Origin of the sequence: Brevundimonas nasdae (assembly GCF_019395145.1) — a bacterium.
Lineage (GTDB): Bacteria > Pseudomonadota > Alphaproteobacteria > Caulobacterales > Caulobacteraceae > Brevundimonas > Brevundimonas nasdae.
On record NZ_CP080034.1, the window covers coordinates 281216 to 395402 of the forward strand.

A 114187-nucleotide genomic window follows, 5' to 3' on the forward strand; every position below is an offset into this window, starting at 1 on the left:
TCTGGCTCCGTGTTCAGCGAGGGAGGATCAGTCTGGACAGGGCCAGATGATTGAGGCGGCGGACCGCACGAAGCAGGGCCGCCGTCTCTGCGGCGTTGAGGGCATTGGCCCGCGTCAGGATCAGGACGACCCTTAGCAGCAGGCGGGCGGCGACCGCAGAGGGCCAGCCGATGCGACGGGACAGGTCCAGCCGCTCAGTCACCCTTTGCAGCAGCGACGGGGTGAAGTTGACGGGCAGGGCGGTGGGGCGGTGACGGGCAAGATCACGCATGGGCGCATCTCCTGTCGGTGAAAGGGGCGGTCGGGGTGAAGCCGCGACCGCCCGCCTGTTCAGCTCAGGTCAGAACCACTGACCAAAGCGGCGCACATAGAGGGTCTTCATACCCTGCGTCAGGACGCAGTAGGCCAGCAGGGTTCCGACCAGCCATGGGAAATAGGCCAGCGGCAAGGGCGTCAGTCCGACCATCGCACCGACCGGCGAGAAGGGCAGGTAGATGCCCAGCGCACAGACCAGACCCGTCGCCAGCAGCACCGGCAGGGCCGCCGTGCTTTGAACGAAGGGGATCTTCTGGGTGCGCAGCATGTGCACCACCAACGTCTGCGACAGCAGGCCCTCGACGAACCAGCCCGACTGGAACAGCGACTGCATTTCCACCGAGTTGGCCGCGAACACGAACCACATGACCGCAAAGGTCGTGATGTCGAAGATCGACGACGTCGGCCCCATCCAAACCATGAAGCGGCCGATGTTCTTGGCGTCCCACTTGCGGGGCGTCTTCAGGAAGGCCTTGTCCATGCGGTCCCACGGCAGGGCCAACTGCGAGAAGTCGTACATCAGGTTCTGGATCAGCAGATGGATGGCCAGCATCGGCAGGAAGGGAATGAAGGCGCTGGCGACCAGAACCGAGAAGACGTTCCCGAAGTTCGAGCTGGCCGTCATGTTCAGGTATTTGATGATGTTGCCGAAGGTCTCGCGCCCCTTGATGACGCCTTCCTCCAGAACCATCAGGCTCTTTTCCAACAGGATGATGTCGGCGGATTCCTTGGCGATGTCCGTGCCGCTGTCGACCGAGATGCCGACATCGGCGTCGCGCAGGGCCGGGGCGTCGTTGATGCCGTCGCCCAGGAAGCCGACCGTGTGGCCATTGGCCTGAAGGCTTTTCAGCACGCGGGATTTCTGCAGCGGCGTCAGCTTGGCGAAGACGGTGCGTTCTTCGACCATGCGGGCCAGGGTTGCGTCGTCCATCACCTCAATGTCGCGCCCCAGAACCGGCTCGCCCGGCTCCAGGCCCACCTCGCGGCAGATCTTGGCGGTGACCACCTCGTTGTCGCCGGTCAGCACCTTCACCGCCACCCCATGTTCAGCCAGGGCGGCGATGGCGGGTCGGGCCGTCTCCTTGGGCGGGTCGAGGAAGGTCAGGAAGCCCTCGATCACCAGATCAGCCTCGTCCTCGACCACATAACGGATGCGGGCCTGATCGGCGGGCACGGCGCGGGTGGCCACGACCAACACGCGGAATCCGTCGGCGTTGTAGCCGCGCGCCGTCTGTTGCAAGCGTTGGCGCTCGGCGTCGTCCAGCGGGCGGGTCGCCTGACCGTCGCGCACGGCGGTGGAGATGGTCAGCATCTCTTCGACCGCGCCCTTGCAGATCAGCATCTGGCCGCCGCCGTCATTGTTCTCGACCACGATGGACAGGCGGCGACGCACGAAGTCGAACGGCAGTTCGTCGATCTTGCGATAGGCGATCGCGGCGGCCAGAGCGTCGGGCCGGCGGTCGGCGAAATCGACGACGGCCCGGTCCATCAGGTTCTTGACCCCGCTTTGATGACGGCTGTTCAGCCAGGCCAGTTGCAGCACGCGGTCATCGGCTCCGCCCGACAGGTCGAAGTGATGCGCCAGGATGATCCGGTCCTGGGTCAATGTGCCGGTCTTGTCCGTGCACAGAACATCCATGGCGCCGAAGTTCTGAATGGCGTTCAGGCGTTTCACCACCACCTTGCGGCGCGACATGGCCATGGCGCCCTTGGCCAGATTGGACGACACGATCATCGGCAGCATTTCCGGGGTCAGCCCGACCGCGACGGCCAGGGCGAACAGGAAGGCGTTCATCCAGTCGCCCTTGGTGAATCCGTTCACCAGCAGCACGATGGGAACCATCACCAGCATGAAGCGGATCAGCAGCCAACTGACGCTGTTGACCCCCCGGTCGAACGCCGTCTCGGCGCGCGACCCGACGATGGCCTTGGCCAGTGATCCGAAATAGGTGCGCGGACCGGTCGCGAAGACCAGGGCCGTCGCCGTGCCGCTGACGACATTGGTGCCCATGAAACAGGCGTTGGGGTGATCCAGAGGGTCGCTGTCGGCGGTCGCCACGGCCTCGGCGGACTTGGCCGAGACGGCGCCCAAGGTGTCGTATTTCTCGACCGGAATGGCCTCGCCGGTCAGGGCGGCCTGACTGATGAACAGGTCGCGGGAATCGAGCAGACGCACGTCCGCCGGGACCATGTCGCCCGCCGACAGATAGACCACGTCGCCGACGACGATCTCGGCCATAGGGATTTCGCGCAGTGCGCCGGGCGTCGCGGCGTCGGCGCGGCGCATGACAGTGGCGGAGTTGCCGACCATCGCCTTCAGCGCCTCGGCCGCCTTGGCCGAGCGGAACTCCTGCCAGAAGCGCAGCACGGCGCTGAGGCCGACCATCACCAGGATGATGACCACGCCGATATAGTCCGGCGCCTCGCCCGCCCGCATCGGCAGGATGATGTCGGTGACGCTGCTGATGGCGGCCAGCGCCAGCAGCACGCCGATGAAGGGGTTCTTGAAGGCCAGCACGAACTGAACCAGCGCCGACAGGCGGCGTTCGCGCGCAACGACGTTCGCCCCGTCCTGCGCCAGACGGCGCGCGGCGTCCTCGTCGGTCAGGCCCTCGGAGGAAATCGCCATGACGCTGATGTCTGTCGGGGTCCAGGCAGGGGGCAGTCTGCTCGCGTCGATCGGACGGGCTTTCGAGCCAGTGAGGTTCACATTGATGTTCATGATGCAGATCTCCTGCTGTCGAGGCGACAGGCAGCGGCGACCCGCCACACGCCACAGACGTGCAGACGGGCTGGACCGTGCAGGCACGGTCAGGGTCGGGGGAATGGGTTGGCTCAGGCCCGCGCAGGGCCGACGCAGGCCGTTAGGGCGCGCGATCTCGAGGCGGGTGCAGGACCGGATGCAGTGCGGGGATCAACCGGTTCACGGTCACCGCGCCCCGTCGACGCCGCGCGCCTGATAGGCGGCCAGCAAAAGCCCGGTCCGTACGAACCACGGGCGGGCCAGGGGAAGGGCGCGCGCCCGCGCACGTGCCTTGTCCGCAAGATCGGAATTTCGGGCGAATGCGGCAGTCCGCCGCGCATGGATTGCGAGGTTCATGTCTCTACTCCTTGACGGCCGCACAGCCATCAAGACGAGACCGATCCCTCAGCCTCGTCTCACAACCCTGTGCGTCGCCATCTGTCGACTACTGTCGTCTGGCATTTCGGGTTTCCTGTTTGCGTCCAGCCGATGGTCACCGACTGAACAGCTTCTATTTAGCAAATCCGGGCGTTTAAGCCATGCCGCACAGGTTTACGGCGGCGACTCTTTGGGATGTTATGCTTATACTTTGGTATAGGGCTGAGCCCGCCATGGCCCGCGCGCCCTATTCAGCCGGTGATGCAGCCCGCGCTGCGTCGAGTTCCGCTCTTGCGACCTCCAGATCACGTTTGAACGCCGGGTCGGCCTGCAGGCGGGCGACGATGGCAGCGCCGACCAGGCGGCCGGCTTCGACGTCGCTGGCGTAGTGGACGCCGCAGATGACGCGGCTTTCGCCATAGGCCAGGCCGCGCGTCAGTATCGCGTCGGCGCGGTCGGGGGCCAGTTCGGCCAGCACCAGCGCCCAGGCCCAGCCCAACGCCGAATGGCCGGACGGATAGGAGCCGCTGCGGCCCAGCCACGGCTCGGGCGCGATACAGGTCTTCATCGGTTCGGCGACGAAGGGGCGGGGGCGGAAATATCCCTGTTTGGCCGGGGTCTGGATTGTCTCCAGATCGCCCAGCATCCGTCCCAGCAACAGGGCCAGGGTCGGCATGCGGACGGGGTCGAAATCGAGGCCCAGGGCCGCGCTGAAGATGCGGGGCGCCGACGGGGTCTCGATCTCGTTGTCGGCGGCGGCCTGACGCCAACGGTCCGAACCCTCCAGCGCGCGGGTGGCGTGATAGATGGCGACATCATCCTGTTGCCGCAGCGACCCGGCCTCTGGCGGCGGGGGCAGGAAGGCCGAGGCGTCGGGCGCGTCATCCTTGGCCAGATAGCCGTGGGGGTGGTCGCGGAATCCTTCCCACAAGGTCGGCACGCTGGTGGTCCCGGCGGGCGCAGAGGCGCAACCGGCCGCCGTCAGCAGGACGGCGACCGCGCAAACGGTCTTGATATGCATGGTGTTGTTTCCGTTCGGGCGTCGGCTCAGGCGAGCTGGGCGCCGGGGCGGCCGTCTTCGACGACCCAGGTGTTCAGGGTGGACAGGGCGGCCCGTGGGTCGCGCACGTCGCTGATCGCCTGATAGCGGGTGGTGGTCCGGCCCGGCGTGATCTCCATCGACATATAGCCGCGCACCCGGCTGTCGAAGAATTTGATGTGCGGGTTGCTGGGCATGGCCGACATCAGCCCCTCATAGCTGGGGCCGGTCGAGGTGATGGAGGTGCCGACGAACTCGGTCGCCACGGTGGGGGAGGCCGGGTCGTTGCTGTCCAGTTTCACATCCGCCGTCCAGAACGAGTGATAATCGCCGCTGAGCACCACCGGGTTGCGCGGCTTCAGGGTGTTCAGCGTCTGGGTCAGGCGGTCGCGGGCGACGGGGAAGCCGTCCCAGGTGTCGGTCCAGTATCTGGTGTCGGGCCCGCCGTCGCCGAACCGCATCCCGGCCATCAGCAGGTCCTGGCCCAGAATGGTCCAGCGAGCGTCGGCGGTCTTCAGCCCGTCGTACAGCCAGCCTTCCTGATCAAAGCCCAGGAAGGTGCGCGACGGGTCCAGCCGGTCGGTGCAGACGGCGTCGGTGACGATCTGACCCTTGCCGCCATTCGGTCCGTCGCTGCAGGGTTGGCGCGAGCGGTACTGGCGTCCGTCCAGCATGAAGAACTCGGCCAGCTTGCCATAGCGGACGCGGCGATAGATCGGCATCTGCAGCCGCGCGTCCAGACGGGTGCGGCGGATCGGCATGGCTTCGTAAAAGGCCTGATATCCGGCGGCGCGGCGGCGCAGGAAGTCGTTCGGCGAAACGCCTGCCGTCTTGGACCAGACGCCGGAATAGTCGTCCTGGACCTCATGATCGTCCCAGATGGCCAGGCAGGGGGCGACGGCGTGCAGGCGTTGCAGGTCGGCGTCGGTGCGGTGCAGGGCGTAGCGGTTGCGATAGCCCGCCAGGGTCGTCGCTTCCTCGAACCCATAGGGGCGAACCACCTCGGCGGCGCGTTCGGGTCCGCGTGTGTATTCGTAGATGTAGTCGCCCAGGAACAGGGTCAGGTCCGGGGCCTCGTCGGCCATGTGGCCATAGGCGGCGAAATAGCCGGATTCCCAGTTCGAGCAGGAGGCCACGGCCAGTTTCAGCGCCGCCACATCGGCATTGGCGGCGGGCGTGGTGTGGGCGCGGCCGATGGGGCTTTGCTGGCCTGCGGCGGTGAAGCGATACCAGTAGGGGCGGCCGGGCCGCAGGCCCGCGACCTCGACATGGATGCTGTGGGCGGCAGATCGGTCGGCGGTTTCGACCCCGCTGGCGACGATGTGACGGAAGCCTTCATCGGCGGCGATGTCCCAGCGCACGGCGACCGGCCCGCCCATGCCGCCCAGACCGTCGGGCGCCACCGGATCGACGGCCAGACGCGTCCAGATGACGAAGCCGTCCGGCGCGGGATCGCCGCTGGCGACACCCAGCGGGAAGACATAGGCGCCGCCGGACCCCATGCCTGCATAGGCGCGTCCGAACTGGAGCACGGCAGGGGCGGCGACCAGACCGCCCAGCAGGGCGCGGCGATGAAGGCGGAAGGCGGCGTCGGTCATGATGCAGGCTTACTTGGAAACGGCGGCAGGCGCGCCGAACCGGGCGCGGAAATCGGTCAGGGGGATGGTGAATTCGTCGCGGCTGAGGAAGTCTTCGTCGCTCAGGTGCGGCTGTTCGTTGGGCTTGTACCAACGGGCGTAGTTCGGCTCATCCGAGGCGAAGCGGCGATAGTGGGTGGAATATGTCCGCACCCGCACCGTCGGGGTGGCGGCGTCCATGTCGAACTGCATCAACCGCATCCAGCCGTCGCCCAGGGCGGGCGCCTTATCGGCGGCGACGCCTGCGTCCAGCGCGGCCTGATTGCGGTCCTGATAGTCGGACAGGATCTGATAGACGGCGCCGCCCTGACGGTTCTGGTCGACGCGGAAAGACTGGCCGTTGTGATGGCCGCTCAGCACCATGAAGACCTGCGGATTGCGCGCGACCAGCTTGTCCCAGATGGCCTGCGGGCTGTTGTCGAAGGGATCAACCACGGTCTGGTTGACGACCGGGTGGGGCAGGCGCTCGCCGTCCTTGTTCAGGAAGTCGTGGGTGGTGATGATCGTCGGCAGACCCGGATGGGCGTGGATCACCGTCTCGGCCCATTTCAGGCTGGCGTCGGTGGGCGAGAACTGCAGCCCGATGTGCAGGAAACGATAGCCGCCCGCCTCGAAGATCTGGGCGCTGTCGGCGCCGTTCTGGTGCGCGGCGACGTACCAGGGGCGGTCCTTGAAGAAGGCGCTGTCGACGCCGAAGGCGCGGGTCCATTCCGTCAGGCCGCCGACGTGGATCATGCCCAGGCGGCGCAGGTCGCCCTGCGGCGCGGTCAGGTCGCGCGGCCAGGATTCCTCCCACCACTGGGCGTCATAGTCGTGATTGCCCGACACGATCGAAAAGGGCAGGGCCCCGTCCAGCAGACGGTAGGCGGCGATGGAGGCCGGAATCTCGACCTCGCGCACGCCGCGCGTCCTGCGGTCGGGGTTCATGCCAGATTGGGGGCCGTCCGGCAGGGGGCGGGCGGAAAAGCCGCGCGCCGCGTGTTCGGGATCAATGGCGATGGTCGGGTGCTGCCACACGTCGCCCAGGCCCGTGGCGAAGACGATCTCGCCCCCGCGTGAGACGGCGTTGTCGGCGATGTAGCGCATCTGCTCGACCATCATGTCGCGGGCGTCGAAGGCGAAACCCTCTGCGCGCTGATGGGTGAAATCGACGTAGTTCTGGGTGTCCGGGATCACGGCGATGGTGAAGCGCCCGTCCGCCGCCTGCACCGGCCCATGGGCCGCGCTCAGCAGCAGGCTGAAGCCCAGGGCCAGGGTTCTGGCGGTCTTTGCAATCATCGTCATGCCGTAAGTCCTTTGGCCCGAAATCCTTGAGGAGGAAGGCGGGGCTTTGATCCGCAGACCAAAGCCCCGTTCGTCAGGTCTCAGTAGCGATAGCTGACCCGCACGCCCCAGGTGCGGGGCGGGTTGGGCGAGCCGGTCGAGGCCGAGATGAAGCGGTTGCGCGATTCTTCGGAATAGGAGTCCGTCAGGTTGTTGACGTACAGGCCCACCGCATAGTTCGCATTCGCCGGACGCAGCGTCAGGTTGGCGTTGACCAGCCAGTAGGAGGCGATGATCGAGTTGGACGAAGTGCTGAACTTCTCGTCGCGATAGGCGTAGTTGCTCTCCGCCTCGACGCCCCAGCCGCCGATCTGCCAGTCATAGGCCACCGAACCCTTGTAGTCCCACTTGGGGAAGGGCAGGCGTTCGCCCGCGCGGTCGCTGTAGACGATGGTGTTGTACTCGCCGGTCACCGGGTCCTTGGCGGCTTCGGTCGCGGTGGCGTTGACGAAGAAGAACTCGTCATATTCGCCGTATTTGTAGCCGATCGACTGGGTGATGGTCAGGTTGTTCAGCGGACGCCAGCGCAGCTCCAGCTCCGCGCCCTGGATGTGCGACTTGGGCACATTGATCATCCGACCGACGCGGCCCGTCTGGGTGTAGAGCACGCCCTGAAGCTGCTGGTCGCGATAGTCATAATAGAAGGCGGCGGCGTTCAGCTGCAGCTTGCGGTCGAAGAAGCTGGACTTCACGCCTGCCTCATAGGCGATCAGTTCTTCGAACTTGAACGGGTCCAACTGCTCCGGCAGGCCGCTGTTGTAGGTGGTGAACCCGCCCGACTTCACGCCGCGCGAGACGTTGGCGTAGGTCAGGATGTCGTCACTGACGGTGTATTCCAGACCGACCTTGCCGCTCCATTCGCCCATGCTCTGGGACTTGGAGGTGGTGGCGTTGACGCGCGGGACGGGGGCCAGAACCTGGGTCTTGAAGTCGTTCAGGTCGCGGCTTTCGTCCTCATAGCGCAGGCCGCCGATCAGGGTCAGGCGGTCGGTCAGCTTGTAGTCGATATTGCCGAAGACGCCGGTGGTCTGAACCTTCTGGCCGTAGGTGGTGCTCATGAAGAAGCCCAGGCCCTTGGCTTCCGAGAAGTCCGAGTGGAAGCCGCCGTCGACGGTTTCATTGGCGTGATAGAAACCGGCCAGCCACTGGAACCGCCCGCCCGTCGGCGAGGACAGACGCACCTCCTGCGAAGTCGTCTCGATGTCGTTGAAGAAATAGGTGCCGGCTTCGTTCGAGGCGGTCGCGTCCCAGTCGTTGAACTCGCGGCGGTCGAAGGATTCGTAGCTGGCGATGGCCGTCAGCGTGGCCCAGCCCAGGTTCTGGTTCAGGCGCAGGCTCAGGCCCTTGCCTTCGTTGTCGCGGAAGGGTTTGGCGTTCGGTGACACGCCGATCAACTGGGCGAAGTAGGGGCTGATGCCCCAGCCCGTGATCCGGTGCGCGGTGTCGATCGGATAGACCCGGCCGCCGCCTGCGGTGAAGGGCGTGGTGATCAGGCGCAGGCCGCGACCGTCGGATTCGTCGCGGCTGTAGTGCAGGTTCAGGTCGATGTCGGTCTGGGCGGTCGGGCGCCAGTTGACGCGCAGGCGGGCGGCCTTGGTGTCCTTGTCGCCCAGGCTCTCGCCGGTGTCGCGGTGGTACTGCCAGGCGCCGCCCGATTCCGCCGCCAGCGACAGGCGGGCGGTCAGGTTTTCGGCCACCGGGCCGGACAGGAAGCCCTCGAACTTGGCGGCGTCATAGCTGCCGTAGCTGGCCGAGAAACCGGCCTGGACCGTGTCGGTCGGGGCGTTGGTGACCACGCTGACGGCGCCGCCCGTGGTGTTGCGGCCATACAGGGTGCCCTGCGGTCCGCGCAGCACCTCGATGCGGGCGATGTCGTACAACAGGCCTTGGGTCATCACGCCGTAAGGATAGGCGACCTCATCGACATAGATGCCGACGGTGGAGGTGTTGTTGGCGGCGTAGTCGGTCAGGCCGACGCCGCGCACGCGGAACTGCGGCTGGCCGCCGCCCAGCTGGCTGTCGACCTCAAGGCTGGGGACCGAGTTCTCCAGGTCGTTGACGTTGCCGATGTTGCGGTTGTCCAGGTCGTCGCCGGAGATGACGGTCAGGGCCAGACCAACCTTCTGCGAGGATTCCTGACGACGTTGGGCGGTGACGACGATGTCGTCCACGGCCTGGGCTGCGGACGGACTGCCGGACGGGGCGCCGGTGTTGGATTGGGCGGCGGCGGGCAAGGCGGCGGCCAGGGCGAGTACGGCGCTGGACGCGCCGAGAAGCAGACGTTTCATGTGTCGATCCATCGGGCGGCGCCGACGAGATTCCCCCTCTCGCGCGGGCCGAAATGTTGAAGGGCGTTCGCGGATCAGGACCGCGCCCCGCGTCAGAGCGGGGGCTGTCGAACAGGCGTCGGTCCGGGACGGCGGAAGGACGGCTAGGGAGGCGGGGAGAGCGACATTCGCCGCGCTTCCGCGTCACAAGAAAAACATCTGTTCGACAGCATTGCCGCTCTAGGCTTCTGCCGTGATGCTTTGATGACGCTTATTTGAAGTGTTCCTGTCCATTGGCGTGAGATGGAAAAGAACAATCGTTCTGTTCAACCTTGACGGTGTGCGACCAGGATTTCGGCGACGTCCTGAAGTTGTGCGGCGCTGGCCGGACGACCGATGGCGGCCCCGACGATGGCGCTTCCCTTGATCCACAGGGCGAAGCGGGTTGCGGCCAGCCGCGTCAGGTCGAACTGGGCGGGCCACAGTTCGGCGCGGTTGACGTGGGTGCCGCCGCCCTCTGGGCCGCGCAGGATCATGGCCAGGTCCTGGTAGGCAGGATCGCGCCGCGCCTGACGGCAGACCTGGGCGATCAGGCGGGCGTAGATGACATAGAAGCCGTCTCGCTCGCCGCCGCCGATCTGCAGGGTGCGCGCCATCAGATCGCCCCAGCCCGGCAGGTCGGGCGGCCCCTTTCGTGTCGGATGGCGGAAGTCGAGATAGCCGGGGATTTCCCGAAACACCGCGTGCCACACCGCATCGATGATGAACCGGCGCATGTCGGCCCAGTGATAGGCGATGGTCGAGGTCGAGGTGCCGACCGCCGTGCTGACCAACCGATTGGTCACGCTGGCCGCCCCGCCGATCAGGATCTGGTCCGCCGCCGCCTCCAGCAGGCGAAGTTTCGAGGATTCAGGCTCCAACCCGTCCGTCGGGGCCTTGGGGATCACCATGGCGGCGACATAGCTTTCGGTGACGCGGGCCTCGTCGTCCTCGCAGCCGAAGACGTGATCGACCAGACCGCCCAGCCCCTCGGCGGCGATCATCTCGTAGTCCGCCCGCCCGCCCAAGGCGCCGATGTAGAATTGTTCGATGACCAGATAGGTCGCCAGCACTTCGCCATAGGCCGCAAGATCAAGCGTTCGGTGCAGATAGGCGCTCCAGGCGTCGCGCCGCATCGCCTCCCACCGCGTCAGCAGGGGGGCGACGAAACCGCCCGGCTCGTGGGCGATCAACAGGTCTTCCCAGACGCGGACGAAGCTGGCCGATGGTCCCGCCCGTTCGCGCAGATAGCGCTGGATCAGGGCGATCAGGCCGTCGCGGCTGAGGGCCAGTCCCTGCACATCCGCAAAGAAAGTCTCGTGATAGGCGCAGTCCTGCTCGAACGCCGCCGCCGCGATGGCCTCGATCAGGCCCGCCCGAGCACCGAACAGATTGACGATGACGGTGGTGCTCTTGCCGACCGACTGCGCCAGATCACGCAGCGTCAGACCATCCAGCCCCGCATCGGCGACCAAGGCCATGGCCGCCGCGACAATACGGTCAGCCTCAAGCGATCGCGATGAAACGGGGCTGGTCATGCGGCCTCTGAATGGCCGGGTTGGAGCGGCGTGTCGAGGGCGTTCCGCCGAGGTCATCGCGTCGCAGGCGGTGAGGGGGCGAGCTGTAGCGTCGTTGTTACGGAGGAGTCGTAAGGGGCCTTTCCCCACGCGCGGCGCAGTCCCCAAACGGAGCCCCTCATGTCCAGTCTTGTCGCCGCGCTGGTGTTCAGCGCCCTGGCCTGTGATCCCAACGCAGCCGATCTGATTGCGGCGGGCGGCGACGCCTGTGCACGGCCCTGGATGGACCAGACCCTGCGCCTGAACGACCTGACGGCCGCGGGGACGCACAACTCCTACAAGCTGGCCATTCCAGAGGCGGAGCTTCAGGCGATGATCGCGGCCAATCCGGCGGCGGTCGGTCTGGACTACGGCCACCGTTCGCTGGCGGACCAACTGAATGCGGGCGCGCGGCAGCTGGAGATCGACGTCCTGAACGACCCGCAGGGCGGACGTTACGCCCATCCGCGCTCGGTCTTCGGCGGGGCGGCGCCGGTCAGCCCGGCCTACGTCCAGACCATGTCCCAGCCTGGCCTGAAGACGCTGCACATGCCGGACGTGGATTACCGCAGTCGTTGCCTGACCTTCGTCGCCTGCCTGCAGCAGATCCGCGACTGGTCGCAGGCCCATCCCGATCATGCGCCGATCCTGATCCTGCTGAACGCCAAGACGGGCGCCGCCTCCCTGCCGGGCGGCGTGGCGCTGCTGGATTTCGATGCGGCGGCCTGGGACGCGCTGGATGCGGAGATCCGTTCGGTCTTTGATGTCGGCCATCTGATCACGCCCGATCAGGTGCGGGGGCGCCACGCCACCCTGCGCGAAGGCGTGCTGGCGGGCGGCTGGCCGACGCTGGGCCAAGCGCGGGGCAAGGTCTTCTTTGCGCTGGACGAAGGGCCGGACAAGGTCGCCGCCTATGCCGCAGGCCGACCATCGCTGCAGGGCCGCGCCGTCTTCGTCAACACGGATGAGGCCAGTCCCGCCGCCGCCTATCTGACCCTGAACGACCCTGTGGCGGATCAGGCGCGCATCCGCGCCGCCGTGGCCCAGGGCTTCATCGTCCGCACACGCGCCGACGCCGATACGAAAGAGGCCAGAACCGGGGATGTGATCCGCCGCAGCGCCGCCTTCGCCAGCGGCGCGCAATATGTCTCGACCGACTATCTGTGGGCCGATCCGCGTTTCCCGGCCTATCAGGTGCGTCTGGTCGGGGGGGCGGCCAGCGTCTGCAACCCGGTGCGGACGGCCAACCGCTGTGATGATCTGGCGGTGGAGTTGACGGAGGAGGCGACGCCGCGCGGCTATCTGGCCGCCAGCGCCCGTCCGGACCTGACCAAGGTGCTGGCCCCGCCGCCTGAGCCAAGTTCGGCGCGCGACCGGGCCAATGCTGAAATCTTCCGCGAGACACGCGCCCTGCAGGGCACGCCGCGCTGGGCGCTGGCGACGCGCGACGTGACCGGCGACATGTACGACCATTTCGCCGAGGCTCTGGGCGTGCGTCTGACCGAGGCCGAGGCGCCGGTCCTGACCGCCATCCTGCGTCGTGCGGGCTATGACCGCTGGGTTGTCGGCGACGCCAAGACCTATTGGGCGACCAAGCGCCCCTACATCGGCACGGACCTGCCGATCTGCGAGGCCAAGACCGACCATCTGGCGGGCAACCCGGATTATCCGTCAGGCCATTCGGCGCACGGGGTTCATGTCGCCATGCTGCTGGCGGAACTGGCGCCCCAGCGGGCCGACACCCTGTATGAACGGGGGCGGGAATATGCCGAAAGCCGCTTCATCTGCGGTTCGCACTCCTACAGCGCGGTCGAGGCGGGCATCCTGTCGGGCATGGTCATCTATGGGGCGGAACAGCGCTCCGACGTCTTCCAGCGCGACATGCAGGCGGCCCGCGCCGAGGTGCAGGCGGCGCTGGCCAAGCGTGGAATTCCGGCCCGTTCAGCCGCGAACGCGACAGCGCCGTGAAGTTTGAATGAAGATCGCTGTCACACATTGAGGGGTCCCTTCCGGGCGTCGTTGAAGCGCCTAGAACCGGTTGGGGACTATCCAAAATGAAGAACAGAATTCTTGGCACGACGGCCTTCGCCCTGGTGGCGGCGTCGCCCTTTGCAGCCTTTGCTCAAACGGCGGCGCCCGCTGATGCAGGCGTGTCGAATGTCGATGAGATCATTGTCACGGGCAGCTATCGCCGCAGCCTGGAACAGGCGGTCGATCTGAAGCGCAAGAACGTGGGCTTCTCGGACTCCATCGTCGCCACGGACGTCGCCAACTTCCCCGAGCAGAACCTGGCCGAGGCGCTGCAGCGGATGCCTGGCGTGACCATCGAGCGCAACAAGGGCCTGGGCCAGCGCGTCATGGTGCGCGGTCTGCCCAGCGAGTTCACCTTCGTCAGCATCAACGGCCTGGCCACGGCCTCGGGCAGCGGCGGCCGCGATGTCGAGTTCGACATCTTCGCCTCGGAAATCATCCAGCAGGTCACCGTCCAGAAGTCGCCGACGGCGGCGCACGAGGAAGGCGGCATCGCCGGCAGCGTCAACATCTCGACCGCCCGCCCGTTCGACTATGAGGGCCGCCGCGTCGTCGCCGCCGTCGAGGGCGCCTACAACTCGATCTCGGAAAAGGTCGACCCGAAGGTCTCCTTCCTGGCCAGCGACACCTGGGGCGACTGGGGCGCGCTGGTGTCCTTCTCGACCGCGCGCCGCACCAATCGCACGGACTCGGAATCGGGCATCAACTTCCGCCCCCTGACCCGCTTTCTGAACCAGGGCAGCGGTCGGGGAGCCCAGGCCGTGGACGTGCTGGCGCGCGACGCGGGGGTCGTCGTCAAGGACCGGATGAACGCCAAGGAAACCGACCTGATCATCTTTCAGGACAAGGTCGGCGACCGCGCCTATCTGAACACCCAGGACCAGTGGGGGGGCACGATCTCGCTGCAGTACCGCCCGTCGTCGAACTTCAGCCTGGCCTTCGACGCCATGGTCGGCGCCTATGACACCACCGAGGACGAATACGACGCCGCCGCCTATTCGGCCTCCAGCCGTTCGACGCTGGAAACCATCCACGAGTACGACAAGACCACCCTGGGCGAGTACGGCATGGTGGTGCTGCGCGACGTCTCCTACACCGCGACCCAGCACGAGATGCTGAGCAAGGAGCGGATCAACAAGACCGACTATCGCCAGTTCGGAACCGAGCTGAACTGGAGCGGTGACAGCTGGCGCCTGCACGCCCTGGCCGGCTATTCCGGTGCGGACAAGACGCTGGACAGCTCGAACCTGAAACATGTCGCCTATGCGCCGTCGCGGACGCGCTGGACCAATCGCGGCGGCGAGACGATCCCCAGCACCACGACTGGCGGGTTCGACATGTACAACTCGCCCGACAAATATCTGTTCGAGGCCTATGAGACGACGCTCGAACACATCACCGACGACAAGTACGCAGCCCAGGTCGACTTCACCAAATACCTGAGCCTGGACTTCTTTCCGGCCCTGACCAGCGTCCAGTTCGGCGCCCGCTACACCGACAAGACCAAGCAGCGTGACTATGGCGCCCTGAACATCCAGGGCTCCGGCGCAGGCAAGGTCGATTACGTCGGCCGCCCGATGTCGCAGAGCCAGCTGACCCCGATCGGCGATCTGGTCCCCGGCGGCGCCTTCAATGTGCGCGACCTGAACTGGAGCCAGGTGTCGAACGATTATGCGCGCCGCACCTTCCGCTATGACGGCTTCTACACCCCGTTCAACGTGGGAGATTACTACGAGGTCTCGGAGCAGGTGACGGCCGCCTATGCCATGGCGGACTTCAACTTCGACATCGGTTCGGTGCCGGTGATGATCAACGGCGGCGCCCGTTACGTCGACACCTCCATCACCTCGTCGGGCTATCACCAGATCCAGAACCCGAACGGCTCGACCGGCTATACGCCTGAGCCGGTGTCTAACGACGGCGGCTATGACAAGCTGCTGCCCAGCCTCAACATCACCGCCGAGCTGACCGACAGCATTCTGTTCCGCGCTGCTGCATCGGAAACATTGATCCGTCCGGCCCTGACCGATCTGGCCTATAAGCGCACGGCCAGCTGGAACTCGTACCGCTTCACCGACGGCAACCCGAACCTGCGTCCGACCTACGCCAAGCAATGGGAAGTCGGTCTGGAGAAATACCTGCCGCAGGGCGGTCTGCTGTCCGTCTCCTATTTCTCGAAACAGATCGAGGGCGTGGTGCGTCAGGCCCTGACCGGCGTGGTCAAGGGCGTGACCAAATACAACGCCAACGGCACCGTCGACGGCGTCTATGACTTCGACGTCTATCAGCCGATCAACCAGCCGGGTTCGTATGACGTCACCGGCGTGGAGTTGGTGGCCATCGTGCCGCTGGGCCTGATCTACAGCCCGCTGGAAGGCTTCGGGATCAACGCCAACTATACGGCGCTGGACAGTTCCCTGGCCGGTCAGTCGAAGATCGGCGTGCCGACCCCGCCGATCGGTCTGGCCGACAGCACCTACAACTTCACCCTGTTCTACGAGAAGGACAGCTTCCAGGCGCGCGTGTCCTATAACTACAAGGACAAGTACGTCGAAGGCATCGGCTATGAGATGTACCCGATCTGGCGTGACGGCTACGGCCAGGTCGATTTCTCGGCCAGCTACAAGCTGAACGACCGCTTCCAGGTCAGCCTGGAAGGCATCAACATCACGGATGAAGCGACGACGGGCTACACGATGGATCCGTCATTCCCGACGACCTACGAACTGTCGGGACGGCGCATCAACCTTGGCCTGCGGATGGAGTTCTGACCCCGCCGTGGACGCCATGCGACGCGCGCCCTTAATCCCCGAGAGCACGCTCGACGCGGCCGCCCCCTCCATCGGAGGGGGCGGTTTTGTCCGTTCTGAAGTCCTGCGTCCGCCGCCTGGGGCAGAGGCGGATTTCGCCCGGCTGCGCCTGGACCTGATCGGCTATCTTCAGCGAAAGGGGCAGCCGCTGGAGGACGCAGAGGACGTGATCCAGGAGGCTTTCGTGCGCTTTCATCGGGCAGGGCATGATCTGGCGACGCCTGACGCGCGGCCCCTTCTGTTCGTCATCGCCCGCAATATCCAGAACGACCGCTGGAAGGCGGCAGGCCGCGAAACCCGCCGCCGTGCTTCGGAGGATATTCACGACATGGACGCCGGTCCGCGCGCCGTCGCGGGCGATGAACGCCCCGCCGACGAACGGATCATCACCCGCCAGAATCTGGCCGCCGCCGCCGGGGTGATCCGCGCCCTGCCGCCGCGCACGCGTGACGCCTTCCTGCTGCATCGGTTCGAAGACCTGACCTATCGCCAGATCGCCGCACGGTTGGGCGTATCGGTCAGCATGGTCGAAAAACACATCGCGGAAGCCCTCCGCCAACTGAAGAAATCACGCGATGACTGAGGTGTCGCACGCCTGGATCGTTGTGAAGAGTGAAGGTCCGGAGCGCGAGGGTTCGCGGCCCGCCTGCACGGAGAGATTGACCCGCCCATGATGGAGCGACGGACCGCCCTGTTCGACCGACAGCCCAGGACGGCTGAAGCCTGGCTCGCGCGCATGAGCAGGCCGCGCATCGGCGCGCGCGATCAGGCGGCCTTCCTGAAATGGCTGGAGCAGGATGCGGCTCATCTGGAGCAGTATCAGGCGGCCAAGGCCGATCTGGCGGCGCTGGAGAGCCTGCGCGGCGCCTTTGCGGTCGATCTGGCGCAGTTGCGTCGCGGGCCGTCGCGTCGTGCAGGCGGGCGCCGGGTGATGGCGGGGGGACTGGTTGCTGCAGGTCTGACGGCGGTGGTCTTTGCTGCGCCCTTTCTCACGACCGCGCCGGTCGAGGTTCGCCGCTATGAAAGCGCGCCGGGACAGATTCTGGATGTGGTTCTGGCCGATGGATCAAAGGCCACGCTGGACGCCGGATCGGCCATAGAGGTGGCGATGGCGGGGGATGCGCGGCGGGTGACTCTGACGCGCGGCGCGGCCTATTTCGACGTGGTGCATGACAGCGCCCATCCGTTCCAGGTGGCGGTGGGGGATCGCAACGTCATCGTCACCGGCACCCGTTTCACCACCGCCCTGCGTCGTGACCGGGCCGAGGTCTCGCTGCTGGAAGGCCATGTCGCCATCGGTCGCCGCGACGTGCGCCAGCCCCATGCGTTGGATGACGCCGTGCGGATGACGGCGGGCCAGAGCGCCGATTTCTCGCTCGGTCAGCCGCTGGTCACGCTGGCCAAGGCGGATGTGGAGGCGACGACGGCCTGGCGCGAACGGCGTCTGGTCTTCCATGACGCGCCGCTGTCCACGGTGGCGGGCGAGGTCGAACGTTATGTCGGCCAGCCGTTGGTCATCGCCGATCCACGTCTTGCGCGTCTGCGGGTTACGGCCGTCCTGCCGCTGGAGGGCGACGGCGCCCTGATCGACCGCATGGGCCAGCTTCTGCCCGTCAGGGCCGAGAAACAGGCTGATGGCCGCATCCTGATCCGCGCGGAATAGAGGGCGTATCGCAGAGCTGTCACGCCAGCGCGGTAAGGCGGCCTCACGAACCTTCCTCTCCAGCCACAGGGCCTGCCGCGCTTGAAACCGTTCGCACAGTCGCGGCCGACCGGTTTCTTGTGCGGCCTGCTTGTCGCCACCGCCATCGCTGGTGCGCCGACTGTGGTGTGGGCGCAGGACGGCCCGGTTCAGACCTTTGACATTCCGGCTCAGGACGCCCGCCGCGCCCTGGTCGACCTGTGTCTTTCCGCCGGATGCGAACTGGCCTTCGTCGCCCCGCCGGGCCGCACGCTGCCAAGCCATGCGGTGCGTGGGCGGATGGGTTGGCGCGCTGCGGTCGCCGAATTGTTGCGCGACACGCCGCTGCGCTATCGGTTCGTGGGCGCGCGCGGATTGCGGGTCTGGGTCGAACCGGCAAGGACAGCGCCTGTCGCCCCGGTGGTCGTCGAACCGTCCGAACTGGCGCCGGTCGAGGTGGTCGGGCGGTTTGCGGGTCAGGTTGAGGAATCCCTGCGGCGAAAACGTCAGACCGATGTGATCTCCGACAGCGCCTCAGCCGCGCGGATAGGCGAACTGCCCGCCGCCAATCTGGCCGAGGCCCTGCAACGCGTCCCCGGCGTCGCTATCGAACGCGAGGTGGGCGAGGGCCAGTTCGTCAGCGTGCGCGGTCTGGGGCCTCTGTTCCAGTCGGTGACCCTGAACGGGGCGCCGGTCGCCTTCAACGAGAACATCCGCAACTCGACCCAGAGCGGACGCCAGTTCCGTTTCCGCGCCCTGTCCGCCGAACTTCTGGCGGGCGCCCAGCTCACCAAGTCCGCCACGCCCGACCTGATCGAGGGCGGCATCGGCTCCAACATCAATATCGAGACCATCAGTGGCCTGGGCGGTGATCCCTTCCTCAGCCTGCGCGCGGGCGGGGCGGTCGAGGACCGGGCGCGCGCCGTCCGCCCCGATGTCTCGGTCGCCGGGCGGATGGTGTCGAAGAATGGCGATTGGGGCCTGGTCGGCGGGCTGGCGCAGGAAGAACATTCGGTCGTCTATGACCGTTTTCAGATTCAGCGATACGCCAATCTGGTTCTGGATGGTCAGGCGGTCGCCGCGCCCAGCGATGTCCGCACCACGGTGGAGCAGGAGGATCGCCGTCGACGCAGCCTGTTTCTGGGCGGCGACTGGGCCGCCTCGCCGACAACCCGGTTCAGCTTCAACAGCCTGATCTCCGCCTTCGATAACGCCATTCGCGAAGATCGGCTTGTCTATGGTCTGGGCGAGCGGCTGATGGAGCCGGGCGCCACGGCGACGGTGCGCGACGGCGTCGTGGTTGGGGGCGTCATCCCTGCGGCCCGCATCGACAACAACACCGAGTTTTCGCAGCAGTCGCACCTGAACCTGATCGTCTCGGCCAGCGTCGAGTTCGCCTTGGGCGACTGGCTGGTGACGCCGCGCGTATCGGCCTCCAGCGCCCGGTCGCGGCTGGATACGCCGCTGGAGCGCATTTACGCCCAGTCCGCCCAGAAGGTCGCCTACGCCGTCGATCTGGACGGCGCGGTGGACAATCGCCGGGCGCCCAGCATCACGACGAGCTTGAACCTGTTGGACCCCGCCGCCCTGCGTAGCCAGAAGATGGGCGTTCGCGCCATCGAGTCCGTCGATGACGACCTGACCCTGATGGCCGACGCGCGGCGGGGGCTGAACATCGACGCAGGGCCAATCCGCCTGTCGGAGTTGCGGCTGGGCGTGCAGTTCAGCGACCGTAGTCGTGATTATCAGCGTCGCGACCGCGAGGCGATCCTGCGACCGGGCGCGGTCTTCACCCCCGACTTCATGGGAATGCAGACGCCCAAGGGCGTGTTCGACGGCCTGATCGGTCAGCATCCGGGGGGCTGGGCGACGGCGGATTTCGCCCGGTTCCGCGACGCCTTCATCATTCCGAACGAGCATGATGGGATCATGGTTCTGCCGCGCGATCTGACGCCGGCGGGCGCCGATCTGCAGAACTCCTACGCCGTGTCTGAACGCGTCGGGGCGGCCTATGTAAGGCTGGATTTCGACGGATCGGCAGGCGCCGCGCCCTTTTTCGGCAACTTCGGTCTGCGCGCAGTGAGCACCCGCACCGGCGTGGACGGCGCGTTGCTGGAGGCTGGCCCCCAAGGGGCGCTGGCCATCCGGCCTGTTTCCCATGCGGGGGAGGCGACCCTGTTGCTGCCCAGCGCCAACATCGCCTTTGATCTGGACCCGCACAGGCGCCTGCGTCTGGCCGCGTCGCGCACCATGACCCGGCCTTCGCTGGCCGACCTGCGCCTGGCGACCGCGCCGGCCAGCATGCTGGTCTCCAGCATCTATGAGCGCGGGCAGGCCGAGATCGACGATCCGTCGCCGGGGACCATCTTCAGCGGCATCGGCGGCAATCCGGCGCTGAAACCCTATGTTTCGACCAATCTGGACCTGTCCTATGAATGGAGCTTCACGGGCGGCGCGCTCAGCGTGGCGGTGTTTCACAAGCGGATCGACGACTTCATCGCCCTGGCCGCCGCGCCCGAGGTTTTGATCTTTGAAACACGCGCCGGACCTCTGGTTCAGGCGCAGGTGTCGATGCTGCGCCCGCGCAATCTGGGCCGGGCCGAGAGCCGCGGGCTTGAACTGGGGCTGCACAAGAAACTGACGTCCGGCTTCGGCCTGTGGGCCAGCGCGACCTGGACCGACAGTCGAGGCCCGAATGGCGAGACGCGGCTGACGGGCGTGTCCGATCTTGCCTATTCAATCAATCCGTTCTTTGAGCGTGGGGCGGTGTCGGCGGGCCTGTCGTGGTCGTGGCGCTCGGCCTTCAAGTCCGAGGCTGATATGCAGGGTGGCGGCGTGTCGAACTTCATCATCGCCTCAGCCGGGTATCTGGACGCCCAGGCCAGCTATGACCTTACGCCCGGCGCCCAGATCGTGGTGGCAGCCTCGAACCTGACCGACACGACCGATCTGGCCTATGAGGGCGACAAGTCGCGCCTGCTGCAATTGGGCCGGGTCGGCCGCAGCCTGACCGTCAGCCTGCGCTGGTCGATGTAGCGCCTGGAGAGCGAGTGACCGCAGGCCAGGACGTTGGCGATTTTTCCTGCCAGTCCCGCCACGGATGATGATTTGCGGCAGGCGCCATAGTCGCCGACAGGCTGTGCTGAATCATCAACCAACCTGCGTGCGTCATGAGTGAAGCCTTGCCCGCCGATGCGCCGTCGCTGACGACGCTGGACCTGTCGGACTTCCATGCCGGGCCGCAACGGCGCGATGCGTTTCTGACTGACCTGCTGGAGGTGTTGTATCAGCAGGGCTTCCTGTATCTGACCCGGCACGGCGTTGATCAGGTCTTGATTGATCAGGTTCTGGCGGCGTCGAAACGGTTCTTCGCCCTGCCGCTGGACGACAAGCTGCAGATCGAGATGGTCAGGTCGCCGCATTTCCGTGGCTACAACCGTGCAGGGCTGGAGCTGACGCGGGGCCAGCAGGACTGGCGCGAGCAGCTGGACATCAACACCGAGGCCGCGCCCTATCCCGTTGGTCCAGACACGCCCGCATGGCGGCGTCTGCAAGGGCCGAACCTGTGGCCGGACGCCATGCCGGAGCTGAGGCCGGTCCTGCTGGCCTATCAGGCCGAGGTGACGCGGGTGGGGATCGAACTGCTGAAAGCCATCGCTGTCGCTCTGGGGCAGCCGGAAAACGCGTTCGCCGAAATCTATGAACCCGGTCCGTCGCAACTGATGAAGATCATCCGCTATCCGGGGCGGGATGTGGCTGAAACCGACCAGGGCGTCGGCGCCCATCGCGACGGCGGTTTCGTCACCGTCCTGTTGCAGGACACGACGCCGGGTCTGCGGGTTCAGGCGGATGATGGATCGTGGATCGCGGCGCCGCCTGTGCCGGGGACATTCGTCATCAATGCGGGCGAACTGCTGGAGTTGGCGACCAACGGTCTGGTTCGCGCCGCCATCCATGATGTGGTCGCGCCGCCTGCGGGGAATGAGCGATTCTCCGTCGCCTTCTTTCTGGGCTCGCGGCCTGACGCCGTGGTGCCGGTCATGCCCCTGTCCGATGACCTGAAGCAGGCCGAACGGGGCCTGTCGGTCGATCCGCTGAATCCCATCTTCCGCGAGGTCGGTCAGAACCAGCTGAAAAGCCGCCTGCGTTCACACCCTGACGTCGCCGCCGCCCACTATGCGGATGTCCTGGACCTGATCGAACGACCGGCGGGCGGTTAGGGGGCGGCTGCGGGCCGTCGTCGCACGCAATGATTTCGCATAGGCGGACGGCGTGGTTCCGGTGGTCTGGCGGAACAGCTTGTGGAAGTGCGAGCGGCTCAGCCCGACCGCGCTGGCCACCTTCTGCGATGAGGGCGCGCGGCCCTCAGCACCCAGCATCTCGCAGGCGGTCTGGATCAGGACGTCGTGCTTCTGCGCCAGGGACGCACCTTCGGGATCGCAGCGTCGGCAGGGTCGAAAGCCCGTGGCGCGGGCTTCGGCCAGCGTCTCATGCAGCCGGATGTTCTCGGGCAGGGCGTGGCGGGCCGGGCAGGTCGGACGGCAATAGACCCCGGTGGTGATGACCGAATACCAGAACTGGCCTTCGGCGCTCGGGTCGCGGCGCATCAACTGGGCCAGACGGCGGCCCCGCAGGCTCATGTCGGAGACGGCGTCGAAACGGCGGGTGACTTGGTCCATGGCGAAAATCCCTATGGGCGCGGTTACATGAACCAAGGACGCCGACGGGGGCGGACAGCCTTACGGCTGGACCATTTTTTCTTCAGAAGGCGGCCTCGAAACCCAGCCGAACGGTCAGCGGGCGCAGCGGCACGGCCTGGGGCTGGGACAGCTGATACGGCGAGCCGATGCCGTAACGAATGCCCGTCACATCCATGGGATTGGAGACGCGCAGGGTGAAGGCGCGGCGGTCGTCGCCCAGCCGCGCCGTCAGGGCCGACAGCAGATAACCGCCCTGCGGCACGTCCAACCCCACGCCGACGCCCAGCCGCGACCGGCCCACATAGCGGAAGTCGGCGCCCAGCCGCAGCGGCAGACCCGCAACCTGTCCGGGCTGATAGTCGAAACTCACTTGTCCGCCGATCGGCGCGACGTTGGGAATATCGCCCTTGCCCCCGCCGATGACGCCGATGCGCGTCGGCGTCAGCTGGCTGTCGTTCAGGAACAGGCCGCCGGAGATGTCCAGTCCGTCCGTGGGCCGCCAGGCGGCCTTCACCGACACGAATTTGATCACGCCGTCGCCGACGTTGTCGGTGACCATGTCGCCGCCCGGCGTGATGATGTCGGCCTGGACATCGCGCCAGTCCATCCACCCGGCGGAGACTTCGCCCGTCAGCCCATGCCAGGCCTCATAGGTCCGCGCCCCCAGCTCCAGCAGGGTGACCCGGTCGCCCTGATAGCGTTCGAAGGCGCCGTTCGCCTCATTGACCCCGGCGGGCCGCACCGCCTGCTCCAGCCGGGCGAAGACGGTGGTTTCCGGCGTCACGTCCCAGCGTGCGGACAGGCTGGGGCTGAGGCGATAGTTGATGCCGTGGTGGTCGCGCTCCTTGCCGCGGAAGTCTGCTGCGACCACCAGAATGTCGTTGTCGATGCGGGTGCCGGACAGGCGCGCGCCGACCGCAAACCGCCAGTTCGGGGCTGGCGCGACCGAGGCTTCTCCAAAGGCCGTGACTTCGGCGAAGGTGCGTTTCAGGTCCGCGCCATAGGCCGGGGTCAGCGTCGTCATGACGGTCTGACGGCGACGTTCGACCGTGGTTTCTCCAAAGGCGATGGCGGCCCCGCCAGACCAGGTCAGGCCCCGCGACGGCGCCATGTCGATCCGCAGTTCGGATGAGGCGCTGGAGGCGGTCTGGGTGCGATCAACGGCGGCGGGATAGATGTCGCCGGTCAGGGTGGCGTCGAACCTTTCATCCAGCCTGTGACGCGACACGCTGGTCGCCGAGGTCAGGCGCGCCGAGCCCAGCCACCGACGCGCGGTGACGCCCGCCAGGGCGATGGTGCTGGAATAGGGTTCGCGCACCCGGCCTGTCTTGAGCAGGCGCGCGCTGTCGACGGCGATCGTCTGGGCGTCTCCGGCCTGAACCTTCTGAGCCACGCCGACCACATCGACGGTCCAGTCGCCATTGGTCCAGCGCAGGGTCCCGCGCGCGCCCGTCGTATCCACGTAATCGGCGTTGCGCAGGCCCAGGGTCGGATTGTCCAGAAAGCCGCCGTCGCGACGGGCATAGGCCACCAGACGTCCCGCCGCCTGTTCCCCAATGGGCTGATTGAGAACGACCGCGACGTCACTGCTGTCGGCGCCGCCCGATGTCGCGCCGCCGCCCAGGATCAGACGGCCTGACGCCTCTTCCAGTTCCGGCGCCGCCGGTTCGATGCGCAGCACGCCGCCGATGGCGCCGACGCCGAAACGGGTGCCTTGCGGGCCTTCAAACACCTCGATGCGGCGGATGTCGACCAGGGCCAGATCCGGGTCGGGCGAGCCGAAGCTGAGGCGCAGATCACCCAGATACTGTCCCACCGTCGCCTGCAGCGGACCGTTCATGGCCGAGTCCGCCAGGCCGCGCACGAACAGCTTGTTGCGGCCTGTGCCCTGGCGCGTGGAATCGACGGTGGCGGTCAGGTCGGCGACCGCATCGCTGGTCGCGGCGCCCTCGAACCTTTCCAGCGCGCCATTGTCGACCGGGGTGCGTCCCGACGCCTGGGACAGGCCGACCGGAGGCGCGGCGGTGACGACGATTTCGCTGAGCTGGGTCGTGACCGGCGTCGGCGTCGGCGTCGGGGTTGAGGGCGGCGGCGTCCGACGGGGCGCGGCCTCGATGCGGTAGGCGTCCTCGCCGATCAGCACAGCGCGCGCGCCCAACGGCTGCAGCAGGCGTTCGAACGCCGCATCGAGCGTCATGCGGCCCCGCAGCTCCGGCGTCCTGCGTCCGCTAAGGTCGATGGCGATGGCCACGTCGACGCCCGCCTGCGCCGCCAGCCGGTTGATGGACTGCGTGGCGGGGCCTGCGCCGACCGAAAAGGTCTGCGGCGCGCCGGCCTGTGCGGCCAGCATTCCTGCAACCACGACAGCCGCGACGCTCACGAGCCCGGTCTCGGCTCCAGCCTCCAGCCCGCGCCTTCATCGACGACAGAGACGTCGAGCAGACGCGACAGACGCCCCCTCTGATCTTCAGGCGCGGCGCGGGTGGTCAGGCTGCCGCTGAACCGGCGGCCCGACAGGGCGGGGGAGACGGTGATGGGCCGGTTCAGCGCTCGCGCCAGATCTTGGGCCACGACGCCCAGGGCCTCGTCGGCATAGGTCAGCCGCCCCTCGCGCCAAGCGGCGACGTCATCGGGCGACAGTGTGCGCCGATCCAGACCGCGCGGGGTCGCGATCACGCTGTCGCCGGGGTTCAGGGTCGCGGTGTCGGCGGGGGCGTCGACGCGCACGCTGCCTTCGGACACCGACACGCGCACCCCGTCCTGCAACTGGGTCACGTCGAAGACGGTGCCCAGGTCGGTCAGGGTGGTCTGGCCCACGACCACCACGAACGGATGGGCGTCGTCATGCACGACGGTGAACAGGGCGCGTCCGCCCTCAAGCCGCACGGCGCGCGGCTTGCGCCGGTCCATCGCCAATCTCGTGCCGCCGTCCAGCGAAACGACCGAGCCGTCGGCCAGGGTCAGGGTATGCTGTTCGCCGGGCGCCGTCTCGACCGTCCACGGCTGGGCGCGCTGGCTGTTTGCGAACCAGACGCCGCCGATGGCCACAGCGGCCAGTGCCGCCGCGACCGCCGCCAGCGATCGACGCGGCAGGCGGCCGATCCCGCCCGGGCGCGGGGCGACGATACGCACGGTCGCGCTCTTCAACGCCTCGACGGCGTCGGCCTCGGCCCCCGCCAGCCGCCAATAGGCCTCGGCGTTTCGACCATCGGCCGCCATCCAGGCGTCCCACGCGTCCCATTGATCGAAGCCGGGATCATTGACCTGAACCAGCCAGTCCAGAGCCTCCCGGTCGACATTTCTTTCTGAAATGGTCATCCCCATGCCCCTAGGACGCCGCGCCTTGCGATTTGCCTCACGGTCTGTCCCCCTCAAGGTCCAGAATTGCCGCATAGGCTCGGCGAAGATGCTTTTCGACGGTGCTCAGACCCATGCCGAACTCCTCGGCGATGCGGCGCTGGGTCAGGCCGTCGATGCGGTGACGACGAAAGATGGCCGCCGCCGGATCCCCCAGATCGGACAGCCGCGCCTCGACCTTGGCCAGCAGTTGCACAGCCATCAGACGGCGTTCGGCCTCGGCGGATGCGACGCTGTCCTGCGGCAGGTTGGCGGGCGTCGACCATTCGGCGTCGCGCGCCGCGGCCCGCCTGGCGCCGCGCTTGCGGTCCAGCACCGCCGTATAGACCATGCGCAGCAGATAGGCGTGGGGACTGGCGACCGGACCGGTGGTTGTTTGCAGTTTCAGCCAGACGTCCTGAACCACATCCTCGGCGTCGCCCCCCACACCCATCCCCTGGGCGCGACGGATCAGGGCCGGGCGCATCTCGTTGAAGACAGCCTCTAACCCAGCAGCCGGAATGTCAGGCGACCCGCTCATCACCTCCGCCATAGCCCTGGCCCGTATCGGGTGGCAACCGTAGCGATCCGTCCGTCCGCCGCCCAGGCTGGCGGCGGACGGTGTTTCACCGCCTCATTGCGCGTAGGGCGGCACGCGCAGGTTCAGACTGATGTCGGCGTTGCGTTCGGCGTACAGGGCGGCCTTCGCCGCATAGGACGGATCGTCCCACGCCCAGGCGGCGCGTTGCAGCACTTCATACATGCCGTCAGTTTCGGCCTTGTTCAGCTCGGGCCAGAGCCACTCCTGTTCGCGACCGGCGTAAGCCGCGACAAAGTCGGCGGCGCCGTGCAGCGACCGCCCGTCCTCGGAGCGATAGTTCCACAGGTCCACGCCGACGCAGCGCGCCTCGTCCGCCAGATCGAAGGCGGCCGTCAGGGTCCAGGTCGTATAGTGCAGCGACCGGGTCCGGGTCAGTTCCTTGGGCAGGCTGCCGTCCGGGTCGATCTGGGCCGCCAGACGCCGGGTCTTGGCGCGTTCGGCCACGGCCTGGGCCGCATCATCCATGCCCGCGAACAGGGCGAAGTGGGTGATCAGGGTGTCGTAGTAGAGGCCGTGGTTGTTCTCTGCGGCCCGCTCCTGACGGCCGATGGTGCTGGTCGCCATCCACTGCACCAGTTCGCCGAACCAGTCCTGAAGCGCCTCGTTCTCTTCCCGCGTCAGGGCGTCGGTGGGCAGCAAAAGGCCCGCCGCCTCGACCACGCGGACCAGGCGGTGGGCGTCGATGACGCCCTCGGCGCGGCCAGACACGCGGCCCGGCACGGCCTGGCCGTGGTTGAAGTTGGGGTTCATCTTGGTGGCGGGATCAAGGAACCACACGCGGATCATCTCGCCCGCCTTGGCGGCGTAGCGGGGATCGCCGGTGAAATAGTGGGCCAGGGCCAGGGCCTGAACATCCTGGCTCATGCCCTCCAGGCTGGAGACGTCGAAGGCCTTGGTGTCCTTCTCGGGGTTGAACTGGCCGTCGCGGCGCACATAGGGCAGGCCGTGCGGCTTGGAGCGATCTGGCCACCAGTAGGGGCCCATGCTCATATAGTCGTGCTTGTCGCCGCTGGCGGGCGTCATGGTCTTGGTGACGACCGTATAGGGTTCGCGCGTCAGGGCAGCGTCGGCGCGGGCTTTCAATGCTGTCCACGCGGGCTGAAGCGAGGCGTCGTCGGAAAGGCGCGACTTGATGGTGGTCAGCCAGTCCGGACGCCACAGAAAGGTGCGGCGGCCGTCGAACGCGGCCGAATATCCGGCCGATCCGTCGCAGACGGGCGCAACAGGGCTCTGGGCGACGGCGGGCAGGGAGGTGCAGGCGACGCCGATGGCCGCAAGCGAGGAGATCAGACGGTTCATGCTGGCAATCCTGGCCGGCCGTCGCGCTGACTGCACGACGGCCGGGCGTTAGGGTCAGTAACGGAAGCGTACGCCGAAGTAATACTGGGTGTTGCCCTCGCTCACCTCGGTGACGGCGTCGTAGCCGGGCTTGTACATGATGTCGCGGGCGTTGGTGACGTTCAGCGCCTGCAGCTTCAGCTGCACATTGCGGTTGATGTTGTAGTTGGCCGACAGGTTCAGGATGCCCGAGCCGCGAACGCTGCGGTTGGTGTTGCTGTTCGGCTTGGAATACTCCGACCGATAGCGGTAGGCGGCGCGCAGTTGCAGGCCCGCGCCCTCCCAGAACACCGAGGCGTTGGCGTTGTGACGTGACAGGCCGCGCAGGCCGGCTGTATCCACATAGGGGCCGACGGCGGACGGGTCGGGGAACTCGAAGTCGGCGTCGGCATAGTTGTAGCCGCCGCTGACGCCCAGGCCTGACCACAGACCGGGCAGCTGGCTGAAGACGGTGCTGCCGGTGATCTCGAACCCGGTCAGCTGGCGCTGCGTCGGATCGTTTGCGGGGGCGACGGCGTTGAAGGTCGTCTCCACGCCATTGGCGATGATCGAGGTGGTGAAGGGCTGGACCGCGTCGAACGAGGCGTTCTTGATCCACTTGTGATAGACTGCGAACGAGAAGGCCGTGTCGCGGTTCAGATAGTATTCGAACGACGCGTCCAGGTTCCAGCTGTCCAGCGGCTTCAGGTTGGGGTTGCCGGTCTGGGAGTTGGCCAGAACGCCCTGCACCGTGGTCGCGGTCGTGTCAGGCTGCGGGTTGATGCCGACATTGAAGTCTTCGATCCCTGCGCGGGCGATGGAGCGCGATGCGCCGAACCGCAGCCGGGTCCTGTCGTTGAGGTCGAAGTTCACGTTGGCGCTGGGCAGCCAGTAGTCATAGTCGCCCGTGCCGCGGATTTCGCTCAGCGTGCCCGGAACGGTGACGATGGTCGCCGCAGAGCCGCCGACGGACGGGGTGACCAGCACCTCTGACCGGTAGCCGCGCGAGTCCACTTCGGTCTTCACATAGCGGACGCCGAAGTTGCCGGTGAAGGGCGTGTTGCGCAGCTCGCCGCCGAAGGTGGTCATCAGATAGACGGCGCTGATCGTCTCCTTGACGTTGATGTCCTCAGGACCGCGCGAGTCCTCCATCAGCGGGTTGGTGTCGCGCCCCGTATAGGCGCGGAACAGGCAGTCGTTGTCGAACGTCGCCCATTTGCGGATGTTCGTCGAGGACTGGGTCATGAACTCCGAAGCCGGGAAGGCCAGGCGGCAGTTCTGGTTGGCCTGGGCCACGATCTGGGCGGCGGTCATGCCGTCACGGGCGATCGGGATGTTGACGTCGCCGTTGTTGGCCAGGTCGGTCTTGCGGGTGTGTTCCGAATAACGGACGCCCGCGTTCAGGCTGCGGAAGAAGCCGGTCTGCGACAGGTCATAGACGCCGTCGAAACGGACCGCCGCCAGTTGATCCTTACGGTCGGTCGCGCGGCGGTAACGGGCGTAGTTGGTGTTGGCTGCTACAGTCGTCGTCAGGAAGGACGATGGATCGGTGATGTCGAAGTTGCCGAAATCAACGGTCGGGACCACGTCGTCAGACGCGTCCAGCGTATAGACCACACGCGTCGGTGACCGCATGTTGGTCGACTTCTGCGTCTCGACACGGTGCGATTCCGAATAGGAGACATCGCCCGACAGGCGCAGCCGGTCACCGTTCCAGCGGGCCGAAAGACCTGCCGCCTTGTACTCTTCTTCGCGCAGGCGGTCCTCGTTCTGGACCTCCACGTTTGAGTTGCCGCGATACGAAATCAGGGCGCCTTCGCTGTATCGACCGCCGTCGCCGATGATGATCGGATCAATGCCGCGCGCCGCCTCGGTGATGGCCAGTTGGTTGCGGTTTTCGAGGCTGGAGCGCTTGGAGTATTGACTGTCGAACAGGAAGTCGAGGCGCTCGGACGGACGCCATTGCAGCGAACCCATGAAGCCGTCGCGCGTCTCCTTGGTCGCGATCTGGCGGAAGGTGCGCGAGGTGGTGGCGAAATACAGCGGCGATTCCGTCGTGCCCGCACGTTGGGCCGCCGTCAGTCTGTCGCGCAGGCCGCAGTTGAAGCTGGTCCCAGCCGCGGTCTGGACAGCCGAGGTGCCGGTGATCACCGTTGGGTTCACCGCATCCGTGTTGCACGGGATGAAGGCCGAGTTTGTGGTGTAGTAGTCTTCCGGCGACGCTTGGTCCTGGTGCTGATAGCCGACGCTCAGGCCGAAGTCGCCCGCGCGGGTGTTCAGCCAGCGGTTGGTCCAGGACAGGTTGGCGCGGTAGCCCATGCCGTCGCGGCCGTGGATGGCGTCATCCTTTTCCTGATAGACGCCGCGATATTCGAACTGCAGGCGGGGTTTGGCTTCCAGCGGTCGGATGGAGCGCAGCTCGATCACGCCGGCGATGCCGCCGTCGACGAAGTCGGCCTGCTGGGTCTTGTACACCAGCACGCCGTTGACCAGTTCGGACGGGAACTGCTGGAACGCCACCGAACGGTCGGGACCAGCGGTGGAGACCTCACGTCCGTTGAAGGTGGAGAAGCTGAGGGTCGGGCCAAGGCCGCGCACCGACAGTTCGTTGGCGTTGCCCTTGAAACGGTCGGCGGTGACCCCTGTCACGCGCTCAAGCGTGTCGCCGACCGAGTTGTCGGGCAGGGAGCCGATCTCGTCATTGATGATGGCGTCGACGATGACCGCCGAGCTGCGTTTGAACTCGATAGAGCTGCGTTGCGTGGCGCGCAGGCCGGTGACGACGACGTCCCCAACGTCGGTCTGATCCTCCTGCGGCGCGGGTTGAGCGGTGGCTGCGGTTTCCTGCGCCAGTGCAGGCGCTGCGACGACTGCGAGCGCCGCGGAGGCCAGCAACACAGTGCGCAGGCGTCTCGTGTGGTTGAACATGGGATCCCCAATCTTGAGCGTTTCCGGTCCGCGCTCGTGGATCGAGCGTCGTATCGTCGCGTAGGCTAGACCGGAAATGACACCGGTGGCAAGATTGGTCGAGCCAGAATCTTTCAGGGCTTTCGGTGCGACGAAAAAGTGAGGCGAAACGAATGGTTAGGAGAATTATTCAGTGTCCGCCACGATCAGCTGCGGCGTCGCCAAGCATCTTGGGAGGTGAGGCGTTCGGGTCTGCCTGGCCGAGTGTGAACGCTATCAGATGGACGCCGGGGAATGCGATTCAGACCTTCGAAAACCGCTTTTCTCTTTCGAGTTTCTTCACGGCGCGCCGCAGTCGTTTCGCATCCCCCGCCACCGGCCTGAACGCTCAGATCCGTCGCTCCGCTGCTTTCAACCGATCAGTCTCTTTTCCTCTGTTCCAAGGACTTCCTATGTCTCGTTCGCCTTTGATGGGTTGCGTGTTCGGTCTGGCGATGGGGGCTGTTCTCGCGGGGGCCGCCAGCGCCCAGGTCGAGCGCGGCGTCCTGTATCAGACAGCTCCGGCCATGAACGCCACCATCGTCAACCGCGTCTCGCCGCAGATGGACGCCCTGCTGGATCAACTGATGACCGAGGGCCGCAGCATGACGCTGGACGGGGTTCGGGTGTTTGAGGCGAACGACAAGTTCCTGCCGGGCAAGATCGCCATCGGTCTGGCCCATGCGGTGATCGAGGCGCCGGAAGGCGACCCGCGCCGCGCCCGCTTTCTGGATGGATTCCGGCGCCTGTCGGAACTGACGCTGGAGGATGCGAACGACAGCTGGGGCATCTATTACTACATGTCCGCCCTGCATCAGCTGAACGAAGCCGGGCTGCTGGGTCAGGCCGTGTCGCCCCAGACGCTGGCGCAATTGCGTCAGAACTTGGATTGGCGGCGGTTCGTGCGTCAGGACGATCTGACCCTGATCAACCTGCCCAACAACTATTACGGCGTAGCCTACAGCATCGCGCGCCTGCGCTATCTGATGGGTTGGGAGGACACGTCCGCCAGCGAAGCCCTGCTGGCCAAGACGCTGGAGCATTTCCGTCAGTACTCTGGTGAGTTCGGCTTCGCCGACGAAACCACGGGAGAGGGGCGTTTCGACCGCTACAGCGTGCTTCTGATCGGAGAAATCGCCCAGCGTTTCATCGAAACCGGTGTCGCCCCGCCGCAGGAGGTCAAGGATTGGCTGCGGCGTTCGGTCGACCTGCTGCTGCCCCGCTTCAACCTGCGTGGCGAGGGATTTGAATATGGCCGCAGCATCGGCGCCTATGGCGAGACCGCCTTCCTTGAGGTGCTGACCGCCGCCGCCTCACTGGACCTGCTGACCGACGAAGAAGAGCGGATGGCCTATGCCTTCTCGTCCCGCATCGCCGCCCGCTATGTCGATTTCTGGCAGGACAGCGGAACGGGCTCGGTGAACCTGTGGGATCATGGGCGGAAGACCGACGACTATCGCGGCAAGCACCGGATTCTGGGTGAGAACATCAGCCTGTCGCACCAGTTGTTCTACACCAACACCCTGTGGAACCAGCGTGGCTATCGCGACCGGGCGCCGGATGCGGGCTATGCGGACTGGCTGAAGACCCTGCCGCGTTCGACGACGACCTGGTTCTCCAAGGGGGCTGAGGACCGGTTGCTGATCACCTATCGCGATGGCGACCGGGTCATCGGCCTGCCGTTGATCAACGGCGGCCCCGGTCAGCATATGAACAACCCATACTTCCCCGTTCCTTATTCGCCGGGCGTTCTGGCTGGGACGGCGAACGAGACCTATCCGCAGTTGCTGCCGCGCGTGACCCTGTCGGACGGAAGCGTGCTTCAGCCCCTGTCGTGGTTCACGAATGTGAAGGTCGAGGTCGTCGGCCAGACCACACGCCTGACCTACACTCTGCCGGCCATGGACAGGATGGGGCGGGATGCGCCGGTCCGCGACGATCGGGTCAGCGCCCGAACTGTCTATGAACTGTCGCCCGGCCGGATCACGCGCCGCGACGAGATCACGGCGCGTCGGGGCGTGACGATACAAAAGGTCGATCTGGAGCTGGGGACCTTCTCGTCCAGCGCCCAGTCGGCGGATCAGGGCGTCGTTTTTGCGCTGGGTGATGTCGCCGCGTTCCAGGGGCAGGGGGTGAGCTGTGAGCCCGCTGCGGCGGACGGCGGCGTCTATCGCACGCCGGTCGGGCCGTTGCGGACAGTCGTGCGGTGTCAGGCGGACAATCCGGGCCGCACATGGACAGGCGGCTGGAGCGTTCAATTTCGCGATAGATGAGGCGGCGGGCAGGGCGGCCTTCTCAGCAGAGAGGCCGCCCAAGCCTTGGATTCATCATGCCTTTCATAACTGCCACATCGATTGAACATTTCCACCCCGCGCCAAGGCGTCGCTTTGACCTGATGGACATGAGACCGTAAGTCTGGGTGAGTCGGACGTGCGGCTTCGCCCGCGTTCGCCGTTCCCATGTTTCCTTTTCGGAGAAGACGACCCGCCACATGTCCGTCAGTCTTCTGCTGTTTGTCATCCTCGCCCTGCCGTTCATCGGCGCCCTGATCGCGTCCGGTCTGCCCCGACATGCGCGGACGTCTGCGGCGATCCTGTCGTGGGTCATCGCCCTGGTCAGCCTGATCTGTCTGGCGGCGCTGTGGCCCCGCTTCCAGGACGGAGAGACGCTGCGGCACGAGATTGAATGGCTGCCGTCTCTGGGCATCAATCTGGTGGTGCGGCTGGACGGGCTGTCGTGGCTGTTCAGCTGTCTGATCCTGGGGATCGGGGCGCTGGTGGTGCTTTATGCGCGCTATTACATGTCGCCGAAGGATCCGGTGCCGCGCTTCTTCTCCTTCCTGCTGGCCTTCATGGGCGCGATGCAGGGGGTCGTGCTGGCGGGCAACATCATCCAGCTGGTGGTGTTCTGGGAGCTGACCAGCCTCTTCTCCTTCCTGCTGATCGGATACTGGCACCAGAACCCGTCGGCGCGCGAAGGTTCGCGCATGGCTCTGACGGTGACGGCGACGGGCGGTCTGGCCCTGCTGGTGTCGATGATCCTGATCGGAAATATCGTCGGCAGCTATGATCTGGACGTGGTTCTGGCCTCACGCGACCTGATCCAGGCCAGCCCCATGTACACGCCCGCCCTTGTGCTGTTGCTGCTGGGGGCCTTCACGAAGAGCGCGCAGTTCCCGTTCCACTTCTGGCTGCCGCGCGCCATGGCCGCGCCCACGCCGGTCAGCGCCTATCTGCACTCGGCGACGATGGTGAAGGCGGGGGTCTTCTTGTTGATCCGCTTCTGGCCGGTCTTTGCGGGCACCGATATCTGGTATCTGCTGGTCGGGGGCGCCGGTCTGGCGACCCTGCTGATCGGGGCCTGGTGCGCCATTTTCCAGCATGATCTGAAGGGGCTGCTGGCCTATTCGACCATCAGCCATCTGGGTCTGATCGTGCTGCTGGTCGGGTTCGGCACGCCGCTGGCCCTGATCGCGGCCATCTTCCATACGGTCAACCACGCCACCTTCAAGGCGTCGCTGTTCATGGCGGCCGGCATCATCGACCATGAGGCCGGGACGCGCGACATGCGCAAGCTGAGCGGCCTGTTCAAATTCATGCCCTTCACCGCGACCCTGGCCATGGTGGCGGCGGCGGCGATGGCGGGCGTCCCGCTGCTGAACGGCTTCCTGTCCAAGGAGATGTTCCTGGCCGAGGCCGTGGCCAACTCGAACGCCAACGCCCTGAGCACGGCCTTGCCCTTCCTGGCGACCCTGGCCAGCGCGTTCAGCGTTCTCTATTCGCTGCGCTTCATTCACAACACCTTCTTCGGTCCGCCGCCGACCGAGCTGGACCGCGTCCCGCATGAGCCGCCCGCATGGATGCGGCGCCCGGTCGAGATTCTGGTCGGCCTGTGTCTGCTGGTCGGGGTTCTGCCCGCCATCACCGTCGGCCCTTTCCTGAGAAGCGCCGCCGTGTCGGTGTTGGGCTTCGAGCTGCCCTATTACAGCCTGGCCCTGTGGCACGGCTTCAACCTGCCGCTGTTTCTCAGCTTGACGGCGCTGGCGGGCGGGGTGCTGCTGTATGTGATCTTCGGCAAGCGCATCAACAACAACCCCCGCGGCGCGCCGTGGGGCTGGCAGAAGCTGAACGGCGGCTGGATGTTCGAGCGCGCCATGACGGGCCTGGCCAAGGGCGCGGCCATGCTGGTGCGGGTGTTCGGCACCGAGCGTCTGCAGCCGCAGTTGCGCGGCATCGTCCTGGTCGCCCTGCTTGCGGGCGCGGTCGCGGGCGTCAGCGCGGGGATCGGCGTCCTGCCAATGGTCGCCGCGCCGGATCTGGCCGATCTGGCCTTTGCAGGCATCTGGCTGGTGGGCGCAGGCTGTGCGGTGGCGGCGGCCTGGCAGGCCAAATATCACCGGCTGGCGGCGGTCGTCCTGATGGGCGGCGCGGGTCTGGCCAGCTGTATTTCATTCGTCTGGCTGTCGGCGCCCGACCTGGCCCTGACCCAGTTGCTGGTCGAGGTGGTGACGACGGTTCTGCTGTTGCTGGGCCTGCGCTGGCTGCCAAAGCGGCTGGAGACCATCCCGGTGCCCGCCGGTCTGGAGCGCCGTTCGCGCCTGCGCCGACGGGTGGACCTGATCATCGCCGGCGCAGTCGGTCTGTCGCTGGCGGTCGTCGCCTATGCGATCATGACCCGCCCGGCGGTCGAGGGGATTTCTCGCTTCTTTGTCGAGCACGCCTACAAGGATGCGGGCGGGCGCAACATCGTCAATGTGATCCTGGTCGACTTCCGCGCCTTCGACACCTTCGGCGAGATCACGGTGCTGGGCATCGTGGGCCTGACCATCTTCGCCCTGCTGCGCCGGTTCCGTCCGGCCAGCGACAGCCTGCCCGAACCCAGCCAGAAGCGGGTGCAGAACAAGTCGGACCGCGACCGCGACAATCGCACCGAGGGCGACACCCTGAAGGAGACCATGCTGATCCCGCGCGTGGTCATGCGCTGGATGTTCCCCTTCATCCTGCTGCTGGCGGCGCATCTGTTCCTGCGCGGGCATGACCTGCCGGGCGGCGGGTTCGCGGCGGGGATCGCCGTCGCCATCGCCTTCGTGCTGCAATACATGGCCTCCGGCGCCCGCTGGGTTGAAGAGCGCCTGACCATCCGACCCATTGTCTGGATCGGTCTGGGCCTGTTGATCTCGGTGGCCAGCGGCGTGGGCGCCTGGGTGTTCGGCCAGCCGTTCCTGACCACATGGTTCCAGTACGCCGACCTGCCGATCCTGGGGCGGGTGCCTCTGGCCAGCGCGGTGGTGTTCGACCTGGGCGTGGTCGTCCTGGTCGTGGGCGCGACGGTGCTGATGCTGGTCGCCCTGGCGCACCAGTCGCTGCGCAAGTCACGACCGCAGGATGAGGAGGGCGCACAATGATGGAGCTTGTGCTCGCGCTGGCGATTGGCGTGCTGGCGGCGTCCGGCGTGTGGCTGCTGCTGCGCCCGCGCACCTTCCAAGTCATCATGGGACTGGCGCTGCTGTCCTATGCGGTCAATCTGTTCATCGTGGCGATGGGACGGCTGCGCACGGGCGCGCCGCCGGTGCTCAAGGGCGATAATATCGACCCAAGCCACTATACCGACCCGACGCCGCAGGCCCTGGTCCTGACCGCCATCGTCATCGGGTTCGCCCTGACGGCCCTGTTCCTGGTGGTGATCCTGGCGGCGCGCGGCATCACCGGCAGCGACCATGTCGACGGCAAGGAGCCTGAGGCATGAGCATCTGGCAGACCCATCTGATCATCGGACCCATCGTCCTGCCCATGGCGGTGGCGGCGGCCATGCTGCTGTTTGACGAGCGCCGCCGCGTGCTCAAGGGCGCGCTCAGCCTGGGGGCCATGGCCGCCATTCTGGTGATGGCGCTGGTGTTGCTGCAGGAAAGCGCGACGGGCGCCACCGGCGGCGGGGACACCGCGCGCGTCTATCGTCTGGCCGACTGGATGGCGCCCTTCGGCATCGTGCTGGTCGCGGACCGGCTGTCGACGCTGATGGTGGCCCTGACCAGCGTGCTGGGAGCCTGTTCGCTGATCTTCGCCCTAGCGCGCTGGGACCGGGCGGGGCCGCGTTTCCACGCCCTGTTCCTGCTGCTGATCATGGGGGTTAACGGCGCCTTCCTGACCGGCGACCTGTTCAACCTGTTCGTCTTCTTCGAGATCATGCTGGCGGCCTCTTACGGCCTGGTGCTGCATGGGTCGGGTGAGCGGCGCATCCGGGCGGGGCTGACCTATATCGCCGTCAACATCACCGCATCCTCACTGTTCCTGATCGGGGTCAGCCTGATCTATGGTGTGACCGGCACGCTGAACATGGCCGATCTGGCTGTGCGCATCCCGCAGATCGCCGCCGACAGCCGGGGCCTGTTCCACATCGGCGCGGCGGTGCTGGGCGTCGCCTTCCTGATCAAGTGCGCCATGTGGCCGTTGGGCTTCTGGCTGACGCCCGCCTATTCGGCGGCCAGCGCGCCCACGGCCGCCGTCTTCGCCATCCTGTCCAAGGTCGGGGTCTATGTGATCATCCGCCTCAGCCTGCTGTTGTTCGGCGAGGGGGCGGGCGTGTCCCACGGCTTCGGCCAGACCTGGATCATGGTCGGGGGACTGGCCACGGTCGCCTTCGGCACGGCGGGTCTGATCGGCTCGCACGACCTGTCCAAGGGGGCGGGGTTCGGCGTCATGGTGTCGTCCGGCACGGTTCTGACCATCGTGGGCCTGGGCGGAACCGAGGCGCTGGGCGGGGCCATCTTCTATCTGGTCGGCTCGACCCTGGCCTGCGGGGCGCTGTTCCTACTGGGCGAGGTGCTGCAGCGGGGCAGGGAGGAGGACGGCCTGCAACTGCGGGCGGTGTTCGATGACGAATACCGCGACCCCTTCCATGACGAGGAGCGCAACGAGCCCGGTCTGGTCATCCCCGGCGCCGTGGCGGCGCTGGGCGGTCTGTTCCTGATCTGCACCCTGATGGTGGCGGGCCTGCCGCCTCTGGCCGGCTTCATCGGCAAGCTGGCCATGATCGACGCCCTGATCAGGGCGGGCGGGACCGCCTCGTGGGTGGTGATCGCCTTCCTGTCCCTGTCCAGTCTGGGCGCGCTGATTGGTCTGACGCGGCTTGGCGTGGGCGCCATCTGGGTGCGTGAAGAAGATGCGCCGCCGCCGGTCGTGGGCGCGGCCGAGTTCACCGCCATCACCGGGCTTCTGGGCGCCTGCGTCCTGCTGGCCGTGTTCGGCGGTTCGGGCCTGCTCTACACCCAGCATACGGCGGAATGGCTGGCCCAGCCGCAGGCCTATGTGCAGGCCGTGTTGGGAGACGGACAATGAGGGCCGTCTTCCCCCATCCCATCCTGTCGCTGGGTCTGTTTGCGGCCTCGCTGCTGATGAGCGCTTCGGTGGCGCCGCCATCCCTGGCCCTGGCGGCCCTGGCGGCGGTCCTGGCCCCGCAGGTGATGCGGGTGCTGAGCGTGGACCGGGTGCGGATCCGCTCGCCCAAGGCTGTTCTGCAGCTTGCCACAGTGGTGGCCGTCGATGTGATCCGCTCGAACTGGGAGGTGGCTTGGGTGATCCTGGGCCGTCGCCGCCATGAGCGTAAGGCCGGCTTCATCCATATTCCGCTGCAGATGCGTGACCGGCATGGTCTGGCGGTTCTGGCCATCATCATCACCAGCACGCCCGGCACCCTGTGGGTCGAATATGAGGCGGCGACCGGCCAACTGCTGCTGCATGTGCTTGATCTGGTTGACGAAGACGAATGGATCGAACTGATCAAGACCCGGTATGAGCGCCGCCTGATGGAGATTTTCGAATGAGCGCGCTGGTGCTCGCCTGGGGTCTGGGGCTGGCCCAGTTGATGCTGGTCGCGGCCATGGCGCTGACGGCATGGCGGATCGCGCGCGGCCCGCGCGCGCAGGACCGCATCCTGGGCATGGACGCGCTTTATCTGAACGCCATGCTGCTGATCGTCGTGTTCGGCATCCGCACCGGCAGCCCGCTCTATTTCGAGGCGGCCCTGATCATCGGCATGCTGGGCTTTGCGGCGACCGTGGCCCTGGCGAAGTTCCTGATGCGCGGCGAGGTGATCGAATGACGGGCGCAGACCTGCCGCTGTGGGCGGCCATTCTGATCGTGACGCTGGCGATCCTGGGGGCGGGGCTGTCGCTGCTGGGCGCTGTGGGCCTGACGACCTTCAGGACCTTTTATGAGCGGGTGCACGCCCCGACGCTGGGCGCGACCCTGGGCATGGTTCTGGTGCTGATCGCCTCCACCGTCTTCTTCACGATCATCGACGGGCGCTTCATGCCGCGCGAGATCCTGATCGGCCTGTTCCTGACCGTGACGACGCCGGTGACCCTGACCCTTCTGGCCCGCGCCGCCATCTTCCGCGACCGCACCGAGGGCAAGAAGAAGGTCCCGGCGACCAAGGAGAAGTCGGCGCAATCCTGAAAGCGTTGCGATGAAAGATGATCGACAGCCGCCGTCGGTCAGCCTAGGTCGGAAACGACCTCTTTTTCATCAGGACGCCCGATGCCCTCCGGATTGATCGCCTTGCTCGATGACGTGGCGGGCATCGCCAAACTGGCGGCGGCGTCGATTGACGATGTCGGGGCGGCGGCTGGCAAGGCCTCGACCAAGGCGGCGGGCGTGGTGGTCGATGATGCGGCGGTGACGCCCCGCTATGTCACCGGCCTGGCCCCCAGTCGCGAACTGCCGATCATCGCCAAGATCGCGATGGGGTCGTTCCGCAACAAGCTGATCATCATCCTGCCGATCGCCCTGCTGCTGACAGCCTTTGCGCCCTGGGCCATCACGCCGATCCTGATGTGCGGCGGGACCTATCTGTGTTTCGAGGGTGCGGAGAAACTGCTGGAGGCGTTTGGCCATGGCGGCCATGCCGAGGCGGCGGTGGTCCAGGGCGACGCCGCCCTGATCGAAAAGACGACCGTGGCGGGGGCGGTGCGGACCGACCTGATCCTGTCCGCCGAGATCATGGCCATTTCCCTGGCCGATGTGGCGCACCAGCCGATCCTGACCCAGGCGGCGGTGCTGGTGGTTGTCGGGGTGCTGATGACCGTCGCCGTCTATGGCGTGGTCGGTCTGATCGTGAAGATGGACGATATCGGCCTGCACCTGGCCAAGCGTGCAGGCGGCGGCGGAATGCGGGCGTTTGGACGCGGTCTGGTCAAGGGCATGCCGGTGGTGCTCAGCGCCCTGTCCGGCATCGGCACGGCGGCCATGCTGTGGGTCGGCGGCGGCATTCTGGTGCACGGCACGCATACGCTGGGTCTGCACTGGCCAGCAGAGCCGCTGGAACACATCGCACATGTCGTCGGCCAGGTATTCGGGCCCCTGCATGGCGTCGTCAGCTGGCTGGTCACCGCCCTGGGTTCGGCGATCATCGGCCTGATCGTGGGCGGGGTCATCGTGCTTCTTGTCCATCAGCTTGGGCGTTTGCGCTCCAAGGAATCGCACTAGGACGGATCGTCACGGGGGGAGGGGGCTGTCACGCGACTGCAATCCCGACCCGCTAAAGCCCGCTGGTCCTTGTCGGAGTTGCTGATGTCCTTGCCGCGTATCGCCGCCCTTGCGGTTCTGGCCGCTGTAGTCTTCGGGGGCGCGGCCAATGCCCAGACAGCGCCCGCGCCGCAGGCTGCGCCTCAGGTTTCGGCGGCGGCCCTGGCCCCGCCCAAGCTGATCGTGACCATCGTCGTCGATCAGTTCAGCGCCAATCTGTTCAACCAGTACCGCAGCCAATACACGGGCGGCCTGCGCCGCATGGCCGATCAGGGGCTGGTGTCCACCAACGGCTATCAGACCCACGGCCTGACCGAGACCTGCCCGGGCCACTCCACCGTATTGACGGGCATGCATCCGACCGAGACGGGCATTCCGGCCAACGACTGGATCGACACCAGGACGGGCAAGGAAATCTACTGTCTGGCCGCGCCGCAAAACCATCTGGCGCATGGTCGTGACGACACCGACAACGGCCCCGTTGGCCCGGACCAACTGCGCGCCACCACCGTCGGCGACTGGCTGAAGGCTGTCAGCCCCAACAGCAAGGTCATGGCCGTGTCAGGCAAGGATCGCGGCGCGATCAATCTGGCCGGTCATCAGGGGCAGGCCTTCTGGTTCACCGACGGCTTCGGCCTGACCACCTTTGTCGAGCCGGGCCAGACGGCGCAGGCCAAACTGGTGCCCGTCGCCGCCTTCAACACCGGCTTCAAGGCCTGGATGGAAGCAAACCCGGTGACCTGGGACTATCAGCGCGATGAGTGCCGCGCTCGGGCCGGCGACTGGACCATTCGCGGCCAGACCTTCCATTCGGTGCTGCCGCCCGCGGGTCTGAAGTTCGACACCTCGCCCCTGCTGGACGAACAGACGCTGAAGGCCGCCGAATACCTGCTGGAGACCCAGCGACTGGGGCAGGGCGCGGCCACGGACATGCTGGGTGTCAGCCTGTCCGGCACCGACCGCATCGGCCATATGTACGGCACCCAGGGGCCGGAGATGTGCGAGCAGATGTATCGTCTGGACACCGCTCTGGGCGCCTTCCTCGACAAGCTGTCTCAGGTTCCGGGCGGGGCTCTGGTGGTGCTGACGGCGGACCATGGCGGTTCGGACTTTGTCGAGCGTCTGCACCAGAACGGCTATCCCGAGGCGCACCGCGTCGACCTGGCGCCGATCGCCGCGATCAACGCCACCCTGCGCCAACGCTTCAATCTGGACGCCAATCCCCTGCAGATGGGCGGCAGCGGCCTGATGGTGGCGGACAAGGAGCGCCGCTCTCTGGCCGATCCGCTACGGACGCAAGTGGCCGAGGCCGCCGTGGAGCTGCTGCGGGCGGTGCCGGACGTGGCCTTCGTCGAGACGCGCGACCGCCTGCTGACCGACCCCCTGCCCGACAGCCGCCAGCCCGAGATGATGACGGTGCGCGAGCGGATGCGTCTGTCGACCCTGCCGGAGCGTTCGCCCGACATCCTGATCGCCTTCGCCCAGGCCGCCAATCTGGGCGGACGGGTCGGCGGCACCCTGGCCGGTCACGGCACCCCGTGGGAGTACGACCGCCGCGTGCCGATCATCTTCTGGTGGCCTGGCGCGCATGGCGAGGAGCGGTTCCTGCCGATCCGCACCATCGACATCGCCCCGACCCTGGCCCATGTCATGGGCGTGCCCGCGCCCAAGGTCGAAGGCCGCTGCATGGACCTGAACGGCTTCGCCGTTTCGGACTGTCCGGCGACGGAATTGACGCCCGCCAGATAAACTCCTGTTTCGGGGTCATAAACTCGTGTTTCCCGGCGGGGTGGCGGCCTTACGCTAAGGAAGTTTCAAAGGCACAAGGGGGCAAATCGCCCATGTCGTCCGCAAGGGTGACACTTGAGAGCTGACAGGAAACGTCCATGAACAGAGCCCGCCGCGCCCGCATCGTCGCGACACTGGGGCCCGCAAGCCGTGCGCCCGGCACCGTCAAAGCCCTGGCCCAGGCCGGGGTGGACGTGTTTCGCCTGAACTTCAGCCACGGCTCGCACGAAGATCACGCCGCCGCCTTCAAGGCGGTGCGCGGGGCCGAAATGGCGTTGCAGCGTCCGCTGGGCATCCTGGCTGACCTGCAGGGGCCGAAACTGCGCCTGGGCCGGTTCAAGGACGTCGAGATCTCGGTCAAGCCGGGCCATCAGATGCGGTTCGACCTGAACCCCGAGCCGGGCGACGAGACGCGGGTGCAGATGCCGCACCCCGAAATCTTCAAGGCCCTGCGCAAGGGCATGCTGCTGCTGCTGGATGACGGCCGGGTGCGTCTGCGCGTCGGCGAACGCACCGACGAATGGGCAGATGTGACGGTCGAAAGCGGCTCCAAACTGTCAGACCGCAAGGGCGTGGCCGTGCCGGAAGCCGTCATTCCGGTGTCGGCTCTGACCCCCAAGGACCGCGAAGACCTGGCCTTTGCATTGCGCCTCGGCGTCGACTGGGTGGCCCTCAGCTTCGTGCAGAAGCCCGAGGACATGGCCGAACTGAAGCGGATCGTGAACGGTCAGGCCGCCTGTCTGGCCAAGATCGAGAAGCCGGCGGCCCTGGCGGATCTGGAAGCCATCCTCGACTATTGCGACGGCGTCATGGTCGCGCGCGGCGATCTGGGCGTCGAACTGGACCCTGAAGACGTGCCGGTGGCGCAGAAACAGATCGTCCGCGCCGCCCGCAATCGCGGCGTGCCGGTGATCGTGGCCACTCAGATGCTGGAATCCATGACCAGCGCCCCGGCCCCGACCCGCGCCGAAGCCACCGACGTGGCCAACGCCGTTTACGAGGGCGCGGACGCCCTGATGCTGTCGGCGGAAACCGCGTCCGGCGACTATCCGCTGGAATCCGTCGGCATCATGAGCCGCATCATCGAACGCGTCGAACGCGACCCGAACTGGCCCAGCCTGATGGGCGCCGAACACGCCGGCATGGATGAGCAGGACGTGGACGCCCTGGTCGGGGCGGCCGCCATGGCCGCCAGCGCCCCGTCGACCGGATGTCTGGTGGTATTCACCACCCTGGGCGGCACGGCGCGACGCATGGCGCGCGAACGTCCGCTGAAGCCGATTCTGGTGCTGACGCCCAATGCGAACACGGCGCGCCGTCTGGCCCTGGTCTGGGGTCTGGAGACGCGGCTGGGCGACCAGCCGGACTCGCTGGAGAACGTCACCGACGACGCGGTGAACAGCGCCATCAAATACGGTCTGGCCGAGCCGGGCCAACGCATTCTGATCCTGGCCGGGACGCCGTTCGGCGCGCCGGGCGCGGCCAACCTGCTGCGTCTGGCCCATGCCCCCGCCGCCAAGTCGAGCGCCCGCAAGAAGTAAGACCGTCACGCCGCTTCAGCCCTCTCCCTCTCGCGACGGGAGAGGGCTAAGATGCGGAATGACTCGGGTTCGCGCATGATCAAATACATCGGCTCCAAGCGCGCCCTGCTGGGGCACGTGACCGGCGCCGTATCCAGCGTCCTGCCGCAGGGCGGACTGGTCTGCGATCTGTTCTCCGGCACCGCGCGGGTCGGTCATGCGTTGAAGAAGCAGGGCTTTCGCGTCTGGTCCAACGACTACAACGCCTATGCCCACATGCTGGCCACCGCCTATGTGCAGGCGGACCGCGAGGTCTGGATCGAGCGGGTCGAGGCGGTGCTGGCGGAACTGCGCACGGTGCAGCCGCAGGCGGGCTGGTTCACCCAGGCCTTCTGCCACGACGCCCGTTTCTTTCACCCCGACAACGGCGCCCGGATCGACGCCATCCGCCAGCGGATCGAGGCGCTGGACCTGGAGCCGGAACTGAAGGCCATCGTCCTGGTCAGTCTGATGGAGGCCGCCGACCGGGTGGATTCCACGGCAGGCGTCCAGATGGCCTATATGAAACAGTGGGCGCCGCGCGCGCTGAAGACGCTGGAGCTGCGCACGCCCGACATCGTTCCCGCCGTCGATGGGCCCTGCCGCGCCACCCAGGGCGACGCGCTGGAAATGGCCGAGCAGGTCGATGCGGACCTCGTCTATCTGGACCCGCCTTATAACCAGCACTCCTACCTGGCCAACTATCACTGCTGGGAAAGTCTGGTCCTGTGGGACAAGCCCGAAACCTATGGCGTGGCCAACAAGCGCATCGACGTGAAGACGCGAAAGAGCGCCTTCAACAGCCGGCCCGGCATCGGCCCGGCGCTGCAGTCGGTGATTGAGCGGATCAGGACGCCGAATCTGATCGTCAGTTTCAACGACGAAGGCTATCTGAGCCGCGCGGACCTGGAGGCCATGCTGGCCTCACGCGGTCATGTCCAGGTCGTCGAGATCGCTCACCCGCGCTACGTCGGCGCGCGCATCGGCATCCATAACCCCAAGGGCGAGAAGGTGGGCCGGATTGGGCGCCTGCGAAATGTCGAGTACCTGTTCGTGGTGACTGACCGGCCGGTAGCTCTGCCGGTCGCGGCCTGAATTAAAAGCGGTTTTTCACCTTGCCGTAGCGGAACCCGAATCAGGGCTTGCCGTTCTCCGCCTATGGAACCGCCCCTCTCATCGCCCCGATTACGCCATCGCGAAAAGTACGATGGTCGATCCTTGACGACGGAATCCAAATCCTGGGCTCCGGTGGAAAAGGGGAAGACGGCGCGCTGCTACACCCATAACACCCGGCACTTCATCCCACGCGACGCCGAGCCGGCGGTTGCGGTGGAGGAGGAGGCCGAGCCTGCGCTGCGTCCGCCGCCGACCTGGATGCTGCTTTTGGCCGGGGCGGCGATCGCGGCCCTGTTGAGCATTCTGGTCGGCGGTCTCTATCTGGAATTCTAGGCGCCTCAGGCGTCCGCCAGCAGGGCCCTGATCGGCGCCCAGCTGCGGCGGTGGGCGGGGCAGGGGCCCAGCGTGCGCAGACCCTCCGTGTGCGAGGGCGCATTATACCCCTTGTGGCTGGCGAAGCCGTAGCCGGGGTGTTCGGCGTCCAGTTCGATCATCAGCCGATCCCGCGCCGTCTTGGCCAGGATCGAGGCCGCGGCGATGGACAACGAAAGACTGTCGCCCTTGACCACCGTCTGGATTTCGCACGGCAGTTTGAAGCGGTAGTTGCCGTCCACCAGGGCCGCCACCGGCTGCACCGACAGGGCCTCGATGGCGCGGCACATGGCCAGGCCTGTGGCGTGCAGGATGTTCAGGTCGTCGATCTCCTCTACCGACGCAAACCCGACGCCCCAGGCGATGGCGCGGGCCTTGATCTCGGTCTCCAGCACCGCGCGGCGTTTCTCGGTCAGGGCCTTGGAGTCGTCGATGCCCGGCGGCAGATCGTCCGGGTTCAGGATCACCGCTGCCGCCGACACCGGCCCCGCCCACGGCCCGCGCCCCGCTTCATCCACACCGCAGACATGCCCTTTGACCCGCCGGATCAGCACGGTTTCCAGATGCAGCGTCGGGAAGGTTTTGGGGTTAGTAGGTGTCTTGGCCATGCCCCGCCATCGCACGAAGCGCGGCGTGGCGGAAGCGGGTGTCGTGGGCTAAGCTCGCAGTTGGCTTGAAGAGCCGGATGTTCGACATTGTCACGCTTCAGGCAGTCCGCGTTGTTTCTGTTCAATCACTCGGAGGGTGAGTTGCATGGTGCGTATTCGACTTTACAGCCTCGTCCTCTCCGCACCGATTATTCTGTTTCTGTGTGGAATGGCTGTTTTCGTTGTCAATCCACTGTGGGCTATCTGGGAGATGCCTGCTGGCTGGTTGGCTTGCATCTCAGCCTGTGTGTTGCAGGCTCTCTTCTTAGCTATGATCGCCTGCCCTGAATGCGCGAAATCCCCCTACCTGTTGGGGCGAACAGGATCTTTTGGCGGTTTCTTTGGCAAGCCGTTCCCGGACGTGATTTGTTCCTCCTGCGGCTTTGATCTGCGAAAAGGACGTGGTGAAGAGCATCACGGCGCAACTCAAGATCATGAGCAAATTCTGAATGCTCTGGACGCCGACTAAAGCCCGCTGAAGCTAGGTTCAATCGCCATTCAGTTGGTTCACCCCTCAACTCGTCATTCCGGGGCTGAGCGGAGCGAAGAACCCGGAACCCAGGAGACGTGCATCCGGCGTCGAATGCATCCAACGGTGCGATTGTGGCCGTGGGTTCCGGGTTCGTCCTTCGGACGCCCCGGAATGACGATTCTAGGGTGAATGTCGATTGAAGCTAGTCTTCCGCAACGGGTCGATGCAGCAGGACGACCACAGGTCGAAGGTCAGGCCCCTTCTTTCCTTGATGGCCCCGCCATCCCCCGCACCTGAGCATGGCGGAAGCAGGTGTTCTGGTGGTCATTGACCATGCCGACGGCCTGCATGAAGGCATAGACGATCACCGGGCCGCAGAAGTTGAAGCCGCGCTTCTTCATGGCCTTGGCCATGGCTTCGGACTGTGCGGTCTTGACCGGCGCCTGTCGGAAATCGCTCCAGTTGGTCTGGATCGGCTCGCCCCCGACGAAGGACCACAGCCATTCGGAGAAGTCCTCTCCATTCTCGCGCATCTCCAGCCAGATCTGCGCGCCGCGGATGGCGGCGTTGATCTTGGCGCGTGAGCGGATGATGCGGGCGTCGCCCAGCAGGCGCTGGATGTCGTCTTCGCCATAGCGGGCGACGATTTCGGGATCTAAATTGTCGAAGGCGTCGCGAATGCCCTCGCGCTTCCTCAGGATGGTGATCCAGGCCAGACCCGCCTGAAACCCGTCCAGAATCAGCTTCTCCCACAGGGCGCGCGCATCACGCTCCGGCACGCCCCATTCGGTGTCGTGATAGGCGATGTAGAGCGGGTCCGTGGTTCCGCACCACCCGCAACGGCCCTCGGCGTTTGAATCGGTCATGGGATGATGTTGCCAGTTTGTTCTGAGGGGCGAAAGATGTTTTGTCTTTTCGCTTCCAACCCCGCGAACGCAGCTGGAATTGAATAGGGGCCGGTCATCGAGTGAGCGGCCCCCTTTCAGTGTCATTACGCCAGATGCCTTCCCCGCGAAGGGAGAAGGAACCCGTCAGGCGTGCGTCTGGTCCCAGAACTTCACGGCGTCAGCGTCGCGGGCCGAGAGGTCGGGGTAGGCGGGGTCGGAGCCGACGTCGGGGACGCGGCGCCAGGAGCGGGCGCATTTGGGATAGTCGGCGGTGGCGATGGTGGCGGTGATGGTGTCACCCTCGACCAGCTCTGCGCCTGAGGTGCGGAAGATTTCGGCTGCGTCCAGACCCTCGAACGGCGCGAAGGCCGAGGCGGGGCCGGTGACGGTCGGCCAGGCGTCGAGAGCGCCGCCGATCAGCTTTTGACGGCGGGCGGCTTCCAGCGCTTCATTCACGACCTCGAGGACCGTGTTGATCGCGGCCCAACGCTCGGCCTCGGCTGGATTGCTCCATTCCGCCGGGGTGTCGGGGATGACGCGGGCGCAGTTGGTGCCTGCATCGGGGAAGCGGGTGGTCCAGGCTTCTTCCATGGTGAAGGGGGTCAGCGGGGCCAGCCAGGCGGTCAGGCGGCTGAACACCTCGTCCATCACGGTGCGGGCGGCGCGACGGCGGATGCTGTCGGGACGGTCGCAGTAAAGGGCGTCCTTGCGGATGTCGAAATACAGGGCCGACAGATCGCCCGAGCAGAACTCCAGCACCGGGCGAACCACGTCCTGGAACCGATATTCGGCGTAAGCCTGACGCACCTGAGCGTCCAGTTCGTGCAGGCGGTGAAGGATGAACTTCTCCAGCGGCGGGAACTGGTCGTAGTCGGTCAGGCGCTCGGCCTCGTCGAAACCGGCCAGGGCGCCCAGCAGATAGCGGACGGTGTTGCGCAGTTTGCGATAGGCGTCGACCGTGGTCTGCAGGATCTGTTTGCCGATGCGCTGGTCGTCGGAATAGTCGACCAGGGCCACCCACAGACGCAGGATGTCGGCGCCGGATTCCTTGATGACCACCAGGGGGTCGGTGGTGTTGCCACGCGACTTGGACTGTTTCTCGCCGTTCTCGTCCAGGGTGAAGCCGTGGGTCAGGACGGCCTTGAACGGGGCGCGGCCGCGCGTGCCGCAGCCCTCAAGCAGGGACGACTGGAACCAGCCGCGGTGCTGGTCCGACCCTTCCAGATAGAGGTCGGCGGGCCAGTGCGAGGGGCGGTCGCCGGTGTAGCCATGCTCGGGCAGGCGCGGGTCCAGGGTGAAGGCGTGGGTCGAGCCAGAGTCGAACCAGACATCCAGGATGTCCTCGATCTTCTCGTAACGGTCGGCGTCGTGTCCGCCCAGGAAGTCGCTGTCCGGCGCGGTGAACCAGATGTCGGCGCCGTGTTCGGCGATTGCGGCGACGATGCGGGCGTCGACCTCGTCGTCATGCAGGGGCTGGCCTGTCTGCTTGTCCATATACATGGCAAGCGGCGTGCCCCAGGCGCGCTGGCGGCTGACCAGCCAGTCAGGGCGGCCCTCGACCATTGAACGGATGCGGTTGCGGCCCGAGGCGGGGTGGAAGGCGGTGTCGTCGATGGCCTTCAGCGCCGTGTCGCGCAGGGTTTCGCCCGTCTTCAGCGGCTCGTCCATGCGGATGAACCATTGGGGCGTATTGCGGAAGATGATCGGGGCCTTGGAGCGCCACGAGTGGGGATAGGAGTGCTCCATCCGGCCGCGCGCCAGAAGGTTGCCCGCTTCGATCAGCTTTTCCATCACCGCGCCGTTGGCGGGGCCGAACTTGCCGGTCTTCTTGCCCTCGGTCTCCAGCACCTTGAGGCCGGCGAACAGGGGAACATGCTCGTAATAGGCGCCGTCGGGATCGACGGTGTCGGGCACCTCGTGATGACCGTGCGCCTTCCAGACCTCGAAGTCGTCAGCGCCGTGGCCCGGCGCGGTGTGGACAAAGCCGGTGCCGGCGTCGTCGGTGACGTGGTCGCCCGCCAGCAGGGGCACGGAGAAGCCGTAGCCGCTGTCCAGCGCCGCCAGCGGGTGGGCGGCGACGAGGCCGGACGGATTGATGTCATAGACCCGCGTCCAGGCGGCGATCTTGGCGGCCTTGAAGACGTCTTCGGCCAGCTTGTCGGCCAGGATCAGGCGGTCGCCCGGCTTGGCCCAGGGCGCGAACTCAAGACCTTCCTCCATGGCCGTGACCTCGTACAGGCCATAGGCGATCTCGGGGCCGTAGGAGATGGCGCGGTTGGCTGGGATGGTCCAGGGCGTGGTCGTCCAGATGACGATGGCCGGATTGGAATTGCGGAAGGCCAGCAGGTCGTCGGGATGGTCGTCCGAGGCGCCGGTGACCGGGAACTTGACCCAGATCGTGGGGCTGACGTGGTCGTGGTATTCGATCTCGGCGTCAGCCAGGGCCGTGCGCTCGACCGGCGACCACATGACGGGCTTGGAGCCGCGATACAGCTGGCCCGAGTTCTTGAACTTGTGGAACTCGGCGACGATGGCCGCCTCGGACTTGAAGTCCATGGTGGCGTAGCGGTTTTCGAAGTCGCCGGTGATGCCCAGGCGTTTGAACTGGTCGCGCTGGGTGTCGATGTATTTGCCGGCGTATTCACGGCAGGCTTTGCGGAATTCTTCCTTGGAGACCTCGTCCTTACGGCGGCCCTTGGCGCGGAACTGCTCCTCGATCTTCCACTCGATCGGCAGGCCGTGGCAGTCCCAGCCGGGGACGTAGTCGACGTCGTAGCCCAGCAGAAAACGGCTGCGGACCACGAAATCCTTCAGCGTCTTGTTCAAGGAGTGGCCGATGTGGATGTCGCCGTTCGCATAGGGCGGGCCGTCGTGCAGCACGTACAGGGGGGCGTTCTGCTTCTGACGCTCGGCGCGCAGGGTGCCATAGAGGTCGCCCCACTGCTCAAGGATCAAAGGCTCCTTTTGAGGCAGGCCGCCGCGCATGGGGAAGGGCGTCTCCGGCAGGAAGACGGTGTCGCGATAGTCGCGGCCGGAAGCGGTGTCGGTGTCGGTCTGGGGGGCGTCAGCCATCAAAAGTCTCGGCGTCGTGGGTTGTCGGTCGCTGTCTTCGTTCGCCCTGGGGCGGTCAATCCCGGCGTGCACGGGGCCAGAGGGCCCAGAAGCGCTACGCCGGGCGGCTAATCGAAATCAGGCGAATGGAGACGCGGACGATCATTATGCGGTCGGTCTAGCAGACAGATGCGGCATCGCGCCATCCCGAACCCCGCGATGCATCAACGGAAACGAAAGGCTTTTGATGTTTTGGTGAACGCTGGATCGGTCGGCGCTCGCCGCATCGACGAGAATTTCGTTCAGGAGTCCCGCCAATGCGGCTGCGGATGAGAAGTTGGATGCTGGGTCTGGCGGCAGGCGTGTTCCTGTCGGCGACGGCAGGCGCGGCGTTTGCGCAATGCACGACCGGCTGCACGCCCCCGCCGCCTCCCGGCTGCGGCAGCGGCGGCGGCGCAGGTTGCGGCGGTGGCGGTGGAAACGGCGGCGGCAATGGATGCGGCGGCGGTGGCGGCGGTGGAGGCTGTAATCCCGGCACGCCTGGCGGCCCCGGCGGTCCGGGCGGACCCGGTGGTCCCGGCTGCGGCAATGGCGGCGGCGGTTGCGGTCCCGGAGGCCCCGGCAAGCCGGGCTGGCCCGGTCACGGCGGCAATTGGAACAACAATAACAACTGGAATAACAACAACAATTGGAACCAGAACAATAACTGGAACCAGAACCAGAACATCAACGTCAATGTGAACGTCAACAACAACGGCAACTCGAATTCCAACACCAGCTCCAACTATCTGCGCGCCGGTTCGCGCAGCGCCGTAAATGCGCACAGCTGGATGGGTTCGAACGGTCTGGGCGGCGGTGGCGGGTCGGCCTATGTGTCGGTGGATCAGCCCTATCCGACGACGATCCAGGGGCTGGCCGTCGAGGGCGTGATCGCCCAGACGGTGCGCACGCCCTTCACCGCCTTCCGCCGCGAAATGCGGCGCGTGGTGATCCAGGCCGTCTGCATCGACGACCGTCAAAGTCCGCACCCGGCGTCGCAGGTGCGCCCGGATCGCGAGATCGGTGAAGACTATAATGGCGAACTGTATCGCTGCCTGGCGGGGACGTGGCTGCAGGCCACGATCGCCGACTATGATGGCAACATCAGCTTCGACAACGGCACGACCCTGACCTGCCGCAAGCATGAATCCCTGTGGTTCGGCGAGGGCGGCCAGCTGGTCTGCCGTCCCGAAAAGCCGGAGCGCGACTGCAACGAGCGTTCCCTGCTGCGCCGCTATGGCGCGGGCGTGAAGATCCTGACGATGTATCGTGAGGAGGAATACACCGAATACCGCGAGGAACAGGTTCAGAGCGCTGGCGTCATCACCGGCACGATCACCCTGGACGGCGGCGTCGGCGGCCGGGTGTTCTGAACGAAAGCCTGACAGGCTCGTTCAGGCGCCGATCAGGCGCGGGATGAGAAGATAAGACCATCGGCTCTCCGTCGATGATCCTGAAGACTGGCCCCGGTTCACGATTGAACCGGGGCCTTTTTCTTTTGGGGCGATGTTTACTGAGCGGTGGCCTTGTCGGAGACGATCTCGGCGCGCCAGGCGGTCGTGGGCTTCAGGTATTCATTGGCCAGGCGTTGCAGATCGGCGGCGGTGACCGCCTCGACCGTGGCGATCTGGCTGCGGGTCTGGTCCAGTGACGCGGGATTGGACTGGGCCTCGGACAGCTGGATCAGCCAGTAGGTGTTGTCGGCCATGCTGCGGCGCAGACGTTCGACCGCCGGGCGGCGGGCGCGATTCAGTTCGTCTTCGCTGACCGGCTTGTCACGCAGATCGGCGGCGATGGCGTCGACGGCCGTGAACAGCTTGCTCAGGTTTTCCGGGGCGACCTCGGCCGACACAGACACATAGCCATAGCCGGGGAAGACGTCCGAGGTGGTCGAGCTGGAGCCCGGCGAATAGGCCAGACCCTGTTTCTCGCGGATGTCCTCGTTCAGACGCAGCTGCAGCACGTCGGACAGGATGCTCAGTTGACGCGCGGTGGTGCGGTCGTTGATCTGGTCCGTCGTGGGCCAGGCGATGAAGGCCAGGGCCTGCTCCGCAGGACCGCTGTGGGTCAGACGCACGGGGGTTGCGGTCGGCGCGGGGAAGCGGCGTTCAGCCGAACCGGGCAGGGGCGCAGGCGCCGGTCCGCGATCCGGCAGGGCCGCGAAGGTCGAGCCGACGGCGGCGATCACCTGGTCCACATCGACGTCGCCGACGACGGTGATCTCGACCGGGCCGTGGGCCAGGGCGGCGTGGACGCCCGTGCGGATGTCCTCGATCTTCATGGCCGCGATCTCGGCTGCGGTCGGGGTGACCTCGCGCTTGTCGCCTGAGGCCAGCAGGCCCGAACCATCACGCTGGAAGACGCCGCGGGGGGTGGCGTCCAGCTGGGCCAGGATCTGCGGGAACATGGCCTTGGTCTGTTCGAACGGGGCGGCGCGCAGGCCGGGATCGGTCAGATAGGCGGCGAGAAGCTGCATCTGCAGTTGCAGGTCTTCGGGGCGGGTGGCGCCGGTGAAGGTGTAGGAATCGCCGCCTTGAGCGACATTGGCGCTGAAGACCTTGCCGCTGAGCACGCGGGTCAGTTCATCGACGCTGAGCTTGCCCGTGCCGCCCGGACCCATGACGGTTGAGGCCATCGAAAGGGGCGAGAGGCGATCGGCGGGCAGACCCAGTTCGCCAATGCCGGTCGAGGCGCTGATGACGATCTGGTTCTCGCGGAACTTGGTCGGCTTGATGTTCAGCAGCGTGCCGTTCGGGAAGCGGACCAGGGTTGCACCCAGACCGGCGACCTCGGTGCGCGACGCCGGGACGGCGGCGGCGCCGAAGTTGGTGTAGGGCCATTCCAGCGCGGCCTGTTCGGCGCGGGCGGTGACCGGAACCTGACGCGACGCCTGAAGCGCGGCGGTGACGGCGGCCTCACCGCCCTCGACCTCGACGGGGCTGGAGAAGAGCAGCAGCGGACCCTGGCCTTCGAAGACGGGGCGCACGGCGGCGTTGACCTGATCGGCGGTCAGGCCGCGCACGGCCTGTTCGAACAGATCAAGCGAGGTCTGGGGCGAGTTGAACACGCGGTCGTCGTTGACGGCGCCCAGCAGGCTATTGGCCAGGGCGGGGGTCGAACGGGTGGCGGCGGTGGCGACGGCGTTCTGCAGGCCGGTGCGAGCGTCGGTGATCTCGCGCTGAAGCTCCGCCTCGGTGACGCCGAACTGGGCCAGACGGCGGCTTTCCTGCTCGGCGGCGTCCAGGGCGCGCTTCCATTCGCCGGGGTTGAAGGCGACGGCCAGGGTTCCTGCGTCCAGACTGCGGAACAGGGACTGGTAGCTGGCGCCCGCGCCGACGAAGGGCGGGTTGTCCTCGCGCGCCATCTCGCCCAGACGGCGGTTCAGCACGGCCAGACCCAGGTTGCGGCGCAGGGCCTCGGAACGTTTGGCGGCGGTGTCGGGCGACAGGTCGGGCGTCTTGATCCAGTTCAGCTGGATCGAGGACTGGATGCCCGGCTCGACGATGATGCTGGTTTCCGGCTGGCGCGGGGCGACCACGCCCAGGTCGGGCTGGGGACCATCCGGCGCCTTGGGCGTCCAGGAGGCGAACGCGTTGCGAATCTTGCCTTCCATCGCGTCCAGATCAAAGTCGCCGACGGCGATGAAGGTGGCGCGCGAGGGGCGGTAATAGGCGTCGTAGAAGTCGACGAACAACTGGCGCGGCGCGGTGCGGATGATATTCAGGTCGCCGATCGGCAGGCGCTGCGAAAGGCGCTGGCCGGGCGCCAGCAGGCCCAGCTGGGTCTTCAGCACGCGCAGCTGCGGCGAGTTGCGGGTGCGCTCTTCTCCGACGATGACGCCACGCTCGGAATCGATGTCGGCCTCGTTCATCAGGGCGTCGGACATCATTTCGCGCATCACATGCAGCGAGGTGTCGACCGTTTCATCCTGGGTGTTGGGCAGCTCCAGCACATAGGCGGTCTGGTCGAAGCTGGTGAAGGCGTTGGTGTCGGCGCCGAAGGCCAGGCCCAGCCGCTCCAGGATGCGCAGCATCTCGGTTTCGGGGATGTCCTTGGTGCCGTTGAAGGCCATGTGCTCCATGAAGTGGGCCAGACCCTGTTGGTCGTCGCGCTCCATCAGCGAACCGGCCGCGATGCGCAGCCGGAACGAGGCCTGATTGGGCGGGGTGGCGTTCTTCAGAAGGGCGTAGCGCATGCCGTTGGGCAGTTGGCCGAAGCGGACGGCGGCGTCGGCGGGAATGTCGCTGGCGGCCTGGGCCCAGGGCGAGGACGGCTGGACTGCGGCTGCGGAAGAGGCGGCGGGGGCGCGCGTCGACTGGGCGAAGGCGTGACCGGCTCCGGCCCCAGCCGCCAGTCCCGTGGCGAGAGCGACGCTGGACGCCGCAACAAGTAGAAGATGACGCGCAGAAAGCATGAGCCGCTCCAGAATCTGCAACCTCAGATGAGGCGATGAATCCGCACTAGGGCAGGGGCGGGGGCGGAGCAAGGCGGATCGCGCGTTCGTCCCTTTTGACGCAAGGGGCTTTGGCGGGCGTCAGGCCATAAGGCCAAGCGTGGCCGCAACCCCTGTGATAGGGTCGCCGGACGGTCGGCGAGACGGCCGGTGTTGCTGGCTTGCAGGAGACCGACGTGCAGATCGCGGTTCTGACCTTTGACGGATTCAATGAGCTGGATTCCTTCATTGCGGCAGGGATTCTGAACCGGATGAAGGCCAAGGGCTGGCAGGCGCAGATCACGTCTCCGACGCCGGAAGTGACCTCCATGAACGGCGTCACGATCAAGCGTCAGCAGCCGCTGGAGTTCGCAGCCACCGCCGATGCGGTGCTGATCGGCAGCGGGATCAAGACGCGTGAACTGGCGGCGGATGCGGACCTGATGGCCCAGATCCGGCTGGACCCGACGCGTCAGATCATAGGGGCGCAATGTTCCGGCACGCTGACGCTGGCCAGGCTGGGTCTGGTCGGGAACCTACCCGCCTGCACGGACCTGACGACGAAGCCGTGGGTTATCGAGGCCGGGGTGGATGTGCTGGACGCGCCGTTCGTGGCGCACGGCAATGTGGCGACGGCGGGCGGCTGCATGGCGTCGCAATATCTGGCCGCCTGGATCATCGCGCGGCTGGCCTCAGTCAAGGACGCCGAGGAGGCCATCCATTATGTCGCGCCGGTGGGCGAGAAGGCCGCCTATGTCGAAGCGGCGCTGGGGGCGGTGACGCCGTTTCTGCCGGTCAGGTCGCCCGTCGCGGCCTGACCGGGTCTGGCCCTAGTTGCCTGAGCCGGAGATGAAGAAGGTCGCCGAGTTGCCGATGGCGTTGGCGCCGACGGCGACGTTGCGGTTCGGCTGGGCGATGTTGACGTTGGTGGTCGCCGTCACCGCGCCGTTGTTGACCTGATTGTTGTTGAAGTTGATCTCGCCGCCGCAGTTGGAGCAGGCGTAGCCGGTGACGCTGTTGCCGATGGCGTCTGAGCTGACATAGCTGTCGTAGCCCTTGACGCCAATGTAGGTCGCCGTGGCCTCGACGCCGCCTGAGTTGATCTGGGTGTTGTCCAGCTTCAGGTAGATGTCGTTGTTGCCGGCGATGACTTCGTTGGCGACGGCGCGGGCATGGACGGCGGTCTGGCCCTGCAGATTGGTCTGGGCGCGGGCGTCGGCGATGACGCGGCCTTCGTTGGTCTGGTTGGTGCGGGCCAGCATGGAGCCGCCGGCGTTATAAAGCGCGGCGCGGTTGGCGTTGGCCTGGGCGCGGGCCGCCAGGTTCCAGCCGTTGTCGACATAGATGTCGGTGCGGGCTTCGACGGTCGAGGGATTGTTGACCTGATTGACCGCGATGTCCTGGTGCGAGGCACCCGTGGTGTTGGTCTGGACCGCGTTGGCCGCCGCCTGAGAGCCAAAGGCCATCGGCGCGGGGATGTATTGAAGATCGACGACCGTCTCGGCGAAGACGGTGGTCTGGCTCTGCTGGTTGACCGTGCCGGTCAGGACGGCGGAGGGGCCGCCGATCAGGGCGCTGTTGGCGTTGGCGGCGGTGGTGACTTCACCGCCTTTCAGGATGTGGGTCGTGGGGCCGTGCAGATTGGTGCGGGCGCTGACGTTGTCGCCGGTCGCCGTCTGGGTCGAGTTGACGTCAAAGGTCGCCTTCTCGGTATAGACCTGGGTGTAGTTACCGGTCGCCTGGGTGGCGGAATTGACGAAGCCGTCAGTCACGCCGTTGAGGTTGGCGTTGGTCTGGGCCGTCACAGGCGCGGTCAGGGTCTGGCGCGAGATCAGGGCGCCCGCGGTGTCGCGGATTCCGCCCATCAGCACATTGCCGCCCGCGCCGTTGGACACGTTCAATTGGCCGACCGCCACGTCGAGGTTCACCTCGGCGATGATGCGGCCGTTCTGGGTCTGATCGTTCGTGCAGGCCGAGCCCGATTCGGGCGGGCAGGTGGGGACGGCCTGCGCGCTCGCTGTATTAGCGAGAGCGGCGAACGTCGCCGTCGCGGCGATCATGCCAGCGAGACGGATCGGCGCGTGTCTGGCCATTGTTGGTGTCCGTGGTTGGGTAGGCTGGATAGAAGCCGCCGGTCGGTCCGACCGTGGAATCACGCAGCGGGTCATTGGCGGGGTTCAGGCAGATTTCGGGGCCAGGGGCACCGTACAGATTGGCCATGAACTCGACCGTGGCGCGTTCGACCAGGGCGCGGACGGCCAGTTGTGTCGGCTCCATGCCGCCGGTGCCTGCGGAAATGTCGAAGACGTTGCCGCTTAGGAAGTCGAACACGCCCGCCGAGATTTCACGGCCGATGATCTGCTTCTGATAGGAGACGACGTCGACCACCTCCAGCGTGGAGGTCTGGACCAGACGCAGGTCCATGGCGATGTTCATCACATAGATGCGGCCGTTCAGCAGGGTCGAACCGGGGCGTTTGCTGTCGATCTCGCCCTGGGCGGCGTCGAAACCGGCCGAGCGGATGTTGTAGTTCACCTCGGTGATGCCGCCGACGACATAGAAGTCGGAGCCCGGAACCTGACCGGCCAGGATGCGGCGGTACTGGGTGTCTTCCGGTCCCTGGGCGTTGGGGGCGTTGTCCCCGATCAGCTTGTTGTTGGCGTAGCGCAGCTCAAGCTCGGACACCGAAGTGTCGTAGCGTTCGACGATGCGGGCGCCGGCCTTGGCCAGGGCCGAGTTGGCCATCAGGGATGCGCCGCCGGTGATCTGGCGGCCGCCGTCAGCCGAGACGGTGCCGGTGTAGTCGCTGATCCGTCCTACGGCCATGCGCGGCGAGGGCAGGTTATAGCGACGCGCATAGTCGGCCAGGCAGTACAGGGCCGCCGAATAGGGCGTCGGGTTTGCCGTGACGGGCGCGTTGCCGATAGGCGTGGCGTAGAGACCCGACGGCCCAGCGGTCGGGCTGACACAGCCTGCCAGCAGCAGGGCGGATGCGGCGGCGCCGGAGACGCTGCGAATAAGGGTGCGGCGGATCATGGCAGGTTGATGTTTCCATTCAGGCTGGTGCCTGCGTTGACGGCGCCGTTGTTGGTCTGGGTGGAGTTCACGATGACCACGTTGTTTCGGCCCTGGACCACGACGTTCAACTGGTTGCCGATGGCGGTTGAGCCGCCGATGGTCGTGCCGTTGCGCGATCCGCCGCCTGCACCGGCGTAGGCCGAGGCGGCTCCGCCCGATTCCCGCGAATAGGACGAGGCCCCGGACTGGATGATGCCGTCGACGATCAGGCGGTTGCCGTTGGCGTCGCGCGTCGAGCCCGTTGTCTGGGTCGAGGTCGCATTGCGCGCGCCGCCGTACCCCTGCTGGAAGCTGGAGGCGCCGGCTGAGCCGTAGTTCTGGGCCAATGCGACTGTCGGGGACAGAACGGCGATCAGCATTGCTGCGGTCGGAATCAGCCTCTTGGCGGGCATTCTGACGTCTCCTAACCCACGGGGTCGAACTCGGGCCGAGAACAGGACCCAGCCCACAACCTGCGTTAAGGTTATTAAGAAGCGCTTGATGTGAGAGGGGGCGCCGCGCATTTGATGAATATGGCCCGACAAAACAGCCGATTCGACACACCCCAGCCGCATGAGCCGATGTTCAACGTGCCGTTGCCGGTGCTGTTGATCGCGCTTTCCATGCCTGTTCTGTTCTTTTTCCAGCAGCAATTGCCCGACATGGGGGCCAGCATGGCCTTTGCGCCCGCCGATCTGGAGCAGGGCCGCTGGGGCGGGTTGTTCACCTCCATGCTGCTGCACGCCAGTTGGCCGCACGCCCTGATGAATGCCGTCGCGGCGGTGGCGTTCGGGGCGCCGGTGGCGCGGCTGTTCGGCGACCGGATCGGACCCAGCGTCTTCCTTCTGTTCTATGTGTCGTGCGGCGCGCTGGCGGCCCTGGGCTATGGGCTGATCCACTGGGGATCGCCCAATCCGATGGTGGGGGCGTCCGGCGCGGTGTTCGGCCTGATCGGCGCGGCGACCCGCCTGCTGGGCGCGCACGGCCGGGTGCGCCCGCTGTTAGACAAACGGGTCATCGCCATGTCCCTGGCCTGGATGGCGGTCAATCTGTTCACCGGCGTGGTCGGCTATATGCCCGGCGCCGAAGGCGCGCAGATCGCCTGGGAGGCCCATGCGGTCGGGTTCGTGGTCGGCATTCTGGCCATCGGCCCGCTGGGGCGGCTGTTCAAGCGCGGCGTGCTGATCGAGGAGGAAACGGCATGATTGCGGCGTTCTCCATCCTGGCGGGCGGGTCGGTTTGATTTCGTCCGCCGCCTGAGCGATCATCCCGGTTGAGCGGCCCTGTCGCCATTCCGGCCCTGCGGTCGTCTCTTTCACACAGAGAGAGAAAGGAGCCGCGATGTTTGTCGCCGAGATCCTCAAGACCAAGGGAAACGCTGTTTTTTCCATCACGCCCGATGTGACGGTCGCTGAGGCCTGCCATGAGCTGGAGCAGAAGCACGTAGGGGCGCTAGTCGTCTGCGACGGGGACCGTGTCGCAGGCGTGTTTTCAGAGCGTGACGTCGTCAGGGCGGTGGCGGCGGACGGGGCGGCGGCCCTGACCCGCACGGTCAGCAACTATATGACCGCAAAGGTGATCTACGCCGAAGCCTCCGAACAGATGTCGGCGCTGATGAACCGCATGACCGACCGCCGCATCCGGCATCTGCCGGTGCTGACTGATGGTCGACTGACGGGGGTGGTCTCCATCGGCGACGTGGTGAAATGCCAGATCGCTGAACACGCCCAGGAGGCGGAAAGTCTGAGAACCTATATCGCGGCGGGTTGAACCCCCTTGCCAGCGCGGGCCTGTTGCCGTTGAAGGCGCGATCAGCCGGGCGCGGGTTCCGGCAAGGGATATCATAGATGTTCAGTCTTCTGAACCTCCAGAGCCTGTTCGGCCTGGTTGCCATTGTCGCAGTCTGCTGGGCGATCTCGGAAAACAGACGGGTCTTCCCGTGGAAGCTGGCGATCGGCGCCGTGCTGGTTCAGGCCGGTCTGGTGCTGGTGCTGTTCGGCATTCCGGGGTCGCGCGTCGTGCTGGACGCGGTGACCAACGCCATCGACGGCCTGGCCAAGGCGACGGCGGAAGGGACGCAGTTCGTCTTCGGCTATCTGGGCGGCGGCGCCCAGCCCTATGCCGTGGCGGACCAGAACGTGCTGTTCGTCTTCGCCTTCAATGTGCTGCCGCTGATTTTGGTGATCTCGGCCCTGTCGGCGCTGTTCTGGCACTGGAAGATTCTGAAGTGGCTGATCCGGGGCTTCGGTTTCCTGTTCCAGCGGACCATGGGGTTGGGCGGGGCGTCGGCCCTGGCGGTTGCGGCCAACATCTTCCTGGGCACCATTGAAAGCCCGATCGTCATCAAGGCCTATCTGGACAAGCTGAGCCGGTCGGAAATCTTCCTGATGATGACGGTGGGTCTGGCGACCGTCGCCGGTTCGACCATGGTGGCCTATGCAACCATTCTGGCCCACGTCCTGCCCAATGCGGCGGGCCACGTGCTGGTGGCCTCGATTGTTTCGGCCCCCGCCGGGGTGCTGCTGGCGCGGGTGATCGTGCCCGAGACCGACAAGCAGGCGGTCCAGAAGATCAGCTATGACTCTGCTCTCAAATACGACAGCGCCATCGACGCCATCTCCAAGGGCACGTCCGACGGCCTGATGGTGGTGCTGAACATCTCGGCCGTGTTGATCGTGTTCGTGGCCCTGGTGGCCCTGGTCAATGTGATGCTGAGCGGGTTCGTGGTGTTTGGCGAGCCGTTGACGGTCGAGCGTATTCTGGGCGTGGTGTTCACGCCCTTGGCCTGGCTGGCGGGCGTGGACGCCAAGGAGGCGGGGCAGGCGGGCAAGCTGCTGGGCATCAAACTGACCCTGACCGAGTTCAAGGCCTTCATCGAACTGGGCAAGATTCCGTTGGGCGACATGAGCGAGCGCACGCGGATGCTGATGACCTATGCCCTGTGCGGATTCGCCAATATCGGGTCGGTCGGCATCACGGTGACCGGCCTGTCGGTGCTGATGCCGGACCGCCGCGAAGAGGTGCTGAGCCTGATCTGGAAGGCGCTGTTTGGGGGCTTCCTGGCCACATTGATGAGCGCCGCCGTCGTCGGAAGCTTGCCAGCGGCGGTGTTTGGGCAGTAGCGTTTCTAAAAACAACGGAGACGTTCTGATGAAGCTCTACACCTCGCACCGCGCGCCCAACCCGCGTCGCGTCCTCTGGGTCATGGCCGAGAAGGGGATCGAGGATGTCGAGATCGTCGAACTGGATCTGCTGTCAGGCGCCCACTACCAGCCGGAATACCGCAACAAGGTGGGCGCGCCCCATGTGCCAGCGCTGGAGTTGGACGACGAGACGACTATCTCCGAATCCATCGCCATCGCCCGCTATCTGGAGGCGCTGCATCCCGAGCCGAACCTGTTCGGGAATGACCCGCGTGAGCAGGCGGTGATTGAGATGTGGATGCGGCGCTGCGAGATCTATCTGGCCAATCCCATGATGATGGGGGTGCGGTTCAGCCATCCGGCGCTGGCGGCGCTGGAGGCGCCTCAGCCCGAGGTGGCGCAGTACAATCTGGGCAGCGCCGAGAAGTTCATGAAGACGCTGGACCGGCGTCTGGCCGAGCGCGAGTTCATCGCTGATCGGTTCAGCATCGCCGACATCGTGGCCCTGGTCGGGCTGGAGTTCGGGCGCCTGATCAAATACCGCCCGCCCGCAGAGTTCGAGAATCTGGCGCGCTGGATGGAGGCGTGCAAGACGCGGCCTGCTTCGAAGGCGGGCGCTTGATCAAGGTTAATCAATGGTTGATATTCGTCCTTCGACACCCGCCGACGCTGCCCGTGTCGTTGAAATCTGGAACCGCTCTGTCGACGCCACCCATGACTTCCTGACCCCGCAGGACCGGGCCGCCATCGGCGCCGAGGTCGAGGGATTCCTGCCTGCCGCGCCTCTGGTGCTGGCGGTGGATGCCGACGACCGGCCGCTGGGCTTCATGCTGGTGGACGGGTCGCATATGGAGGCCCTGTTCATCGATCCCCACAGCCGGGGGCAGGGCGTAGGGCGCGCCCTGGTCGCTTACGCCCTGGCCAGCCAGCCGGAGCTGACGACCGATGTGAACGAACAGAATGCCCAGGCGGTCGGCTTCTACGAACGGATGGGGTTCGCCGCCACAGGCCGCTCTGATCTGGACGGGCAGGGCCGACCCTATCCGCTGATCCACCTGCGCCGTCGGGCGGTCTGAGCGACGAAGCGACTTTCATTACAGAAAGATAAGGTCGACCGCAGCATCCGTAAGCACGGCTCGGCGCCTCTACCCCGCATAGCGTGAACATCACGCCTGTCAGGGGTTCCATAGTGTCCAAATCTGTTCTTTGCGGCGGTCTGCGTCTGGTCGCCGCCGGTTTCTGTTTGCTCGCCATCACCGCCACGCCCGTCCTGGCGCAGGATGCGGGGCGGATGGATCAGGTTGTTCGTGCGGCGGCGGACAAGGATGAGTTTTCCGGCTCGGTCCTGGTGGCGCGCGACGGTCAGATCCTGCTGGACCGGGGCTATGGGCTGGCTAATCGCGAATGGTCGATCCCCAACGACAGCGCCACCAGGTTCCGGCTGGGGTCTGTGACCAAACAGTTCACCGCCGTGGCCATCATGCTGCTGCACGAGCGCGGGCAGGTCGATCTGGATGCGCCGGTGAAGACCTATCTGCCCGATGCGCCCGCCGCATGGGACCGGGTGACGGTGCGCCATCTGCTGACGCACACAGCAGGTCTGGCCGACTATACGCGGCTGGAGGATTTCGATGCGAAGAAGACCCTGCCGACAACGGCTGAAGCCCTGATGGCGAGGTTCAGGGACCGGCCCCTGGCGTTCCAGCCGGGCGAGGGGTGGGCCTATTCCAACTCCGGCTATGTGGTGCTGACGGCCATCATCGAGAGGGTCAGCGGCCAGACCTATGCCGACTTCGTGGCGCAGAACCTGTTCCAGCCGCTGAACATGGGCGACAGCGGATATGACAGCCATGATGTCATCCTGCCGCGCCGTGCTTCGGGCTATACGCCCAGCGGCGAGGGGGTGATCAATGCGGCCTATGTGGACATGAGCGTGCCGCAGGGCGCGGGCGGCCTCTATTCCACAACCCATGACCTGTTGAAGTGGGAGCAGGGGCTGTTCGGCGGGCGGCTGCTGAAGCCGCAGTCGCTGGCGATCCTGACCACGCCCTATCGCAACAACTACGCCCTGGGTCTGGAGGTCGCCAAGGACGGAGATGACACAATCATCAGCCATTCCGGCGCCATCGACGGGTTCAACACCTATCTGGCCTATGACACCACGAACCGGATGACGGTGGTGGTGCTGGGCAATCTGAACGGCGCGGCCCCGCTGAAGCTGGGCGGGGAGCTGATGATCCTGGCGCGGGGCGGGACGGTGACCCTGGCCGATGAGCGGCAGGCGGCGGCGATGTCGGCGGATGCGCTGGCGGCCTATTCGGGCGTCTATCAGGTCGCGCCTGGCTTCGCCCTGACCCTGAAGGTGACGGACGGGGTGCTGACGGCGCAGGCAACGGGGCAGAAGCCGGTCGCCCTGACGCCGGAGACGACGGACGCCTTCTTCGTCGAAGCCATCGACGCCCAGATCACCTTCACCCGCAATTCTGCAGACGGGATCGAGGGGCTGGTGCTGCACCAGGGCGGGCGCGAGATGCCCGCGCCGAGGCAATAGGCCCATCGCCGCCCGCCTCTGCACAGGCGGCGGGCGCTACGCGTTTTCGCCAAACTGCGCCACGCCAAGGTGCTTAATCCGGGGAACCATTCGCGCCCGCCAAGCTTGACTAGGCAGCAGCTTATTGGAGGACGGATGCTTAGACCTATCGCTCTTGTGGCCGCGTGCGGCCTGTTGACGGCCTGTAACGCGGGAACGTCGCTGTCCAGCGGAACCCAGACCTTCAACGCCGGGGTCGGCGACGCCGTGCAGGCGCCGCTGGAAGATCTGAACCTGAAGCGCGAGGAAATCCCTGAGGTTCTGTTGCAGGCGCGGACCGCGCCCTATGCGGTGACGGGACTGGGGCGCTGCGCCGCCCTCGGCGCCGAAATCGCGCGCCTGGACGAGGCCCTGGGGCAGGACATCGACGTGCCGACCAGCGGCGACGGCGAGGCGCTGGATCAACAGGCAGCGGGCGCCGCACTGGACGCCGTGCGCGATACGGCGACCGATTTCATTCCCTTCCGCAGTTGGGTCCGCCGCCTGAGCGGCGCCGCCCAGCACAGCCGCGAAGTCCAGTCCGCCATCCGCGCTGGTCTGGTGCGTCGCGCCTTCCTGAAAGGCATCGGCCAGCAGAAGAACTGCGCCCCGCCTGCCGCACCCTACGGATTCACCGCGCGCCGCTGACGGTGGTCAGCGCGGCGTGAATTTGCGGATGACGCCGGAGAAGGTCATGAGCAGGCGTTCGCCGGTGTTGATCTGGCCGCGCACGAAGATCAGGCTCTTGCCCGCCTTGGTGACCTGGCCGGTGGCCTCGATCAGTTCGCCGACATAGCCGCCGTCGATGAAGGTGCTGTCCAGTTGGACGGTGACGCCGGATGCGCCCTCCATCTCCTGATAGGCGATCTGGAACATGGCGATGTCGGCGAAGGTCATCAGGCAGCCGCCGTGCATCCGGCCGCCAGCGTTCATGTGCTTCTGCTCGGCGCGGAAGGCGCAGCGCATGTGACCGTCGGGGTCCAGCTTGCCGTAGAAGGGGCCGACCACCACGTCGAAGGTGTCGTGCAGGTCATAGGTCTGCCAGCCGGCGAATTCGCCCTCGGTGACGGTGATTTTCTTCGGCATGGAAGACTTGGCCTTACTTCTGGTCGTGCAGTGCAGCATATAGGCCCAATGAGCGATCCGATCGAAACCGCAATTTTGAACAAACTGGCTGCAATCGGCCCCGGCAAGAGCATCGAGCCAGCCGAAGTGGCCAAAGAGCTACAGCCGGAGCAATGGCAGCGCATGCTGCCCAAGGTGCGCGCCGTCGCGCTGCACCTGATGCGTCAGGGCCAGTTGACCATCACCAAGAAGGGCAAGCCGGTCGATCCGGACAACTTCCGCGGCGTGACGCGCTTGCGCCAGCCGACCGAAGAGGAAACGGCGCTGGCCCTGAGCCGCCGCCCGCCCGTCGCCGACGAGGGTGATGACGACTGACCTCGAAGAGGTTCTGAACGACATACGCGCCTGCCGCGCCTGCGCAGGCGTGCTGCCGCATACGCCGCGCCCGGTCGTCCGGGTGTTTCCACAGACACGTCTGCTGATCTGCGGGCAGGCGCCGGGGCGGCGGGTGCATGAGAGCGGCCTGCCGTTCACTGATCCGTCCGGCGACCGGCTGCGGGACTGGATGGGCGTGGATTACGAGACCTTCTACGCCGATCATCGCATCGGCGTGGCGGCGCAGGCCTTCTGTTATCCGGGGACGGCGCCCAAGGGTGGCGACTATCCGCCGCCGCCGCGCTGCGCCGAGCTGTGGCGACCGCAGTTGATGGATGCGCTGCCGCGCATGGAACTGACGCTGCTGGTTGGGAGCTATGCCCAGACCTGGGCGCTCCAGGGCCGGACGAAGCGGAACATGACCGAGACTGTGCGTGCGTGGCGGGAATATGCGCCGGAGGTGCTGGTGCTGCCGCATCCGTCGTGGCGCAATACGGCCTGGCTGAGAAAGAACCCGTGGTTCGAGGCGGAGGTTGTTCCGTATCTGAAAGAGCGGGTGCGGGGGATTCTGGCTTGAACATGCGCGCCTTGGCGGCTGCGGCGGGGATCGCCGCCGCCCTGACCCTGTCCGCCTGCGCCACGCCGCATATCCAGGCGCCGCTGACGCCGCCCGCCGGGTTCGCCGGGCCTCACCTCGAGGATCGGGCGCTGGTGATGTCGGACGGGGCGCGCCTGCCACTGATGCGGTGGTCGCCCAAGGATCAAGAGCCGTGGGCGGTGATCGTGGCCCTGCACGGGATGAACGACCATGCGGCTTCGTTCCGGCTGGCTGGGCCGTGGTGGGCCGAGCAGGGGATCGAGACCTGGGTCTATGACCAGCGCGGTTTCGGCCAGGCGCCCGGACGTGGCGAATGGGCGGGCGAGGCGCGGATGACCGACGACGTGCGCGAGGCCGTCGCAATGACGCGCGCCCGCTATCCTCAGGCCGTGATCGCCGTGGTGGGCGAAAGCATGGGCGGATCGGTGGCGGCGGCGGCGTTCGGATCGGACCGGCCGCCGAACGCGGACCGGGTGGTCTTCCTGTCACCCGGCGTCTGGGGATGGTCGGCGCAAGGCTGGCTGAACAGTTCGGTGCTGAATGTCGCCGCGCGGGTCGCCGGACCGGTGGCGGTCGAGCCGCCGTCCTTCATCGCCAGCCGCATCGTCGCCTCGTCCAACTGGCTGGAGCTTTACCGCAACGGCCGCGACCCCGAGAGCCTGCTGTCGACGCGGTTCGACACCATCTATGGGCTGGTCGACCTGATGGAGAGCGCTTCGCGGAAGGTCGGTCTGTCGCGCACGCCGTCCATCCTGATGTACGGCGCCCATGACGAGGTGGTGGAGAAGGGGCCGATGCGGCGCGCGTTGGAGCAGGTTCCGGCGGGATCGACGATGCGGACGGCCTTCTATCCCGACGCCTGGCACCTGCTGAACCGCGATCTTCAGGCCGAGGTGGTGTACCGCGACGTGGCCGCCTTCCTGCGCGACCCGCAAGGCGCCTTGCCGTCGGGCGCCCAGCCTGTACTGCCTGAGCTTGAGAAGCGGGCGCGCTGACTGGTCGGCGCGGGCGTCGAACGGCGCTCTTTAGATAAAACTGTGCATTGTTGCGCTGCAACAGGGGTGAGATCGCGCGCCGTGGGGCTGTGCCGTGAAATTGTCGTGCTTGAAGCCTAATCGCTGCAGGCCTAATGTCTGGGCAAGAATAATATTACCCTGGGAGGCCCTGCTATGGGCATGACACTGTTCGATTCGCCGTCGTTCGCGAACCATGAGGGCGTTCACGCCTTCTTCGACGAGAAAACCGGCCTGAAGGCGATCGTCGCCGTTCACTCGACCGCGCGCGGCCCGGCCGTCGGCGGCACGCGGATGTGGAACTATGCGTCCTCGGCCGAGGCGCTGGAGGACGTGCTGCGTCTGTCCAAGGGCATGAGCTACAAGAACGCGGTCGCGGACCTGGAAATGGGCGGCGGCAAGTCGGTGATCATCGGCGACAGCCGCACCCAGAAGACGCCTGAGCTGTTCCGCGCCTTTGGTCGCGCCGTCGATACGCTGGGCGGCGTCTATTACGCCGCTGAGGACGTGGGCGTGTCGGTCGCCGACATCGCCGAGGCGCGCAAGACGACCTCGCGCGTCCTGGGCCTGAAGGACGGGCCGGAAGCCTCAGGCGACCCCAGCCCGGTGACGGCTGAGGGCGTCTATCGCTCGACCCTGGCGGTCGCGCGTCGCCTGTTCAAACAGGACGACCTGACCGGCCTGACCATCGCCATGCAGGGCGTGGGTCACGTCGGCGGATACCTGGCCGACAAGCTTGCGGCTGCGGGCGCCAAGCTGGTGATGACCGACGTCAACACCGCAACCCTGGCCGAAGTCGCCGCCCGCACGGGAGCCGAGATCGTGGCGCCCGACGCCATCTATGACGTCAAGGCAGACATCTATGCGCCGTGCGCCCTGGGTGCCACGCTGAACCCGCACACGCTGGACCGCATCACCGCCAAGGCCGTGGTCGGCGCCGCCAACAACCAACTGGCCACGCCGGAAATCGGCCGCATCCTGTTCGAGCGCGGCGTGCTGTACGCGCCCGACTATGTCGTCAACGGCGGCGGCATCATCAATGTGGCGGCGGAAATGAACGCCCGTCAGACCAAGGGCGCCTTTGATCCGGCCTGGGTCGAGAAGAAGCTGTCGCGCCTGATCGAAACCTTCGACGAGATCCTGGAGCGTTCGGCCGTCGAAAACCGTCCGACCCACGAAATCGCCGACGCCATCGCCGAAGCCCGCATCGCGGCGGCGGCTGATGAAAAGCTGAAGCAGGCGGCGTAACGCGCGCCGAAGCCTTTCCCTCCCCGCAGGGAGAGGGAAAGGCGGTTTGGGGCATGTTCGGCGCCTGAGGCGATCTTCGTAACCGTCTCTTAACGCGGCATTTACCATATGGGCGGCATTTTCTGCCTAGCGGGTCTGCGTTGGTCTCCCGCCAGTTTTTGGGGCGGGGACGCGTGGGCGGTTTCACCGAGGCGTTGCAGAAGTTCGGGATCGGTCGTCTGGCTGCGGTGCTCGGCGTCGCCGCGGGCGTCGCCGCCGTGCTGGTCGCCGTCATGCTGCGGATGGGGCAGTCGCCGGACGCGCTGCTGTATTCCAACCTGGATCTGCGCGAGGCGGGCGAGATCACCGCCGCCCTGCAGCAGGCCAACATCAAATATTCGTCCAAGGGCGACGGCTCGACCATCATGGTCAACCGCGATCAGGTCGGCGAGGCCCGGATGCTGGTCGCCGGCAAGGGGCTGGTGACCACGGGGTCGGTTGGTTACGAAATCTTCGACAACCAGTCGGTGCTGGGCCAGACCGAGTTCCAGCAGCAGTTGAACGAGCAGCGCGCCCTGCAGGGCGAGCTGTCGCGCACCATCATGTCGATGCGCGGCATCACCGCCGCCCGCGTCCACATCACCCTGCCGCGCCGTGAGATGTTCTCGTCCGCCGCTTCGGATCCGACCGCCGCCGTGCTGGTGGGCCTGGGCGGGCGCGATTTGTCGGGCGATCAGGTGCGGGCGATCCGCAACCTGGTGGCCTCCTCCGTGCCGAACCTGAAACCCGAGCGCGTCACGGTGGCCGATCAGAACAACCGCACACTGGCGGCCGGCAATGAGGGGGACGAGTTCTCGTCCGCCTCGGCGCTGGAGACCAAGAACACCACCGAGGCCCAGCTTCAGGCCCGCATCAAGGACATCGTCGAGGGCGTGGTCGGCGTGGGCGCTGCGCGGGTTCAGGTGTCGGCCGACATCGACCGCAGCCGTTCGACCACTCAAGAGCAGAAGTACGATCCCGACGGCCAGGTCGTGCTGTCGACCTCGACCAATGGTTCGTTGTCGCAGAACAATCAGGCCCAGCCTGACGGCGCCGTGTCCGCCGCCAACAACATGCCGGGCGGGGCGGGCGATCCGATCCAGATGGGCGAGCGGTCCAGCCAGAACGCCGAGATCACCAACTACCAGAACTCCAGCACCACAACGACGACCACGCGCGAGCCGGGCGAGGTTAAGAAGCTGTCCGTCTCGGTCGCCGTCGACGGACGCTGGACGCCGCCTGCGAACGGCAAGGGCGAACCGACCTATGCGCCGCGCACCGCCGAGGAGATCACCCAGATCAAGTCGCTGGTGGCCGCCGCCGCCGGGGTGGACGAAGCGCGCGGCGACAAGATCGAGGTGCTGAATGTCCGCTTCAACCGTGACCCGGCGTTGGGCGGCGGACTGGACGGCGCGTCGTCGATGTTCAACTTCTCCAAGAACGACATCATGCGCGGGATCGAGCTGCTGGTGCTGCTGCTGACCGCCGGACTTCTGATCTTCTTCGTTCTGCGTCCGCTGTTGAAGACCGTGGGCGGCGGTTCGAACCTGCCGGCTCTGGCGGGCGACGGCGTGCCGGTGACGGCGCTCCAGACCACTCTGGTCGGGCCAGACGGCCAGCCGCAACTGGCCCATCTGGCGTCGCACAGCGAGATGGACCACAAGATCGACATCGCCCGCATCGAGGGTCAGGTGAAGGCGTCCTCGGTCAAGAAGGTCGCCGACTTCGTGCAGAGCCATCCTGATGAGGCCACGAGCATCCTGCGCGGCTGGGTGTCCGAAGGCTGATGGCGAAGCTGGTCAACAAAAAGGCTGCGGTCGATGACGCCGCGAAGCTGACGGGGCCTGAAAAGGCGGCCGTCATCCTGCTGGCGCTGGGCGAGGAGCACACGGCGCTGTGGGAGCGGCTGGACGACGAAGAGGTCAAGGAGGTCTCGCAGGCCATGTCCACACTGGGCACGGTCAGCGCCGAGGTGGTCGAGAGCCTGATGCTGGAGTTTGTGTCGGGCCTGTCGGGCTCCGGCTCGGTCATGGGAAGCTATGACCAGACGCAGCGAATGCTGTCCGCCTTCCTGCCCAAGGACCGCGTCGACGGGCTGATGGAGGAGATCCGCGGTCCCGCCGGTCGCACCATGTGGGACAAGCTGGGAAATGTGAACGAGGCGGTCCTCGCCAACTATCTGAAGAATGAATACCCGCAGACGGTGGCGGTGATCCTGTCCAAGGTGCGTTCGGACCACGCCGCCCGCGTGCTGACCAGCCTGCCGGAGGACTTCGCCCTGGAATGCGTGCAGCGGATGTTGCGCATGGAGCCGGTGCAGCGCGAGATTCTGGACAAGATCGAACAGACCCTGCGCAACGAGTTCATGTCGAACCTGGCCCGCACCTCCAAGCGCGACAGCCACGAAATGATGGCCGATATCTTCAACAACTTCGACCGCCAGACCGAGGCCCGGTTCATCGGCGCGCTGGAAGAGCGCAGCCGCGAATCCGCCGAGCGCATCCGCGCCCTGATGTTCGTGTTCGAGGACCTGTCGCGGCTGGATCCCGGCGGGGTGCAGACCCTGCTGCGCGGCGTAGAGAAGGATCAGCTGGGCCTGGCGCTGAAGGGTTCATCGGAAACGCTGCGCGAGATGTTCTTCTCCAACATGTCCGAGCGCGCGTCCAAGATCATGCGCGAAGACATGGAATCCATGGGGCCTGTGCGTCTGAAGGACGTGGATGCGGCCCAGATGGCCATGGTGCAGGTCGCCAAGGATCTGGCCGCGCGTGGCGAGATCATGCTGGCCGGCCAGGGCGCCGACGACGAGTTGATTTACTGACATGGCCCACCCTCAAACGCGTCCCTTCATCTTCGACACCGAGTTCGACGCCGACGGCGGCGTCGTGCATCCTGGCGCGTGGAAGGCGCCCAAGCGCAGCTTCCTGCCCGCCGAGGTCGACGCCCTGGTGGCGCAGGCCCGGCTGGAGGCCCGAGAACAGGCGCTGAGCGAGGTCGAGCACGTCCGCGCCATGGCCCTGAGCCACATTGCTCAGTCCACCGCCCAGGCCATGACCATGCTGAAGAGCGTCGCCCAGGCGCACCGCGAACAGTCGGCTGATCTGGCCATGGCGGCGGCGCGGGCCATCGGCGGCGCGGCGCTGGCCAGGTTCCCAAACGCCCCGCTGAGGGCGGCGCTGGAGATGCTGGCGCAGGAAATCGACGCATCGCCGCGTCTGGTGATGCGCGGTTCGGGTCTGGATGAGACGGCGCGCGCCCAGATCGAGCAGGCCTGCGCCGACAGCGGCTTCACCGGCGTGGTGGCCTTCCGCGACGAGCCGGGCATGGCGCCTTCGGCCTTCCAGCTGGAATGGGCGGATGGCCGCGCCGAACACGATCCTCAAGGCTCGGCCGACCGCGTCGCCGAAGCCCTGACCGCCGCCCTGGCCGCTGAAGCCGGGCATGGCGAAACCCTTTCAGCCGACCGGAGCGAATTCTGATGGCGTCCGAAGACCTGGCTCTTGAGGAGTTCGCCGCCTCCACCGAACTGACCACCCTGGACGAGGGTGGGGACAAGACTGCCGCTGACCTGGCCACCGTGTTCGACGTGCCGGTCAACATCTCGGCGGTGCTGGGCAAGTCGCACATGTCGGTAGCCCAACTGCTGAAGCTGAACAGGGGCTCGGTGCTGGAGCTGGACCGCAAGGTCGGCGAGGCGATCGACATCTTCGTCAACAATCGTCTGGTCGCGCGCGGCGAGGTCGTCGTCGTCGAGGACCGGCTGGGCGTCACAATGACGGAAATCGTCAAGGCGGAGGACGGCGGCGCCTGAGTGATCGGGGCGACGCGTTCGAAACAGGATTAGAGGAGAAGAACAATGCGTCTTCTGGTGGTTGGCAGACTTAGCGGACAACTGGCTTCGGCGGTGAAGATGGCCATGGCGCACGGCGCCAAGGTCAACCACGTCGAACGTGCGGATCAGGCGACCGAGCAGTTGCGTCGGGGGCAGGGGGCTGACCTCTTGATGGTGGACTATCAGCTCGACATCGCCGCCCTGATTGCGGCCAACGAAGCTGAGCGGATCACCGTGCCGGTGGTGGCCTTCGGCGTAGACGCCGATGCGCGCGAAGCCGCCGCCGCCATCCGCGCCGGGGCCAAGGAGTTCATCCCCCTGCCGCCTGATGCGGATCTGATCGCCGCCGTCCTGTCGGCGGTGGCGGACGACGAAAAGCCGATGATCTCGGCCGATCCGTCGATGAAGGCCGTGCTGCAGCTGGCCGATCAGGTCGCGCGCTCGGAAGCCTCGATCCTGGTCACCGGCGAAAGCGGCGTCGGCAAGGAGGTTATGGCCCGTTACCTGCACGAGAATTCGCGCCGCAAGGAACGCCCCTTCATCAGCGTCAACTGCGCCGCCATTCCCGACAACCTGCTGGAATCCGAACTGTTCGGCCATGAGAAGGGCGCCTTCACCGGGGCCGTGGCGCGCCGGATCGGCAAGTTCGAAGAAGCCGACGGCGGCACCCTGCTGCTGGACGAAATCAGCGAGATGGACGCCCGGCTGCAGGCCAAGCTGCTGCGCGCCATTCAGGAGCGGGTCATCGACCGCGTCGGCGGCTCCAAGCCCGTGCCGGTCAATATCCGCATCATCGCCACCTCGAACCGCGATCTGTCCAAGGCTGTGGCCGAGGGCGTGTTCCGCGAGGACCTTCTGTACCGGTTGAACGTGGTGAACCTGCGCCTGCCGTCCCTGCGTGAGCGTCCCGGCGACATCGGCGTGCTGGCCGATCATTTCGTCAAGAAATACGCCGCCGCCAACGGCGTGCCGGTGCGTCCGATCTCGGCCAAGGCGCGTGAGGCCATCGCCGCGCACCGCTGGCCCGGCAACGTCCGCGAGCTGGAGAACGCGATGCACCGCGCGGTTCTGCTGGCGACCGGCGCAGAGATCGACGTGGACGCCATTCGCCTGCCCGACGGCCAGCCGTTGAACCCTTCGTCGTCCGGCATGACCGGCCATGCGGCGCCGGTTGGGCACGACAGCCCTTACGGCGGCGGCGTCGCGGCGCGGGCGGCTCAGGCGGCGGATGCGGTGACCCGCAACTTTGTCGGTCAGACCGTGGCGGCGATGGAAAAGACGCTTATTCTGGACACCCTGAATCACTGCCTGGGCAATCGCACCCATGCGGCCAACATCCTGGGCATCTCCATCCGCACCCTGCGCAACAAGCTGAACGAATATGCCGACGAGGGCACGGCCATCCCGGCGCCCCAGAGCGGCGTGTCGGCCTCAGGCTACGCGGCCTGATATGAGTGGAGGCTTCGATCGCAGGTCATTGATCGTCGGTTCAGGCGCGCTGACGCTGGCGGCCTGCTATCCGGAGCGCAAGAAGCCGCAGGCCGACGAGCAGACGCAGGACTTCTTCCTGTCCGATCTGGAGGCGCGGCACGGCGGGCGGCTGGGCTTCGCCGCCCTGGACATGGGCAGCGGACGTCGGCTGTTGTGGCGGTCGCAGGAGCGTTTCGCCTTCTGCTCGACGTTCAAAGCCTTCCTGGCGGTGGCGACCTTCGAGCGCATCCAGCGCGACGAGGAAGATCTGGACCGCACGGTGCGGATCACCGCCGCCGACATGATCCCCCACGCGCCCGTCACTGAAAAGGCCGTCGGGCGCACCCTGACCATTCGCCAGTTGATGCAGGCGGCGGTCGAGGTCAGCGATAATCCGGCCGCCAACATCCTGATCCGGGAAATGGGCGGAATCGCCGTATGGCGTTCGTGGTGGCCGACGTTCGGCGACACCACCACCCTGATTTCGCGCCTGGAGCCGGACCTGAACACCGCCCTGCCCAACGACCCGCGCGACACCTGTCTGCCGGAACAGACCCTGGCCAATATCCAGCTGATGGCGTCCAGCACGCGGCTGACGCCCGAGCATGACGCCCTGCTGAAGAGCTGGCTGATCGCCTCGCCGACCGGGCCGGGCCGGCTGAAGGCGGCGACGCCTGCGGGCTGGACCATCGCGCACAAGACCGGGACGGGATCGAACGGCGCGACCAACGACATCGGCATGCTGACGCCGTCGACTGGCGCGCCGATCATCATGGCCGCCTATTTCAGCGGCGCCGTCGAGGCGACCGATGATCAACGCGACGCCGTCATCGCCGACGCCGCCCGCCGCGCCCTGAAGGCGCTGGGCCGTGGCTGACGCCCCGATCATGATGAAGGACGGCATGGCCCGTCCGACCGGGCGTGATGTTCTGGGCTGGCTGAACCGCGGCGAAGTCCTGATGGCGGTCGGCGTGATCGGTGTGATCATGCTGCTGATCCTGCCGGTCCCGAAGATGCTTCTGGACCTGCTGCTGGCGATCTCGCTGGTGTCCAGCGTGCTGATCCTGATGACCGCCGTGATGATGAAGCGGCCGCTGGATTTCGCCATCTTCCCCACGGTGCTGCTGGTTTCGACCCTGTTCCGCCTGGGCCTGAACCTGGCCTCGACGCGCCTGATCCTGACGCACGGTCAGGAAGGTCACGACGCGGCGGGTCAGGTCATCAACGCCTTTGGTCAGTTGATGATGGGGGGCAATTTCATCATCGGGGTGATCATCTTCGCCATCATCCTGGTGGTGAACTTCGTCGTCATCACCAAGGGTTCAACCCGGATCGCCGAAGTGTCGGCCCGCTTCACCCTGGACTCGATGCCCGGCAAGCAGATGGCCATCGACGCCGATCTGTCATCCGGCCTGATCACCGAAGAAGGCGCAAAGCTGCGCCGCAAGGAGCTGGAGCAGGAATCCACCTTCTTCGGCGCCATGGACGGTGCGTCCAAGTTCGTGCGCGGCGACGCGGTCGCGGGCCTGATCATCACCTTCATTAACGTCATCGGCGGGATGCTGATCGGCACCCTGCAACACGGGATGCCCGCCGCCCAGGCCGCCAGCACCTATGTGCAGTTGACGGTGGGCGACGGCCTGGTGACCCAGGTTCCGGCCATCATCATCTCGATCGCCGCAGGCTTCCTGGTGTCGAAGGCTGGCGTCGAAGGCACGGCCGACAAGGCCATGGTGACGCAACTGGCCACCAACCCGGTGTCGTTGGGCGTGGTGTCGGGCGCGGCGGGCCTGATCGGCCTGATCCCCGGCATGCCGCTGGTCCCATTTGCGGCCTTGGCGCTGGGCTCTGGCTATATGGCGTGGCGGTTGGGGCGCGAGCGTCTGAAGCCCAAACCGACCGAGGCCGAGATCGAGGCCGCCAAGCCGCAGCCGGAGGTCGACGAGCCGATCTCCAACGTCCTGACCATCGACGAGGTCAAGATCGAGCTGGGTTATTCACTTCTGAGCCTGATCAATGATCTGGAGGGGCGTCGCCTGACCGATCAGATCAAGGCGCTGCGTCGGTCACTGGCGCAGGAGTACGGCTTCGTGATGCCGCAGGTGCGCATTCTGGACAATATGCGCCTGCCGACCCAGGGCTACGCCATCCGCATCAAGGAGATGGACGCGGGCGCGGGCGAGGTGCGTCTGGGCCACCTGATGGCCATGGACCCGGCTGGGCGCCAGGTTGAGCTGCCCGGCGAACATATGAAGGAGCCGACCTTCGGCCTGCCGGCGACCTGGATCGATGAGAGCCTGCGCGAAGAGGCGACCTTCCACGGCTATACGCTGGTTGATCCGTCCACGGTTCTGACCACGCACCTGACCGAGATCCTGAAGGAGAATATGGCGGACCTGCTGTCCTATGGCGAAGTGCAGAAGCTGCTGAAGGAACTGGGGCCCGAAGAGAAGAAGCTGGTCGAGGAACTGGTGCCCAGCGTGGTCACGGTCACCACGCTGCAGCGCGTCCTGCAGGTGCTGTTGCGCGAGAAGGTGTCGATCCGCGACCTGCCCGCCATTCTGGAAGGCCTGGCCGAGGCCGCACCGCACTCCAGCAGCGTCACCACTCTGGTCGAACACGTCCGAGCCCGTCTGGCGCGTCAGCTGTGCTGGCAGCATCAGGGCGGCGACGGCGCCCTGCCCATCGTGACCCTGTCGCCGGAATGGGAGGCCGCCTTCGCCGAGAGCCTGATCGGCGGCGGAGAAGACAAGCAACTGGCGATGGCGCCCTCACGGCTGCAGGACTTCATCCGCTCGGTGCGCGACACCTTTGAGCGGGTGGCGATGATGGGCGAAAATCCCGTGCTGCTGACCGGACCGCAGACCCGCCCCTATGTCCGTTCCATCATCGAACGCTTCCGCGGCCAGACCGTGGTGATGAGCCAGAACGAGATCCATCCCAAGGCGCGCTTGAGGACCCTGGGGCAGGTCTGAACAGGCGACGCGCGGCCATAGTTGGGCGAGCCATCAACAAACCTTAACCCCCATGCTTTTGACTGGGTGGAGAGACCTGCCGTGCACAACCCTTGTTTGACCTTCGACAAAGCAACGCTAATGCTTCGCTCATGACAACGAGACCAAGCTTGAGCTTGTCGCGATTCAGCGATTTTCTGCGGACGCCGTCGCTGGTGCGGTCGATTACGGCCTTGCTGGTGCTGGCGTTTGCGCTGCTGCTGCTGGTCAACGTCGGCACCTTCGTGATGATTCAGCGAACGGCCAAGGTGAACGCCACGATTGAGCACGCCCAGCTGATGCGGCGGGCGTCGCGCACGGTGATGATCGCGATGCTGGACGCGGAAACGGCGCAGCGCGGCTTTCTGCTGACGGGGCGCAGCGAATTCCTGCAGCCGTTCGAAGAGGCCCGGCACGACATGGAGCCTGCGCTGGTCTTCCTGGAGGAGACGGCGGCCAAGGATCCCGAGCTCGACACCTATGTGAAACGGATGCACAGCCTGGCGGACAGCAAGTTCGCCGAGATGGATGCGACGCTGGCCATGGCGCGCGAGGGGCGGATCGGCGAGGCCATCCAGTCGGTGCGCTCGGGCGAAGGCAAGCGCTTCATGGATGACATGCGCGCAACTGTGGATCAATTCGACGAGGCCAAGTCCAACCGCATCGCCGAGCGCACGCGGTCGTCCCAGCAGTCTGGGATGTTGACGGTCATCATGGATGCGCTGGCGGCGATTCTGGTGGTGATCCTGGCGATCCTGTCGGCCTGGATGGTCCGGCGATACGTGGCGGAAATCCAGGCGGCGCGCGAGCAGGTGGACGCTCTGAACGTGGGGCTGGAGGCGACGGTTCTGGAACGGACCGGCGACCTGATGCGCGCCAATGAGGAAATCCAGCGCTTCGCCTATATCGTCAGTCACGACCTGCGCGCGCCGCTGGTCAACGTCATGGGTTACACCTCCGAACTGGAGCAGGCGGGCAAGATCGTCGAGAAGGCCATCGCCGAGGCTGAAAAGGAGCGCGAGGTCGACAAGGAGGTCGTCGTGGCCGTCCGTGAGGACATGCCCGAGGCCATCGGCTTCATCCGCGCCTCCACCGAGAAGATGGACCGGCTGATCAACGCCATCCTCAAACTGTCGCGTGAAGGGCGGCGCAACCTGCAGCCCGAGACGCTGGACATGACGGCCATGGCGCAGGGGATCGCCAACAGCGTGCATCACCAGACCGAAGCCTCTGGCGCCAAGATCACGGTCCAGCAGATGCCGAGCATCGAAAGCGATCGGCTTTCCATGGAACAGATTGTCGGCAATTTGATTGATAACGCCGTCAAATATTTGGATTCCGAGCGTCCCGGCGAGATCGTGGTCTCTGGCGAAGAGGCGCCGGGCAATTTCATCGTCTATCGCATCGCCGATAACGGTCGTGGGATCGCTCCGCGCGACCATGAACGCATATTCGAGCTGTTCAGACGCTCCGGTAAACAAGATCGCACCGGAGAGGGGCTAGGGCTGGCCTTTGTCCGTAATAGTGTTCGCCGTATCGGCGGCACGATTGATGTTGAGTCCGAGCTCGGCAAGGGCTCGACTTTCCTGCTGAAATTCCCCAAACGATTGAATCTGTCAGAACCTGGAGCCGCGCTGTGACGCATCCTGTTAAAATCGTCATGGTCGAAGATGACCACGGTCATGCCAAGCTGATCGAAAAGAATATTCGTCGCGCGAATATCAACAACGAAATCAAGCATTTCGATGAAGGCGGCGCAGCAATCGAATATCTCTTCAGTGAAGAGGTGCTGACGAATGGGCCGTTGCTCATCCTTCTGGACCTGAACCTTCCGGATATGTCTGGCACCGACATTCTGGAGAAGGTGAAAGGCAATGAACGTCTGCGCCGCGCACCCGTGGTTGTTCTGACCACCACAGACGACAAGGTTGAAATTCAGCGTTGCTACGATCTGGGCTGCAACGTCTACATCACCAAGCCGGTGGATTATGAGTCCTTCGCAGGCGCGATCCGCCAGCTGGGCCTGTTCCTGTCGGTGATCCAGGCCCCGGAGATCGAGTGAGCGAAAACACCGGCGCCATCCGCCTGCTCTACATCGACGACGACCGGGGCCTGTCCCGGCTGGTCGAGAAGGAACTGAGCCGTAAAGGATATGTGGTCACCAGCGCCTTTGATGGTGACGAAGGCCTGAGCCTGCTCAAGCAGCACGAATACGACGTCTGCGCGCTGGATCACTATATGCCGACGCGTGACGGCATGGATGTGCTGCCGGAAATCATGGCGCTGAATGCCCCGCCGCCGGTTGTCTATGTGACGGGCGCGCAGGAAGGCCGTCTGGCGGTGGCGGCCCTGCGGGCCGGGGCGGCGGACTATGTGATCAAGGATGTGTCGGAGGACTTCACCTCCCTGCTGCGCTCGGCGCTGGAGGATGCGGTCGTGCGCCGTCGTCTGCAGCGCGACAACGACAGGGCGCAGGATGAAATCCGACTGGCGCGCGACCGGGCCGAGGCCATGCTGCGGGAAGTGAACCACCGCGTCGGCAATTCGCTGCAGCTGGTGTCCAGCTTCATGTCGCTGCAGATGCGTCACGTGTCCGACCAGGGCGCCAAGGACGCGCTGCGGGAATCCCAGGCGCGGATCGAGGCCGTCGCCCATGTGCACCGGCGCCTCTACACGTCCGGCGACATGTCGCGCGTGGCCATGGACGAATATCTGCGCGGACTGATGGATGAACTGTCCAAGTCCATCGGGCCGGACGACGGTTCGCCTCGCCTGATCCTGGAGGCGTCGCCGCTGTCGGTTTCGACCGATCAGGCGGTGTCGCTGGGGGTGATCGTGACGGAGCTGGTGACCAACGCCGTCAAATACGCCTATGCGCCGGGTCAGGGCGGTGAGATCCGCATCCAGATGAAGCCCAGCGATGACGGGCGGGCCATTCTAACGGTCGAAGACGACGGGCCGGGTCTGGGACTGGGCAAGCCGAAGGGCACGGGGCTGGGCGGCAAGATCATTTCCGCCATGGCGTCTGGCCTGCGTTCGGGCGTCGAATATGATGGCGCCCACAAGGGCGTTCGCGCCCAGTTGGTGTTCGACCTCTAAGGTCCAGTCGGTTCATGTTGCAGTTCGGCGTTCGTAATCCTGTTCTTGAATACCGTCATCGGGCCACGGCGTTCGGCATAGCCGAGCGCGACGGTCTGATCGCCTGCGTGCGGGTTGAGCGGCCTGACGGCGCCTATTTCGACCTGCCGGGCGGCGGGGTGGATGTGGAGGAGAGCGAGGTCCAGGCCCTGGTGCGCGAGTTCACCGAGGAAACCGGGCTGAGTATTGCGCCGGAGAACCGCATCACCGAGGCGACCCAGTATTTCCGCCGCTCGACCAACGAACCGATCAAGAGCGTCGGCGGTTTCTGGACCGTGAAGGTGACGGGTGAAGACCCGGACGCCCGGTGCGAAGAGGATCATACCCTGGTCTGGCTGGACCCGACCTTCGCCCTGTCGCGGCTGCGACACGATTCCCATGCCTGGGCGGTGGCGGTGTGGCTGCGCCGCGCAAGCTGAGCCTTACGGAACGGCCCGAGCCTGATCTCGTTTTCTTCTCGAACGCGGTGTCATTCCGACGGCGCCTGTAGCAGGAGATTTCTGATGGCTGATCACGATCGTATCGAAGGCGCCGCCAAGAACATCGGCGGCAAAATCAAGGAAGCGGCTGGCAAGGTCACGGGCGATCACAAGCTCGAAGCCGAAGGCAAGGCCGATCAGGTCGCCGGCAAGGTGCAGAACGCCGTAGGCGGAGCCAAGGACGCGCTTCGCGGCAAATAGGCGCCATTCCTGAGCAGTCGAAACGCCGTCCGCGAAAGCGGGCGGCGTTTGTGCGTCCGATCAGTCGTTGCCCCAGAGTTTGATCGAGGCGCCTTTTTCTTCTGCGCCGCTGACGGGGCGACATTCGGAGGTGAAGCCGCCGCCATTGCGGTCCGGGCGGCTGCGGCAGTCCATTTCCTGCGGCACGGAAGAGGTGATGGTCGAGCGGGGCGGGGGCGCGCACAGAACGGCGTAGGCCGAGCCGTCCGCCTCATTCCTGCGCATCTGGCAGTTATCCGCCATGCCGACGGGACGCAGGGCGTCTGGCAGTTTGTCGCCGAGAGCAAGAGCCAGTTGGGTCCGCACCTCGGCCTGGCAGACATCCAGCGGCTTGTCGCCGCGTATGATGGGGTTGCAGCGGGCGCGCTCGAATCCAAAGGGATCAGCGACGCCCCAGTCGGGCACATTGTGCGGCGCGGGTGTAGGCGCCTCTGCGGGGACTTCCGGCGCTGGCGTTTCCCAAACGATGGTCGGGGCGGGTTGCTGCATCAGAAACAGCGTGGCGATAGCGGCGGCGATCATCGGGCAATCCCCTCTGGTGACAGCAAGCCCCCCGGCTCCGGGCGTCACCTTGTCAGAGCGCGCATGGCCTTGTCGAGGCCTTCCAGCGTCAGCGGATACATGCGGTGATCCATGATCTCGTTCAGAAGGCCCACTGACGCGGTGTAGCTCCAGTAGCGTTCGGCGACGGGGTTCAGCCAGACGGATTTGTCCCACTGCTGGCGGGCGCGCTTCATCCAGACGGCGCCGGCCTCCTCGTTCCAGTGCTCGACCGAACCGCCGGGCATGGTGACTTCATAAGGGGACATGGTGGCGTCGCCGACGAAGATGGCGCGCCAGTCGCCGGGGTATTTGTTCAACACCTCCCACGTCGGGATGCGCTCGGTGTGGCGACGGCGGTTGTCCTTCCAGACACCTTCGTACAGGCAGTTGTGGAAGTAGAAGAACTCCAGGTTCTTGAATTCGGTCTTGGCCGCAGAAAACAGCTCCTCGACCATCTTGATGTGGCCGTCCATCGAGCCGCCGATGTCCAGGAACAGCAGCACCTTGATCGTATTGCGCCGCTCGGGCCGCATCTGGATGTCCAGCCAGCCCTGGCGCGCCGTGCCGTCGATGGTGCCGTCGATATCCAGTTCGTCAGCCGCTCCCTGCCGGGCGAAACGGCGCAGACGGCGCAGGGCCACCTTGATGTTGCGGGTGCCCAGTTCGACCGTGTCATCCAGGTTCTTGAACTCGCGCTTCTCCCAGACCTTGACCGCGCGGCCATGCCGACCCGGCCCGCCGATGCGCACGCCCTCGGGGTTATAGCCGCCGTGGCCGAAGGGGCTGGTGCCGCCCGTGCCGATCCATTTTGAGCCGCCTGAATGGCGTTCCTTCTGCTCTTCCAGCCGCTCCTTGAGGGTCTCCATCAGCTTGTCGAACCCACCCAGAGCCTCGATCTGGGCCTTTTCCTCATCGGACAGGTATTTTTCGTTCAGCAGCCGCAGCCAGTCCTCGGGAATGTCGGTGGTCAGATCCTCGCCCGCGCCGACTGTCTCGACGCCCTTGAACACCGTGCCGAACACCTGATCGAAGCGGTCGTAGTGTTTCTCATCCTTGACCAGAACGGCGCGCGACAGGTGGTAAAACGCCTCGACCTCGCGCCCGGCGACATCGCGGTCCATGGCCTCCATCAGATGGAGCCATTCCTTCATCGACACCGGAACCTTGGCGTCACGCAGGGCAGAGAAGAAGGGCAGGAGCATGGGCTCTTAATGCCGCAAAGTGCAGGCTTTAGGGAGTGGTTTTCTCCGCAGGCAGGCTGCGCGAGAACATGAGCGCGCCCAACAGGTTTGTCGGCGTATCCCCTTGCGAGGGGCCCGTCACACGTCCCTTGAAGCTCCATTCGCCCTGGTGCGTCACCAGAACGAGCGTGAGCATGGGACGGTCGCCAACCTCGATGTCATAGGCAGCGATCTTTTGAGGCGTCGCCTCGTTGACGGAGGCCGTCATCAGCCCCTCGGTATGGGGTTTTGCGCCCGGCCATCGCTGCACGATCGCGCGCATGGCGTCCTGAATTATAGCCTCTTCGCTGAACTGATACGCGTAGCGTGTGGCGTAGTTGCTGAAGTCGACTTCCAGCAGGCGGGTGTTGCAACCCACATCATCGCCTTCTCTTATCAAGCCCTGAGCGGGATAGATGGTGATCTTGTCATACTCGGGGTTCGAGAAGGCGCACGTCATGCCGCTGGCCTTGTGGCGGACCGTTGGGCTTGCGTCGGTGGTGATGTTCTCGAAGTGAAGCGCCGCGTGGGCCGTCACAATCAACTGGTCGGCGTAGGACCGGGCCGCAGCGATTTCTTCAACCGTGGGCGGTTTCTCGGCGGGCGTTACGTCCTGAGAATGGGCCGTTACAGAACAGGCGGCCAGCGTAAGAGCGATTGCAGCGACGCGGTGGAACACCCTGAACTCCTCCTGTTTTTGAAAGAGAAGCACGCGGTTCGTCGAACGTCTATCCGCGTCGCAAGATCACCTCGTCATCGAACCAGTCGCCGACGGGGTAGCGGTATTCCCCGGCCTTCTCGAAGCCGTAGGCGCCGTAGAGCTTCCGGGCCTTCAGGTTGCCGCTCCAGACGCCGATCCACAGCGGGCCGTCGGTGTTGGCCTGCATCCATTCCAGCGCAAGCGTCAGCAGCTTAGTGCCTAGACCCAGGCCTTGGGCGGTCTTGGCGACATAGAGGCGGCGCAGTTCCATGTGAGTGGGGTGCGCGTCGGGATGAGGCAGGCCGTTGGGGCCGGCGTTGACGAAGGCCAGCAGTTCGCCATCCCGATCCGCGACCCACCAGGCGCAGCCCGGCTCGACCAGTTTCTTCTGCATCGGCGCCAGATCGAAGTTGGTGTCCAGAAACGCCTCTAGATCCGCCTTCGGGTAGGGGATGCCGAAGCCGGTGACGAAGGTGTCGATGAAGGTCTGGCGGCCCAGCGCCCCAAGGGCGGCGGCGTCATCGAGGCGGGCGGGGCGGATCACAGGCTCGGTCATGACCCGCCCCTTAGCGTCAGATGCCGTCCAAGGCGACCTTGCCGATGGTTGCGCCGCTTTCCATCAGGCGATGACCTTCCTGCAGCGACTGAGGTGTAAGCGGGCCGAGGTTCCTGGTCAGGGTGGTGCGGATGGCGCCCGCATCGACCAGGCGCGACACTTCGGTCAGAAGATTGTGCTGGGCGATCATATCGGGGGTCTGGTGCACCGGGCGGACGAACATGACCTCCCAGACAAAGCCGGCCGCCTTGTATTGCAACTCGGTGACGGCAACGCCGGTTGCGTCATCAATGGCGCCGATGACGCCCTGAACCGCAATCGCGCGGGCCAGAGCCGAAAAATGCTTGGGCGTCTGGGTCAAGGAGGCGATGTATTTGGGCGCGCGTTCGCCGGCGGCGGCCAGGGCTTCGTCGATAGGGCCAGAGTGGTCGATGACGGCGTGAGCGCCCAGATCGAGGCTCCATTGTCGGGTTTCGGGGCGAGAGGCGGTGGCGACGACGCGCAGATTCGTGGTGGCGCGCGCGATCTGGATCAGGGCCGAGCCGACGCCGCCTGCGCCGCCGACGACCAGCAGGGTTTCATCCTCGTCGCGTCCGGCCTTCATGCGGTCGAACAGCAACTCCCACGCCGTGATCGCCGTCAGGGGCAGGGCGGCGGCCTCTGCAAAGGTCAGGGATTTGGGTTTGAGGCCGACGATCCGTTCATCCACCGCCTGACGCTCGGCGTTGGAGCCGGGGCGGTCGATCTGACCGGCGTAGAAAACCTCGTCGCCGACCTTGAACAGGCTGACCTCGGAACCGACGCCGACGACTACGCCCGCAGCGTCATAGCCGAGGATGCTGGGCTTGCCATCCTCGGGTTGGCGGCTGGCGCGCACCTTGGCGTCTGCGGGGTTCAGGCCGACGGCCTTGACCTGAACCAACAGGTCGCGGGGCCGCAGGGTCGGTTCGGGGGCGTCAAAGGCGATCAAGGCGGAGGAATCTGTGATGGGGCGTGGCCGCGTCGTGCCGATGGCTTTCATGACGATCTCCTGTGGCTGTCTCGTCGCGACACAGATCGGCCTATAGTATCATCACTGCAAGAACGCTCATTTTTGGTATGTAGTATCCAAATGTATACTGTGAACGCCCAAGCCAAAGGTATTCCCCTGCGTACCGTGACGCAGGAGGAGTGCGTCGTGGACGCCGCGCTGGATCTGATCGGCGGCAAGTGGAAGGGGATCATCATCTTTCACCTGCTGGACGGCACCTTGCGGTTCAATGCGCTGAAACGGTTCACGCCGGGCATCACCCAGCGGATGCTGACCAAACAGTTGCGGGAGCTGGAGGCGGCGGGGCTGGTGCTGCGCACCGTCTATGCCGAGGTGCCGCCCAAGGTGGAGTACCGTCTGACCCATGCTGGGATGCAGCTGGCGCCCGTCATCGCCGCCCTGAAAACCTGGGGCGAGGCGCATCTGAGGCTCGAAGGGGCGACGGCCTACGACGGCAAGGGCTGATCTGTTCACACGGCTGTGCAATGCCGGTGTTAAGGCGAGGTTGTGTCGGGGCGCGAGGGCGGTTACCACCTTAGCGGATAAGGTCGTATTGCGGCCGCGCATATTGCCACGCTGGGGGAGGACTGAGGACGCCTAAAGCCTTGAGAATAAAGGTTCGTCCGCTCGTCATGTCTGTTCCCGCCCTGTCCCTCGATTCGACCGAACCGTCCGTGTCGCACCCGAAGACGACCGCGTCGCCCGGCGTGCAGGCGGCCGTGCGGCCGGGCGCCATCATCCTGACCCGTCACGGGGAACCGGCCCTGTCGCGCAAATGCATGATCACGGCGCGCGAGTATGGCGACTGGTGGGCCCGGTACGAGATCGGCGGGCTGCTGGCCGGTCAGACCCCGCCTGACGCCCTGATGGCGACGGCGCAGGGGGCGGGGGTCATCTACGCCTCGACCCGTCTGCGCGCGCAGGAGACGGCCGCCGCGGTCGCCGCAGGGCGCGAGGTGGTGACGGACGTCATGTTCATCGAGGCGCCTCTGCCGCCGCCGCCGTTCCCGAACTGGTTCAAGCTGTCGCCGCGCTGGTGGGGCGTGGTGTCGCGCTTCTGGTGGCATGCCTTCAACAATCATGGCGGCCAGGAAACCCGCGTCGAGGCCGAGGCGCGGGCCGAACAGGCGGCGCAGAAGCTGATCGCACGCGCCGAAAGCGGCGAAGACGTGCTGGTTTTCGCCCACGGCTATTTCAACCACATGGTCGGCGCGCGGTTGAAGGCGGACGGCTGGAAGCTGGTTCAGAACCAGGGCTTCAAATACTGGTCGCAGCGTCGATACGAAAAGCGATAGCGCATCTGAGATTGATGCGGCCGACGACCCCCTTTAGGGTCCGCCGCCATGACCGACACCGCCGCCGCCATCCCCGCCGATCTCAGCTTCGAAGACGCCCTGCAGCGTCTGGAAACCATCGTCTCGCGCCTGGAATCAGGCCAGGCGCCGCTGGAAGAGTCGATCGCCCTCTATGAGGAAGGCGCAAAGCTGAAGGCGCACTGCGAGGCGCGCCTGAAGGCGGCGCAACTACGTGTCGAAAAGATCGTGGTCGGCCCTGATGGTCAGGCCAAGGGCGCCGAGCCGGCGTCGTTCGAATGAGCGGCCTCGCCGAAATCATCGGCTTTGACGACTTTCTGAAGGTCGACATCCGCGTGGGCCAGATCGTGAAAGCTGAACCCTTCCCCGAGGCGTGCAAGCCAGCGTTCAAGCTGCAGATCGATTTCGGCCCCGAGATCGGGATCAGGAAATCCTCGGCCCAGATCACCCGTCACTACACCATCGAACAGCTGGAAGGCCGCAAGGTCGCCGCTGTCGTCAACTTCCCGCCGCGCCAGATCGGGCCGGTGAAATCCGAAGTCCTGACCCTGGGCTTTCCTGATGCAGACGGCGAGGTCGTGCTGGTCGGGGTGGATCGTGAACTTCCTCTGGGCGGGCGGCTGTTTTGACTTATGTGATCGCTGCAAACTCGCCCGAGCAGGCCGTGATCGACCGGGTCGCAGAGGTCGCCGATCTGGTGACCGTGGCGCTGGACGAACTGCTGCCGCGCGCCGAGGGGCCGGAATCGCGTCTGACCGAGGCCATGCGCTATGCCGCGCTGGGGCCGGGCAAGCGGTTGCGTCCGTTCTTTGCGCTGGAGGCTGCGCGCCTGTTCGACATCGACGAACGCTCGGTGCTGCGCGCCGCCTGCGCGCTGGAATGCGTGCATGCCTATAGTCTGGTCCACGACGACCTGCCGTGCATGGATGACGACGATATCCGCCGAGGCAGGCCGACCGTCCACCGCGCCTACGACGAGGCGACGGCGGTGCTGGCGGGGGATGCGCTGCAGACGGCGGCCTTCGACATCATCCTGCACGAAGACACCCACGAGGATGCAGCCATCCGCTGTGAACTGGCGGCGCGGCTGTCGCTGGCTTCGGGTGCGCGCGGCATGGCGGGCGGTCAGATGATCGATCTGCTGGGCGTGCGTGACGATCTGGGCGGGGTGGCGCGTATGCAGCGCCTGAAGACCGGCGCCCTGTTCGCCTATGCCTTCGAGATTCCTCTGATCATCGCCGACGCCTCGGCCCAGCATCAGCACGCCCTGATCAGCTTCTCGCACGATGTGGGGCTGGCCTATCAGATCGTCGACGACCTGCTGGATGTCGAAGGCTCGGCTGAGGAAATGGGCAAGGCGGCGGGCGGCAAGGACGCGGCCCTGGGCAAGACCAACTTCGTCACCCTGCTGGGCGTCGAGGCGGCGCGACAACGGGTCGCGCATCTGGCCGATCAGGCGCGGTCGCATCTGGAGCCATTCGGCCAGGACGCCGAAACCCTCAAGGCGAGCGTGGACTTTGTATTAAAGCGTCGGTCCTGATAGGAAACCTGACCCGTGGACGCGGGTTACGACAAGAAGACCTTCAAGGTTCCGCTGATGCCTGACACCCCCCTGCTCGACACCGTCAAGATTCCTGCTGACATGCGGAGCTTCGACATCGCCCAGCTTAAGCAGCTGGCGAACGAGGTGCGGATCGAGACGATCGACGCCGTGTCGGTGACGGGCGGGCACCTGGGCGCGGGTCTGGGCGTGGTCGAGCTGACCACGGCGCTGCACCATGTGTTCGAGACGCCCAAGGACATCCTGATCTGGGATGTCGGCCATCAGTGCTATCCACACAAGATCCTGACCGGACGGCGTGACCGCATCCGCACCCTGCGCCAGGGCGGGGGCCTGTCCGGCTTCACCAAGCGCAGCGAGAGCGAATACGATCCGTTCGGCGCGGCCCATGCCTCGACCTCGATCAGCGCCGCCCTGGGCTTCGCCGCCGCGCGCGATCAGAAGGGCGAGAAGAACCGGGTTGTGGCCGTGATCGGTGACGGCTCCATGTCGGCGGGCATGGCCTATGAGGCGATGAACAACGCGGCCGAGGCCACAAGCGGCCAGCTGATGGTCATTCTGAACGACAACGACATGTCGATCGCGCCCCCCGTCGGCGGGATGAGCGCCTATCTGGCGGGTCTGGTGTCGGGCGGCGCCTATCAGAACGTGCGGCGGCTGGGCAAATCGGTGGCGCAGCACCTGCCGCGCCCCTTCCGCAAGGCGGCCAAGAAGGCCGAGGAATATGCGCGCGGCATGGTGACCGGCGGCACCTTCTTCGAGGAGTTGGGCTTCTATTACGTCGGCCCGATCGACGGGCACGACATGGATAATCTGGTGCCGATCCTGAAGAAGGCGGCGGCCATCGAGGACCGGCCCGTTCTGGTCCACGTGGTGACCCAGAAGGGCAAGGGCTATGCGCCCGCTGAATCCAGCGCCGACAAGCTGCATGCGGTGGTCAAGTTCGACGTGGTGTCGGGCAAACAGGCCAAGCCGATCTCGAACACGCCCAGCTACACCAAGGTGTTCGGCACGGAACTCATCAAACACGCCCGGATCGACCCGTCGGTGGTGGCGATCACGGCGGCCATGCCAAGCGGCACCGGGCTGGACCTATTCGGTCAGGCCTTCCCCGAGCGGACCTATGACGTCGGCATCGCCGAACAACACGCGGTGACCTTTGCGGCCGGTCTGGCGGCGGACGGGATGAAGCCGGTCTGCGCCATCTACTCCACCTTCCTGCAGCGCGGTTATGACCAGGTGGTCCACGACGTGGCCATCCAGTCCCTGCCGGTGCGGTTCGCCATGGACCGGGCCGGTCTGGTCGGCGCGGATGGTTCGACCCATGCGGGATCGTTCGACATCGGCTTCATGGGCGCCTTGCCCGGCATGGTGCTGATGGCCGCGGCGGACGAGGCCGAACTGGCGGCGATGATTTCGACGTCCCTGGCCATCGACGACCGGCCCAGCGCCTTCCGCTATCCGCGCGGCGACGGCGTGGGCGTGGAGATTCCCGAACTGGCCGCCCCGCTGGAGATCGGCAAGGGCCGGATCGTGCGCGAAGGCGCCTCGGTCGCCATCCTGTCGCTGGGCACGCGGCTGCAGGAATCCCTGAAGGCTGCGGACATCCTGGCGGCCAAGGGCGTGTCGGCCACCGTCGCCGACGCCCGCTTCGCCAAGCCGCTGGACGCCGATCTGATCCTGCGTCTGGCGCGCGAACACGAGTGCCTGATCACGGTGGAAGAGGGCGCCATGGGCGGCTTCGGCGCCTTCGTGCTGCAGCTTCTGGCCGAGAAGGGCGCGCTGGATCGCGGCCTGAAGGTGCGGACATTGAACCTGCCCGACATCTTCCAGGATCAGGATTCGCCTGTGGCCATGTACGCCAAGGCCGGTCTGAACGCCGAACATATCGCCGCAGCGTCGCTGACCGCACTGGGCGTTGATGCGACGCGGGCGGCTAGGGCCTGACGCCTAGCGGCGGATATCGAACCCGCCGCCGCCCATCGCGGCCTGAACATCGGCGGCGGAGAACAGGTTGAAGTCGCCGGGGACCGAGTGTTTCAGGCCGGCGGCGGCCAAGCCGAATTCCAGCGCCTGATGATCAAGCCAGCCGCTCCATAGGCCAAACAGAACCCCCGAGGCGAAGGCGTCGCCGCCGCCGACGCGGTCGATGACGCCGGTCAGGTGGATGGCGTCGGTCTGGGTTTCGATCACGCCGTCGGTTCCGCGCGTCAGCATGACGGCGGACAGGGCCTGGTCTGCGACGCTGTCCTGAACCCGCAGGGTGCAGGCGATGCGCTCAAGGCGGGGGAAGGCGTCAAAGGCGGCGGCGGCGGCTTGACGGCGGCGCTCGGCCGGGTCGGGGCTGTCGAACTTCGTCTTCAGCACCAGGGCGAAGTCACGGTCGTCGGCGAAGGCGACAGTAGCGCCCGCCAGCATCCGGCCCAGGGTCGCGGGGGGATCGCCGTCCCACTGCTCCCACAGCTTGCCGCGGAAATTGCCGTCATAGCTGACCTTGACGCCCTTGCGGACAGCGGCCTCGATGATGGCGACGGCGGCGGCTGAGCCGTTGGGCCCGGTCGCGGGCGTGACGCCCGAGGCGTGCAGCCATTCAACGCCGTCCAGCAGCCGGTCCCAGTCGAAGGCGGTGTTCACATGCTCGACGAAGGCTGACCCTGCGCGGTCATAGAGAACTTCTGACGGGCGGCGCACGGCACCGGGCGTCAGAAAATACAGGCCCATCCGTCCGGGCGTGAAGACGATGGGGCTGGTGTCGACGCCGTGTTTGCGCACCTCGTCGCGGGCGGCGTGGCCCAGGGCGTTATCGGGCAGGACCGTCGCCATGCGGGTCGGCGCGCCGAAGCGGGCCAGGGACACGGCGACATTCGCCTCGGCCCCGCCCGGACGCACGGTCAGGGCAGGGGACTGCAGCAGCAGTTCGTTCTGGTTCGGCGAAAGCCGCAGCAGCATCTCGCCGAAGCAGAGAATCGTATCGGCGGCAGCCGAGGAACCCGAGGCGGTTTTGGTCATGTCGGAACGCTAGTCTGGTATCAACGCGCCTGCCAGCCGCCGTCGACCGGCAGGATGGCGCCCTGGACATAGTCGGACGCCCGGCTGGCCAGGAAGACGGCGGCGCCGCCCAGATCCGAAGGCTCGCCCCAGCGACCGGCGGGGATGCGGCCCAGGATCTCGGCCGAACGCACCGGGTCCTCGCGCAGGGCCTGGGTGTTGGCAGTGGCGAAATAGCCGGGGGCGATGGCGTTGGCGGTGATGCCGTGCGGCGCCCATTCGTTGGCCATCAGCTTGGTCAGGCCGGCGACGCCCGACTTGGACGCCGTATAGGACGGCACGCGGATGCCGCCCTGGAAGGACAGCATGGAGGCGATGTTGATGATCTTGCCGCCGTCGCCCTGTTTGATGAAATGGCGGGCGACCGCCTGGCTCATGAAGAAGACCGTCTTCAGGTTGATGTTCATCACCAGATCCCAGTCGGCTTCGGAGAAGTCGACCGCGTCGGCGCGGCGGATCAGACCGGCGTTGTTCACCAGGATGTCGATCCGGCCCATGGCGGCCAGGGCTTCCTGAACCACGCGCTCGACCGGCTCGATCGAGGTCAGGTCGGCGCTGATGGCGGCGGCGCGGCGACCCATGGCCTGAACCTGGGCGACCGTGTCGTCGGAATCCGACAGGGCGACCGAGACGATGCCGGCGCCCGCCTCGGCCAGAGCCAGGGCGATGCCCTGGCCCAGGCCCACATTGCCGCCAGTGACCAGTGCGACCTTGCCGGTCAGGTCAAACGGATTGCTCATGATGTTTTCTCCCCGTTTCTTCAGTTACTTGAGCTGACAGATGTCGAGCTTGCACATGTCGGTGTAGTCGAGGTTCTCGCCGCCCATGCCCCAGATGAAGGTGTAGTTGGACGTGCCCGAGCCCATGTGGATCGACCACGGGGGGCTGATGACGGCTTCGCCGTCGGCCATGACGATGTGGCGCGCCTTGTCCGGCTCGCCCATGAAGTGGAAGACGCGGTCGTTCTCACCCAGTCCGAAGTACAGATAGACCTCGGAGCGGCGGTCATGCAGGTGCGGCGGCATGGTGTTCCAGACCGAGCCGGGCTTCAGCACCGTCACGCCCAACAGCAGCTGGCAGGACTTCACCTTGGCCGGGACGATGTATTGATAGATGGTGCGCTCGTTGGAGGTCTCCAGCGAACCCATCTCCAGCGGCACGGCTTCGCTGATCGAGATCTTGGTCAGTTCATAGCGGGCGTGAGCCGGGGTCGAGATCAGGTAGAAACGGGCCGGTTCAGCCGGGTTCTTGGACGTGAAGCTGACCTCGGTCGAGCCCATCGGCACATAGAGGCCGTCCTGGAAGTCCAGGTCGATGGTTTGGCCGTCCACGGTGACTGCGCCTGCGCCGCCGATGTTGACGACGCCCAGTTCGCGGGCGTGCAGGAAGGGCTTTCCAGCCAGGGACGGCGGCTCGGAATGGCTGGGCAGGGCCAGGGCGCCGTCGACGGGCGCTGCGCCGCCGATGACCATGCGCTCATTGTGCGTGTAGTTCAGGCTGACCGCGCCCGGAACGAACAGGCCGTCGACCAGATAGCGGTCGCGCAGCTGCTGGTTGGAGGCGCCGTCCATCATGTCCGGATGGGTGGCCTGATAAACCTTGTCGTACATGCCGTTTCCCTGGCTTGCGCTGTGCGTCTTGTCTTGAGGCGACCGTTTTCGACCTCCTGATGAGCGACTAGGTAACCGGTGTCAGAGTCGGTGACAAGCGCCGTCGAGACTTCTTTGGCCGAAGTCGATGATCAGGCTGCGGGCAGGGCGGACTTGCGCACGATCAGGGCGGGACGGATCGTCGGCTGCTTCAACTGGGCCGGATCAATGCCGCGCATCGGGGCCAGCAGCTTCTCGGCCGCCATCCGGCCCATGTCGCGGATCGGCAGGCGAACTGAGGTCAGGTTGGGCCAGACCCGCGCCGCCATGGGCAGGTCGTCAAAACCGACGATGGACAGGTCTCGCGGCAGCTCCAGCCCGCGATCACGCGCCGCCTGCATCACGCCGATGGCCATGTCGTCGTTCAGGGTGAAGATGGCGGTCGGCGGTTCGGGCAGGGACAGCAGTTGGTGACCCGCCTCGATGCCTGATTCAAAAGTGTAGGCGCCGTATATGTCGTATTCCGGGGGCAGGGGGATGCCGCGTTCGGCCAGGGCGTCGCTGAACCCCTTGCCGCGTGTCTGGGATGACCGGAACAGGTCCAGGCCGCGCACCAGGGCGATCCTGCGGTGGCCCAGATCAGCCAGGTGATAGGCGGCCTCTGCGGCGCCGATCCAGTCATTGGTGACGACCATGGCCTGGGGTTCGTCCAGCGCCACCGAAGCGATGCGGACGTAAGGGGTGTCCAGTTCCTTGAGCAGGGCGATGACGTTTTCGTCTTCGGACATGGACGGCGGCATGATGACGCCGAACAGGCGCTGGCGCTCGACGAAGCCCCGGATGTCCTCCAACAGGGTCGGCGAGGTGCGCTGGCACGGGTGCACGACCAGTTCGAGGCCCGAACCTTTCAGTGCATCCAGAACCCCCTGCTGCATGTTCACGACATAGGTCGGGCTGGGGTTGTCGTAGATCATGCCGACCAGGAAGGACCGGCGGAAAGCCAGTCCTCGCGCCTGCGGATCGGGGATAAAGCCCAGTTCCTTGATGACGGCGTTGACGCGTTCGCGCGTGTCCTCACGCACGAAGGGCGACTGGTTGATGACGCGCGAGACGGTCTTCTTGGAGACTTCCGCAATCCGCGCGACGTCGTTGATCGTAGCCCGTTTGCCCGGCTTAACAGGGCGCGGATCGTCATGAGCCAAGGCGGCTCCTCCCATTTTGTCGAACAAGAGGAATAGCCGGGACGGGCGGACGACGCCAACAGAAGGTTTGAAACGGCATTGACACCGGTTTCCTTCGCCGTTCATATCGGCGTCCATTCACGAGGCGTTCCCCCTTGATCCTGATTTCCCCTCTCGCGAGCCGCGTCCTATGAGCGTGACGGCCGCCAAAGATTCCGACGTTCCCGCCGAGGCCGCGGCGATTGCGCAGCAGTTTGTCTCCGCGCGTCTGGAGGTGCGTCATACGCCTGAATATCCTGGACAAATTCCAGAAACCTTGGCGCAATCCTACGTGATTCAAGACATCGCCATCGGCCTGTTTCCCGACGAGGTCGTCGGCTGGAAGGTCGGCGGCGTGCCGCCCGCGCAGCAGGACAAGCTGGGTGCGCACCGGGTGGCCGGGGCCATTTTCGCCCGCAACGTCTGGCCCACGGCCGGCGACACGGTCGTTCCCCTGCCCGAGATCGAAGGCGGGTTCGCTGCGGTCGAATCAGAGTTCATCGCCCGGATCGGCGCGGACGCCGATCCGGCCAAGATCGACTGGACCATCGAAGAGGCCGCCGAGGCCGTCGACAAGGTCTTCATCGGCGTCGAACTGGCGGGCAGTCCGCTGGCCGCGATCAATGATCTGGGCTCGGCGGTCGTGGCCTCCGACTTCGGCAACAATGGCGGCCTGATCGTCGGACCCGAACTGGAGAACTGGCGCGAGCGGATGGATCAGATCGAGGTCGAGACCGTGGTCAATGGCGCCAGCGTCGGTACAGGCGGCGCCCGGTCGCTGGCGGGCGGGGCGTTGGAATCCGTGCGGTTCCTGCTGGAGCACTGCGCGCGCTGGGGGCGTCCGCTGAAGGCCGGGACACTGGTCTCGACCGGCGCCGTGACCGGGGTTCACCGCGTCCATGCCGGCGACGAGGCGGTCTGCGTCTTCAAGGGCATCGCTGAAATCCACTGCTCAGTCGTGAGGGCGGAGCAGAGCTAAAGACATCATCAGACGCGAACCCGCCCGCCGCGCAGACGGCAGAAGAGACGGGGCGCGCCGAGGAAATACAGGAACGGGTAGAGTACCATGACTGACGCTTCGAGCGCGGCGGCGCCGATCAAGATCAAGGCGCCGTCACCGGGCAAGTACCGGTGGGTGATCATGTGGCTGCTGTTTGCGGCCATGGTCATCAACTATGTCGACCGGCAGATGATCGGCTTCCTGAAGCCGACCCTGTCCGCCGAGTTCGGCTGGTCCGAAACGGACTATGCGGACATCGTCTTCTGGTTCCAGGCGTCCTACGCCGTGGCCTACCTGTTGTGGGGCCGGATCATGGACAAGATCGGCGCCCGCTGGGGCCTGGGCGTCGCGTTCGGCATCTGGCAGATCGGCCATATCCTGCATGGCGGTGCGCGGGACCTGTCGCACTTCATCATGGCGCGCGTGGTTCTGGGCGCGGGTGAGGCGGGCGGCTTTCCCGGCAGCATCAAGGCGGTCGCCGAGTGGTTCCCCAAGAAGGAACGCGCCCTGGCCACCGGCCTGTTCAATGCGGGCACCAATATCGGCGCCATCGTCACGCCTCTGATCGTGCCCGGGTTGGTTCTGGCCTTCGGCTGGCAGATGGCGTTCGTCATCACTGGCCTGCTGGGCCTGATCTGGCTGCCGATCTGGCTGCTCATGTACCGTCGTCCGCGGGAACAGAAGAAGCTGTCCGCCACCGAACTGGCCTATATCGAACAGGACCCGGCGGACACGGTCGAGAAGGTCAAATGGACCAAGCTGCTGACTGTGCGCGAGACCTGGGCCTATGCCTTGGGCAAGTTTCTGATCGACCCGATCTGGTGGATGTTCCTGTTCTGGCTGCCGGACTTTCTGGGCAAGACCTATGGACTGGATCTGAAGACCTTCGGTCCGCCGATCGTGGCCATCTATCTGCTGTCGGACGTGGGGTCTGTCGGCGGCGGCTGGCTGTCCTCACGCTTCATGCATCGCGGCATGAGCATCAATAATGCGCGCAAGCTGACCATGTTGATCTGCGCCCTGTGCGCCGTTCCTGTGGCGTTTGCGGCCCTGGCTTCGAACCTGTGGGTGGCGGTCGGGATCATCGGCCTGGCCACGGCGGCGCACCAGGGCTTCTCGGCCAATCTGTACGCCTTCCCCGGCGACGTCTTCCCGCGTTCTGCTGTGGGTTCGGTCGTGGGAATCGGCGGGATGCTGGGCGCCATCGGCGGCATGGCGATGGCCAAGTACGCGGGCTACATCCTGGATCAGATCGGCACCTATACGCCCATCTTCATCGTGGCGGCCTCGGCCTATCTGCTGGCGCTTCTGGCCGTTCACCTGCTGTCGCCGAAATATGCGCTGGCCAAGGTCTGATGAGATGCGCGGCGGGACGCTTTTAGACCGGCCGCAACAAGCCCCCCTCTGACGCGGATTTTATGCCGTGCGAGCGGCGTCGGGATTCCTCTCCCGGCGCCGCTTCTTTTTTGCGTGAGACGTGCCATCATCGGCGGGTGAGGGAACACCAGGGATCTACGACCGCGAATGCGGCGAACCCGTCGATGTCAGAGCGCCGCCCGGTCGGGCCCGCGTTCCTGATCAGCTATGCCATCGCCTATATCGGCGCCTTCCTGGGAGTTGCGCCCCTGCTGCAGATTCTGGCGCCGGTCCATGCGGCGGCCATCGACCCCGCCGCCAAGGCCGCCATCTTCAGTCAGGCCATCTTCTACGGCTGCGTCGCGGCCGGGTTCGGCAACATATTGGGCGGGGCGATCAGCGATCGGACACGCTCGCGTCACGGACGGCGCAGGCCATGGATCATCGTCGGGGCTGTGCTGACGGTGGCCAGCTATGCGGTGCTGCTGTGGTCCAGGACGCCCTTCATGATGGTGGTGGGGCTGGTCTGTTTCCAACTGGCGTTCAATGTCCTGCTGGCGCCGCTGATCGCCCTGTTCGCGGATCGGGTGCCGGATAATCGCAGGGGCGTCATGTCGGGGGTCCTGGGCATGGCCTATCCGCTGGCGGTGACCATGGGCTCGGTCATCATGGCCTGGGGCCCGCAGAGCGAGACGGCGCGGTTCGCCACGCTTGGCGGCATCGTGCTGTTGGCCACCATCCCGTTCGCCCTGCTGTCACGCGAAGACGCCCCGCCGCCGGGCGAGGTGCGGGCGCTGTCTTCAGGTCTGTCGCCCCGCAGCCTGTTCAAGCCCTTCGCCAATCGTGATTTCAGTCTGGCCTGGGCGGTGCGGTTTCTGATCGCGACGGGCTATTCGTTGGTGGCGTTCTACCTGCTCTATTACATCGCCGACGCCATTGGTTACGCAGACCTCTATCCCGGCCAGACGGCGGAGGCGGGGCATTCGCTGGTGATGACGGTGTCGTTGATCGGGGTGCTGGGCGTCAGCTTCCTGGTGGCCCTGGCCGGATCGCGCATCAGGCGGCGCAAGCTGCTGGGCATCGGCGGCGGGGTGTTGCTGTCGGGGGCGGCGCTGCTGCTGGGCGTGACGCCAGACTGGATGCTGGTCGTGGTCGCCTTCGTTTTCTACGGCATGGGGCAGGGGGCGTTCGGCTCCATCGAGATGGCGCTGATGACTGATGTGCTGCCGTCCGCCGAGGACCGGGGCAAGGATCTGGGCCTGATCAATCTGGCTGTCACCCTGCCGCAGGCGACGGCGCCTCTGGCGGCCCTGGTTCTGCTGGAAGGTTTCGGTTTCGGCTTCCGCAGCTTGTTCTTCGCCGCAGTCGCCTGCTTCGCCTGCGCCACTCTGGCTCTGGCGGCGATCCGGCGGGTCAGGTGAGGACGCTTCGTCCTTAAGATAGATTGACGGTTGCGGTCGTGCGTCGCACGGTGAATACAGATCGACGTTCTGTGTTTACGAACGTATTACGTTGTGCTACGTCTGTGTCATGGCTTCTCTCACTACGCCCCTCAGCGTTCGATTGTCGGAAGACGACACTAGCTTTCTGGCAGAGCTGGAGATCGAAGGCGCCGTCACGGCCAGCGACAAGATACGCGGCCTGATCCGTCAGGCCCGGCATCGCGCCGAACCGGTTGATTCATTCCCTGTCGCACTGGCGATCAGCCACGAACATCTGGCGGCGGCGGTGCGGTCTGTCCGGGTCATCGAGCAGGATCTGGATTGTCACTCAGAGGTGGCGGTCGGGCTGATGACGACAGCGGAAGAGTTTCTGGCCCTGGCGCTGGCGACGCCCCGTCCGGGCGCGGCGACCAGCGATCTGTCGCGGCACGAGGCGCGTCTGGTCGACTGCGCCGCGCGGATGACCGAGCAACTGCTGCGCTGGGCGGTGACGCCGACAGCGCCGGCCTATGACCCCGCTGTGATCACGCGCAGGCTGGCGGGCCTGTCGGACTTGATGCGGATTGTTTCAGCGGCTCAGGCCGCGCGCTAACGGAAGGATAGGATCATGGCGGACACCCTGGGCGCACGCGTCGGCCGCATCGTCTCTGGCAGCGCGCACGCGTTGATCGACGCGATCGAAGGCGCGATGCCGGATGCAGTCATCCAGCAGACCCTGCGCGAAATCGACAAGGCGGTGGACGATGTCCGCGCCGAGTTGGGGCGCACCATCGCCAGCAAACATCTGGCTAACAAGCGGTTGACCGAGCAGAGCAGCCGCCATGAGGAACTGTCCGGTCAGACCGAACTGGCCCTGCGCGAAGGGCGCGAGGACCTGGCCCGCGCTGCTGTTGAACATCAGTTGGACGTTGAGGCGCAGATTCCGGTGCTGGAGGCGACGGTCGCCGACGCCGTCAAACGCGAGGTCGAACTGGAGGGCTATGTCGCGGCCCTGCAGGCCAAACGCCGTGAGATGGAAGAGGCGTTCCAGTCCATGTTGCTGGCCCGCGCCCGCAGCGCCCAGGAAGCGGGCGCCGCAGCCACCCCGGATGGCGGACCCAGCGTCACGCGCCGGGTCGAGAATGCGACCGGCGCCTTCGATCGGCTGATGGCGCGCGAAGGTGCGCCGGGACTGGGCGGCGTGGATCGTGAACAGGGCGCCAAGCTGGCGGAACTGGACAATTTGGCGCGTCGCAACCGGGTCGAGGAACGTCTGGCCGCCGTGAAGGCGCGCACTGGCGATCAGGGCTAACCGCGGCGATGTGGAGCTTCCTGCTTGCGCACGACAACGTCCCTTTCGTTGCGGCTCTGGTCCTGATGCTGCTGATCGGCGCGGCCGAGGCTGTGGGACTGGGCGGCGGTCTGGCGCTGGGCGAGGGGCTGGATGCGCCGGACGGGGACCTGAATGTCGAGACGCCGTCCCTGCTGTCCTGGATCAATGTCGGGCGGTTGCCCTTGCTGATGCTGATCGTGGTCTTCCTGTTCGCCTTCGGGCTGACGGGACTGGTCGGGCAGCAGGTCGTAGAGGCGGTGCTGGGCCGAACGGGGCCGTGGTTCCTGATGGCGCCAGCGGCTTTCGCCGTAGCCATGCCGGTCACGCGGGTCTTCGGCCGTGTCGTCGCCCGGATCATGCCGCGCGACGAGACGACGGCGGTGTCGCGTGACAGTCTGGTCGGTCGGGTTGCTGTCATCGTCACCGGCGACGCCAGCCAGGGGAACGCGGCGCAGGCGCGGGTTCGCGATCAGCACGGACAGGTTCACTACGTCATGGTCGAGCCTGACAATCTGGCCGACCTGTTCGCTCAGGGGACCAGCGTGCTGCTGGTCCGGTATGCGGGCGCAAAATATTTCGCCATTCACAACACCAGCGCCTCGCTTCGCGACGCAACGGTCTGAACGACTTTTCTCAACAGGGGCTGTTAAATGAACTCGCTAATCGAGATCGCCATCATTGCAGGCGTGGGGCTGGTCGCCCTGCTGATCCTGGGGCTGATCTTCGCGCGTCTGTACAAGCGCGCATCCAAGGAAACCGCTTTCGTGCGCACCGGTTTCGGGGGCGAGAAGGTGGTGATGAACGGCGGCGCACTGGTCCTGCCGGTGCTGCACGAAACCATCTCGGTCAATATGAACACCCTGCGCCTTGCGGTTCAGCGGTCCAACGAGCAGGCCCTGATCACCAAGGACCGGATGCGCGTCGATGTGCTGGCCGAGTTCTATGTGCGGGTGCAGCCCAGCGCCGACGCCATCGCCTCCGCCGCCCAGACGCTGGGCCTGCGGACGATGAACCCGGTTGAGTTGAAGGAACTGGTCGAAGGCAAGTTCGTCGACGCCCTGCGCTCGGTCGCGGCGGAACTGACCATGACCGAACTGCACGAGCAGCGCACCCATTTCGTCCAGAAGGTGCAGCAGGTGTCGTCGGAAGACCTGCTGAAGAACGGCCTGGAGCTGGAAACCGTGTCTCTGACTGGCCTGGACCAGACGGCGATGGAGCATTTCAACCCGTCGAACGCCTTTGACGCCGAGGGTCTGACCCGGCTGACGCAGGAGATCGAACTGCGCAAGAAGCTGCGCAACGACATCGAGCAGGACACCCAGGTCCAGATCCGCACCAAAAATCTGGAGGCCCAGCGCCGCAATCTGGAGATCGCGCGCGACGAGGAATACGCCCAGCTGGAGCAGGAACGCGAGATCGCAAACCGCCGCGCCGAACAGTCCGCCGACGTGGCGCGTCAGGAGGCTGAAAAGCTGCGCGAGGCAGAGGGCGCCAAGATCACCTCGCAACAGCAGATTGATCAGGCCCGCATCGAAGCCGAGCGTCTGGTGGCCCAGCAACGCATCGCCATGGAGCAGGAAGTCGCCGAGCGCGAAATCTCCAAGGCTCGCGCCGTTGAGACGCAGGACATTGAAAAGGCCAAGGCCATCGAACTGTCCGAACAGGACCGTGACATCGCGGTCGCCGAAAAGTCGCGCGCCCAGTCGGAAGCCAAGGCCGAGGCCGACAAGGCGCTGGCCCTGGCGGTTCAGGCCGAGGAACAGGTCAAGACCGTGCGCGACCGCGAGGCTGCAGATCGTCAGAAGATCATCGAGCTGATCGAGGCGTCCAAGGAGGCCGAGCGCGAAGCCATCGCCATCCGCGTCGCCGCCGAGGCTGAAAAGACCGCCGCCGCCGACCACGCCGAAGCCATGCGGGAACAGGCGCGTGGTCAGGCCGACAAGACGACGATTGAAGCGGAAGCCCAGGCCCAGGCCGTACGCGTCGCGGCAGAGGCCTCTCGCGTTCACTATGAAGTCGAGGCTGCAGGTCAGAACGCCCTGAACACGGCGGCCAACCTGCTGTCGCCCGAACAGGTGGCGCTGCAGATCAAGCTGAAGCTGCTGGAGAACCTGGATCGGATCATCGCCGAATCCGTCAAGCCGCTGGAGAATATCGACTCGATCAAGATCGTGCAGGTCGAGGGTCTGAACGGCGGCGCGGCAGCCGGCGGTGTCGGCGGCGCCAACGGCTCGGGCGGCGGCAACCTGTCGGATCAGGTGGTCAACAGCGCCCTGCGTTACCGTGCGCAGGCTCCGCTGGTCGATCAACTGCTGGCGGAAGTCGGCCTGTCTGGCGCGGATTTGAACGGCCTGACCGGCGCTCTGCGCGCACCGGTGGAGCAGTCGGTCGCGAACGACGCGCCGGTCATCGCCGCAGCGGTTGAGCCTGCAGCGCCTGAGGCTGAAGCCGAAGCCTGAACCTGATCTGTTTCGACGGATGTTGAGGGCCGGTCGCCATCGTGCGACCGGCCTTTTACTTTTTGGAGCGTTGGGTTTGCGGGCGGGCAGGTTGCAGCCGAATTCGCATTACGCCTGGACCGGCCTGAACATCGAAACGGCCCGTAGCGCGGATCAGATCGGATAGTTTGGCGAAGCCGTAGGTCCGCTGGTCGAAGTCAGGGTAGGCGTTGCGCAGGCGGCTGCCGATGGCGCTGGCCTGAACCCAGCCGTCACCGTCCTCGTCCATGTCGGGGATCAGTGAGGCGATGAGGCGTCCGGCCTCTGAAGGTTTTAGCTTGGGCGGGGCTTCAACAGCGGGCGCGGACTTGGCGACGTCATTATCCGTTTCGGGCGGGACGCTGAGGTTCTCGGTGTAGATGAAGCGGGTGCAGGCCTGACGGAAGCTTTCCGGGGTCTTCTTCTCACCGAAGCCGTACACATCGACGCCTTCCTCGCGGATGCGGGCGGCCAGACGGGTGAAGTCAGAGTCGGACGACACCAGGCAGAAACCGTCGAAACGGCCCGAGTGCAGCAGGTCCATGGCGTCGATGACAAGGGCGATGTCGCCGGAGTTCTTGCCCTTGGTGTTGGCGAAATTCTGCTGGGGCTGAATGGCGAACTGGGCCAGTACCTTGGTCCATCCGGCGATCTGAGGGCTGGAGAAGTCGCCATAGACCCGGCGGGCGGAGGCTTCGCCCAAAGTGGCAATCTCGGTGAACAACAGGTCGGCGATCCGCGACGATGCGTTTTCCGCATCGATCAGAACCGCCAGTCGCGGCGCCTTGCCTTCAGCCATGATCAGTCTCCTGGTGCGTGATCTGGAGCCTGATTCACGACGTTGATGCAATCTTGAAGAGATTCGTCATCAACTGATCGGGGTCTAGAGTTGCCCCATCGTGTTGTCGTGGTCGACGGCCTGTTTCTTCAGCCAGCCGACGAAGGCGGTGGTGCTGGGAGAGGGCGGGCGGTCGCGGGGCTGAACGACGTAATAGGCGAAACCCACGGCCTCTGATCCGTCCGGGAAGGGCGCGATCAGGCGACCGGACGCCAGATCAGCCTGGGCCAGGGTGCGCTTGGCCAGCGCCACGCCGCGCCCGGCGATGGCGGCCTCGATCAGCAGGCCCGACTGGTTGAAGCGCGAGCCGCGACGCGGATCGGGATGGCGGACGCCTCGCGCCTTCAGCCACATCGCCCAGTCGGGGCGGCTGGGGTCGCCGTCATTGGACATATCGTGAAGCAGGGTGTGGCGGATCAGATCAGCGGGTTTGCGGATCGGGTGTTCACCATCCATCAGTGAAGGGGCGCAGACGGGCAGGACCGTCTCCGTCATCAGCCGGTCCACGGTCAGGCCGGGATAGTCGCCGGGGCCATAGCGGATGGCCAGATCGACCTTGCCCTCGGTCAGGTCGGCGGGCTCCATGTCGGCGGAGATCCATAGTTCGATCTCGGGATGGGCGGTGTGGAAGTCGTCCATGCGCGGCATCAGCCATTTGGAGGCGAAGCCGGGCGCCACGCTGATCGACACCTGTTTGCGGCGCGGCGGTTCGCGCAGCAAGGCGGAGGCGTCCATCAGACGTTCGAACCCTTCGCGCAGCAGCGGTACGGAGGACCGCCCCAGATCGGTAAGCTGCAGGCCGCGCGCCTCGCGCACGAACAGGGGGCCGCCGACAATGTCTTCCAACAGGCGAATCTGTTGGCTGACCGCGCCCGGCGTCACGGCCAGCTCATCGGCGGCGCGTGAGAAGTTCAGATGACGCGCGGCGGCCTCGAAGGCGCGCAGGGCGTTGAGCGGGAGCAGGGATCGAACCATCGCCGATAGAAATCCTATCAGCGAGACAAAGGCAATCTGGTTTGCGGCTCTGGACGATGAAGTTGAAGGTCCGAAGCCTGAGTTTGCGCCTGAATCTGGCGCTTTTCCTCCCTGACCGCCCCGGAAAGCCAGACGATGCGTGTCTTTCTTGCCTCCATTCCGCTGGAGGCCGCGAAAATCGTGATCATCGGCGGCGGGGAACCGGCGCTGGCGAAGCTGCGTCTGTTTCTGAACTCCCCGGCGCAGTTGCTGTGGTTTGCGCCCGATGGCGCGCCTGAGGCCATCGAGACGCCGTTGGGCGCGCCGACGCCATTGCTCCGGGCGCCGGATCTGGATGATCTGGCGGGCGCGCGTCTGGTGTTCATCGCCCTGGGTGATCTGGATCAGGTTCAGCGGCTGGCCGGATTGGCGCGGACGGCGGCCGCGCAGGTCAATGTGGTGGACCAGCCGCACCTGAGCGATTTCCAGACCCCGGCGCTGATCGACCGCGACGAGGTGGTCGTGGGCGTGGCGACGGGCGGATCGGCGCCGATCCTGGCGCGGGACGTACGCACGGCCATCGAGAATGTGCTGCCTGCCGGTCTGGCCAATGTGGCGCGGCTGGCGCGCGAACTGCGTGACACGGTCAAGGCCAGCGTGCCGGACTTCATGGCGCGGCGGCGGTTCTGGGAGAAGGCGTTCCGGGGACCAGCGGCCGATCTGGCGGCGGCGGGGCGCACGGCGGAGGCGCGGCGCGAGATGCTGCGGCTGCTGAATGTCGCGGCGCCGGAACTGGGCGTGGTCCATATCGTCGGCGCAGGGCCGGGCGACCCGGAGCTTCTGACGCTGAAGGCGCTGCGGGTGCTGCAGGACGCCGATGTCATCATTCACGACCGACTGGTGCCGGAGGCCGTTCTGGAGCGGGCGCGGCGCGACGCCAAACGCCTGTATGTCGGCAAGTCGCGCGGCGACCATTCCGTGCCGCAGGACCAGATCGAAGCCCTGATGATCGCAGAGGCCCGTGCGGGTCATCGGGTCGTGCGGCTGAAGGGGGGCGACCCCTTCGTCTTCGGGCGCGGCGGCGAGGAGTTGGAGGCCATGCGGGCGGCGGGCGTGCCGGTCTTCGTGGTGCCGGGCGTGACGGCGGCCTTGGCGTGCGCGGCGTCGGCGGGCATTCCGCTGACGCACCGGGACCACGCCCAGGCGGTGACCTTTGTGACCGCTCAGGCCAAGCCCGGCGGCGTGGACGCCGACTGGACGCGGCTGGCGGCGCCCAATCATACGCTGGCCATCTATATGGGTGTGGACCGGGCGGAAGAGACAGCGAACAGGCTGATCGCCGCAGGGCGCGCGGATTCGACGCCGGTGGCGGTGGTCGAGAACGGCAGTCGACCGGACGAGCGGGTTCTGACGGGGCGGCTTGACGGGCTGGGCGCGCTGGTGCGCGGCGCCAATCTGGCGGGACCGGCCCTGCTGTTCGTCGGCGAGACGGCGGCCTTTTCCGCCGCGCAACTGGATCAGCAGGCGGAGGCTGCGGCATGAAGATCGTGACCGCAAACCGCCTGTCGGACGGTCGCGTCATCTATGCGGGCGTGGACAACCAGCCGGTCGACAGCATCGAACAGGCGTCGGTGCTGGACGACACGGCGGCGGAGATCGTGCTGGCCGAGGTCGCGGGGCGGCCCGATGTCTTTGTGAACCCCTATCTGTTCGAGGTCAGCGACCGCGCGCCCTCGGGCCGCGACCGCCTGAAGGAGCGCATCCGCTCCGCCGGGCCGACGGTGGGCAACAGCCTGCTGTGGGAGAAGGCGTAATGTACCGCTACGACGAGTTCGACCATGCGCTGGTGCGCGAACGTGTCGAGGAGTTTTCCGATCAGGTGGCGCGTCGCGCGTCCGGCGCCCTGACCGAGGACGAGTTCAAGCCGCTGCGGCTGATGAACGGGGTCTATCTGCAGCTACACGCCTATATGCTGCGGGTAGCGGTGCCTTATGGAACCATGAGCAGCCGCCAGATGCGGCAGTTGGGTCATATCGCGCGCACCTATGACAAGGGCTACGGCCATTTCACCACGCGCACGAACATCCAGTACAACTGGCCCGCCCTGACAGACTTGCCCGCCATCCTGCGTGATCTGGCCGAGGTCGAGATGCACGCCATCCAGACCAGCGGCAACTGCATCCGCAACACCACGACCGATGTGTTCGCGGGCGCCGCCGACGACGAGATCGAAGACCCGCGTCCCTGGTGCGAGATCATCCGCCAGTGGTCGACCATCCATCCAGAGTTTTCGTTCCTACCGCGCAAGTTCAAGATCGCGGTAGTCGGCGCCGAAAAGGACCGGGCGGCGATCCGCACCCATGATGTAGGCTTGCAGATCGTGCGGGCGGCTGATGGCGGCACGGCGTTTCGCGTCTTCGTCGGGGGCGGGCAGGGGCGGCTGCCGCATATCGCGCAGGAGATCGCGCCTGCGGTCCCGGCGGCGGACCTGCTGGCCTATCTGACCGCCATCCTGCGGGCGTGGAACCTGCTGGGGCGGCGCGACAACATCCACAAGGCGCGGATCAAGATTCTGGTCGCCTCCATCGGCATCGACGCCTTCCGCGAGGAGGTGGACAGGCATTACGCCACCCTGCGCCGCGAAGACCTGAAAATCCCCGCCGACGAACTGGCGCGCATCCAGACCTATTTCGCCCCGCCGCCGTTCGAAGACCTGCCCAAGACCAGCGCCCCGTTCGACCGCGCCCTGCTGGCGGACCCTGACTTCGCCCGGTTCGCGCGCAACAATGTGCGTCGACACAGGCAGGGGGGCTATGCCTCAGTCGTGATCTCGCTGAAGCCCATCGGCGGGGTGCCGGGCGACATCACGGCGGATCAGATGGATGTCGCCGCCGACCTGGCCGAGCGGTATTCGTTCGACGAAATCCGCGCCGCCTATGAGCAGAATCTGGTCCTGCCGCATGTGAAGCTGGATGATGTTCCGGCCATCTGGCGCACGCTGCACGAAGCGGGGCTGGCGACGGCCAACGCCGATCTGGTGACGGATGTGATCGCCTGTCCGGGGCTGGATTACTGCAGTCTGGCCAATGCGCGTTCGATCCCGGTGGCGCAGGCCCTGTCCACGCGTCTGGCCGATCTGGATTATCAGGAGAAGCTGGGGCCGGTCCGCATCAATATGAGCGGCTGCATCAACGCCTGCGGCCATCACCACGTCGGCCATATCGGCGTGCTGGGCGTAGATCGGAAGGGCGAGGAATACTATCAGATCACCGTTGGCGGCTCGCCTGACGAACAGGCCGCGCTGGGCGACATCGTCGGCAAGAGCCTGCCGTCCGAAGAAGTGGCACCCGCCATCCAGCGGACGCTGGACCGGTATCTGGAAATCCGCACCGACGGCGAACGATTCATCGACACGGTGCGCCGCGTCGGCCCCGATCCCTTCCGCGACGCCATCTATGAGACACTCGATGCTGCAAACGCTTGAAGGGATCCAGAACGGTCTGCGCCTGTCGGTGACGACGCCGCTGGAGGAAGTCGAGGCGGCCGCTGCGAGCGAGGACGTGCTGGTGCTGGAGTTTGAGGCGTTCCGCGACGGGCGCGGCTTCTCGCTGGCGTCTGTGCTGCGCGAGCGCGGATACGCCGGGCGGTTGATCGCGGCGGGCAAGGTCTTGCCGGACCAGGCGCGGCACCTGCGCCGGTCAGGCTTTGATGCGGTGGAGTTGCAGCCGGGTGCGGACGCCGCCGTCTGGGCGCGGATGGATCAGGCCTTCAGCGCGGCCTATCAGCCCGCCACGGGGGGCGCGCCGACCATCTGGCAGCGTCGGCGCGCGGCGTCGAACGACCGGGATCTGGAGGCGCTGGCGGAACGACTGAACCGCGAGGTCGAGGGAAAGTCGGCGCCCGAAATCGTCCGGGCGGCGCTGGACCCGGCGCTGGGCCTGCGGGTGGGGACGATCTCGTCGTTCGGCGCGGAATCGGCGGCCCTACTGCACATCATCGCCAAGGAACGGTCCGAGACGCCGGTGGTGTTCCTTGAGACGGGGCAGCATTTTCTGCAGACCCTGTCGTATCGCACCCAACTGACCAAGGCGCTGGGGCTGAGCGATGTGCGGCTGGTGACGCCGGACGCGGGCGAGAAGACGACGCTGGATGCGCGTGACGACTTGTGGAAGACCGACGCCGACGCCTGCTGCGACCTGAGAAAGGTTCGGCCTCTGGCGCGGGCGACCGCCGGGTTCAACGCCATCATCACCGGACGCAAACGCTATCAAGCCTCGACGCGGGCGGCGCTGAAGCCGTTTGAGGTGCTGGACGGGGTACTGCGGATCAATCCGTTGGCCGACTGGGACAGTGAGGATGTCGAAGCCTGGCTGGTCGAGCACGACCTGCCGCGTCACCCGCTGGTGGAGCAGGGCTACCTGTCCATAGGCTGTTGGCCCTGCACCCGCGCCGTCGAAGATGGCGAAGATGCGCGCGCTGGACGCTGGTCAGGCATGGACAAGGTCGAGTGCGGCATCCACTTAGGCAAACGTCAAGCTGCGGCCTGACACCCTTTTTCTCTCGTTCGACCCTGCCTGAAAGCTGCAACGTGTCTGTCACGCCCTCTGTCATCGACCTGATCGGCAATACGCCGCTGGTGCGCCTGAACCGCCTGTCTGATGAGACGGGGTGCGAGATTCTGGGCAAGGCCGAGTTCATGAACCCCGGCCAGTCGATCAAGGATCGCGCGGCCCTGTCCATCGTGCAGGCGGCGCGAGCGTCGGGCGCCTTGCGGCCCGGCGGGACGATTGTGGAAGGCACGGCGGGCAACACCGGCATCGGTCTGGCTCTGGTCGGGGCGGCGCTGGGTCATCCGGTCGTCATCGTCATTCCGCGCACCCAGTCCGAGGAAAAGAAGGCGGCGATCCGCTCGCTGGGCGCGCGTCTGGTCGAGGTGGACGCCGCGCCCTTCTCCAGCCCGAACCATTTCGTCCACTATTCCGGGCGCTTAGCCGAGGAACTGAACGAAAGCGAACCGGACGGCGCCGTCTGGTCCAACCAGTTCGACAACACCGCCAATCGTGACGCCCATTATCAGACGACCGGCCCGGAAATCTGGGCCCAGACAGAGGGGCGCGTGGACGCCTTCGTTTCGGCGGTCGGGTCTGGCGGCACCATCGCGGGCGTCTCGGCCTATCTGCGCGAACAGAAGCCGGATGTGACCATCGCCCTGGCCGATCCGGCGGGCGCGGCCATGTTCAACTGGTTCACCAAAAACCAGATGACGGGCGAAGGTTCGTCCATCACCGAGGGCATCGGGGTGGCGCGGATCACCGGCAATCTGGAAGGCTTCACGCCCGACCACGCCTATCGGATCGAGGATGCGGAGTTCCTGCCGATCCTGTTCGATCTGGTGAAATATGAAGGCCTGTCGCTGGGTGGATCGGCGGGGGTGAATATCGCCGGGGCCGTGCGGCTGGCGCGCGAGATCGGGCCGGGCAAGACGATTGTGACCTGCCTGTGCGACCCGGGTTCGCGCTATGCGACCAAGCTGTTCAACCCGGAATTCCTGCGGTCCAAGGGGTTGCCGACGCCGGAGTGGGTGAAGGTCGCGAACTGAGCTTGCACCCTCTCCCGTCGGGAGAGGGCTTGAGCGCACGACGGCGCAGCCGTCGTTCTAGCGCGAAAGGGTGAGGGGCTATGGCGCCACGGTCTAGCGGAACCCTCATCCGGCCCTGCGGGCCACCTTCTCCCAAAGGGAGAAGGGATAGATTTCACTCCGCCCTCTGCTCGGCGATCCAGGCGTCCATGCGGTGGTCGAGCAGGGCCAGCGGCAGGGGGCCTTCGACCAGCAGGGCGTCGTGGAAGGTGCGGATGTTGAACTTCGGCCCCAGTTCGCGCTCGGCCCGTTCGCGGATCTCCCGCAGGCGGATTTCGCCGATCTTGTAGGCCGTGGCCTGACCCGGCCAGCCGATGTAGCGCTGAAGCTCGGTCTCGATATTGTGCGGGGCCAGGGCGGAGTTGTCGCGGAAACAGGCGCGGGCCTGTTCCTCTGACCAGTCCAGCCAGTGCAGGCCGGTGTCGGCGACCAGACGGCAGGCGCGCCACATCTCATAAGACAGGCGGCCGAACCGCTCATAGGGCGTGCGGTAGAAGCCCATCTCCTCGCCCAGATATTCGGAATACAGGCCCCAACCCTCGGTGAAGGCGGTGACATTGGCCTGACGCCGGAAATAGGGCTGGCCGCCGCCTTCCTGTTGCAGCGCGATCTGCAGGTGGTGGCCGGGAACGGCCTCGTGCAGGGTCAGGGCAGGCAGTTCGTACAGCGGGCGCTGGTCCAGCTTGGACGTATTGACGATGTAGTGGCCGGGAATGCCGTTCTGCATCGAACCGGGGTTATAGCGGCCGGTGGTGTAATTCTCCTCGATCTGGGCCGGGACCGGCTGCACATCATAGGGCAGACGGGGCAGGGTGGCGAACAGGGGCGGCAGGCCGCCGTCCGCCCGCTTGGCCATTTCCGACGCCTTTTCCAGCAACTCCTCGCGCGTCGTGGCGTAGAACTGCGGATCGGTGCGCAGGAAGTTCAGGAAGCCCGCGAAACCGCCTGTCCAGCCCGCCGCGCGCATCTCGACCTCCATGCGGGCGCGGATGCGGGCGACCTCGTCCAGGCCGATCTGGTGGACCTGATCGGGGGTCAGTTCGGTGGTGGTGTGCTGACGCACCAGATAGGCGTACAGGGCCTTGCCGCCCGGGCGATTGCCGATGCCGGGCGTGGTCGGCGCCTTGGGCAGATATTCGGTTTCGAGGAAACCCAGCCAGTCGCGGCGGGCTGGAACAATGGCCGAGGCGACGGCGGCGGCGCCCGCGGCCTGAAGCCGGGCCTTCTCAGCCTGCGGCACATTGGCGGGCAGGGTGGCGAAGGGCGCCAGCAGCGGCTCGGCGTCGGGCCTGATCGCGACGTCGTTGCGCGCCAGCTGGATAGCGCTTTCGGTGACGGACCGGGCCTGGATCAGGCCGGTCGACAGGCCCCGTCGCGCATTGTCGGTCGTCTGGGCGTAGAGGGTCCCGAAGGCGCGGATGCGCTGGATATAGGCCTCGGCCTCCGCAACTGAGTTCAGGCGGGTCGACCCGCCGATGTAGAGCGCCCAAGTGCCGGGCCCGCCCTCGCTGTCAAAGGCCAGGGCGCCGGAGTCATAGTCCAGCCCCTCGATGGCGCGGCTCAGGGTGAACAGCAGGAAGGCGTGGTTGATCGCCGCGCCGTGGGAAAGACTTGCCGGGTCGATGGCCTGAACCCGGTTCAACAGGTTCGTCAGCGGCGCGCGCTGGGCCAGTTCGAATGCGCGCGACAGGTCCGGCACGCGCGCCATCGCCTCGACATCCCCTTCGCTGGCGGCCGAGAAGGGATCGACGGACTTCAGATAGGTCTCGTAGTCGGCGACCACGGCGGCCAGGGCGGCGTCGCCCGGTGCAGCCGCCGGCGCGACGGCGGCGGGCTGCGTCTGGGCCATGACGACGACCGGCGACGCAGCCGCCAGCACGGCCAAGATGGCCAGGTTGGAAATCTTCATGACGCCCTCCGCGATTTGCAGCACAGGCAATCGAAGCCCGGCGGGCGCGTCAAGCCGTGATGGTCAGCCGCAGGCGGCGAAGAATCGTTCGATGTTGGGCTGGCTGGCGGGGTGGGCGACCAGCGGCTCGCGGTTTTCGCCTTCCCACAGGGCGATCCAGCCCAGGCTGCGGAAACGCTGGAACACCGGGTCCTTGGTCTTGGCGTTGGCGGTGACGTATTGGCCTTCGTGGATGCCTGCCGGTTCGGAGCGGGCGGGATAGCGTTCAGTGTCGCCGCCGGATTCCAGCAGCAAGACGCGCGACGGCCGGTCGAAGACGGCGGCCAGCTCCAGCGCGCCCGAGCCGGACTGGCAGACCAACTGCAGCTTCAGGTCATCACTGTTGGCGATGCCGTAGGCCAGGGTCAGCTCCTGACGGTCGCGGTCGAAGAACCAGTCATGGTTGGCGACCGGCAGCGGGGCCGACGCGGGGGCGCCAGGCGACAGCGACGCCATCGGCGTGTTGGCGGCGCAGGCGGCCAGAACGGACAGGGCCAGCAGGGACGGGATTAGTTTGAGCGGGCGCAGGGTCAGGCTCCTTATCCGGCGCAGCGGTCAGTGAAGCGGCGCAGCTTGGCGAGGTGTGCGGGTTGGACGGTGACGACGGTCTGGCTGTCGCCGATCGTCACGGTGATGCGTCCGGTGGTGACGAAGGCGGCGAAGACGGGGTGATCGACGCGCACGGTCGTCTCCATGCGGCCACGGGCGGCGCGCGCCTCGCTGGTCGCGGCGGCGTCTCCGGCGGTGATGCGGGCGAAACCGGTGGCGGCGGGCGTCTCGTAAAGGTCCAGCGTCACCGTGCCTGAGCCGGGCTGGCACGACAGGGTGGTGCGCAGGCGGTCGGTGTCCGGCACTTCTTCGGCCAGGACTAGCGGGGCCTCATTGCCATACAGGGTCCAGGTCCAGGCGGCGGGCGGCGGATTCTGCAGCGCCAGGGCCAGGACAGCCGATAGGACAAGGCTCATGGGGCGGGACTCAACTGACGACGCGCAACGCCGCGCCGGGCTGCACTGTCGTCAGGCGCGCGCAGAACCGCAATAGGCAAGAAAGTCCGCGGCCAGACGCCGCTCCTGCACAGAGGCGGGAATGGTGGACGATCCGGCCTCTCCGACCACGCGCAGGGCGCCGTCTCTGGCCAGGGCCGCCAGGGTTGGATCATTCAACGCAATAAGAGATTCAGGGGCGTCGCCCCCGCTGAGGGGATCAATGGGCGTCGGCCCCAAGGTCGCGGGCGTCAGGCGCGGGCTGTCCGGCTGGACATAGCCATAGACCACCGCCATGTGCTCGCCCGGCTGGCAGGTGATCATCAGGGCCAACTGGTCGGAGTTGTCCACGCCATAGGTCAGTTTGGCCGTCTGGTCCTCGTAGTTGAGGCGCCATGTCATTGTCGGGACATCATGGCTCGAGGCGTCAAGCGTCTGCGGCCGGGCCGCGAATGCGACCAGGGCGATGGCGGCGGCGGCGGGGATCAGAGCCTTGAACATGCGGATACTCGCGTCTGATCGACAAACGCGGGTATCCGTCAGGGGTTCACGGCCCCGGTGACGCAGGCCGTGAACTGTTGCCGTTCAGCCTCAGCCGTCAGAAGGGGCTGAAACGCTCGACCAGCGACTGGGCGGCGGGCGTGGTCTGCATCCGACTGATGTCGCCGCGACCGCCGTAGGAGATGCGGGCTTCGGCGATCTGGGTGTGGTTGATGGCGTTGGCCGAGGAAATATCTTCCGGGCGCACGATCCCGGCGACGGTCAGTTCGCGCACCTCGCGGTTGGTGCGCACTTCCTGCCGACCCTGAATGACCAGATTGCCGTTGGACAGGACGTCGGTGACGACGGCCGCGATGGTCAGATTGACCTTTTCCGAGCGGTTGACGCTGCCGCTGCCTGCCGAGTTGGCGGCGCCTTCGGTGCCGACCATGTTGGCGGGGTCGAAGCCGCCGGGGAAGGCGCGGCCCAGGCTGTTCTCCAGACCGAAGAAGTGTGTGACGCCGCCAGAGGCGCTGTTGGTGCGGGCGCGCTGGGTCGAGTTGCGGGTCTGGGCCTGATCGTCAATGGAGATCTGGACCGTCAGAATGTCGCCGACGTGGCGGGCGCGCTGGTCGCCGAAGAAGGTGCGGGCGCCGACGCGCCACAGGCTGTTGGCGCTGGCGGGCGTGGCGTCGCGTCCGCCAGGGGCAGGCATATAGGCCTGCTGCACTGGAACCAGGGCGGCGGGATAGCCGATGGGCGCCAACTCTGGCCCGCGAACGGTTTCTGCAACGGTGGAGCAGGCGGCCAGGGGGGCGAAGGCGGCGGCGATGATCAGAATCTTACGCATGACTGTCATTTCCTCAGCGGGACTTAGCGGGCTGCGAACTGTTGCGGGTTGGCGCGGGCCTGATCGGCGGCGGGGCCGGCGATGGCTTGACCGGGGCCGGTGGCGACGGCGTCGATGACCCGGTTGGAGGCTGTGTTCAGGATGGCGACCGGCTCGCCCACGGCGGCGTTGCGCATGGCCTTGCCCATGATGCTCAGGTTCACGCCGCCGACCTGATAGGTGACGCGCACCATGTCGTTGCGGTCGATGACCTGCTGGGCCGCGGACGGGCGATAGGCGGCGCGGACGGGCGGGGTGAAGCCCGGCTGTGCGGGCGCGGCGCCGGGGGCTGCGGCGATGACGGCGGCAGGCGCGGCGGCGCCGTCAGCGCGTCGGATGGCGACGCGGCGCAGGCCGGTCGGGTTGTCCCAGGTCAGGCCGGAACGCGCGGCGATGGCCTGGAGCTGGCTGGCCTCCATCACGATCGACGGGCCGGAACGCTGGGCCACGACGACGTTGGCGGCCGCGCCTGCTCCGTCGAAGATGTCGCCCAGGGTGACGCGGCCGTCCGCGTTGACGGGATTGGCCTTGAGGGTGACGGGACCGGCCAGGGCGGCGCCTGCGGACAGGGTGCTGACGGCGGCGGCGATCAGGAAGGTGCGGATCAGTGTCATGATCTAGCTCTTCACCTGGGCGGCGACGGACAGCATCTCGTCGGCGGCGCTGATGACCTTGGAGTTCATCTCATAGGCGCGCTGGGCCACGATCAGGGCGCTGATCTCGGTGACGGCGTCGACATTTGAGGCCTCGGTGTAGAACTGCATGATCTGGCCGAAGCCGACCGAAGCGGGCGTGCCGACGATGGGCGGGCCGGAGGCGGCGGTCTCCAGCAGCAGATTGTCGCCGATGGCTTCCAGACCTGCCTCGTTGAAGAAGTTGGCCAGTTCGATCTGGCCTACGGTGGTCGGCGCCGCCTGGCCGTCCTGGGTCACCTGGACCAGGCCGCTCTTGGAGATGGAGACCTTCAGCGTGTCCTGCGGGATGGTGATGGCCGGTTCCAGCAGATAGCCGTCGTCGGTGACGATCTGGCCTTCCGGGCTGACCTGAAGATTGCCCGCGCGGGTATAGCCGATCTCACCCGAGGGCAGGGTGATCTGGAAATAGCCCTTGCCGTCGATGGCCATGTCGTACGGATTGCCGGTGGCTTGGGGCGTGCCCTGTTCGGTCATGCGGTAGACCGCGCCCGCCTTGACGCCCGCACCGATCTGGATGCCGGTGGGGACCACGGTGCCCTGTGCCGACGACTGCGCGCCCATGCGTTCGACGTTGTGGTAGAGCAGGTCCTGAAACTCGGCGCGCTGCTTCTTGAAGCCCACCGTGTTCATGTTGGCGATGTTGTTGGAAATGACTTCCACGTTCAGCTGCTGGGCGGCCATGCCCGAGGCTGCGGTGCGAAGAGCGCGCATATTGTGTCTCCCTATCGCTCGACGCACGGCGTCTCGCTACTTGAGGGGCTCCCTTAAGCGGCCTTGCCGAGGCGCTCGACGGCGCGACGGCTGAGGTCATTGGTGTTTTCGACCATCCGGCTGACGCTTTCGTAGGCGCGGCTGATTTCGACGAGATTGGTGATCTCGACCAGCGGATTGACGTTGGAGGACTCCAGCATTCCCTGCAGGATCGGCACATCCGTGGTTTCGGTCGGCTGGACGTTGGAGCGGTTGCGGTAAAGGCCGTCGCCGCCCTTTTCCAGCACGCCCAGGGCGTCGAACCGGACCGAGGACATCTGGCCGGTGATCCGTCCGTTCTGCGTGATGCTGCCGTCGGGGCCGATGCTGGGCGGGCCCAGCTCCGGGTCGAGCACGATTTCGGCCCCGCCGCCCAGAACCGGCAGGCCCTGTTTGGTGGTCAGGCGGCCTTCCGGATCCATCGTGAAGGCGCCGTCGCGGGTGTAGGCCTGACCGTTGGCGTCCTGAACCACGAAGAAGGCGCCTTCGCCGTCCAGCGCGAAGTCCAGCGGGCGGCCGGTGGTCTTGATCGAGCCCTGGCCGAAATCGCGGCCCACCCCATTGTCCAGGACGAAGCTGGCGCTGGGGCGGATCGAGTCGTTGCGGGCGCGCTGGCCGATCTCGGCGCCGACCAGAAGCTGTTCGACCTTGAAGCCGGTCGTATCCGCATTGGCGATGTTGTTGGCCACGAGGTCGAGCTCGCGGCGCAGCGTCATCTGGCGGGACAGTCCGATATAGGCGGCGTTTTCCACGGTGGGCGAGCTCCTTCGCTCTCACCCTCGCAACAGGCGTGCCAACAGGGTT

Annotated in this window: 103 protein-coding genes; 62 read left to right on the forward strand and 41 right to left on the reverse strand. The window is 66.1% G+C overall.

Features of this window, described 5'->3' with window-relative positions; translation table 11 throughout:
* Nucleotides 1-13: 13 nt before the first annotated feature.
* From KWG56_RS01430 to KWG56_RS01465, 8 genes are all read right to left on the reverse strand, one after another.
* Complete coding sequence (locus tag KWG56_RS01430; protein ID WP_219353448.1) at nt 14-271, reverse strand: hypothetical protein; 258 nt, start codon at nt 269-271, stop codon at nt 14-16.
* 69 nt (nt 272-340) lie between these two features.
* Nucleotides 341-3037, reverse strand: a complete 2697-nt coding sequence (mgtA, locus tag KWG56_RS01435) for a magnesium-translocating P-type ATPase (RefSeq protein WP_219353449.1) — start codon at nt 3035-3037, stop codon at nt 341-343.
* A 207-nt stretch (nt 3038-3244) separates the two neighbouring features.
* Nucleotides 3245-3415, reverse strand: coding sequence for a hypothetical protein (locus KWG56_RS01440; protein WP_219353450.1), 171 nt, complete (start codon nt 3413-3415; stop codon nt 3245-3247).
* Between the two features lie 268 nt (nt 3416-3683).
* Nucleotides 3684-4457: an acid phosphatase gene (locus KWG56_RS01445; protein WP_219353451.1), complete on the reverse strand. Its 774-nt coding sequence runs from the start codon at nt 4455-4457 to the stop codon at nt 3684-3686.
* A gap of 26 nt (nt 4458-4483) precedes the next feature.
* Complete coding sequence (locus KWG56_RS01450; RefSeq protein ID WP_219353452.1) at nt 4484-6073, reverse strand: alkaline phosphatase D family protein; 1590 nt, start codon at nt 6071-6073, stop codon at nt 4484-4486.
* A 9-nt stretch (nt 6074-6082) separates the two neighbouring features.
* A complete protein-coding gene (locus tag KWG56_RS01455) occupies nt 6083-7396 on the reverse strand; it encodes a metallophosphoesterase family protein (RefSeq protein WP_219353453.1) in 1314 nt (437 codons plus the stop codon).
* Between the two features lie 80 nt (nt 7397-7476).
* Nucleotides 7477-9723, reverse strand: coding sequence for a TonB-dependent receptor (locus tag KWG56_RS01460; protein ID WP_219353454.1), 2247 nt, complete (start codon nt 9721-9723; stop codon nt 7477-7479).
* A gap of 305 nt (nt 9724-10028) precedes the next feature.
* Complete coding sequence (locus tag KWG56_RS01465; protein ID WP_219353455.1) at nt 10029-11279, reverse strand: TetR family transcriptional regulator; 1251 nt, start codon at nt 11277-11279, stop codon at nt 10029-10031.
* A gap of 159 nt (nt 11280-11438) precedes the next feature.
* On the opposite strand from KWG56_RS01465, the gene KWG56_RS01470 reads away from it, so the two are divergent.
* The 6 genes from KWG56_RS01470 (at nt 11439) to KWG56_RS01495 (ending at nt 22039) form a co-directional block, all read left to right on the forward strand.
* Nucleotides 11439-13265, forward strand: a complete 1827-nt coding sequence (locus KWG56_RS01470; protein ID WP_219353456.1) for a Ca2+-dependent phosphoinositide-specific phospholipase C — start codon at nt 11439-11441, stop codon at nt 13263-13265.
* Between the two features lie 86 nt (nt 13266-13351).
* Nucleotides 13352-16099: a TonB-dependent receptor gene (locus KWG56_RS01475; protein ID WP_219353457.1), complete on the forward strand. Its 2748-nt coding sequence runs from the start codon at nt 13352-13354 to the stop codon at nt 16097-16099.
* A 16-nt stretch (nt 16100-16115) separates the two neighbouring features.
* Entirely contained in the window at nt 16116-16721 is a 606-nt protein-coding gene (locus tag KWG56_RS01480) for an RNA polymerase sigma factor (RefSeq protein WP_219353458.1), read from the forward strand.
* 87 nt (nt 16722-16808) lie between these two features.
* Nucleotides 16809-17801 carry a FecR family protein gene (locus KWG56_RS01485; protein ID WP_219353459.1) on the forward strand — a complete coding sequence of 331 codons (993 nt, stop codon included), beginning with the start codon at nt 16809-16811 and terminating at the stop codon, nt 17799-17801.
* 81 nt (nt 17802-17882) lie between these two features.
* On the forward strand, nt 17883-20855 hold the full coding sequence (locus tag KWG56_RS01490) for a TonB-dependent receptor (protein ID WP_244999594.1): 2973 nt from the start codon (nt 17883-17885) through the stop codon (nt 20853-20855).
* 134 nt (nt 20856-20989) lie between these two features.
* Nucleotides 20990-22039 carry an isopenicillin N synthase family dioxygenase gene (locus tag KWG56_RS01495; protein ID WP_219353460.1) on the forward strand — a complete coding sequence of 350 codons (1050 nt, stop codon included), beginning with the start codon at nt 20990-20992 and terminating at the stop codon, nt 22037-22039.
* On the opposite strand, the gene KWG56_RS01500 is transcribed toward KWG56_RS01495, so the two are convergent.
* The 6 genes from KWG56_RS01500 to KWG56_RS01525 form a co-directional block, all read right to left on the reverse strand.
* Nucleotides 21968-22498 (reverse strand): Ada metal-binding domain-containing protein, encoded by a 531-nt coding sequence (locus KWG56_RS01500; protein WP_219353461.1) that lies wholly within the window; start codon nt 22496-22498, stop codon nt 21968-21970. The genes KWG56_RS01495 and KWG56_RS01500 overlap by 72 nt on opposite strands.
* An 82-nt stretch (nt 22499-22580) precedes the next feature.
* Nucleotides 22581-24899 (reverse strand): TonB-dependent receptor, encoded by a 2319-nt coding sequence (locus KWG56_RS01505; protein ID WP_219353462.1) that lies wholly within the window; start codon nt 24897-24899, stop codon nt 22581-22583.
* Nucleotides 24896-25837, reverse strand: a complete 942-nt coding sequence (locus KWG56_RS01510; protein WP_219353463.1) for a FecR family protein — start codon at nt 25835-25837, stop codon at nt 24896-24898. The genes KWG56_RS01505 and KWG56_RS01510 overlap by 4 nt, the downstream gene beginning before the upstream one ends.
* Before the next feature lie 37 nt (nt 25838-25874).
* Nucleotides 25875-26396: an RNA polymerase sigma factor gene (locus tag KWG56_RS01515; protein WP_219353464.1), complete on the reverse strand. Its 522-nt coding sequence runs from the start codon at nt 26394-26396 to the stop codon at nt 25875-25877.
* Nucleotides 26397-26489: 93 nt separating this feature from the next.
* Nucleotides 26490-27755 (reverse strand): alginate lyase family protein, encoded by a 1266-nt coding sequence (locus KWG56_RS01520; RefSeq protein WP_219353465.1) that lies wholly within the window; start codon nt 27753-27755, stop codon nt 26490-26492.
* A 54-nt stretch (nt 27756-27809) separates the two neighbouring features.
* Nucleotides 27810-30701 (reverse strand): TonB-dependent receptor, encoded by a 2892-nt coding sequence (locus tag KWG56_RS01525; protein WP_219353466.1) that lies wholly within the window; start codon nt 30699-30701, stop codon nt 27810-27812.
* 431 nt (nt 30702-31132) lie between these two features.
* Between KWG56_RS01525 and KWG56_RS01530 the strand changes: the two genes are divergently transcribed.
* The 12 genes from KWG56_RS01530 to KWG56_RS01585 all read left to right on the forward strand — a co-directional run bounded on the left by KWG56_RS01530 (nt 31133) and on the right by KWG56_RS01585 (nt 45036).
* Nucleotides 31133-32992 carry a hypothetical protein gene (locus KWG56_RS01530; protein ID WP_219353467.1) on the forward strand — a complete coding sequence of 620 codons (1860 nt, stop codon included), beginning with the start codon at nt 31133-31135 and terminating at the stop codon, nt 32990-32992.
* A 218-nt stretch (nt 32993-33210) separates the two neighbouring features.
* Nucleotides 33211-36123 (forward strand): monovalent cation/H+ antiporter subunit A, encoded by a 2913-nt coding sequence (locus KWG56_RS01535; RefSeq protein ID WP_219353468.1) that lies wholly within the window; start codon nt 33211-33213, stop codon nt 36121-36123.
* Nucleotides 36120-36464 (forward strand): Na+/H+ antiporter subunit C, encoded by a 345-nt coding sequence (locus KWG56_RS01540; protein WP_219353469.1) that lies wholly within the window; start codon nt 36120-36122, stop codon nt 36462-36464. The genes KWG56_RS01535 and KWG56_RS01540 overlap by 4 nt, the downstream gene beginning before the upstream one ends.
* Nucleotides 36461-38053: a monovalent cation/H+ antiporter subunit D gene (locus KWG56_RS01545; protein WP_219353470.1), complete on the forward strand. Its 1593-nt coding sequence runs from the start codon at nt 36461-36463 to the stop codon at nt 38051-38053. Before KWG56_RS01540 ends, KWG56_RS01545 begins: the two co-directional genes overlap by 4 nt.
* Nucleotides 38050-38538 (forward strand): Na+/H+ antiporter subunit E, encoded by a 489-nt coding sequence (locus tag KWG56_RS01550; protein ID WP_219353471.1) that lies wholly within the window; start codon nt 38050-38052, stop codon nt 38536-38538. The genes KWG56_RS01545 and KWG56_RS01550 overlap by 4 nt, the downstream gene beginning before the upstream one ends.
* Nucleotides 38535-38816, forward strand: coding sequence for a K+/H+ antiporter subunit F (locus KWG56_RS01555; RefSeq protein WP_219353472.1), 282 nt, complete (start codon nt 38535-38537; stop codon nt 38814-38816). The genes KWG56_RS01550 and KWG56_RS01555 overlap by 4 nt, the downstream gene beginning before the upstream one ends.
* Nucleotides 38813-39172, forward strand: a complete 360-nt coding sequence (gene mnhG / locus KWG56_RS01560) for a monovalent cation/H(+) antiporter subunit G (protein WP_201099053.1) — start codon at nt 38813-38815, stop codon at nt 39170-39172. The genes KWG56_RS01555 and mnhG overlap by 4 nt, the downstream gene beginning before the upstream one ends.
* An 81-nt stretch (nt 39173-39253) precedes the next feature.
* On the forward strand, nt 39254-40201 hold the full coding sequence (locus tag KWG56_RS01565; RefSeq protein WP_219353473.1) for a DUF808 domain-containing protein: 948 nt from the start codon (nt 39254-39256) through the stop codon (nt 40199-40201).
* 84 nt (nt 40202-40285) lie between these two features.
* Entirely contained in the window at nt 40286-41989 is a 1704-nt protein-coding gene (locus tag KWG56_RS01570) for an alkaline phosphatase family protein (protein WP_219353474.1), read from the forward strand.
* Nucleotides 41990-42126: 137 nt separating this feature from the next.
* On the forward strand, nt 42127-43569 hold the full coding sequence (gene pyk, locus KWG56_RS01575) for a pyruvate kinase (RefSeq protein ID WP_219353475.1): 1443 nt from the start codon (nt 42127-42129) through the stop codon (nt 43567-43569).
* Between the two features lie 51 nt (nt 43570-43620).
* Complete coding sequence (locus KWG56_RS01580) at nt 43621-44682, forward strand: DNA adenine methylase (RefSeq protein WP_244999595.1); 1062 nt, start codon at nt 43621-43623, stop codon at nt 44680-44682.
* A 123-nt stretch (nt 44683-44805) separates the two neighbouring features.
* Nucleotides 44806-45036, forward strand: coding sequence for a hypothetical protein (locus KWG56_RS01585; protein ID WP_219353476.1), 231 nt, complete (start codon nt 44806-44808; stop codon nt 45034-45036).
* Nucleotides 45037-45041: 5 nt separating this feature from the next.
* On the opposite strand, the gene KWG56_RS01590 is transcribed toward KWG56_RS01585, so the two are convergent.
* On the reverse strand, nt 45042-45683 hold the full coding sequence (locus KWG56_RS01590) for a ribonuclease HII (protein WP_219353477.1): 642 nt from the start codon (nt 45681-45683) through the stop codon (nt 45042-45044).
* A gap of 145 nt (nt 45684-45828) precedes the next feature.
* On the opposite strand from KWG56_RS01590, the gene KWG56_RS01595 reads away from it, so the two are divergent.
* A complete protein-coding gene (locus KWG56_RS01595) occupies nt 45829-46191 on the forward strand; it encodes a hypothetical protein (protein WP_219353478.1) in 363 nt (120 codons plus the stop codon).
* Nucleotides 46192-46445: 254 nt separating this feature from the next.
* On the opposite strand, the gene KWG56_RS01600 is transcribed toward KWG56_RS01595, so the two are convergent.
* Nucleotides 46446-47060 carry a DNA-3-methyladenine glycosylase I gene (locus KWG56_RS01600; protein WP_219353479.1) on the reverse strand — a complete coding sequence of 205 codons (615 nt, stop codon included), beginning with the start codon at nt 47058-47060 and terminating at the stop codon, nt 46446-46448.
* Nucleotides 47061-47225: 165 nt separating this feature from the next.
* Nucleotides 47226-50153: an isoleucine--tRNA ligase gene (ileS, locus tag KWG56_RS01605; protein ID WP_219353480.1), complete on the reverse strand. Its 2928-nt coding sequence runs from the start codon at nt 50151-50153 to the stop codon at nt 47226-47228.
* A gap of 296 nt (nt 50154-50449) precedes the next feature.
* On the opposite strand from ileS, the gene KWG56_RS18680 reads away from it, so the two are divergent.
* Nucleotides 50450-51544 (forward strand): hypothetical protein, encoded by a 1095-nt coding sequence (locus KWG56_RS18680; protein ID WP_244999596.1) that lies wholly within the window; start codon nt 50450-50452, stop codon nt 51542-51544.
* A gap of 137 nt (nt 51545-51681) precedes the next feature.
* Here KWG56_RS18680 and KWG56_RS01615 read toward each other — a convergent pair whose 3' ends face one another.
* On the reverse strand, nt 51682-54585 hold the full coding sequence (locus KWG56_RS01615; RefSeq protein WP_219353481.1) for a M16 family metallopeptidase: 2904 nt from the start codon (nt 54583-54585) through the stop codon (nt 51682-51684).
* A gap of 215 nt (nt 54586-54800) precedes the next feature.
* On the opposite strand from KWG56_RS01615, the gene KWG56_RS01620 reads away from it, so the two are divergent.
* Nucleotides 54801-55421, forward strand: a complete 621-nt coding sequence (locus tag KWG56_RS01620; RefSeq protein ID WP_219353482.1) for a DJ-1/PfpI family protein — start codon at nt 54801-54803, stop codon at nt 55419-55421.
* Between the two features lie 12 nt (nt 55422-55433).
* Here the strand turns inward: KWG56_RS01620 and hfaD are convergent, their stop codons facing one another.
* From hfaD to hfaA, 3 genes are read right to left on the reverse strand one after another with little or no spacing between them, the layout of a single operon-like run.
* Nucleotides 55434-56696: a holdfast anchor protein HfaD gene (gene hfaD / locus KWG56_RS01625; RefSeq protein ID WP_244999597.1), complete on the reverse strand. Its 1263-nt coding sequence runs from the start codon at nt 56694-56696 to the stop codon at nt 55434-55436.
* Complete coding sequence (hfaB, locus tag KWG56_RS01630) at nt 56626-57639, reverse strand: holdfast anchoring protein HfaB (protein ID WP_219353483.1); 1014 nt, start codon at nt 57637-57639, stop codon at nt 56626-56628. Before hfaB ends, hfaD begins: the two co-directional genes overlap by 71 nt.
* The gene (hfaA, locus tag KWG56_RS01635; RefSeq protein WP_219353484.1) at nt 57636-58073 is read right to left on the reverse strand and encodes a holdfast anchoring protein HfaA; all 438 of its coding nucleotides are present in this window, start codon (nt 58071-58073) and stop codon (nt 57636-57638) included. The genes hfaB and hfaA overlap by 4 nt, the downstream gene beginning before the upstream one ends.
* 120 nt (nt 58074-58193) lie before the next feature.
* Here hfaA and KWG56_RS01640 point away from each other — a divergent pair, with 120 nt between their 5' ends.
* The 7 genes from KWG56_RS01640 to KWG56_RS01670 all read left to right on the forward strand — a co-directional run bounded on the left by KWG56_RS01640 (nt 58194) and on the right by KWG56_RS01670 (nt 64020).
* Complete coding sequence (locus KWG56_RS01640) at nt 58194-58865, forward strand: rhomboid family intramembrane serine protease (RefSeq protein ID WP_244999598.1); 672 nt, start codon at nt 58194-58196, stop codon at nt 58863-58865.
* A gap of 136 nt (nt 58866-59001) precedes the next feature.
* Nucleotides 59002-59430: a CBS domain-containing protein gene (locus KWG56_RS01645; RefSeq protein WP_219353485.1), complete on the forward strand. Its 429-nt coding sequence runs from the start codon at nt 59002-59004 to the stop codon at nt 59428-59430.
* A 77-nt stretch (nt 59431-59507) separates the two neighbouring features.
* Nucleotides 59508-60782, forward strand: coding sequence for a NupC/NupG family nucleoside CNT transporter (locus tag KWG56_RS01650; protein ID WP_219353486.1), 1275 nt, complete (start codon nt 59508-59510; stop codon nt 60780-60782).
* A gap of 28 nt (nt 60783-60810) precedes the next feature.
* The gene (locus KWG56_RS01655) at nt 60811-61425 is read left to right on the forward strand and encodes a glutathione S-transferase family protein (RefSeq protein ID WP_219353487.1); all 615 of its coding nucleotides are present in this window, start codon (nt 60811-60813) and stop codon (nt 61423-61425) included.
* A gap of 13 nt (nt 61426-61438) precedes the next feature.
* Entirely contained in the window at nt 61439-61879 is a 441-nt protein-coding gene (locus KWG56_RS01660; RefSeq protein WP_219353488.1) for an acetyltransferase, read from the forward strand.
* Nucleotides 61880-61992: 113 nt separating this feature from the next.
* Nucleotides 61993-63354 carry a serine hydrolase gene (locus KWG56_RS01665; protein ID WP_219353489.1) on the forward strand — a complete coding sequence of 454 codons (1362 nt, stop codon included), beginning with the start codon at nt 61993-61995 and terminating at the stop codon, nt 63352-63354.
* A gap of 135 nt (nt 63355-63489) precedes the next feature.
* Complete coding sequence (locus KWG56_RS01670; RefSeq protein WP_219353490.1) at nt 63490-64020, forward strand: hypothetical protein; 531 nt, start codon at nt 63490-63492, stop codon at nt 64018-64020.
* Between the two features lie 6 nt (nt 64021-64026).
* Here the strand turns inward: KWG56_RS01670 and KWG56_RS01675 are convergent, their stop codons facing one another.
* Nucleotides 64027-64458 carry a PaaI family thioesterase gene (locus KWG56_RS01675; protein WP_201096926.1) on the reverse strand — a complete coding sequence of 144 codons (432 nt, stop codon included), beginning with the start codon at nt 64456-64458 and terminating at the stop codon, nt 64027-64029.
* 48 nt (nt 64459-64506) lie between these two features.
* On the opposite strand from KWG56_RS01675, the gene KWG56_RS01680 reads away from it, so the two are divergent.
* From KWG56_RS01680 to KWG56_RS01755, 16 genes are all read left to right on the forward strand, one after another.
* Nucleotides 64507-64812, forward strand: a complete 306-nt coding sequence (locus tag KWG56_RS01680) for a DUF3253 domain-containing protein (protein ID WP_219353491.1) — start codon at nt 64507-64509, stop codon at nt 64810-64812.
* Nucleotides 64802-65389, forward strand: coding sequence for a uracil-DNA glycosylase family protein (locus KWG56_RS01685; protein WP_219353492.1), 588 nt, complete (start codon nt 64802-64804; stop codon nt 65387-65389). Before KWG56_RS01680 ends, KWG56_RS01685 begins: the two co-directional genes overlap by 11 nt.
* A gap of 2 nt (nt 65390-65391) precedes the next feature.
* The gene (locus KWG56_RS01690) at nt 65392-66405 is read left to right on the forward strand and encodes an alpha/beta fold hydrolase (RefSeq protein ID WP_219355379.1); all 1014 of its coding nucleotides are present in this window, start codon (nt 65392-65394) and stop codon (nt 66403-66405) included.
* 180 nt (nt 66406-66585) lie between these two features.
* The gene (locus tag KWG56_RS01695) at nt 66586-67671 is read left to right on the forward strand and encodes a Glu/Leu/Phe/Val family dehydrogenase (protein WP_219353493.1); all 1086 of its coding nucleotides are present in this window, start codon (nt 66586-66588) and stop codon (nt 67669-67671) included.
* Between the two features lie 173 nt (nt 67672-67844).
* Complete coding sequence (fliF, locus tag KWG56_RS01700; protein WP_219353494.1) at nt 67845-69476, forward strand: flagellar basal-body MS-ring/collar protein FliF; 1632 nt, start codon at nt 67845-67847, stop codon at nt 69474-69476.
* Nucleotides 69476-70510, forward strand: coding sequence for a flagellar motor switch protein FliG (fliG, locus tag KWG56_RS01705; protein ID WP_201096936.1), 1035 nt, complete (start codon nt 69476-69478; stop codon nt 70508-70510). Before fliF ends, fliG begins: the two co-directional genes overlap by 1 nt.
* A 1-nt stretch (nt 70511) precedes the next feature.
* The gene (locus KWG56_RS01710; protein WP_219353495.1) at nt 70512-71168 is read left to right on the forward strand and encodes a FliH/SctL family protein; all 657 of its coding nucleotides are present in this window, start codon (nt 70512-70514) and stop codon (nt 71166-71168) included.
* The gene (fliN, locus tag KWG56_RS01715) at nt 71168-71500 is read left to right on the forward strand and encodes a flagellar motor switch protein FliN (protein WP_201096940.1); all 333 of its coding nucleotides are present in this window, start codon (nt 71168-71170) and stop codon (nt 71498-71500) included. Before KWG56_RS01710 ends, fliN begins: the two co-directional genes overlap by 1 nt.
* A 45-nt stretch (nt 71501-71545) precedes the next feature.
* Entirely contained in the window at nt 71546-72970 is a 1425-nt protein-coding gene (gene flbD / locus KWG56_RS01720; RefSeq protein ID WP_219353496.1) for a sigma-54-dependent transcriptional regulator FlbD, read from the forward strand.
* Nucleotides 72971-72998: 28 nt separating this feature from the next.
* Nucleotides 72999-73868 (forward strand): class A beta-lactamase, encoded by an 870-nt coding sequence (gene bla, locus KWG56_RS01725; protein WP_244999599.1) that lies wholly within the window; start codon nt 72999-73001, stop codon nt 73866-73868.
* A complete protein-coding gene (gene flhA / locus KWG56_RS01730) occupies nt 73861-75966 on the forward strand; it encodes a flagellar biosynthesis protein FlhA (protein WP_373274038.1) in 2106 nt (701 codons plus the stop codon). Before bla ends, flhA begins: the two co-directional genes overlap by 8 nt.
* 149 nt (nt 75967-76115) lie before the next feature.
* Nucleotides 76116-77624: a sensor histidine kinase gene (locus tag KWG56_RS01735; RefSeq protein WP_244999600.1), complete on the forward strand. Its 1509-nt coding sequence runs from the start codon at nt 76116-76118 to the stop codon at nt 77622-77624.
* Nucleotides 77621-78046: a response regulator gene (locus KWG56_RS01740; RefSeq protein WP_244999601.1), complete on the forward strand. Its 426-nt coding sequence runs from the start codon at nt 77621-77623 to the stop codon at nt 78044-78046. The genes KWG56_RS01735 and KWG56_RS01740 overlap by 4 nt, the downstream gene beginning before the upstream one ends.
* Nucleotides 78043-79083: a sensor histidine kinase gene (locus KWG56_RS01745; protein ID WP_219353499.1), complete on the forward strand. Its 1041-nt coding sequence runs from the start codon at nt 78043-78045 to the stop codon at nt 79081-79083. The genes KWG56_RS01740 and KWG56_RS01745 overlap by 4 nt, the downstream gene beginning before the upstream one ends.
* 14 nt (nt 79084-79097) lie before the next feature.
* A complete protein-coding gene (locus tag KWG56_RS01750; protein WP_219353500.1) occupies nt 79098-79541 on the forward strand; it encodes an NUDIX domain-containing protein in 444 nt (147 codons plus the stop codon).
* Nucleotides 79542-79625: 84 nt separating this feature from the next.
* Nucleotides 79626-79802: a CsbD family protein gene (locus KWG56_RS01755; RefSeq protein ID WP_201096952.1), complete on the forward strand. Its 177-nt coding sequence runs from the start codon at nt 79626-79628 to the stop codon at nt 79800-79802.
* A 60-nt stretch (nt 79803-79862) separates the two neighbouring features.
* Here KWG56_RS01755 and KWG56_RS01760 read toward each other — a convergent pair whose 3' ends face one another.
* Genes KWG56_RS01760 through KWG56_RS01780 form a run of 5 tightly spaced genes read right to left on the reverse strand, consistent with a single transcriptional unit; the run spans nt 79863 to nt 83881 of the window.
* Nucleotides 79863-80363: a hypothetical protein gene (locus KWG56_RS01760; RefSeq protein ID WP_219353501.1), complete on the reverse strand. Its 501-nt coding sequence runs from the start codon at nt 80361-80363 to the stop codon at nt 79863-79865.
* 44 nt (nt 80364-80407) lie between these two features.
* Nucleotides 80408-81586: a vWA domain-containing protein gene (locus KWG56_RS01765; protein WP_219353502.1), complete on the reverse strand. Its 1179-nt coding sequence runs from the start codon at nt 81584-81586 to the stop codon at nt 80408-80410.
* A gap of 28 nt (nt 81587-81614) precedes the next feature.
* Complete coding sequence (locus tag KWG56_RS01770; protein ID WP_219353503.1) at nt 81615-82283, reverse strand: hypothetical protein; 669 nt, start codon at nt 82281-82283, stop codon at nt 81615-81617.
* A gap of 49 nt (nt 82284-82332) precedes the next feature.
* Entirely contained in the window at nt 82333-82860 is a 528-nt protein-coding gene (locus KWG56_RS01775) for a GNAT family N-acetyltransferase (RefSeq protein WP_219353504.1), read from the reverse strand.
* A gap of 16 nt (nt 82861-82876) precedes the next feature.
* Nucleotides 82877-83881, reverse strand: a complete 1005-nt coding sequence (locus KWG56_RS01780; RefSeq protein WP_219353505.1) for a zinc-binding alcohol dehydrogenase family protein — start codon at nt 83879-83881, stop codon at nt 82877-82879.
* A 156-nt stretch (nt 83882-84037) separates the two neighbouring features.
* On the opposite strand from KWG56_RS01780, the gene KWG56_RS01785 reads away from it, so the two are divergent.
* The 6 genes from KWG56_RS01785 (at nt 84038) to dxs (ending at nt 88711) form a co-directional block, all read left to right on the forward strand.
* Nucleotides 84038-84355, forward strand: coding sequence for a winged helix-turn-helix transcriptional regulator (locus KWG56_RS01785; protein WP_280638390.1), 318 nt, complete (start codon nt 84038-84040; stop codon nt 84353-84355).
* A gap of 167 nt (nt 84356-84522) precedes the next feature.
* Entirely contained in the window at nt 84523-85185 is a 663-nt protein-coding gene (locus tag KWG56_RS01790; protein ID WP_219353507.1) for a histidine phosphatase family protein, read from the forward strand.
* A 48-nt stretch (nt 85186-85233) separates the two neighbouring features.
* Entirely contained in the window at nt 85234-85485 is a 252-nt protein-coding gene (locus KWG56_RS01795; protein ID WP_219353508.1) for an exodeoxyribonuclease VII small subunit, read from the forward strand.
* A complete protein-coding gene (locus tag KWG56_RS01800) occupies nt 85482-85832 on the forward strand; it encodes a tRNA-binding protein (protein WP_219353509.1) in 351 nt (116 codons plus the stop codon). Before KWG56_RS01795 ends, KWG56_RS01800 begins: the two co-directional genes overlap by 4 nt.
* A gap of 5 nt (nt 85833-85837) precedes the next feature.
* A complete protein-coding gene (locus tag KWG56_RS01805) occupies nt 85838-86743 on the forward strand; it encodes a polyprenyl synthetase family protein (protein WP_201097244.1) in 906 nt (301 codons plus the stop codon).
* Between the two features lie 54 nt (nt 86744-86797).
* The gene (dxs, locus tag KWG56_RS01810) at nt 86798-88711 is read left to right on the forward strand and encodes a 1-deoxy-D-xylulose-5-phosphate synthase (protein WP_219355381.1); all 1914 of its coding nucleotides are present in this window, start codon (nt 86798-86800) and stop codon (nt 88709-88711) included.
* A 3-nt stretch (nt 88712-88714) separates the two neighbouring features.
* On the opposite strand, the gene KWG56_RS01815 is transcribed toward dxs, so the two are convergent.
* From KWG56_RS01815 to KWG56_RS01830, 4 genes are all read right to left on the reverse strand, one after another.
* The gene (locus KWG56_RS01815; protein WP_219353510.1) at nt 88715-89773 is read right to left on the reverse strand and encodes a sugar kinase; all 1059 of its coding nucleotides are present in this window, start codon (nt 89771-89773) and stop codon (nt 88715-88717) included.
* A gap of 20 nt (nt 89774-89793) precedes the next feature.
* On the reverse strand, nt 89794-90552 hold the full coding sequence (gene kduD / locus KWG56_RS01820; protein ID WP_219353511.1) for a 2-dehydro-3-deoxy-D-gluconate 5-dehydrogenase KduD: 759 nt from the start codon (nt 90550-90552) through the stop codon (nt 89794-89796).
* Between the two features lie 24 nt (nt 90553-90576).
* Complete coding sequence (gene kduI, locus KWG56_RS01825; protein ID WP_201096970.1) at nt 90577-91422, reverse strand: 5-dehydro-4-deoxy-D-glucuronate isomerase; 846 nt, start codon at nt 91420-91422, stop codon at nt 90577-90579.
* A 131-nt stretch (nt 91423-91553) separates the two neighbouring features.
* A complete protein-coding gene (locus KWG56_RS01830; protein ID WP_201097249.1) occupies nt 91554-92618 on the reverse strand; it encodes a LacI family DNA-binding transcriptional regulator in 1065 nt (354 codons plus the stop codon).
* Nucleotides 92619-92913: 295 nt separating this feature from the next.
* On the opposite strand from KWG56_RS01830, the gene KWG56_RS01835 reads away from it, so the two are divergent.
* The 7 genes from KWG56_RS01835 to KWG56_RS01865 all read left to right on the forward strand — a co-directional run bounded on the left by KWG56_RS01835 (nt 92914) and on the right by KWG56_RS01865 (nt 100190).
* On the forward strand, nt 92914-93600 hold the full coding sequence (locus KWG56_RS01835; protein WP_244999602.1) for a 2-keto-4-pentenoate hydratase: 687 nt from the start codon (nt 92914-92916) through the stop codon (nt 93598-93600).
* 87 nt (nt 93601-93687) lie between these two features.
* Complete coding sequence (locus tag KWG56_RS01840) at nt 93688-94977, forward strand: MFS transporter (RefSeq protein ID WP_219353513.1); 1290 nt, start codon at nt 93688-93690, stop codon at nt 94975-94977.
* Nucleotides 94978-95162: 185 nt separating this feature from the next.
* Nucleotides 95163-96398, forward strand: a complete 1236-nt coding sequence (locus KWG56_RS01845) for an MFS transporter (protein WP_219353514.1) — start codon at nt 95163-95165, stop codon at nt 96396-96398.
* Nucleotides 96399-96507: 109 nt separating this feature from the next.
* Complete coding sequence (locus tag KWG56_RS01850; protein ID WP_201096977.1) at nt 96508-97011, forward strand: hypothetical protein; 504 nt, start codon at nt 96508-96510, stop codon at nt 97009-97011.
* Between the two features lie 15 nt (nt 97012-97026).
* A complete protein-coding gene (locus KWG56_RS01855) occupies nt 97027-97710 on the forward strand; it encodes a PspA/IM30 family protein (RefSeq protein WP_219353515.1) in 684 nt (227 codons plus the stop codon).
* Between the two features lie 8 nt (nt 97711-97718).
* Nucleotides 97719-98354 (forward strand): YqiJ family protein, encoded by a 636-nt coding sequence (locus KWG56_RS01860; RefSeq protein WP_219353516.1) that lies wholly within the window; start codon nt 97719-97721, stop codon nt 98352-98354.
* A 27-nt stretch (nt 98355-98381) separates the two neighbouring features.
* A complete protein-coding gene (locus KWG56_RS01865) occupies nt 98382-100190 on the forward strand; it encodes a flotillin family protein (protein ID WP_236261037.1) in 1809 nt (602 codons plus the stop codon).
* A gap of 55 nt (nt 100191-100245) precedes the next feature.
* Here KWG56_RS01865 and KWG56_RS01870 read toward each other — a convergent pair whose 3' ends face one another.
* Nucleotides 100246-101007, reverse strand: coding sequence for an NYN domain-containing protein (locus KWG56_RS01870; RefSeq protein ID WP_219353517.1), 762 nt, complete (start codon nt 101005-101007; stop codon nt 100246-100248).
* Nucleotides 101008-101091: 84 nt separating this feature from the next.
* On the reverse strand, nt 101092-102021 hold the full coding sequence (gcvA, locus tag KWG56_RS01875) for a transcriptional regulator GcvA (RefSeq protein WP_201096981.1): 930 nt from the start codon (nt 102019-102021) through the stop codon (nt 101092-101094).
* Between the two features lie 135 nt (nt 102022-102156).
* Between gcvA and cysG the strand changes: the two genes are divergently transcribed.
* Genes cysG through KWG56_RS01900 form a run of 5 tightly spaced genes read left to right on the forward strand, consistent with a single transcriptional unit; the run spans nt 102157 to nt 107599 of the window.
* Nucleotides 102157-103542, forward strand: coding sequence for a siroheme synthase CysG (gene cysG / locus KWG56_RS01880; protein ID WP_219353518.1), 1386 nt, complete (start codon nt 102157-102159; stop codon nt 103540-103542).
* Complete coding sequence (locus KWG56_RS01885) at nt 103539-103814, forward strand: DUF2849 domain-containing protein (RefSeq protein WP_219353519.1); 276 nt, start codon at nt 103539-103541, stop codon at nt 103812-103814. Before cysG ends, KWG56_RS01885 begins: the two co-directional genes overlap by 4 nt.
* A complete protein-coding gene (locus KWG56_RS01890; protein ID WP_219353520.1) occupies nt 103814-105484 on the forward strand; it encodes a nitrite/sulfite reductase in 1671 nt (556 codons plus the stop codon). The genes KWG56_RS01885 and KWG56_RS01890 overlap by 1 nt, the downstream gene beginning before the upstream one ends.
* Entirely contained in the window at nt 105468-106547 is a 1080-nt protein-coding gene (locus KWG56_RS01895) for a phosphoadenylyl-sulfate reductase (RefSeq protein ID WP_219353521.1), read from the forward strand. Before KWG56_RS01890 ends, KWG56_RS01895 begins: the two co-directional genes overlap by 17 nt.
* A gap of 41 nt (nt 106548-106588) precedes the next feature.
* A complete protein-coding gene (locus tag KWG56_RS01900; RefSeq protein WP_219353522.1) occupies nt 106589-107599 on the forward strand; it encodes a cysteine synthase A in 1011 nt (336 codons plus the stop codon).
* A gap of 154 nt (nt 107600-107753) precedes the next feature.
* Here the strand turns inward: KWG56_RS01900 and KWG56_RS01905 are convergent, their stop codons facing one another.
* The 8 genes from KWG56_RS01905 to flgF form a co-directional block, all read right to left on the reverse strand.
* Entirely contained in the window at nt 107754-109547 is a 1794-nt protein-coding gene (locus tag KWG56_RS01905; protein WP_219353523.1) for a DUF885 domain-containing protein, read from the reverse strand.
* A 63-nt stretch (nt 109548-109610) separates the two neighbouring features.
* Nucleotides 109611-110042: a hypothetical protein gene (locus tag KWG56_RS01910; protein ID WP_244999603.1), complete on the reverse strand. Its 432-nt coding sequence runs from the start codon at nt 110040-110042 to the stop codon at nt 109611-109613.
* Between the two features lie 83 nt (nt 110043-110125).
* Nucleotides 110126-110551, reverse strand: coding sequence for a hypothetical protein (locus tag KWG56_RS01915; RefSeq protein ID WP_201096990.1), 426 nt, complete (start codon nt 110549-110551; stop codon nt 110126-110128).
* A gap of 51 nt (nt 110552-110602) precedes the next feature.
* On the reverse strand, nt 110603-111070 hold the full coding sequence (locus KWG56_RS01920) for a hypothetical protein (protein WP_219353524.1): 468 nt from the start codon (nt 111068-111070) through the stop codon (nt 110603-110605).
* A gap of 97 nt (nt 111071-111167) precedes the next feature.
* Entirely contained in the window at nt 111168-111899 is a 732-nt protein-coding gene (flgH, locus tag KWG56_RS01925; RefSeq protein WP_201096993.1) for a flagellar basal body L-ring protein FlgH, read from the reverse strand.
* Nucleotides 111900-111922: 23 nt separating this feature from the next.
* Nucleotides 111923-112552 carry a flagella basal body P-ring formation protein FlgA gene (locus tag KWG56_RS01930; protein WP_219353525.1) on the reverse strand — a complete coding sequence of 210 codons (630 nt, stop codon included), beginning with the start codon at nt 112550-112552 and terminating at the stop codon, nt 111923-111925.
* Nucleotides 112553-112555: 3 nt separating this feature from the next.
* Nucleotides 112556-113344, reverse strand: coding sequence for a flagellar basal-body rod protein FlgG (gene flgG / locus KWG56_RS01935; protein WP_201096996.1), 789 nt, complete (start codon nt 113342-113344; stop codon nt 112556-112558).
* Between the two features lie 53 nt (nt 113345-113397).
* Entirely contained in the window at nt 113398-114135 is a 738-nt protein-coding gene (gene flgF / locus KWG56_RS01940; RefSeq protein WP_201096998.1) for a flagellar basal-body rod protein FlgF, read from the reverse strand.
* Nucleotides 114136-114187: the final 52 nt, after the last annotated feature.

Bases quoted from the DNA above. Each gene is read 5' to 3' on its own strand.
- KWG56_RS01615 (WP_219353481.1), bottom strand. From the start codon at position 54,585: ATGCTTTCTGCGCGTCATCTTCTACTTGTTGCGGCGTCCAGCGTCGCT.
- KWG56_RS01750 (WP_219353500.1), top strand. From the start codon at position 79,098: ATGTTGCAGTTCGGCGTTCGTAATCCTGTTCTTGAATACCGTCATCGG.
- KWG56_RS01775 (WP_219353504.1), bottom strand. From the start codon at position 82,860: ATGACCGAGCCTGTGATCCGCCCCGCCCGCCTCGATGACGCCGCCGCC.
- KWG56_RS01840 (WP_219353513.1), top strand. From the start codon at position 93,688: ATGACTGACGCTTCGAGCGCGGCGGCGCCGATCAAGATCAAGGCGCCG.
- KWG56_RS01675 (WP_201096926.1), bottom strand. From the start codon at position 64,458: ATGCCGAAGAAAATCACCGTCACCGAGGGCGAATTCGCCGGCTGGCAG.
- KWG56_RS01870 (WP_219353517.1), bottom strand. From the start codon at position 101,007: ATGGCTGAAGGCAAGGCGCCGCGACTGGCGGTTCTGATCGATGCGGAA.
- KWG56_RS01590 (WP_219353477.1), bottom strand. From the start codon at position 45,683: ATGGCCAAGACACCTACTAACCCCAAAACCTTCCCGACGCTGCATCTG.
- KWG56_RS18680 (WP_244999596.1), top strand. From the start codon at position 50,450: ATGCGGCTGCGGATGAGAAGTTGGATGCTGGGTCTGGCGGCAGGCGTG.
- KWG56_RS01455 (WP_219353453.1), bottom strand. From the start codon at position 7,396: ATGACGATGATTGCAAAGACCGCCAGAACCCTGGCCCTGGGCTTCAGC.
- KWG56_RS01485 (WP_219353459.1), top strand. From the start codon at position 16,809: ATGATGGAGCGACGGACCGCCCTGTTCGACCGACAGCCCAGGACGGCT.
- KWG56_RS01865 (WP_236261037.1), top strand. From the start codon at position 98,382: ATGAACTCGCTAATCGAGATCGCCATCATTGCAGGCGTGGGGCTGGTC.
- KWG56_RS01475 (WP_219353457.1), top strand. From the start codon at position 13,352: ATGAAGAACAGAATTCTTGGCACGACGGCCTTCGCCCTGGTGGCGGCG.
- KWG56_RS01570 (WP_219353474.1), top strand. From the start codon at position 40,286: ATGTCCTTGCCGCGTATCGCCGCCCTTGCGGTTCTGGCCGCTGTAGTC.
- KWG56_RS01555 (WP_219353472.1), top strand. From the start codon at position 38,535: ATGAGCGCGCTGGTGCTCGCCTGGGGTCTGGGGCTGGCCCAGTTGATG.
- hfaD (WP_244999597.1), bottom strand. From the start codon at position 56,696: ATGGCCAGACACGCGCCGATCCGTCTCGCTGGCATGATCGCCGCGACG.
- flbD (WP_219353496.1), top strand. From the start codon at position 71,546: ATGCGTCTTCTGGTGGTTGGCAGACTTAGCGGACAACTGGCTTCGGCG.
- mgtA (WP_219353449.1), bottom strand. From the start codon at position 3,037: ATGAACATCAATGTGAACCTCACTGGCTCGAAAGCCCGTCCGATCGAC.
- KWG56_RS01460 (WP_219353454.1), bottom strand. From the start codon at position 9,723: ATGAAACGTCTGCTTCTCGGCGCGTCCAGCGCCGTACTCGCCCTGGCC.
- KWG56_RS01595 (WP_219353478.1), top strand. From the start codon at position 45,829: ATGGTGCGTATTCGACTTTACAGCCTCGTCCTCTCCGCACCGATTATT.
- KWG56_RS01930 (WP_219353525.1), bottom strand. From the start codon at position 112,552: ATGACACTGATCCGCACCTTCCTGATCGCCGCCGCCGTCAGCACCCTG.
- KWG56_RS01450 (WP_219353452.1), bottom strand. From the start codon at position 6,073: ATGACCGACGCCGCCTTCCGCCTTCATCGCCGCGCCCTGCTGGGCGGT.
- KWG56_RS01515 (WP_219353464.1), bottom strand. From the start codon at position 26,396: ATGAGCGGGTCGCCTGACATTCCGGCTGCTGGGTTAGAGGCTGTCTTC.
- KWG56_RS01905 (WP_219353523.1), bottom strand. From the start codon at position 109,547: ATGAAGATTTCCAACCTGGCCATCTTGGCCGTGCTGGCGGCTGCGTCG.
- hfaB (WP_219353483.1), bottom strand. From the start codon at position 57,639: ATGATCCGCCGCACCCTTATTCGCAGCGTCTCCGGCGCCGCCGCATCC.
- KWG56_RS01815 (WP_219353510.1), bottom strand. From the start codon at position 89,773: ATGACCAAAACCGCCTCGGGTTCCTCGGCTGCCGCCGATACGATTCTC.
- KWG56_RS01550 (WP_219353471.1), top strand. From the start codon at position 38,050: ATGAGGGCCGTCTTCCCCCATCCCATCCTGTCGCTGGGTCTGTTTGCG.
- KWG56_RS01465 (WP_219353455.1), bottom strand. From the start codon at position 11,279: ATGACCAGCCCCGTTTCATCGCGATCGCTTGAGGCTGACCGTATTGTC.
- KWG56_RS01860 (WP_219353516.1), top strand. From the start codon at position 97,719: ATGTGGAGCTTCCTGCTTGCGCACGACAACGTCCCTTTCGTTGCGGCT.
- KWG56_RS01755 (WP_201096952.1), top strand. From the start codon at position 79,626: ATGGCTGATCACGATCGTATCGAAGGCGCCGCCAAGAACATCGGCGGC.
- cysG (WP_219353518.1), top strand. From the start codon at position 102,157: ATGCGTGTCTTTCTTGCCTCCATTCCGCTGGAGGCCGCGAAAATCGTG.
- KWG56_RS01535 (WP_219353468.1), top strand. From the start codon at position 33,211: ATGTCCGTCAGTCTTCTGCTGTTTGTCATCCTCGCCCTGCCGTTCATC.
- KWG56_RS01480 (WP_219353458.1), top strand. From the start codon at position 16,116: ATGCGACGCGCGCCCTTAATCCCCGAGAGCACGCTCGACGCGGCCGCC.
- KWG56_RS01445 (WP_219353451.1), bottom strand. From the start codon at position 4,457: ATGCATATCAAGACCGTTTGCGCGGTCGCCGTCCTGCTGACGGCGGCC.
- KWG56_RS01760 (WP_219353501.1), bottom strand. From the start codon at position 80,363: ATGATCGCCGCCGCTATCGCCACGCTGTTTCTGATGCAGCAACCCGCC.
- hfaA (WP_219353484.1), bottom strand. From the start codon at position 58,073: ATGCCCGCCAAGAGGCTGATTCCGACCGCAGCAATGCTGATCGCCGTT.
- KWG56_RS01600 (WP_219353479.1), bottom strand. From the start codon at position 47,060: ATGACCGATTCAAACGCCGAGGGCCGTTGCGGGTGGTGCGGAACCACG.
- KWG56_RS01910 (WP_244999603.1), bottom strand. From the start codon at position 110,042: ATGGCGTCGCTGTCGCCTGGCGCCCCCGCGTCGGCCCCGCTGCCGGTC.
- fliN (WP_201096940.1), top strand. From the start codon at position 71,168: ATGGCGTCCGAAGACCTGGCTCTTGAGGAGTTCGCCGCCTCCACCGAA.
- KWG56_RS01520 (WP_219353465.1), bottom strand. From the start codon at position 27,755: ATGAACCGTCTGATCTCCTCGCTTGCGGCCATCGGCGTCGCCTGCACC.
- KWG56_RS01800 (WP_219353509.1), top strand. From the start codon at position 85,482: ATGAGCGGCCTCGCCGAAATCATCGGCTTTGACGACTTTCTGAAGGTC.
- KWG56_RS01855 (WP_219353515.1), top strand. From the start codon at position 97,027: ATGGCGGACACCCTGGGCGCACGCGTCGGCCGCATCGTCTCTGGCAGC.
- KWG56_RS01495 (WP_219353460.1), top strand. From the start codon at position 20,990: ATGAGTGAAGCCTTGCCCGCCGATGCGCCGTCGCTGACGACGCTGGAC.
- kduI (WP_201096970.1), bottom strand. From the start codon at position 91,422: ATGTACGACAAGGTTTATCAGGCCACCCATCCGGACATGATGGACGGC.
- KWG56_RS01545 (WP_219353470.1), top strand. From the start codon at position 36,461: ATGAGCATCTGGCAGACCCATCTGATCATCGGACCCATCGTCCTGCCC.
- KWG56_RS01530 (WP_219353467.1), top strand. From the start codon at position 31,133: ATGTCTCGTTCGCCTTTGATGGGTTGCGTGTTCGGTCTGGCGATGGGG.
- KWG56_RS01510 (WP_219353463.1), bottom strand. From the start codon at position 25,837: ATGACCATTTCAGAAAGAAATGTCGACCGGGAGGCTCTGGACTGGCTG.
- KWG56_RS01780 (WP_219353505.1), bottom strand. From the start codon at position 83,881: ATGAAAGCCATCGGCACGACGCGGCCACGCCCCATCACAGATTCCTCC.
- KWG56_RS01680 (WP_219353491.1), top strand. From the start codon at position 64,507: ATGAGCGATCCGATCGAAACCGCAATTTTGAACAAACTGGCTGCAATC.
- flgH (WP_201096993.1), bottom strand. From the start codon at position 111,899: ATGCGTAAGATTCTGATCATCGCCGCCGCCTTCGCCCCCCTGGCCGCC.
- KWG56_RS01685 (WP_219353492.1), top strand. From the start codon at position 64,802: ATGACGACTGACCTCGAAGAGGTTCTGAACGACATACGCGCCTGCCGC.
- KWG56_RS01830 (WP_201097249.1), bottom strand. From the start codon at position 92,618: ATGGGAGGAGCCGCCTTGGCTCATGACGATCCGCGCCCTGTTAAGCCG.
- KWG56_RS01430 (WP_219353448.1), bottom strand. From the start codon at position 271: ATGCGTGATCTTGCCCGTCACCGCCCCACCGCCCTGCCCGTCAACTTC.
- KWG56_RS01885 (WP_219353519.1), top strand. From the start codon at position 103,539: ATGAAGATCGTGACCGCAAACCGCCTGTCGGACGGTCGCGTCATCTAT.
- KWG56_RS01790 (WP_219353507.1), top strand. From the start codon at position 84,523: ATGTCTGTTCCCGCCCTGTCCCTCGATTCGACCGAACCGTCCGTGTCG.
- KWG56_RS01645 (WP_219353485.1), top strand. From the start codon at position 59,002: ATGTTTGTCGCCGAGATCCTCAAGACCAAGGGAAACGCTGTTTTTTCC.
- KWG56_RS01640 (WP_244999598.1), top strand. From the start codon at position 58,194: ATGGCCCGACAAAACAGCCGATTCGACACACCCCAGCCGCATGAGCCG.
- KWG56_RS01540 (WP_219353469.1), top strand. From the start codon at position 36,120: ATGATGGAGCTTGTGCTCGCGCTGGCGATTGGCGTGCTGGCGGCGTCC.
- KWG56_RS01655 (WP_219353487.1), top strand. From the start codon at position 60,811: ATGAAGCTCTACACCTCGCACCGCGCGCCCAACCCGCGTCGCGTCCTC.
- KWG56_RS01440 (WP_219353450.1), bottom strand. From the start codon at position 3,415: ATGAACCTCGCAATCCATGCGCGGCGGACTGCCGCATTCGCCCGAAAT.
- KWG56_RS01765 (WP_219353502.1), bottom strand. From the start codon at position 81,586: ATGCTCCTGCCCTTCTTCTCTGCCCTGCGTGACGCCAAGGTTCCGGTG.
- KWG56_RS01850 (WP_201096977.1), top strand. From the start codon at position 96,508: ATGGCTTCTCTCACTACGCCCCTCAGCGTTCGATTGTCGGAAGACGAC.
- KWG56_RS01795 (WP_219353508.1), top strand. From the start codon at position 85,234: ATGACCGACACCGCCGCCGCCATCCCCGCCGATCTCAGCTTCGAAGAC.
- ileS (WP_219353480.1), bottom strand. From the start codon at position 50,153: ATGGCTGACGCCCCCCAGACCGACACCGACACCGCTTCCGGCCGCGAC.
- pyk (WP_219353475.1), top strand. From the start codon at position 42,127: ATGAACAGAGCCCGCCGCGCCCGCATCGTCGCGACACTGGGGCCCGCA.
- KWG56_RS01650 (WP_219353486.1), top strand. From the start codon at position 59,508: ATGTTCAGTCTTCTGAACCTCCAGAGCCTGTTCGGCCTGGTTGCCATT.
- mnhG (WP_201099053.1), top strand. From the start codon at position 38,813: ATGACGGGCGCAGACCTGCCGCTGTGGGCGGCCATTCTGATCGTGACG.
- KWG56_RS01845 (WP_219353514.1), top strand. From the start codon at position 95,163: ATGTCAGAGCGCCGCCCGGTCGGGCCCGCGTTCCTGATCAGCTATGCC.
- KWG56_RS01915 (WP_201096990.1), bottom strand. From the start codon at position 110,551: ATGAGCCTTGTCCTATCGGCTGTCCTGGCCCTGGCGCTGCAGAATCCG.
- KWG56_RS01690 (WP_219355379.1), top strand. From the start codon at position 65,392: ATGCGCGCCTTGGCGGCTGCGGCGGGGATCGCCGCCGCCCTGACCCTG.
- KWG56_RS01710 (WP_219353495.1), top strand. From the start codon at position 70,512: ATGGCCCACCCTCAAACGCGTCCCTTCATCTTCGACACCGAGTTCGAC.
- flgG (WP_201096996.1), bottom strand. From the start codon at position 113,344: ATGCGCGCTCTTCGCACCGCAGCCTCGGGCATGGCCGCCCAGCAGCTG.
- KWG56_RS01580 (WP_244999595.1), top strand. From the start codon at position 43,621: ATGCGGAATGACTCGGGTTCGCGCATGATCAAATACATCGGCTCCAAG.
- KWG56_RS01500 (WP_219353461.1), bottom strand. From the start codon at position 22,498: ATGGACCAAGTCACCCGCCGTTTCGACGCCGTCTCCGACATGAGCCTG.
- KWG56_RS01565 (WP_219353473.1), top strand. From the start codon at position 39,254: ATGCCCTCCGGATTGATCGCCTTGCTCGATGACGTGGCGGGCATCGCC.
- KWG56_RS01890 (WP_219353520.1), top strand. From the start codon at position 103,814: ATGTACCGCTACGACGAGTTCGACCATGCGCTGGTGCGCGAACGTGTC.
- KWG56_RS01525 (WP_219353466.1), bottom strand. From the start codon at position 30,701: ATGTTCAACCACACGAGACGCCTGCGCACTGTGTTGCTGGCCTCCGCG.
- kduD (WP_219353511.1), bottom strand. From the start codon at position 90,552: ATGAGCAATCCGTTTGACCTGACCGGCAAGGTCGCACTGGTCACTGGC.
- KWG56_RS01660 (WP_219353488.1), top strand. From the start codon at position 61,439: ATGGTTGATATTCGTCCTTCGACACCCGCCGACGCTGCCCGTGTCGTT.
- KWG56_RS01470 (WP_219353456.1), top strand. From the start codon at position 11,439: ATGTCCAGTCTTGTCGCCGCGCTGGTGTTCAGCGCCCTGGCCTGTGAT.
- KWG56_RS01920 (WP_219353524.1), bottom strand. From the start codon at position 111,070: ATGTTCAAGGCTCTGATCCCCGCCGCCGCCGCCATCGCCCTGGTCGCA.
- fliG (WP_201096936.1), top strand. From the start codon at position 69,476: ATGGCGAAGCTGGTCAACAAAAAGGCTGCGGTCGATGACGCCGCGAAG.
- gcvA (WP_201096981.1), bottom strand. From the start codon at position 102,021: ATGGTTCGATCCCTGCTCCCGCTCAACGCCCTGCGCGCCTTCGAGGCC.
- KWG56_RS01895 (WP_219353521.1), top strand. From the start codon at position 105,468: ATGCTGCAAACGCTTGAAGGGATCCAGAACGGTCTGCGCCTGTCGGTG.
- KWG56_RS01695 (WP_219353493.1), top strand. From the start codon at position 66,586: ATGACACTGTTCGATTCGCCGTCGTTCGCGAACCATGAGGGCGTTCAC.
- KWG56_RS01670 (WP_219353490.1), top strand. From the start codon at position 63,490: ATGCTTAGACCTATCGCTCTTGTGGCCGCGTGCGGCCTGTTGACGGCC.